The organism is Synechococcus sp. MU1643, from assembly GCF_020514095.1.
Classification (GTDB): Bacteria; Cyanobacteriota; Cyanobacteriia; order PCC-6307; family Cyanobiaceae; genus Parasynechococcus.
The window spans coordinates 112,625-224,979 of record NZ_VTKY01000002.1 but is presented as its reverse complement, the minus strand read 5'-3'; the positions used below and the strand labels follow the sequence as shown (position 1 = coordinate 224,979).

The 112,355-nt window shown below is 59.9% G+C and carries 124 protein-coding genes, 1 tRNA gene and 2 pseudogenes (1 of these 127 cut by a window edge); 76 read left to right on the top strand and 51 right to left on the bottom strand.

Going from position 1 to position 112,355, the window contains the following annotated elements; all coding sequences use genetic code 11:
* The first annotated feature begins 170 nt into the window (after positions 1-170).
* From FZX09_RS05395 to FZX09_RS05365, 7 genes are all read left to right on the top strand, one after another.
* The gene (locus tag FZX09_RS05395) at positions 171-1,028 is read left to right on the top strand and encodes a fatty acid desaturase (RefSeq protein WP_226400828.1); all 858 of its coding nucleotides are present in this window, start codon (positions 171-173) and stop codon (positions 1,026-1,028) included.
* Positions 1,029-1,106: 78 nt separating this feature from the next.
* Positions 1,107-1,565, top strand: a complete 459-nt coding sequence (gene rplI / locus FZX09_RS05390; RefSeq protein ID WP_226400826.1) for a 50S ribosomal protein L9 — start codon at positions 1,107-1,109, stop codon at positions 1,563-1,565.
* A gap of 71 nt (positions 1,566-1,636) precedes the next feature.
* A complete protein-coding gene (gene dnaB / locus FZX09_RS05385) occupies positions 1,637-3,043 on the top strand; it encodes a replicative DNA helicase (RefSeq protein WP_226400824.1) in 1,407 nt (468 codons plus the stop codon).
* Between the two features lie 21 nt (positions 3,044-3,064).
* Positions 3,065-4,996 (top strand): tRNA uridine-5-carboxymethylaminomethyl(34) synthesis enzyme MnmG, encoded by a 1,932-nt coding sequence (gene mnmG / locus FZX09_RS05380; protein ID WP_226400822.1) that lies wholly within the window; start codon positions 3,065-3,067, stop codon positions 4,994-4,996.
* 25 nt (positions 4,997-5,021) lie between these two features.
* Positions 5,022-5,690, top strand: coding sequence for a pilus assembly protein PilZ (locus FZX09_RS05375; RefSeq protein ID WP_226400820.1), 669 nt, complete (start codon positions 5,022-5,024; stop codon positions 5,688-5,690).
* Positions 5,687-6,286, top strand: a complete 600-nt coding sequence (locus tag FZX09_RS05370) for a chorismate lyase (protein WP_226401112.1) — start codon at positions 5,687-5,689, stop codon at positions 6,284-6,286. The genes FZX09_RS05375 and FZX09_RS05370 overlap by 4 nt, the downstream gene beginning before the upstream one ends.
* Positions 6,287-6,376: 90 nt before the next feature.
* Positions 6,377-6,814 (top strand): hypothetical protein, encoded by a 438-nt coding sequence (locus FZX09_RS05365; RefSeq protein ID WP_226400818.1) that lies wholly within the window; start codon positions 6,377-6,379, stop codon positions 6,812-6,814.
* Here the strand turns inward: FZX09_RS05365 and FZX09_RS05360 are convergent.
* On the bottom strand, positions 6,811-7,344 hold the full coding sequence (locus FZX09_RS05360; protein WP_226400816.1) for a hypothetical protein: 534 nt from the start codon (positions 7,342-7,344) through the stop codon (positions 6,811-6,813). The two genes, FZX09_RS05365 and FZX09_RS05360, sit on opposite strands and share 4 nt — an antisense overlap.
* Before the next feature lie 105 nt (positions 7,345-7,449).
* On the bottom strand, positions 7,450-8,025 hold the full coding sequence (locus FZX09_RS05355; protein ID WP_226400814.1) for a SprT family zinc-dependent metalloprotease: 576 nt from the start codon (positions 8,023-8,025) through the stop codon (positions 7,450-7,452).
* A 44-nt stretch (positions 8,026-8,069) separates the two neighbouring features.
* Here FZX09_RS05355 and FZX09_RS05350 point away from each other — a divergent pair, with 44 nt between their 5' ends.
* The 3 genes from FZX09_RS05350 to FZX09_RS05340 are packed head-to-tail and all read left to right on the top strand — an operon-like array spanning position 8,070 to position 10,706.
* Entirely contained in the window at positions 8,070-8,489 is a 420-nt protein-coding gene (locus FZX09_RS05350) for a hypothetical protein (protein WP_226400812.1), read from the top strand.
* Entirely contained in the window at positions 8,482-10,524 is a 2,043-nt protein-coding gene (gene ligA / locus FZX09_RS05345; protein WP_226400810.1) for an NAD-dependent DNA ligase LigA, read from the top strand. The genes FZX09_RS05350 and ligA overlap by 8 nt, the downstream gene beginning before the upstream one ends.
* Entirely contained in the window at positions 10,521-10,706 is a 186-nt protein-coding gene (locus FZX09_RS05340; protein WP_226400808.1) for a hypothetical protein, read from the top strand. The genes ligA and FZX09_RS05340 overlap by 4 nt, the downstream gene beginning before the upstream one ends.
* Here the strand turns inward: FZX09_RS05340 and FZX09_RS05335 are convergent.
* From FZX09_RS05335 to FZX09_RS05315, 5 genes are read right to left on the bottom strand one after another with little or no spacing between them, the layout of a single operon-like run.
* On the bottom strand, positions 10,682-11,305 hold the full coding sequence (locus tag FZX09_RS05335; protein ID WP_226400806.1) for a TVP38/TMEM64 family protein: 624 nt from the start codon (positions 11,303-11,305) through the stop codon (positions 10,682-10,684). The genes FZX09_RS05340 and FZX09_RS05335 overlap by 25 nt on opposite strands.
* Positions 11,306-11,340: 35 nt before the next feature.
* Positions 11,341-12,129, bottom strand: a complete 789-nt coding sequence (locus FZX09_RS05330; RefSeq protein ID WP_226401110.1) for an ABC transporter permease — start codon at positions 12,127-12,129, stop codon at positions 11,341-11,343.
* A complete protein-coding gene (locus tag FZX09_RS05325) occupies positions 12,129-12,926 on the bottom strand; it encodes an ABC-2 family transporter protein (RefSeq protein WP_226400804.1) in 798 nt (265 codons plus the stop codon). Before FZX09_RS05325 ends, FZX09_RS05330 begins: the two co-directional genes overlap by 1 nt.
* Positions 12,926-13,900 carry an ATP-binding cassette domain-containing protein gene (locus tag FZX09_RS05320; protein WP_226400802.1) on the bottom strand — a complete coding sequence of 325 codons (975 nt, stop codon included), beginning with the start codon at positions 13,898-13,900 and terminating at the stop codon, positions 12,926-12,928. Before FZX09_RS05320 ends, FZX09_RS05325 begins: the two co-directional genes overlap by 1 nt.
* 4 nt (positions 13,901-13,904) lie before the next feature.
* Positions 13,905-16,649, bottom strand: a complete 2,745-nt coding sequence (locus FZX09_RS05315; protein WP_226400800.1) for a valine--tRNA ligase — start codon at positions 16,647-16,649, stop codon at positions 13,905-13,907.
* Positions 16,650-16,745: 96 nt separating this feature from the next.
* On the opposite strand from FZX09_RS05315, the pseudogene FZX09_RS05310 reads away from it, so the two are divergent.
* Positions 16,746-16,937, top strand: a pseudogene (locus FZX09_RS05310) (mechanosensitive ion channel protein); the annotation flags it as partial.
* Here FZX09_RS05310 and FZX09_RS05305 read toward each other — a convergent pair.
* Positions 16,917-17,540, bottom strand: coding sequence for a 2OG-Fe(II) oxygenase (locus FZX09_RS05305; RefSeq protein ID WP_226400791.1), 624 nt, complete (start codon positions 17,538-17,540; stop codon positions 16,917-16,919). The pseudogene FZX09_RS05310 and the gene FZX09_RS05305 overlap by 21 nt on opposite strands.
* Positions 17,537-17,989 (bottom strand): protein phosphatase, encoded by a 453-nt coding sequence (locus tag FZX09_RS05300; RefSeq protein ID WP_226400787.1) that lies wholly within the window; start codon positions 17,987-17,989, stop codon positions 17,537-17,539. The genes FZX09_RS05305 and FZX09_RS05300 overlap by 4 nt, the downstream gene beginning before the upstream one ends.
* A 54-nt stretch (positions 17,990-18,043) precedes the next feature.
* Here FZX09_RS05300 and FZX09_RS05295 point away from each other — a divergent pair, with 54 nt between their 5' ends.
* From FZX09_RS05295 to FZX09_RS05250, 10 genes are all read left to right on the top strand, one after another.
* A complete protein-coding gene (locus FZX09_RS05295) occupies positions 18,044-18,301 on the top strand; it encodes a hypothetical protein (RefSeq protein WP_011365486.1) in 258 nt (85 codons plus the stop codon).
* Positions 18,302-18,321: 20 nt separating this feature from the next.
* The gene (locus FZX09_RS05290; protein WP_226400786.1) at positions 18,322-18,552 is read left to right on the top strand and encodes a class I SAM-dependent methyltransferase; all 231 of its coding nucleotides are present in this window, start codon (positions 18,322-18,324) and stop codon (positions 18,550-18,552) included.
* An 18-nt stretch (positions 18,553-18,570) separates the two neighbouring features.
* Complete coding sequence (locus tag FZX09_RS05285; RefSeq protein WP_226400785.1) at positions 18,571-18,831, top strand: class I SAM-dependent methyltransferase; 261 nt, start codon at positions 18,571-18,573, stop codon at positions 18,829-18,831.
* Between the two features lie 33 nt (positions 18,832-18,864).
* Positions 18,865-19,077, top strand: coding sequence for a hypothetical protein (locus FZX09_RS05280; RefSeq protein ID WP_226400783.1), 213 nt, complete (start codon positions 18,865-18,867; stop codon positions 19,075-19,077).
* 97 nt (positions 19,078-19,174) lie between these two features.
* Positions 19,175-20,083, top strand: a complete 909-nt coding sequence (locus FZX09_RS05275; RefSeq protein WP_226400781.1) for an oxidoreductase — start codon at positions 19,175-19,177, stop codon at positions 20,081-20,083.
* 50 nt (positions 20,084-20,133) lie between these two features.
* Positions 20,134-20,544, top strand: a complete 411-nt coding sequence (locus tag FZX09_RS05270; protein ID WP_226400779.1) for a transcriptional repressor — start codon at positions 20,134-20,136, stop codon at positions 20,542-20,544.
* Complete coding sequence (locus FZX09_RS05265; RefSeq protein ID WP_226400777.1) at positions 20,541-21,278, top strand: MBL fold metallo-hydrolase; 738 nt, start codon at positions 20,541-20,543, stop codon at positions 21,276-21,278. Before FZX09_RS05270 ends, FZX09_RS05265 begins: the two co-directional genes overlap by 4 nt.
* A 37-nt stretch (positions 21,279-21,315) precedes the next feature.
* Positions 21,316-21,552: a chlorophyll a/b-binding protein gene (locus tag FZX09_RS05260; RefSeq protein ID WP_186494091.1), complete on the top strand. Its 237-nt coding sequence runs from the start codon at positions 21,316-21,318 to the stop codon at positions 21,550-21,552.
* A 57-nt stretch (positions 21,553-21,609) separates the two neighbouring features.
* A complete protein-coding gene (locus FZX09_RS05255; protein WP_226400775.1) occupies positions 21,610-21,915 on the top strand; it encodes a TIGR03894 family protein in 306 nt (101 codons plus the stop codon).
* Between the two features lie 1,358 nt (positions 21,916-23,273).
* On the top strand, positions 23,274-23,408 hold the full coding sequence (locus FZX09_RS05250; protein WP_226401108.1) for a high light inducible protein: 135 nt from the start codon (positions 23,274-23,276) through the stop codon (positions 23,406-23,408).
* 893 nt (positions 23,409-24,301) lie between these two features.
* On the opposite strand, the gene FZX09_RS05245 is transcribed toward FZX09_RS05250, so the two are convergent.
* From FZX09_RS05245 to FZX09_RS05235, 3 genes are all read right to left on the bottom strand, one after another.
* Positions 24,302-24,460, bottom strand: a complete 159-nt coding sequence (locus tag FZX09_RS05245; RefSeq protein WP_071813076.1) for a metallothionein — start codon at positions 24,458-24,460, stop codon at positions 24,302-24,304.
* Positions 24,461-24,576: 116 nt separating this feature from the next.
* On the bottom strand, positions 24,577-24,900 hold the full coding sequence (locus tag FZX09_RS05240; RefSeq protein WP_226400773.1) for a ferredoxin: 324 nt from the start codon (positions 24,898-24,900) through the stop codon (positions 24,577-24,579).
* Between the two features lie 26 nt (positions 24,901-24,926).
* Positions 24,927-25,511, bottom strand: coding sequence for a phycobilisome rod-core linker polypeptide (locus tag FZX09_RS05235; RefSeq protein ID WP_370624187.1), 585 nt, complete (start codon positions 25,509-25,511; stop codon positions 24,927-24,929).
* 367 nt (positions 25,512-25,878) lie between these two features.
* Here FZX09_RS05235 and FZX09_RS05230 point away from each other — a divergent pair, with 367 nt between their 5' ends.
* On the top strand, positions 25,879-26,130 hold the full coding sequence (locus FZX09_RS05230; protein WP_226400769.1) for a hypothetical protein: 252 nt from the start codon (positions 25,879-25,881) through the stop codon (positions 26,128-26,130).
* Positions 26,131-26,503: 373 nt separating this feature from the next.
* A complete protein-coding gene (locus FZX09_RS05225; RefSeq protein ID WP_226400767.1) occupies positions 26,504-26,872 on the top strand; it encodes a hypothetical protein in 369 nt (122 codons plus the stop codon).
* A gap of 1,256 nt (positions 26,873-28,128) precedes the next feature.
* Here the strand turns inward: FZX09_RS05225 and fldA are convergent.
* The 3 genes from fldA to FZX09_RS05210 form a co-directional block, all read right to left on the bottom strand.
* On the bottom strand, positions 28,129-28,644 hold the full coding sequence (gene fldA, locus FZX09_RS05220) for a flavodoxin FldA (RefSeq protein WP_226400765.1): 516 nt from the start codon (positions 28,642-28,644) through the stop codon (positions 28,129-28,131).
* 1,218 nt (positions 28,645-29,862) lie between these two features.
* Positions 29,863-30,069: a hypothetical protein gene (locus FZX09_RS05215; protein WP_226400763.1), complete on the bottom strand. Its 207-nt coding sequence runs from the start codon at positions 30,067-30,069 to the stop codon at positions 29,863-29,865.
* Between the two features lie 458 nt (positions 30,070-30,527).
* Complete coding sequence (locus tag FZX09_RS05210; RefSeq protein ID WP_226400761.1) at positions 30,528-30,671, bottom strand: DUF1651 domain-containing protein; 144 nt, start codon at positions 30,669-30,671, stop codon at positions 30,528-30,530.
* 74 nt (positions 30,672-30,745) lie between these two features.
* Here FZX09_RS05210 and FZX09_RS05205 point away from each other — a divergent pair, with 74 nt between their 5' ends.
* The 3 genes from FZX09_RS05205 to FZX09_RS05195 all read left to right on the top strand — a co-directional run bounded on the left by FZX09_RS05205 (position 30,746) and on the right by FZX09_RS05195 (position 32,467).
* On the top strand, positions 30,746-31,237 hold the full coding sequence (locus FZX09_RS05205) for a hypothetical protein (RefSeq protein WP_226400759.1): 492 nt from the start codon (positions 30,746-30,748) through the stop codon (positions 31,235-31,237).
* A gap of 359 nt (positions 31,238-31,596) precedes the next feature.
* Positions 31,597-31,818, top strand: a complete 222-nt coding sequence (locus FZX09_RS12035) for a hypothetical protein (protein ID WP_370624186.1) — start codon at positions 31,597-31,599, stop codon at positions 31,816-31,818.
* A gap of 400 nt (positions 31,819-32,218) precedes the next feature.
* Positions 32,219-32,467 carry a DUF3104 domain-containing protein gene (locus FZX09_RS05195; protein ID WP_226400758.1) on the top strand — a complete coding sequence of 83 codons (249 nt, stop codon included), beginning with the start codon at positions 32,219-32,221 and terminating at the stop codon, positions 32,465-32,467.
* A gap of 854 nt (positions 32,468-33,321) precedes the next feature.
* Here FZX09_RS05195 and FZX09_RS05190 read toward each other — a convergent pair.
* Positions 33,322-33,543, bottom strand: coding sequence for a hypothetical protein (locus tag FZX09_RS05190; RefSeq protein ID WP_226400757.1), 222 nt, complete (start codon positions 33,541-33,543; stop codon positions 33,322-33,324).
* An 18-nt stretch (positions 33,544-33,561) separates the two neighbouring features.
* Positions 33,562-33,789 carry a hypothetical protein gene (locus tag FZX09_RS05185; protein ID WP_226400756.1) on the bottom strand — a complete coding sequence of 76 codons (228 nt, stop codon included), beginning with the start codon at positions 33,787-33,789 and terminating at the stop codon, positions 33,562-33,564.
* Positions 33,790-34,053: 264 nt separating this feature from the next.
* Between FZX09_RS05185 and FZX09_RS11910 the strand changes: the two genes are divergently transcribed.
* On the top strand, positions 34,054-34,176 hold the full coding sequence (locus tag FZX09_RS11910; RefSeq protein WP_255599688.1) for a hypothetical protein: 123 nt from the start codon (positions 34,054-34,056) through the stop codon (positions 34,174-34,176).
* Positions 34,177-35,045: 869 nt separating this feature from the next.
* Positions 35,046-35,210, top strand: a complete 165-nt coding sequence (locus FZX09_RS12030) for a DUF4278 domain-containing protein (RefSeq protein WP_226400755.1) — start codon at positions 35,046-35,048, stop codon at positions 35,208-35,210.
* A gap of 98 nt (positions 35,211-35,308) precedes the next feature.
* Here FZX09_RS12030 and FZX09_RS05175 read toward each other — a convergent pair whose 3' ends face one another.
* Together FZX09_RS05175 and FZX09_RS05170 are read right to left on the bottom strand one after the other, a co-directional pair.
* Positions 35,309-35,656 (bottom strand): hypothetical protein, encoded by a 348-nt coding sequence (locus tag FZX09_RS05175; RefSeq protein ID WP_226400754.1) that lies wholly within the window; start codon positions 35,654-35,656, stop codon positions 35,309-35,311.
* A 743-nt stretch (positions 35,657-36,399) separates the two neighbouring features.
* Positions 36,400-36,471, bottom strand: a tRNA-Val gene (locus FZX09_RS05170).
* A gap of 57 nt (positions 36,472-36,528) precedes the next feature.
* Here FZX09_RS05170 and FZX09_RS05165 point away from each other — a divergent pair.
* Together FZX09_RS05165 and mazG are read left to right on the top strand one after the other, a co-directional pair.
* Entirely contained in the window at positions 36,529-37,011 is a 483-nt protein-coding gene (locus tag FZX09_RS05165; RefSeq protein WP_226400753.1) for a metal-binding protein, read from the top strand.
* Positions 37,012-37,044: 33 nt separating this feature from the next.
* Positions 37,045-37,878 carry a nucleoside triphosphate pyrophosphohydrolase gene (mazG, locus tag FZX09_RS05160; protein ID WP_226400752.1) on the top strand — a complete coding sequence of 278 codons (834 nt, stop codon included), beginning with the start codon at positions 37,045-37,047 and terminating at the stop codon, positions 37,876-37,878.
* Here mazG and arfB read toward each other — a convergent pair.
* Positions 37,875-38,306 carry an alternative ribosome rescue aminoacyl-tRNA hydrolase ArfB gene (arfB, locus tag FZX09_RS05155; RefSeq protein ID WP_226400751.1) on the bottom strand — a complete coding sequence of 144 codons (432 nt, stop codon included), beginning with the start codon at positions 38,304-38,306 and terminating at the stop codon, positions 37,875-37,877. The genes mazG and arfB overlap by 4 nt on opposite strands.
* Before the next feature lie 269 nt (positions 38,307-38,575).
* Between arfB and speE the strand changes: the two genes are divergently transcribed.
* Positions 38,576-39,418 carry a polyamine aminopropyltransferase gene (gene speE, locus FZX09_RS05150; RefSeq protein ID WP_226400750.1) on the top strand — a complete coding sequence of 281 codons (843 nt, stop codon included), beginning with the start codon at positions 38,576-38,578 and terminating at the stop codon, positions 39,416-39,418.
* Positions 39,415-40,293, top strand: a complete 879-nt coding sequence (gene speB, locus FZX09_RS05145) for an agmatinase (protein ID WP_226400749.1) — start codon at positions 39,415-39,417, stop codon at positions 40,291-40,293. Before speE ends, speB begins: the two co-directional genes overlap by 4 nt.
* On the opposite strand, the gene FZX09_RS05140 is transcribed toward speB, so the two are convergent.
* On the bottom strand, positions 40,287-40,682 hold the full coding sequence (locus FZX09_RS05140) for a cyclic nucleotide-binding domain-containing protein (protein ID WP_226400748.1): 396 nt from the start codon (positions 40,680-40,682) through the stop codon (positions 40,287-40,289). The genes speB and FZX09_RS05140 overlap by 7 nt on opposite strands.
* Positions 40,683-40,766: 84 nt before the next feature.
* A complete protein-coding gene (locus FZX09_RS05135) occupies positions 40,767-40,979 on the bottom strand; it encodes a hypothetical protein (RefSeq protein ID WP_226400746.1) in 213 nt (70 codons plus the stop codon).
* Between the two features lie 130 nt (positions 40,980-41,109).
* Here FZX09_RS05135 and gcvT point away from each other — a divergent pair, with 130 nt between their 5' ends.
* From gcvT to FZX09_RS05085, 10 genes and pseudogenes are all read left to right on the top strand, one after another.
* A complete protein-coding gene (gene gcvT, locus FZX09_RS05130; protein ID WP_226400744.1) occupies positions 41,110-42,213 on the top strand; it encodes a glycine cleavage system aminomethyltransferase GcvT in 1,104 nt (367 codons plus the stop codon).
* A 49-nt stretch (positions 42,214-42,262) separates the two neighbouring features.
* The gene (gene aspS, locus FZX09_RS05125) at positions 42,263-44,092 is read left to right on the top strand and encodes an aspartate--tRNA ligase (RefSeq protein WP_226400742.1); all 1,830 of its coding nucleotides are present in this window, start codon (positions 42,263-42,265) and stop codon (positions 44,090-44,092) included.
* Positions 44,093-44,195: 103 nt separating this feature from the next.
* A complete protein-coding gene (locus FZX09_RS05120) occupies positions 44,196-45,329 on the top strand; it encodes an RpoD/SigA family RNA polymerase sigma factor (RefSeq protein WP_226400740.1) in 1,134 nt (377 codons plus the stop codon).
* Between the two features lie 52 nt (positions 45,330-45,381).
* Positions 45,382-45,507: pseudogene (locus FZX09_RS05115) on the top strand (DNA starvation/stationary phase protection protein); the annotation flags it as partial.
* Positions 45,508-45,576: 69 nt separating this feature from the next.
* Positions 45,577-47,226 (top strand): CTP synthase, encoded by a 1,650-nt coding sequence (locus FZX09_RS05110; RefSeq protein WP_226400738.1) that lies wholly within the window; start codon positions 45,577-45,579, stop codon positions 47,224-47,226.
* Positions 47,227-47,235: 9 nt separating this feature from the next.
* Entirely contained in the window at positions 47,236-47,853 is a 618-nt protein-coding gene (locus FZX09_RS05105) for a 7-carboxy-7-deazaguanine synthase QueE (protein ID WP_226400736.1), read from the top strand.
* A 67-nt stretch (positions 47,854-47,920) separates the two neighbouring features.
* Positions 47,921-48,775 (top strand): NAD(P)-dependent oxidoreductase, encoded by an 855-nt coding sequence (locus tag FZX09_RS05100; protein WP_226400734.1) that lies wholly within the window; start codon positions 47,921-47,923, stop codon positions 48,773-48,775.
* Positions 48,772-49,452: a 7-cyano-7-deazaguanine synthase QueC gene (gene queC / locus FZX09_RS05095; RefSeq protein ID WP_226400732.1), complete on the top strand. Its 681-nt coding sequence runs from the start codon at positions 48,772-48,774 to the stop codon at positions 49,450-49,452. Before FZX09_RS05100 ends, queC begins: the two co-directional genes overlap by 4 nt.
* Positions 49,449-50,747 (top strand): anthranilate synthase component I family protein, encoded by a 1,299-nt coding sequence (locus FZX09_RS05090; RefSeq protein ID WP_226400730.1) that lies wholly within the window; start codon positions 49,449-49,451, stop codon positions 50,745-50,747. Before queC ends, FZX09_RS05090 begins: the two co-directional genes overlap by 4 nt.
* Entirely contained in the window at positions 50,744-51,556 is an 813-nt protein-coding gene (locus tag FZX09_RS05085; protein WP_226400728.1) for an aminotransferase class IV, read from the top strand. The genes FZX09_RS05090 and FZX09_RS05085 overlap by 4 nt, the downstream gene beginning before the upstream one ends.
* A 19-nt stretch (positions 51,557-51,575) precedes the next feature.
* On the opposite strand, the gene FZX09_RS05080 is transcribed toward FZX09_RS05085, so the two are convergent.
* Entirely contained in the window at positions 51,576-52,367 is a 792-nt protein-coding gene (locus FZX09_RS05080; protein ID WP_226400726.1) for an HAD-IIB family hydrolase, read from the bottom strand.
* The gene (locus tag FZX09_RS05075; RefSeq protein WP_226400724.1) at positions 52,364-54,091 is read right to left on the bottom strand and encodes an alpha-amylase family glycosyl hydrolase; all 1,728 of its coding nucleotides are present in this window, start codon (positions 54,089-54,091) and stop codon (positions 52,364-52,366) included. Before FZX09_RS05075 ends, FZX09_RS05080 begins: the two co-directional genes overlap by 4 nt.
* Positions 54,092-54,160: 69 nt before the next feature.
* On the opposite strand from FZX09_RS05075, the gene FZX09_RS05070 reads away from it, so the two are divergent.
* Positions 54,161-55,411, top strand: a complete 1,251-nt coding sequence (locus tag FZX09_RS05070) for a glycosyl transferase (RefSeq protein WP_226401104.1) — start codon at positions 54,161-54,163, stop codon at positions 55,409-55,411.
* 474 nt (positions 55,412-55,885) lie between these two features.
* A complete protein-coding gene (locus FZX09_RS05065) occupies positions 55,886-56,131 on the top strand; it encodes a DUF1830 domain-containing protein (RefSeq protein WP_226400711.1) in 246 nt (81 codons plus the stop codon).
* Between the two features lie 32 nt (positions 56,132-56,163).
* On the opposite strand, the gene urtE is transcribed toward FZX09_RS05065, so the two are convergent.
* From urtE to ureE, 8 genes are all read right to left on the bottom strand, one after another.
* Entirely contained in the window at positions 56,164-56,874 is a 711-nt protein-coding gene (urtE, locus tag FZX09_RS05060; RefSeq protein ID WP_226400709.1) for an urea ABC transporter ATP-binding subunit UrtE, read from the bottom strand.
* The gene (gene urtD / locus FZX09_RS05055; protein WP_226400707.1) at positions 56,871-57,626 is read right to left on the bottom strand and encodes an urea ABC transporter ATP-binding protein UrtD; all 756 of its coding nucleotides are present in this window, start codon (positions 57,624-57,626) and stop codon (positions 56,871-56,873) included. Before urtD ends, urtE begins: the two co-directional genes overlap by 4 nt.
* Complete coding sequence (gene urtC / locus FZX09_RS05050) at positions 57,623-58,750, bottom strand: urea ABC transporter permease subunit UrtC (protein ID WP_226400705.1); 1,128 nt, start codon at positions 58,748-58,750, stop codon at positions 57,623-57,625. Before urtC ends, urtD begins: the two co-directional genes overlap by 4 nt.
* Before the next feature lie 4 nt (positions 58,751-58,754).
* The gene (locus FZX09_RS05045; RefSeq protein ID WP_226400703.1) at positions 58,755-59,909 is read right to left on the bottom strand and encodes a branched-chain amino acid ABC transporter permease; all 1,155 of its coding nucleotides are present in this window, start codon (positions 59,907-59,909) and stop codon (positions 58,755-58,757) included.
* A gap of 93 nt (positions 59,910-60,002) precedes the next feature.
* Positions 60,003-61,298, bottom strand: coding sequence for an urea ABC transporter substrate-binding protein (gene urtA / locus FZX09_RS05040; protein WP_226400701.1), 1,296 nt, complete (start codon positions 61,296-61,298; stop codon positions 60,003-60,005).
* 118 nt (positions 61,299-61,416) lie between these two features.
* Positions 61,417-62,022 carry an urease accessory protein UreG gene (gene ureG, locus FZX09_RS05035; RefSeq protein ID WP_226400699.1) on the bottom strand — a complete coding sequence of 202 codons (606 nt, stop codon included), beginning with the start codon at positions 62,020-62,022 and terminating at the stop codon, positions 61,417-61,419.
* Positions 62,022-62,693, bottom strand: a complete 672-nt coding sequence (locus tag FZX09_RS05030) for an urease accessory protein UreF (RefSeq protein ID WP_226400697.1) — start codon at positions 62,691-62,693, stop codon at positions 62,022-62,024. The genes ureG and FZX09_RS05030 overlap by 1 nt, the downstream gene beginning before the upstream one ends.
* A complete protein-coding gene (gene ureE / locus FZX09_RS05025) occupies positions 62,690-63,142 on the bottom strand; it encodes an urease accessory protein UreE (protein WP_226400695.1) in 453 nt (150 codons plus the stop codon). Before ureE ends, FZX09_RS05030 begins: the two co-directional genes overlap by 4 nt.
* 105 nt (positions 63,143-63,247) lie before the next feature.
* Between ureE and FZX09_RS05020 the strand changes: the two genes are divergently transcribed.
* From FZX09_RS05020 to FZX09_RS04990, 7 genes are all read left to right on the top strand, one after another.
* On the top strand, positions 63,248-64,138 hold the full coding sequence (locus tag FZX09_RS05020; protein WP_226401102.1) for an urease accessory protein UreD: 891 nt from the start codon (positions 63,248-63,250) through the stop codon (positions 64,136-64,138).
* Between the two features lie 63 nt (positions 64,139-64,201).
* On the top strand, positions 64,202-64,504 hold the full coding sequence (locus FZX09_RS05015) for an urease subunit gamma (RefSeq protein WP_006851427.1): 303 nt from the start codon (positions 64,202-64,204) through the stop codon (positions 64,502-64,504).
* A gap of 10 nt (positions 64,505-64,514) precedes the next feature.
* Positions 64,515-64,835 (top strand): urease subunit beta, encoded by a 321-nt coding sequence (locus FZX09_RS05010; protein ID WP_114988750.1) that lies wholly within the window; start codon positions 64,515-64,517, stop codon positions 64,833-64,835.
* A 3-nt stretch (positions 64,836-64,838) separates the two neighbouring features.
* Entirely contained in the window at positions 64,839-66,548 is a 1,710-nt protein-coding gene (ureC, locus tag FZX09_RS05005) for an urease subunit alpha (RefSeq protein ID WP_226400693.1), read from the top strand.
* Positions 66,545-67,303 (top strand): type 1 glutamine amidotransferase, encoded by a 759-nt coding sequence (locus FZX09_RS05000; protein WP_226400691.1) that lies wholly within the window; start codon positions 66,545-66,547, stop codon positions 67,301-67,303. The genes ureC and FZX09_RS05000 overlap by 4 nt, the downstream gene beginning before the upstream one ends.
* 192 nt (positions 67,304-67,495) lie before the next feature.
* On the top strand, positions 67,496-67,663 hold the full coding sequence (locus FZX09_RS04995) for a DUF4278 domain-containing protein (RefSeq protein WP_226400689.1): 168 nt from the start codon (positions 67,496-67,498) through the stop codon (positions 67,661-67,663).
* An 80-nt stretch (positions 67,664-67,743) separates the two neighbouring features.
* Positions 67,744-67,962, top strand: coding sequence for a hypothetical protein (locus FZX09_RS04990; protein ID WP_025362577.1), 219 nt, complete (start codon positions 67,744-67,746; stop codon positions 67,960-67,962).
* Positions 67,963-68,037: 75 nt separating this feature from the next.
* On the opposite strand, the gene FZX09_RS04985 is transcribed toward FZX09_RS04990, so the two are convergent.
* The 6 genes from FZX09_RS04985 to FZX09_RS04965 form a co-directional block, all read right to left on the bottom strand.
* Complete coding sequence (locus tag FZX09_RS04985; RefSeq protein WP_006850186.1) at positions 68,038-68,712, bottom strand: DUF1028 domain-containing protein; 675 nt, start codon at positions 68,710-68,712, stop codon at positions 68,038-68,040.
* On the bottom strand, positions 68,709-69,911 hold the full coding sequence (locus FZX09_RS04980) for a Zn-dependent hydrolase (protein ID WP_226400687.1): 1,203 nt from the start codon (positions 69,909-69,911) through the stop codon (positions 68,709-68,711). The genes FZX09_RS04985 and FZX09_RS04980 overlap by 4 nt, the downstream gene beginning before the upstream one ends.
* 181 nt (positions 69,912-70,092) lie before the next feature.
* Positions 70,093-72,117, bottom strand: coding sequence for an asparagine synthase (glutamine-hydrolyzing) (gene asnB / locus FZX09_RS04975; RefSeq protein ID WP_226400685.1), 2,025 nt, complete (start codon positions 72,115-72,117; stop codon positions 70,093-70,095).
* 9 nt (positions 72,118-72,126) lie between these two features.
* Entirely contained in the window at positions 72,127-73,242 is a 1,116-nt protein-coding gene (locus FZX09_RS04970; RefSeq protein ID WP_226400683.1) for an aspartate carbamoyltransferase, read from the bottom strand.
* Between the two features lie 161 nt (positions 73,243-73,403).
* A complete protein-coding gene (locus FZX09_RS11905) occupies positions 73,404-73,532 on the bottom strand; it encodes a hypothetical protein (protein WP_255599687.1) in 129 nt (42 codons plus the stop codon).
* Positions 73,533-73,549: 17 nt separating this feature from the next.
* Positions 73,550-74,980 carry a sodium:solute symporter family protein gene (locus tag FZX09_RS04965; protein ID WP_226400671.1) on the bottom strand — a complete coding sequence of 477 codons (1,431 nt, stop codon included), beginning with the start codon at positions 74,978-74,980 and terminating at the stop codon, positions 73,550-73,552.
* A 315-nt stretch (positions 74,981-75,295) separates the two neighbouring features.
* Between FZX09_RS04965 and FZX09_RS04960 the strand changes: the two genes are divergently transcribed.
* Genes FZX09_RS04960 through FZX09_RS04950 form a run of 3 tightly spaced genes read left to right on the top strand, consistent with a single transcriptional unit; the run spans position 75,296 to position 78,632 of the window.
* A complete protein-coding gene (locus FZX09_RS04960; RefSeq protein WP_226401100.1) occupies positions 75,296-76,771 on the top strand; it encodes a circularly permuted type 2 ATP-grasp protein in 1,476 nt (491 codons plus the stop codon).
* Entirely contained in the window at positions 76,765-77,760 is a 996-nt protein-coding gene (locus FZX09_RS04955) for an alpha-E domain-containing protein (RefSeq protein WP_226400669.1), read from the top strand. Before FZX09_RS04960 ends, FZX09_RS04955 begins: the two co-directional genes overlap by 7 nt.
* Positions 77,733-78,632, top strand: a complete 900-nt coding sequence (locus tag FZX09_RS04950) for a transglutaminase family protein (protein WP_226400667.1) — start codon at positions 77,733-77,735, stop codon at positions 78,630-78,632. The genes FZX09_RS04955 and FZX09_RS04950 overlap by 28 nt, the downstream gene beginning before the upstream one ends.
* On the opposite strand, the gene FZX09_RS04945 is transcribed toward FZX09_RS04950, so the two are convergent.
* The 3 genes from FZX09_RS04945 to FZX09_RS04935 all read right to left on the bottom strand — a co-directional run bounded on the left by FZX09_RS04945 (position 78,620) and on the right by FZX09_RS04935 (position 80,791).
* Complete coding sequence (locus tag FZX09_RS04945) at positions 78,620-79,111, bottom strand: redox protein (protein ID WP_226401098.1); 492 nt, start codon at positions 79,109-79,111, stop codon at positions 78,620-78,622. The two genes, FZX09_RS04950 and FZX09_RS04945, sit on opposite strands and share 13 nt — an antisense overlap.
* A 79-nt stretch (positions 79,112-79,190) precedes the next feature.
* Complete coding sequence (gene moaA / locus FZX09_RS04940) at positions 79,191-80,234, bottom strand: GTP 3',8-cyclase MoaA (protein ID WP_226400664.1); 1,044 nt, start codon at positions 80,232-80,234, stop codon at positions 79,191-79,193.
* Positions 80,231-80,791, bottom strand: coding sequence for a molybdenum cofactor guanylyltransferase (locus tag FZX09_RS04935; protein ID WP_255599704.1), 561 nt, complete (start codon positions 80,789-80,791; stop codon positions 80,231-80,233). The genes moaA and FZX09_RS04935 overlap by 4 nt, the downstream gene beginning before the upstream one ends.
* A 298-nt stretch (positions 80,792-81,089) precedes the next feature.
* On the opposite strand from FZX09_RS04935, the gene FZX09_RS04930 reads away from it, so the two are divergent.
* Positions 81,090-82,631 (top strand): MFS transporter, encoded by a 1,542-nt coding sequence (locus tag FZX09_RS04930; protein WP_226400660.1) that lies wholly within the window; start codon positions 81,090-81,092, stop codon positions 82,629-82,631.
* Between the two features lie 82 nt (positions 82,632-82,713).
* Positions 82,714-84,945, top strand: a complete 2,232-nt coding sequence (locus FZX09_RS04925; protein ID WP_226400658.1) for a molybdopterin oxidoreductase family protein — start codon at positions 82,714-82,716, stop codon at positions 84,943-84,945.
* Here the strand turns inward: FZX09_RS04925 and FZX09_RS04920 are convergent.
* Positions 84,926-85,393 carry a nitrate reductase associated protein gene (locus tag FZX09_RS04920; protein ID WP_226400656.1) on the bottom strand — a complete coding sequence of 156 codons (468 nt, stop codon included), beginning with the start codon at positions 85,391-85,393 and terminating at the stop codon, positions 84,926-84,928. The genes FZX09_RS04925 and FZX09_RS04920 overlap by 20 nt on opposite strands.
* A 278-nt stretch (positions 85,394-85,671) precedes the next feature.
* Here FZX09_RS04920 and FZX09_RS04915 point away from each other — a divergent pair, with 278 nt between their 5' ends.
* Genes FZX09_RS04915 through FZX09_RS04900 form a run of 4 tightly spaced genes read left to right on the top strand, consistent with a single transcriptional unit; the run spans position 85,672 to position 88,415 of the window.
* On the top strand, positions 85,672-85,983 hold the full coding sequence (locus FZX09_RS04915) for a hypothetical protein (RefSeq protein ID WP_226400654.1): 312 nt from the start codon (positions 85,672-85,674) through the stop codon (positions 85,981-85,983).
* A gap of 26 nt (positions 85,984-86,009) precedes the next feature.
* On the top strand, positions 86,010-86,708 hold the full coding sequence (locus tag FZX09_RS04910) for a carbonic anhydrase (protein WP_226400652.1): 699 nt from the start codon (positions 86,010-86,012) through the stop codon (positions 86,706-86,708).
* The gene (moaC, locus tag FZX09_RS04905) at positions 86,705-87,181 is read left to right on the top strand and encodes a cyclic pyranopterin monophosphate synthase MoaC (protein ID WP_226400650.1); all 477 of its coding nucleotides are present in this window, start codon (positions 86,705-86,707) and stop codon (positions 87,179-87,181) included. Before FZX09_RS04910 ends, moaC begins: the two co-directional genes overlap by 4 nt.
* The gene (locus tag FZX09_RS04900) at positions 87,165-88,415 is read left to right on the top strand and encodes a molybdopterin molybdotransferase MoeA (RefSeq protein WP_226400648.1); all 1,251 of its coding nucleotides are present in this window, start codon (positions 87,165-87,167) and stop codon (positions 88,413-88,415) included. Before moaC ends, FZX09_RS04900 begins: the two co-directional genes overlap by 17 nt.
* Here FZX09_RS04900 and FZX09_RS04895 read toward each other — a convergent pair.
* On the bottom strand, positions 88,412-89,209 hold the full coding sequence (locus FZX09_RS04895) for a hypothetical protein (protein ID WP_226400646.1): 798 nt from the start codon (positions 89,207-89,209) through the stop codon (positions 88,412-88,414). The two genes, FZX09_RS04900 and FZX09_RS04895, sit on opposite strands and share 4 nt — an antisense overlap.
* A 59-nt stretch (positions 89,210-89,268) precedes the next feature.
* Between FZX09_RS04895 and FZX09_RS04890 the strand changes: the two genes are divergently transcribed.
* A complete protein-coding gene (locus tag FZX09_RS04890; protein WP_226400644.1) occupies positions 89,269-90,132 on the top strand; it encodes an NAD-dependent epimerase/dehydratase family protein in 864 nt (287 codons plus the stop codon).
* Here the strand turns inward: FZX09_RS04890 and FZX09_RS04885 are convergent.
* Together FZX09_RS04885 and FZX09_RS04880 are read right to left on the bottom strand one after the other, a co-directional pair.
* Positions 90,096-90,524 (bottom strand): molybdenum cofactor biosynthesis protein MoaE, encoded by a 429-nt coding sequence (locus FZX09_RS04885; RefSeq protein WP_226400642.1) that lies wholly within the window; start codon positions 90,522-90,524, stop codon positions 90,096-90,098. The genes FZX09_RS04890 and FZX09_RS04885 overlap by 37 nt on opposite strands.
* 3 nt (positions 90,525-90,527) lie before the next feature.
* Positions 90,528-90,764 carry a MoaD/ThiS family protein gene (locus tag FZX09_RS04880; RefSeq protein ID WP_226400641.1) on the bottom strand — a complete coding sequence of 79 codons (237 nt, stop codon included), beginning with the start codon at positions 90,762-90,764 and terminating at the stop codon, positions 90,528-90,530.
* 45 nt (positions 90,765-90,809) lie between these two features.
* Between FZX09_RS04880 and moaB the strand changes: the two genes are divergently transcribed.
* The gene (gene moaB, locus FZX09_RS04875; protein WP_226400640.1) at positions 90,810-91,307 is read left to right on the top strand and encodes a molybdenum cofactor biosynthesis protein B; all 498 of its coding nucleotides are present in this window, start codon (positions 90,810-90,812) and stop codon (positions 91,305-91,307) included.
* Positions 91,308-91,318: 11 nt separating this feature from the next.
* Here the strand turns inward: moaB and cobA are convergent, their stop codons facing one another.
* Together cobA and FZX09_RS04865 are read right to left on the bottom strand one after the other, a co-directional pair.
* Positions 91,319-92,107 (bottom strand): uroporphyrinogen-III C-methyltransferase, encoded by a 789-nt coding sequence (gene cobA, locus FZX09_RS04870; protein WP_226400639.1) that lies wholly within the window; start codon positions 92,105-92,107, stop codon positions 91,319-91,321.
* A complete protein-coding gene (locus tag FZX09_RS04865; RefSeq protein ID WP_226400638.1) occupies positions 92,104-92,766 on the bottom strand; it encodes a DNA mismatch repair protein MutS in 663 nt (220 codons plus the stop codon). Before FZX09_RS04865 ends, cobA begins: the two co-directional genes overlap by 4 nt.
* A 27-nt stretch (positions 92,767-92,793) precedes the next feature.
* Here FZX09_RS04865 and FZX09_RS04860 point away from each other — a divergent pair, with 27 nt between their 5' ends.
* The 5 genes from FZX09_RS04860 (at position 92,794) to FZX09_RS04840 (ending at position 96,735) form a co-directional block, all read left to right on the top strand.
* Entirely contained in the window at positions 92,794-93,078 is a 285-nt protein-coding gene (locus FZX09_RS04860) for a hypothetical protein (protein WP_226400637.1), read from the top strand.
* Positions 93,079-93,335: 257 nt separating this feature from the next.
* Positions 93,336-94,877 carry a ferredoxin--nitrite reductase gene (locus FZX09_RS04855; protein WP_226400636.1) on the top strand — a complete coding sequence of 514 codons (1,542 nt, stop codon included), beginning with the start codon at positions 93,336-93,338 and terminating at the stop codon, positions 94,875-94,877.
* Positions 94,878-94,947: 70 nt separating this feature from the next.
* The gene (locus FZX09_RS04850; RefSeq protein WP_006851080.1) at positions 94,948-95,082 is read left to right on the top strand and encodes a hypothetical protein; all 135 of its coding nucleotides are present in this window, start codon (positions 94,948-94,950) and stop codon (positions 95,080-95,082) included.
* Between the two features lie 35 nt (positions 95,083-95,117).
* A complete protein-coding gene (locus FZX09_RS04845) occupies positions 95,118-96,005 on the top strand; it encodes a formate/nitrite transporter family protein (protein ID WP_226401096.1) in 888 nt (295 codons plus the stop codon).
* Between the two features lie 7 nt (positions 96,006-96,012).
* Positions 96,013-96,735, top strand: coding sequence for a HEAT repeat domain-containing protein (locus FZX09_RS04840; RefSeq protein WP_226401094.1), 723 nt, complete (start codon positions 96,013-96,015; stop codon positions 96,733-96,735).
* 53 nt (positions 96,736-96,788) lie between these two features.
* Here the strand turns inward: FZX09_RS04840 and cynS are convergent, their stop codons facing one another.
* The gene (gene cynS / locus FZX09_RS04835; RefSeq protein ID WP_226400635.1) at positions 96,789-97,223 is read right to left on the bottom strand and encodes a cyanase; all 435 of its coding nucleotides are present in this window, start codon (positions 97,221-97,223) and stop codon (positions 96,789-96,791) included.
* A gap of 218 nt (positions 97,224-97,441) precedes the next feature.
* Between cynS and FZX09_RS04830 the strand changes: the two genes are divergently transcribed.
* On the top strand, positions 97,442-97,591 hold the full coding sequence (locus FZX09_RS04830) for a cyanate hydratase (protein ID WP_370624185.1): 150 nt from the start codon (positions 97,442-97,444) through the stop codon (positions 97,589-97,591).
* A gap of 72 nt (positions 97,592-97,663) precedes the next feature.
* Entirely contained in the window at positions 97,664-98,734 is a 1,071-nt protein-coding gene (locus tag FZX09_RS04825; RefSeq protein WP_226400633.1) for an anthranilate phosphoribosyltransferase family protein, read from the top strand.
* On the opposite strand, the gene FZX09_RS04820 is transcribed toward FZX09_RS04825, so the two are convergent.
* A complete protein-coding gene (locus tag FZX09_RS04820) occupies positions 98,695-99,162 on the bottom strand; it encodes a GNAT family N-acetyltransferase (protein ID WP_226400632.1) in 468 nt (155 codons plus the stop codon). The two genes, FZX09_RS04825 and FZX09_RS04820, sit on opposite strands and share 40 nt — an antisense overlap.
* Between FZX09_RS04820 and FZX09_RS04815 the strand changes: the two genes are divergently transcribed.
* The 4 genes from FZX09_RS04815 to FZX09_RS04800 all read left to right on the top strand — a co-directional run bounded on the left by FZX09_RS04815 (position 99,161) and on the right by FZX09_RS04800 (position 104,481).
* Positions 99,161-100,450, top strand: a complete 1,290-nt coding sequence (locus FZX09_RS04815; RefSeq protein ID WP_226400631.1) for an MFS transporter — start codon at positions 99,161-99,163, stop codon at positions 100,448-100,450. The genes FZX09_RS04820 and FZX09_RS04815 overlap by 2 nt on opposite strands.
* A 43-nt stretch (positions 100,451-100,493) precedes the next feature.
* Positions 100,494-102,632, top strand: coding sequence for a polyphosphate kinase 1 (gene ppk1 / locus FZX09_RS04810; protein ID WP_226400630.1), 2,139 nt, complete (start codon positions 100,494-100,496; stop codon positions 102,630-102,632).
* Positions 102,633-102,838: 206 nt separating this feature from the next.
* A complete protein-coding gene (locus FZX09_RS04805) occupies positions 102,839-103,825 on the top strand; it encodes an RpoD/SigA family RNA polymerase sigma factor (protein ID WP_226400629.1) in 987 nt (328 codons plus the stop codon).
* Positions 103,826-103,830: 5 nt separating this feature from the next.
* On the top strand, positions 103,831-104,481 hold the full coding sequence (locus FZX09_RS04800) for a diacylglycerol/polyprenol kinase family protein (protein WP_226400628.1): 651 nt from the start codon (positions 103,831-103,833) through the stop codon (positions 104,479-104,481).
* A gap of 16 nt (positions 104,482-104,497) precedes the next feature.
* On the opposite strand, the gene FZX09_RS04795 is transcribed toward FZX09_RS04800, so the two are convergent.
* Positions 104,498-105,565: a 3-deoxy-7-phosphoheptulonate synthase gene (locus FZX09_RS04795; protein WP_226400626.1), complete on the bottom strand. Its 1,068-nt coding sequence runs from the start codon at positions 105,563-105,565 to the stop codon at positions 104,498-104,500.
* Between the two features lie 96 nt (positions 105,566-105,661).
* Between FZX09_RS04795 and acnB the strand changes: the two genes are divergently transcribed.
* The 3 genes from acnB (at position 105,662) to FZX09_RS04780 (ending at position 111,339) form a co-directional block, all read left to right on the top strand.
* Positions 105,662-108,244, top strand: coding sequence for a bifunctional aconitate hydratase 2/2-methylisocitrate dehydratase (gene acnB / locus FZX09_RS04790; protein ID WP_226400624.1), 2,583 nt, complete (start codon positions 105,662-105,664; stop codon positions 108,242-108,244).
* 84 nt (positions 108,245-108,328) lie between these two features.
* Positions 108,329-109,708: a ClC family H(+)/Cl(-) exchange transporter gene (locus FZX09_RS04785; RefSeq protein ID WP_255599685.1), complete on the top strand. Its 1,380-nt coding sequence runs from the start codon at positions 108,329-108,331 to the stop codon at positions 109,706-109,708.
* A 56-nt stretch (positions 109,709-109,764) separates the two neighbouring features.
* Positions 109,765-111,339 carry a radical SAM protein gene (locus FZX09_RS04780; protein ID WP_226401092.1) on the top strand — a complete coding sequence of 525 codons (1,575 nt, stop codon included), beginning with the start codon at positions 109,765-109,767 and terminating at the stop codon, positions 111,337-111,339.
* On the opposite strand, the gene FZX09_RS04775 is transcribed toward FZX09_RS04780, so the two are convergent.
* Positions 111,326-112,355: the 3' portion of an O-antigen ligase gene (locus FZX09_RS04775; RefSeq protein WP_226400620.1), read on the bottom strand. The gene runs 251 nt beyond the window's last position; only the last 1,030 of its 1,281 coding nucleotides appear in the window; its start codon lies off the right edge, out of view; it ends in the stop codon at positions 111,326-111,328. The two genes, FZX09_RS04780 and FZX09_RS04775, sit on opposite strands and share 14 nt — an antisense overlap.

Genomic DNA, 112,355 nt, shown 5'->3' with positions numbered 1-112,355 from the left:
ACAACCCGACCGAACCTCTGCTTTTCGCCAACTCCTTTAGATTTCTGTCACTAACGGCACCATCCGCTCCCTGGTTTTCCTGTCTGAGCGGCTTTGTCAATCCAAGGAGAATCCGCTTGGTTTCCTCGCAAACAGCTGACACCCGAGAGCTTCGGCAACGGGCCGCGGTGATGGCACCGCGCGATCCCCTGCCTGCACGTCAGCGCAAATTCAAGACGGGAACCACCAGTTTCATGCTGGTGATGCACGTGCTCGCCACCGTGGCGCTGCTCCCGCGCTTCTGGAGCTGGCAGGGCGTTGTGGCCTTCGGCGTTCTGTATTGGATGACGGTGCTGGGCGTCACCCTGGGCCTGCACCGTCTGGTGGCCCACCGCAGCCTGGTGGTGCCCGTATGGGTTGAGCGCATCCTGGTGCTGATGGGCACCCTCGCCTGCCAGAGCGGACCGATCGAATGGGTGGGTCTGCATCGCCATCACCACCGTTTTTCAGATCAGCCCACGGATCACCATGACGCTGGGCGTGGCCTGTGGTGGGCCCACAGCGAATGGATGCTGCATGACATCCCTGCCCTGAGGGAACTCGACCGCTACGCCGGCGATCTTCAGTGCGACCCCTTCTATCGCTGGCTCGACCGCTGGTTCCTGCTGCTGCAGATCCCCCTAGGCCTGGGGCTCTACTGGTTCGGTGAAGCTGCCCAGGTGCATGGCGGTGGCATTGGCCTGGTGCTTTGGGCCATCCCACTGCGCCTTGTGGTCGTCTACCACGTGACCTGGCTGGTGAATTCCGCCACCCACGCTTTCGGCTACCGCAATTTCGACTGCCCCGACCTGTCCCGCAACTGTTGGTGGGTGGCGCTGCTTTCCTTTGGCGAGGGCTGGCACAACAACCACCACGCCCATCCAGCCAGTGCGCGCCACGGTTTGCGCTGGTTTGAGTTTGATCTCACTTGGCAGCATGTGCGCCTGCTTAAGCGGCTTGGACTAGCCAGCCGGATCCGCACAGCCCGTTATGTCCCCGGAGCCTCCTGAGGCTCGAAACCATCTTCAACAACAGGCCACGTCGTAACGTGGTCGATCGCACCCGTCTCCATCCTTCGTACCGGTCCCATGCCTAAGCGTGTACAAGTCGTTCTGAGTGAGGACATCCTCAGCCTGGGCAAGGACGGAGACCTGGTGGAAGTTGCTCCCGGTTACGCCCGCAACTTCCTGCTGCCCTTTGGTAAGGCTATCCCCCTCACCCCTGCGGTGATGAAGCAGGTGGAGCACCGCAGGGCCAAGGAAGCTGAGCGTCAGGCTGCCCTGAAGCAGGAAGCCGTCGACTTCAAGACTGCTCTGTCCACCATTGGTCGCTTCACCGTCAAGAAGCAGACCGGTGAAGACAACGTGCTGTTCGGCACCGTCACCAACGGTGACGTGGCAGAAGCCATCGAAACCGCCACCAAGAAGGAGATCGACCGCCGCGACATCCTGGTGCCTGAGATCCACCGCACCGGCAAGTACACCGTGACGGTGAAGCTGCACACCGAAGTCACCGCTGAGATCAACCTGGAAGTGGTCGGCTACTGATCCCTGTCAATTGACACTCAAACGGCTCATTCGAGCCAGAGTGTGATCCCTTCGCTTCAGGCCCTGCCGCCATGGTGAGAGCCCCCCTACCAGAAAACAACGATGGGGGACGCCGTGGTTTTGGCCAGGGCCGCCGCGACGACGAGCCCAATTTTGAGGCTCTGCCCGATTCGCTTCCGCCCCAGAACCTTGAGGCAGAGGAAGCAGTGCTGGGCGGCATTCTGCTGGATCCCGATGCGATCGGGCGTGTCGCTGATGTGCTGCAGCCTGAAGCGTTTTATCTGAACGCCCACCGGGAGATCTTCCGGACCGCCCTGATGCTGCACGGCCAGGGCAAGCCGACGGATCTCACCGCCATGAGCGCCTGGCTGGCCGACACCGGCGCCCTCGAGAAGGTTGGCGGCAACAACCGACTGGTTGAGCTGGTGGAGCGAGTGCCGTCCACCGCCTCGATCGAGCAGGTGGCCCGTCTGGTGATGGACAAGTTCCTTCGCCGCCAGCTAATCCGCTCCGGCAACGAAGTGATCAAGCTGGGCTTTGATCAGAGCCTGCCAATGGAGCAGGTGCTGGACCAGGCGGAGCAGAAGATCTTTGCCATCAGCCAGGAAAAACCTTCCAAGGGACTCACCCCCACAGCCGAGATACTCACCCAGACCTTTGAGGAGATCGAGAGCCGTTCGCTAGGCACCTCGGTGGCAGGCATCCCGGTGAACTTCTACGACCTGGATGCGATGACCCAGGGCCTGCAGCGCAGCGATCTGATCATCGTGGCGGGCCGGCCGGCCATGGGCAAAACCTCGATCGCGCTGAACCTGGCCAAGAACGTGGCCCAGCTGCACGACATGCCGGTGTGCCTGTTCTCCCTGGAAATGAGCAAGGAACAGCTCACCTACCGCTTGCTCTCGATGGAAGTGGGCATCGAAGCGGGACGGCTGCGCACCGGCCGCCTGCAGCAGGAGGAATGGCCGCTGCTCGGCCAGGGCATCAACAGCCTGGGCCAACTACCGATCTTCATCGACGACAAACCCAACTCCGGCGTGCTGGAGATGCGGTCGCTCTGCCGGCGGCTGATGGCCGAACAGGGCAAGGAGCTGGGGCTGGTGATGATCGACTACCTGCAGCTGATGGAAGGTTCGGGCTCCGACAACCGGGTGCAGGAGCTGTCGCGTATCACCCGGGGCCTGAAGCAGATGGCCCGGGAACTGAACGTGCCGGTGATTGCCCTCTCCCAGCTGAGCCGAGGTGTGGAGGCACGCACCAACAAGCGACCGATGCTGAGCGACCTGCGGGAATCGGGCTCGATCGAGCAAGACGCCGACCTGGTGCTGATGATCTATCGCGACGAGTACTACAACCCGGAAACACAGGACCGCGGCATTACCGAAGTGATCGTGACCAAGCACCGCAACGGGCCAGTGGGCACGGTGAAGTTGCTGTTCGAGCCTCAGTTCACCCGCTTCCGCAACCTGGCGGCCTGAGCCAACTCAGATAATGGAGCCATGAGCAGCTCCGTCGCCCTCACCGAATCCTTCGACGTGATCGTGGTCGGCGGCGGCCATGCCGGTTGTGAGGCGGCAGTCACCGCCTCCAGGCTAGGCCTGAACACTGCCCTGTTCAGCCTCAATCTCGATCGCATCGCATGGCAGCCCTGCAACCCGGCCGTCGGTGGTCCCGCCAAGAGCCAGCTCGTCCACGAAGTGGATGCCCTCGGTGGGGTGATCGGTCGCCTGGCCGATGCCACCGCCATCCAAAAGCGCATCCTCAACGCCAGCCGCGGCCCGGCGGTGTGGGCCCTGCGCGCCCAAACCGACAAGCGGCTCTATTCCCGCCAGATGCTGCAGCTGCTGCAGCACACCCCCAACCTCGCCCTGCGCGAAGCGATGGTGACCGGCCTGGAAACCACCGGGGAAGGCGATCAGCAACGCATCAGCGGCATCCGCACCTATTTCGGCAGCGTTTATGGCGCTGAAGCGGTGATCCTCACCGCCGGCACCTTCCTGGGGGGCCGCATCTGGGTGGGGCATCAATCGATGGCCGCCGGCCGCGCTGGTGAACAGGCCGCCGAAGGGCTCACCGAAGCGCTGCAGCGACTCGGCTTCCAGACCGACCGGCTTAAAACCGGCACCCCCGCCAGGGTGGACCGGCGCAGCATCGCCCTCGATCAACTGGAGGAGCAGCCCAGCGATGCAGCCGATCGCTTCTTCTCCTTCGACCCAGCCGCCTGGGTGAGCGGTGAGCAGATGAGCTGCCATATCACCCGCACCACCGCCGAAACCCATCAGCTGATTCGCGACAACCTGCACCTCACCGCCATCTACGGCGGTGTGATCGACAGCAAGGGCCCGCGTTACTGTCCATCAATCGAGGACAAGATCGTTCGCTTCGCGGACAAGGACAGCCACCAGATCTTCCTCGAGCCAGAGGGGCGCGACACGCCGGAGATCTATGTGCAGGGCTTCTCCACCGGCCTACCGGAACCTATCCAGCTGCAATTGCTGCGCAGCCTGCCGGGCCTGGAGCAGGCCGTGATGCTGCGCCCGGCCTATTCAGTGGATTACGACTACTTGCCCGCCACCCAACTCAAACCCTCCCTAGAAACCAAGCGGGTGCGCGGCCTATTCAGTGCCGGCCAGCTCAATGGCACCACGGGCTATGAGGAAGCTGCCGCCCAGGGCCTGGTGGCCGGCGTCAACGCGGCCCGGCTGATCGGTGGCCAGGAGCCGGTGCACTTCCCCCGTGAGGGCAGCTACACCGGCACGATGATCGACGATTTGGTGAGCAAAGACCTGCGCGAGCCCTACCGGGTGCTCACCAGCCGCAGCGAATACCGCCTGATCCTGCGGGGTGACAACGCCGACCGCCGTCTCACACCTTTGGGCCGCGAACTGGGCCTGATCGACGACCGCCGCTGGCAGCTGTTCAAAGACAAACTCCAGGCGATGGACGGCGAAAAGCAGCGGCTGGAAACCGTGCGGCTCAAGGTGAGCGATCCGGCGGCCCCAGCGGTGGAAGAGGAAACCGGTGCAGAGATCAAAGGCTCGATCACCCTGGCAGACCTGCTGCGCCGGCCCGGCATGCACGCCGCCGATCTGGTACGCCACGGTTTGGCCGACGCAGATTTGCCCCTGCCGGTGCGCGAAGGTGCTGAGATCGACATCAAATACAGCGGCTACCTGCAACGCCAGCAGCGGCAGATCGATCAGGTGAAACGCCAGAGCCAGCGCAAGCTTCCAGCCGATCTCAACTACGCCGGCATCGGCACCCTCTCCAACGAAGCACGCGAAAAGCTCACGGCCATTCAACCCAGCACCCTGGGGCAAGCCAGCCGTATCCCCGGCGTCAGCAAAGCCGACATCACCGCCCTGTTGATGTGGCTGGAACTGCAGCAACGGGAACGCCAAACCCTCGCCCCAACAGCAGAAGCTCGATAGCGTTGGAGTCCTGAAACTTTTGGCCGTGTCAGCCTGGGTTCCTGCCTCACGTGCCTACTGGAACCTGCGGGCCGAGCAGGTGATGGACAACGTGTTCGAGCGTGAGACGGCAACTGCCCCAAGCCAGCCGCACCTGATGCCGATGGATGTGGCAGTACACGAACCAACAACCGAACCAAGCGAGCGCCGCTCCCCCTCCACTTGGCTGCTGCCGCTGATCAGTGGCATCGCCGTGACCGGGGTGATAGGCAGCGCCTGGCTAGTGAGCAGCCTGCAGCGCTCCCGCTTGGAGCTGGAACGGCAGCAAAGCGCCGCCCTGATCGAGCAGCTGCGCGAGCAAGTGGCTGCTCAAGAGAGCCGCGCAGAAGAGACAGCAACGCGCGAGGAGGCATCCGTGGCGCTCCAAAGCCTCGAACCGCTGACCGTGCCGATTCAACAGCCCTTGACGGTTGAGCCCCTGAGCAGCCATCAGGCATTGGCGCCGATGGGGCCCATCCCCCAACTGACCGGTGTGGTGAAAGGCCCTGGTGGCAGCAGTTCCGCCATTTTTCAACTGGGGCAGGGATCGGTGTCCGCCGGCATCGGTGAAGCGATCGGCAGCAGCGGTTGGGTACTCACCGACGTTACCGACCGAGGTGCTTTGATCAGCCGCACCGGCCAACGCCAAACTCTCTCGGTGGGAGGACTGTTCTGAACCCCGCCCCCCGTCTTCACCCATCACCGCACCAGCTCTGGCAAGCCCCCACCAATGCCGTGCTCTCAGCGGACGGGCCACGTCAACTGCCCGGCCCCTGGCGGCTGATGCTGCTAGGTGATGGTAGCCCGACCCGCCACCTGCGCTTGCTCACCGGTTCGCCCGTTGCCGTGGATCTGATCGCCATGGAGGCCGACCAGGCCGACCACCCCGGGGCACCTAAAGAGGTGAATGAATTGATGGCACCGCTGCTGCGGCGACAGGTGTGGCTGACCTGCGGCGGCACCCCGCTGGCCTGGGCCGAGAGCTGGTGGAACCAAGCCGAAGCGGATTGGCACCTGCGGGACCGCAACCAGCCGATTTGGAAAAGCCTCACCGAAGGGCGTTCCGAGCTGTTCCGCGAGGTGGACGGCTTGGCACTGGTGGAGGGGGATTGGCTGGACCAGACCTTTGGCCATCGCGGCCCCTACTGGAGCCGTCATTACCGCTTCTTCCGCCAGGGCAAGGCCCTCACCGTGATTCGCGAAGTGTTCAGCCCGCAACTCGAAACCTGGCTCGGACCAACGCTGCGCCAGGAGTTTCAACAAAATTCATGAAAAACCCTGCGGGTTTGTTGGGATTTGCTCTTGACAACTTGCCATCGCTTGTGCTCTCAGGAAGATATGGGCACTTCGGTTCACCGTGTCATGGCTGCCACCACCTCCTGGCTCAGCCTCACCGACCTCGGTCGGATCTACGGCATTTCGGCGATTCACTGCGGCAAGACCCTCGAGCATCAAGGCTGGCGTGACCGTCGCGGTCGCCCCACCCAAAGCGCCCTCGACGCCAATGCCGCCATGCAGACAGGCCCCCATGGCCAGGGACGCACCGTGCTCTGGAACCGCTCGGTTTGCAGTCAGCTGCTAGAGCACAAGGGCTATGAGCCCATGAGCCGCAGCCTGCAGGTGGAGCAGTGGACCCAACTGCTGGAGGCCCTCCAGGTGGGATCGCCATCGATCACTGCCACCGCAGACCAGATGGCGGAAGAGATGCCCGGAGAGCTGCTCGAGGATGTGAACCACCAGCTGGAAGCACGGGGCTGCCGCTACAGGGTCAGCCCACGCTCATTGCACCCCAGCCGTTAGTCGGCCCGGCGACGGCTGGAGCGCGGCAAGGCCCTACGAGATCCAGAGGAATTGGGAGTGGCTTCGGGCTCCGGACGTTTTGCCGGCTGGGCTGAGCGCGACCAGCGCTGCAGCCGGAAGCTGTCGTCTTCCGGCCACTCCCCCTGGTCTGCGTTGCACTCCTGAGCCACAGGCGGCGTTGAAGTTGGCGCTGGAGCTTGAGCTGTTGTTCCTCGGCGGCTCCGTCGTGAGATCGCATCGAGGGGTCGCCGGGCTGAACGCATCGAACGCGCAGGCTCCGGGCGGCCACGGCCAGCTTCTTGCCAAGGCTCCTGCCAATCGTCGTCCTCCTCCAGAAGCCACTCGACTTTCTCGCCAACCCAGCGGCCAACTGAATCAAGATCCAAACCGGAGCGCCGCCCTCCGAGCCGTTGTCCTGGTCGACGGCCGGACACCCCATCCACGAACTGACGTCCGGTTTCCAAGAACTGGTCGAGACGGCGATCCCGTTGATCACGGAACCGATCCAACCGATCAAAACGCTCCTCCATCCCCCGACGTTACCGACGGCGGCGGCGCAACCACTGTTCCCGCCGCAATCCCAGCAACACAATCACCACACCGCCGCACTCCAATGACAACCAGAACACCTCCATCTAACCCTCCGCCTCCATGTAACTGAGCACACAACTGGAATCCCAACGGCCATGAAAGTGCTCGACGCAACAGGCACGGCAAGCGGCATTGCGCGTGCGTCTCCGGCAGGGGGTGCGCCGGCCGCAACGGGGACAGACCGCCAACCAGCGGGGCGGCCGGGGCGGCACTGGATAGCTGTGGCGGATGCTCACCTGAAACCGGCTCTGAGCCGCATTGATAGCGGCCATCCGGGCACGGAAAAGCGGGCCGTGGCTTTCGCTACGACGCTGCACCAGATCAACCCAGGCGTGGATCATCTCGTGGCAGAGCGTGCTTTCTGTGGCGCTCTGCGGAAGCGGCTCGAGCACCGGCCGCGACAGCACGATTTCACTACCGCGACCTTCACCCACCCCAGGTCCACGACGATAAAAACCGGCAGTACGGCTCATCCGCCCATCGCTCCAGCGCACCGCCGTTAACGGCTGGCCCCCATCCACCAGCGCACCGCCAAAGTGTTCCAGATTGAGGCGGTGAAACAACGGCAGCAGGGGCTGCAAAGGCACAGAACGGGGGGAGGAGATCCGAATCAGCGCCATCTTGCCGTGGTCAGTCAGACTCGGCCCTGCTTTGAAAGCTGGTGATGGAACTGGGACTAGTGCGTGAAATCGGCAGCAAATCTCTGCTGGCCGGGGGTTTCACCCTGCTGGGGTACTGGATCTACAACGCCGTGAAATTGGTGCTTGACGCCCGCGGCATCAACCCCCTGATCAAGCAGTTCTTCACCCAGGTGGCAGCCGGCCGCATCGATGCCGCCTACCTGCTCACCACCAAGGTCTACCGCCAGCACGTGAGCCGCCAGCAGTTCATCCGCTTCCTGGCCGACCTCAAGCTGAACAAGTTCCGTAATCTCAAGTCCGGCCGCCCCCGCATGCAGGAGGGCAATTTGATCCTCACCGTGAAATTGAAGTCCGAAGGCGACGAGGAGCTTCCCCTCGACTTCACGTTCACCAAGATGGACGACAACTGGCGCATTGCCCGCATCAACCGGGTCAATGTCTAATCCGCGCGAGCGGGCCGCGGAACTGCGGCAACTGCTCAACCGTGCCGGCCACGCCTATTACGTTCTCGATGCGCCAGTGATGGTGGACGCGGTCTACGACCGCCTCTATCGCGAGCTGCTCGAGCTGGAACAGAACCACCCAGGCCTGCAACGGTCCGATAGCCCCACCCAGCGGGTGGGCGGAGCTCCGGCTGAAGGATTCACCAGCGTTGAGCACCGTGTGGGCATGCTCAGCCTCGACAACGCCTTCAACCGCGACGACCTGCAGGCCTGGCACGAGCGGCTGCTCAAGGTGCTGGACCGTCCCAACGACACCTGCCTGCCCCTGGTGGGAGAACTGAAAATTGACGGCAACGCCCTCGCTCTGAGCTACCGCAACGGGGTATTGGAGCGGGCCGCCACCCGGGGCGATGGAAGCCGAGGTGAGGAGATCACCGCCAACGTGCGCACGATCAGCTCCATTCCGCTGCGCCTGCAGGTGGAGAACTCACCGGAATGGGTGGAAGTGCGCGGAGAAGCCTTCATCCCTGATGCCACCTTCGCGGCGATCAATGCCGAACGGGAACAACGGGGCGAAGCGCTGTTTGCCAATCCCCGCAACGCCTGCGCCGGAACCCTGCGTCAACTGGATCCAAAGGTGGTGGCCGCCCGCCGGCTCGACTTCTTCGCTTACACCCTCCACCTGCCGGGGGATGCCCAACCCCCGGGCCAATGGGCGGCTCTGGAGTGGCTGAACACAGCCGGTTTCCGCGTCAACCCGAACCGGGCGCTCTGTGCCGACCTCACCGCCATCAATCGCTTCTGCAACCACTGGGAGCAGGGTCGCCATGACCTCCCCTATGCCACCGACGGCGTGGTGGTGAAACTGGACGACCTCCAGCTACAGGACGAAGCCGGCTTCACCCAGAAGGCCCCGCGCTGGGCCATCGCCCTCAAATACCCCGCCGAAGAAGCCCCCACCCGCCTCTTGCGCGTTGGCGCTCAGGTGGGCCGCACCGGTGCGATCACCCCCGTCGCCGAATTCGAAGCCGTGGCCCTGGCCGGCACCAGCGTCAGCCGCGCCACCCTCCACAACGCCGACCGGATCGCTGAACTGGATCTGCATCTGGGCGACACCATCGTGGTGCGCAAAGCCGGGGAGATCATTCCTGAAGTGGTGCGGGTGCTGCCGGAACTCAGGCCCAGCGACGCCACCCCAGTGCAACTGCCGCAGCACTGCCCCGAATGTGGCTCCAACCTGGTGCGGGAGGGCGATGAAGCCGCCACCCGCTGCGTGAACAGCAGCTGCCCGGCGATCCTGCGGGGTGGCCTGCGGCACTGGGTAAGCAAAGGCGCCCTGGATGTGGATGGCCTCGGCAGCAAGTTGATCGAACAACTGGTGGACCGCGGTCTGGTTCGCTCGCTGGCCGATCTCTACCGCCTGGATGCGGCCCTGCTGTCCAGCCTGGATCGGATGGGTGACAAATCGGCCACAAATCTGGTGGAGGCCCTGGAGGCCTCCAAACAGCAGCCCTGGCACCGCCAGCTCTACGGCCTCGGCATCCGCCACATCGGCGAGGTCAATGCCAAAGCGCTCGCGGCCGCTTTCTTCAGCATCGACAGCCTCGCGGCAGCAGCGCTGGAGGCTCCGGAGCAGATCGCCGAACTGCATGGTATGGGCCCGGAAATCAGCGCCAGCCTTGGCCAATGGCTGCGCACCCCCGCCAACCAACAGCTGCTGCAGGACTTGCGCAGCGTCGGCCTTTCCCTGGAAGCGAGTGCCTCCGAGCAGGAGGCCGCAAGCCAAGCCGGAGCTGACGCCGACGGCGTGCTGCAAGGCAAGACCTTGGTGCTCACGGGCACGCTCCCCAACCTCAGCCGCAGCGGGGCCAAAGCGCTGATCGAGTCGGCGGGCGGCAAGGTGAGCGGCAGCGTTAGCAAGAAGACCGACTACCTGGTGGCCGGCGAAGCTGCCGGCAGCAAACTGACAAAAGCCGAGAGCCTCGGGGTGACGGTGCTCAGCGAAGCCGACCTCACAACCATGCTGCAGCCATGAACCAATCCCCCCCTGCCCTGCACCGCTGGATCAAGACCGACTGCGGACGGGCCAAGTTGGCTGAGCTGCAGCAGCGCACCGGCCCGATTGCTCGAGCACGCTTGGCCTGGTTCATCCTGATCGCTGCCCTGCGGGACTGGCGTCTGCCCAATCCCGATCAGAGCGACGTCTCCACATCCTGAAGGGCCCGCCGGGCTGCCCGGCTCACCAGCCAGACCACCGCCAGCGTGGCGAGCACGCCAAGCACCCGCAGCGCCCAGGTGCCGGCATCGGCCTCACCCCCCAGCACCTCACCGAAACGGGCCACATCGCCGGCCAGCGCCCCCAACCCGCAAAACAACACCGTGCCGGGGAGGATGCCGATCAAGCCGATGCTGTAGTCCCGCAGGCTCACCTCACTGAGGCCGTAGGCCAGGTTGAGCAGAGAAAAAGGAAAAGCGGGCGAGAGACGCGTCAGCAGAACCAACTTCAACCCCTCTTTGCTGACGGCCCGCTCCACCGCCTGCAGCTTGGGGAGCTGCTCCAACCGGCACCGGGCCCAATCACGCAGCACCGAACGCCCCAGAAGGAACACCACCACTGCCCCCAGGCAGGCCCCAACAAACACCAGGCCACTGCCGAGCCAGGTGCCATAAAGCACCCCGGCCAACATTGAGGCCCACACCCCCGGCAGCAGCAGCGTCACCCAGAGGGCGTAGAGCGGCATGAACAGCAACGCCCCAGCGGGGGAGCGCAGCAGCTCCGACACATCAGGCAGCCAATGCTGAACCAAGGAGATCAAGCGGAATCACCCACGCATGGCGCGAAGCATTGCACTTAACTGGATGCCGAGGTGTAGGAGCGCAGGGCAAAAAGCCAAAAGGTCCGTGCCGCCGCAAAAAACAGCACTGCCAACCCCGAACCTGCGAGCAACATTGGTGCCGCGGCTTCACCGAGCAACACCTGTGCGGGAACCGTGGTGAGAAAGGCCACAGGCAGCACCAGGGTAAACAGCAGGCGCAGGGCGGGCGGATAGGCGTTGAGGGGATAGCGGCCGGAGGCCAGCAGGGCCCGCAACACCTCGGTGGCATTCCAGGTTTTGACGAACCAGATGCTGGTAGCGGCGATCAGAAACCAGAGCGAATAGAGGATCAAGCCACCGGCCAACAGCATCACCAGCACGGTGAGCAGTGAGGACAAGGTGAGCACCACACCGGCCTGATGGCTGCCCCAGGCCAAGAGCCCCAGCCCCAGGCCGATCTCCGGCAGCCCCGCCGGCGAGAGCGTGCGCAGCGACAACCAGAACTGGCTGTCGATCGGTTTGAGCAGCACGAAATCCAGGGTGCCCTCGCGCACATGGGTAACGATCGCCCCGAGGTTCGGGCGCAACCAGGTGGTGGCCATGCCGTCGAACACCGTGTAGAGCCCCTGCACCATCAGGGCCTGGGCCCAGATCCAACCCCCCAACGTCTGATCGGGGCCATAAAACAGCGAAAGCAGGAACAGGCTGCCGCTGAGGCTCATCGCCACCGCCAGCAGCTCAATCAGCACGTTGGCCTGATATTCCAGCTGCACCGCCACGGCCGTGCCCCAGAAGCGACGCAGGGTTCGCCAGTACCGACCCATCAGGCCCCCATGGCGCTGTAGCGCCGCACGCCGGCCCGCCAGAGCAGCAGCACCAGCGGCAACAGCAGGACGATCCAAGCCAGTTGCGCCCCGAAGCCCGCCCAAAGATCCACCGGCTGGCCCGCCAGCACCCGGGCCGGAAAGTCGATCAGATATGGGAAAGGCGTCCATTGGGCTACAGCCCGCACCGCCGGCGGGAACGCCGTGAGCGGCGCCAGTAAGCCTGAAAGGAACAGGAATGGAATGAACTGGAGCCGCTCCAAGGCACTGGCCTTCTCACTCCAGAAGCAGAGGGCCGCAATCAGGCTCTGGAACAGGAAGGCGATGGCAAAGGCCAGCCAGGTGGCCAGCCAGGCCAGCAGAAAGCCCCCCAACGACGGCACCCAGAAGGCCTGGGGTTGCACCGCAAAGAACACAGCTGCCATCAGGGCTGCGAATGGCAGACGGGTGAGCTGCTCACCGAGGTGGGCCGCCATATATCGCCAAAGCGGATGAAGCGGTTGCAGCAGGTAGGGCGAGAGCCGGCCTAGAAGAGCGTCTTCCTCGAAGGCATAGACCACCCACACCACCGAGAACTGGCGCACCAGAAAAGCGCTGAGGAAATAGCGATCCAGCGCCACACCATCCAGCCCCAACCCCGATCGCGCGTCACTGCCGCTCCAGACGCTGAGCATGATGAAGGGCAGCACCCCAGAGAGGGCCCAAAGGGCAATCTCGGCGCGGTACTCGAGCATGTGGGCGTACTGGGAGCCAAGAAGCACCCGGATGATCCGCCGGTTCAACCCGAAGATCCGCATCAGACGCGCCCCTGCCGGAACAGCCCACCGATTAGTTCTTCGATCGGTGGATCGGTCACATCTAGATCGCGCACAGGCAAGCGATCCAGCAGCTGCGCCACCACGGCGGTGAGCTGGTCGCGGGGCACTAGCAGCCGCACATCACAACCCTTCAACTGCTCCAGACGCCCTAACCCAGCCAAGGCATCCGCTTCCACCGGGGATTCCAACTCCAACCGCACCTCCCGCTCCGGCGCCAATTGATCAGCCAGCGCCTCAAGGGGACCGTCGTGGAATAACCGCCCCTGGTGAATCAGCAGCACTCGGGGACACAGCGCCGTGATGTCAGCCATGTAGTGGCTGGTGAGCAACACCGTTGCCCCCGTGCGGCGGTTGTATTCCGCCAGGAACTGCCGCACCCGGGCCTGGGCATTCACATCCAGCCCCAGGGTCGGTTCATCGAGGAACAACACCTCTGGCTCGTGCAGCAGCGCCGCCAAGAGTTCGGCCTTCATCCGCTGACCCAGGGAAAGCTTGCGCACCGGCCGGGTGAGTTCCTCCCCAAGCTCCAGCAGATCGGCCAGCTCGTTGATCCGCCGTTGGGCCACACCATCCGGGATGCCATACACGGCAGCATTCACCCGCAGCGAATCCATCGGCGGCAGGTCCCAGAGCAGCTGCTGCTTCTGCCCCATTACCAGGGTGATCCGGCGCAGGAAATCCGCCTGACGGCGCTGGGGCCGGTGCCCCGCTACTTGCACCTCCCCGGTGCTGGGGTGGATCAAGCCGCAAAGCATCTTCAAGGTGGTGGTTTTGCCGGCTCCGTTGGCACCGAGAAAGCCCACCATCTCGCCGGGCTCGATCCGAAAGGAGACGTCCTGCACAGCCGTCACATCCCGCGTGCGACGGCGGACGAAATGGCGCAGGGTGCCGGCCAACCCGGGCTGCTTCTCGGCAACCCGGTAGATCTTGCTCAGCCCCTCAACCTGAATCACCGAATCAGCTCAGATCCGCCAAGCGCTTACGCGCCAGATCGGCCTGGGCCTGCTTCTCATCGAGGTTGGCCTGGCATTCCGCCACAACCTCCGGCGGGGCCTTGTCGGCGAAGTTGGGATTCCCCAGCCGGCCCGCCAGGCCCTTGATCTCCTTCTCGGCCTTAGCGATGTCTTTCTCCAGGCGCCCCTTAAGAGCTTCGAGATCGACCAGGCCTTCGATCGGCAGCAACACCTGCAGCTCACCGCTCACACCCGCCAGTGCCTTGGCCACTGGAGCCGCATCGGCCTCCGCCGGCGCCATCACCGCCACCGACTCCGCCCGCGTCAACGCCGTGATGTCAGCCATGCCGTTGCTCAGCACCGCCGCCAGCTCGCCACGGCCGGTAACGAAACGCACCGGCACTGATTGGGAGGGCTTGAGACCCGCCACCGCGCGCAGGTTGCGCACCACACGGATGGCACCAATCAGCTCAGCGAAAGAGGCTTCCAAGGCATCATCCAGAGCGCTTTCATCCATCGCCGGCCAGGGCTGCAACGCCAGGAAGGTGGTCTCCGGCTCGCCGGTGACGCTGTGCCAGAGCTCTTCGGTGAGGTGGGGCATCAGCGGATGCAGCATTAGGTGCATCTGGCTGATCACCTTGGCAAGCACCTGCTTGGCCACCCGCTGATCAGTAAGGGCCTCGGCTGAGGGGTTCTCACCGGGATTGAGCCGGCGCTTGCTCAGTTCCAGATACCAATCGCAGACGTCGTTCCAGGCGAACTCGTAAAGCCCCTTGGCCGCTTCACCCAGGCCATAGCTGCTGTAGCGCTCGGCCGTCTCCCGGTTCACCCGGGCCAGGCGGGAGAGGATCCAATGGTCCGCCAACTGCAGGGCTGCGGGGTCGGGGGCGCCGAGTTGGGCCGGCGTTTCACCGCCCAGGTTCATCAGCGCGAAGCGGGTGGCGTTCCAGAGCTTGTTGGCGAAGTTTCGCGAGGCCTCCACCGTGGCGGAGGTGTCCTTCTTGCGGTCGTAGTCCAGACGGATGTCCTGCCCCGCACCGGCCACCTCCCGCACCAAGGCGAAGCGCAAGGCATCGGTGCCGTAGCGCTCGATCAACAGCAGCGGATCGATGCCGTTGCCGGCGCTCTTGCTCATCTTGCGGTTCTGCTCATCCCGCACCAGACCGTGGATGTAGACGTCCTGGAAAGGCATCTCGCCGGTGAAGGCGCCGGCCATCATCGTCATCCGGGCCACCCAGAAAAAGATGATGTCGAAGCCCGTTACCAGGGTGCTGGTGGGGTACCAGCGCTGCAGGTCCGCGCTATCGGCATCAGGCCAACCCAAGGTGGAGAAGGGCCACAAGCCACTGGAGAACCAGGTGTCGAGCACGTCTTCGTCCTGCTCGATCTCCGCCGCCACGCCATACTCCGCCTTTGCCTTCTCCAGGGCTTCGGCTTCGTTGCGGGCCACCACGTAGGGCGTGGTGTCGGTGTACTTGCCGCCGGTCTCGCTGATCACGAACCAGGCGGGGATGCGATGGCCCCACCAGAGCTGACGGCTGATGCACCAGTCGCGGATGTCGGTGAGCCAGTCGCGATAAACCTTCTCCCAGCGCTCGGGTATGAAGCGTGGGTCCTGCTCCTCGAGGGCCTCACGGCAGCGAGCCGCCAGGGGCTCGGTTTTGACAAACCACTGGGTGGAGAGCAGCGGCTCCACCGGCACCTTGCCGCGATCGGAATAGGGAACGCTGTGGCGGTAGTCCTCCACCTTCACCAGCAGCCCCAGCTCCTCCAGGCCAGCCACCACAGCCTTGCGGGCCTCGAAGCGATCCAACCCCTCGAACTGGCCGGCCTCCTTGTTCATCGTGCCGTTCTTGCGCATCACCGTGATCTGGGGCAGACCGTGGCGCTGGCCGATGGCGAAATCGTTGGGGTCGTGGGCCGGCGTCACCTTGACGCAGCCGGTGCCGAACTCCTTCTCCACGTGGTCGTCAGCCACGATCGGAATCTCCCGCCCCACGAACGGCAGCGTCAGGGTCTGGCCCACCAGGTGGGCGTAGCGCTCATCGGTGGGGTTCACCGCCACCCCCGTGTCGCCCAGCATCGTTTCGGGCCGGGTGGTGGCCACCTCCAGGTGGCCGTCGCCGCTGCTGAGCGGATAGCGGAAATGCCAGAGGTGGCCGTCCACCTCCTTCATCTCCACCTCCAGATCGCTCACCGCCGAACCGGAGGCGGGGCACCAGTTCACCAGGTACTCACCGCGGTAAATCAGCCCCTGCTCGTGCAAGCGCACAAAGGCCTCCTTCACCGCCTCACTCAGGCCCTCATCAAGGGTGAAGCGCTGGCGCTTCCAATCAACGGAATACCCCAACCGCCGAAGCTGGCCCACGATGCGGCCACCGCTTTCGGCCTTCCACTGCCAGGCCCGCTCGAGGAATGCCTCACGGCCAAGACCATAGCGGGTCTTGCCCTCCTGCTTGAGCTGCTTCTCGAGGATCGTCTGCACCGCGATCGAGGCGTGGTCGGTACCGGGCAGGCAGAGCACGTTCTTCCCCGCCAGGCGCTGATAGCGCACGATCGTGTCGATCAGGGCCGTGTTGAAGGCATGGCCCATGTGCAAGCTGCCGGTGACGTTCGGCGGCGGGATCACCACGGAGAACGGTTCACCGGGGGCCTTCGGGTCGGGATGAAACGCTCCCCGGTCTTCCCAGGCCTGCTGCCAGCGGGCCTCCGTGCCAACCGGGTCATAGGTCTTGGCCAGTTCGGGCACGGAAAGCTCAGCGGTTCAGCCGGCCATGCTCGCAAAGCCCTGCCCGCAATGGCCAACGTCCCTTCCATCGACCTATCAAAGCGATGGCATAGCCGCGATCTGCGACAAGCCATCTGGACGGCGTTCGACAAGAACGGCATCGGCATTCCCTTCCCGCAGCGCCAGGTGTATCCGATGGAATGCCCCCCTTCCAAGGAGCAAACCCACCGGCTCGGCAGCCCCACCCATCAGCTCCAGGCCGAAGTAGACATCGATCCAGTGAACGACTCAGCGGGCGAGACGCCGTAGGTAGTCCTCCTGGCGTCCGGCATTGATCCAACCAGTGGCGATCAACTTGCTAGCGCTCTCATTGATCCGTCCGCGGTGGATGTGGGACGGACCAGCGGGAAAGATCACCAACTTGCCCCGCTCCGCCGGTTCGTGATGGTCCTGCCAGTGGAACTCAGTGCCGGCCTCATCAACATCGTTGCAATAAAGAATCCAAGCCAGCACCCGGTGCACGGGTTCGGTGGCCTCATCACTGATGGTCCAATCGCAGTGCCAACGCTTGAACCCTTCCCCCGGGGCGTAGTGCTGGAGGTTGAAGATCGGATTCACATAAAGGCTCTGCTGCGGGCAGCACTGCCGGAACAGCGGCCGCTCCTTGAGATAGCGCTCCAAGCCGGCCATGACCCCACGCAGAATCAGTTGCGAGAGGGCGAAGGATTCGGGTTCTGAGCGATCAATCGCCACCAGGCTGATGTCGGTGCTCTGCTTCGCCGGTTCCCCCTCACCCTCGGGCCCGAAGGCCACGCCAGGCCGCTGCAAATCGCCCCGGCGGTCGAAGAATTCACACACCGCATCCGCTACCGAGACGTAACCGGGATTGCTGTAGCGCCCGATCAGGTTCATGCCGCAGCCTCCAAACGAGGAATCGCCACCACAGCATCGAGCTGCTGCCAACGCGCTTGGTCAGCCACCACATGGCCCTGCAACTGCACTTGCTCAATCACCGTGGCAGCACGCTCCAGATCAAGGGGAACACCCGGGCCCATCGGCAGCACCAGCACCTGCTGCTCAGCCGGATCGGCCATCACCTGAAGATCGAGGGCCTCCAGCTCCCGCTCAAAGAACACCCGCCGCATCCGGGTGGTGAGGCTTGGTCCAAGCGCCTCGACGAAACGGGCCATGCCGGCTTCATCCCCGGAGCTGCCGCAATTCAGCGACAACCAAATCAGCAGCTTCACCCAACTTTCTGCCGTCCACAGGGGTTGGAAGCTCTCTCGGTGTTGCCGCACCAGCTCAGCAATTGAAAAATCAAACAGCGTGGCCTGCAGGCCAGTGGCATCAGCGGAATCCATGCTGTTCATCCTCTCCTGCGAAAGGTCAAACTGGGGTGACTGGCTATTCGCACCATGGCGCTGGACCTAAACGATCCCGAACTCGAGTTCTCAGATCTGGTCTACGCCTATCAGAGCTGGGTGATGGCGGTGATCAATGACGAAAAGCTGGACAGCGACGACAAGCTGCTCACCGATGACATCGCCGAAGACGCACTGAACTCCATGCGGTTTCTCCCCGGTGAGGTGACCAGCGCCATCGAAACCAGCCTGGCCCGCGTCTACGACGTGGACGCCGACGAACTGGCCGAGCTGCTCTTCCCAGAGGACTGAGCCCAGGCGCACGGGCCGCCATGCCGGAGACCCCCTATCTGCTCGGAACGCACACCGAGGAGCTTGAACGCCTGCGCTTTCAGCACACCCTCTGGCGCCCGATTGCACAAGCCGCCTGGCAGCGCGCCGGGCTTCAAAAGGGTCAGTCCGTCCTCGACCTAGGGGCGGGGCCAGGTTTCGCTGCAGCAGATTTGGCCGACGTTGTGGGTGCCCAAGGTCGCGTCCTGGGGTTGGAGCGCAGTGAGGATTAAGTGGCGTCGGGTCGCCGCATGGCAGAGCTGGCCGGCTTGCATCAACTGGAGCTCCGCCAACAAGATTTACTCAGCGATCCCTGGCCGGAGGAATCCTTCGATCTGATCTGGTTCCGCTGGGTGGCCATGTTCTTGCCCCAATTGGAGCCCATCCTTACTGGTGTGTCCCAATGCATCGCACCGGGCGGCCGTTGGCTCCTCCATGAATACGTTCACTGGGACACCTTCGGGCTGCATCCCCACGGGCAGGCGATTCAGCGGATTGGCAAGGCCTGTTAAACAAGTTTTCGTCAGGACGGGGGCGATCCCGACGTGAACCGGAAACTACCCGGTTTGCTGCACCAGGGCGGATGGCAGATCGAGCACTTGAAGCCAATCCCCGTGTTGGGTGATGCCACCTCCATGGCCGGGCAATGGATGGAGCGGTTTGTTCTGGTGTTCGGCCAGCAACTCCAACAGCTCGGCCACTGGAATGCGGACGAAAGCACTGGAGGCTCAGGACGAAATCGCCCGTACCCATGCTGATCCTGGTTGCTACTGGGTTGGACCAACCGTGCTGGAGGTCCTGGCACGACGCCCCTGAAAGCAAACTCGGCACAATGGCGCCACTCTTCCTTGATCCATGGGTTGGTCCGCGGCTGACATCCCGAACCAGCAAGGGCGCATTGCCCTGATCACTGGGGCCAACAGCGGTTTGGGCCTTGAAACCGCGCGCGCCTTGAAACGCTGCGGGGCCACTGTGGTGCTGGCGTGCCGCAGCCCCCGCAAAGCCGAGACGGCCAAACAAGACTTGCTTCAAGACCGGAACGGAGGAGCGGTGGATCTGGTGGACCTGGATCTGGCGGACCTGACCAGCGTGCAAAGGGCGGCGGCCACCGTGGGCGAGCGCTACGGCTGCCTTGATCTGCTGATCAACAACGCAGGTGTGATGGCACCGCCGCGTCGCATCACCGCCCAGGGGCATGAACTGCAGTTCGGGGTAAATCACCTGGGGCACATGGCCCTGACCCAGGCCCTGCTGCCGCTGCTGCAGAACCGGCCCGATCCCCGCGTGGTGACGGTGACCTCCGGGGCGCAGTACTTCGGCAAGATCCGCTGGGATGACCCCAGTTGGAGCAAGGGTTACGACCGCTATGGGGCCTATGGCCAAAGCAAACTTGCCAACGTGATGTTTGCCCTCGAGCTGGATGCACGCCTGCGCGAGCAGGACAGCCCCATCCGCTCCTTGGCGGCCCATCCCGGCGTCGCGCGCACGGAACTCCAACCCACCGCGATCGCCAGCGTCGGCAACCGCTTCGAGGCCCTGGCCTACCGGCTGATGGATCCCCTTTTTCAGAGCGCCTGCATGGGTGCACTGCCGCAACTGCATGCCGCCACCGCGGCAACGGCGCAGGGTGGCGAGCACTACGGCCCTGAGCAGTTCGGCGGATTGCGGGGTGCACCGACGCTCTGCCGAGTTGCCCCAGGAGCAAGCCAATCCGCCGAACGACGGCGACTCTGGAGCTTGAGCGAGCAGCTAATCGGTGGCTGAATCCAGCGCTGTGATGTTGAGTAGGCGCTGGTTGGTCGCTCTTTAAAGCCATGGCCACTCGCCGCCCTTCCAGCCAGATCAATGCCCGCCAGAAGGTTTTGCTGGCGAGCCTGCAGGCCTGTGGTGATGAGATGAGCGGTCAGCAACTGCACCGCAGCCTGGAGCCCGACCAAGCCATGGGCCTGGCCACGGTGTACCGCAATCTGCGTCAGCTGCAGCAACGTGGGCTGGTGCGCTGCCGCCACCTACCCAATGGAGAAGCTCTCTACGCGCCGCTGGAGCGGGATCGCCACCACCTCACCTGCGTCGATTGCGGCAAGACACAAGCGCTCGACCACTGCCCAATTCACGACCTGGAGGTGCCCAAAGACGGGCGCAAAGGCTTCGATCTCCTGTTTCACACGCTTGAATTCTTCGGTCTCTGCAGCGACTGCCGCGAGCGGCAGCAAAATCCGTCATGACCCTGGCCGCTACCTACTACGGAGCCAATGGCTGGTTGCTCGAATTCGATGATCTCCGCGTTCTGGTAGATCCCTGGCTGCGCGGCAGCCTGAGTTTCCCCCCGGGAGAATGGCTTCTCAAAGGGGAGCTTCCCTGCGAGCGCAAGGTACCCGAGAAGCTGAACCTGCTACTGCTCACCCAAGGACTCGCGGACCACGCCCATCCGGAAACCTTGGCGTTGCTGCCCAAGGATCTGCCCGTCATTGGATCGGTGACCGCAACACGGGTGGTGGAACGCCTGGGCTTCACCAGCGTGCAAGCCCTCTCCCCCGGAGAAAGCACCACCCACCAGGGCTTGCAGGTGCAGGCCAGCGCCGGTGCACCGGTGCCGATGGTGGAAAACGGTTATCTGCTCGAGCATCCGGCCGGATCGCTCTACCTGGAACCCCATGGTTTTCTCGATCCAGCCCTGGAGCCGCAACCGCTGGATGCCGTGATCACGCCGATGGTGGACCTGGGGTTGCCCGCGCTTGGGGCGTTTGTTAAGGGCTGCTCCGTAGTGCCGCAACTGGTGGAACGCTTCCGACCCACCACGGTGCTCGCCAGCACCTCCGGCGGCGATGTGCGCTTTGGCGGCGCCCTGAGTCGGGCCCTGCAAATGAAAGGATCTGTGGCCAGCACTGGAGCCCAGCTGCCGGCCAGCAGCCGCTGGACCGATCCAACACCGGGGGAACGTCTGCTGCTGAAAAACTGATTTTCGGATTAAGCTTTATAACAACAGCTTGAGTTCGATGAAATCTCCCCAAGCCAACGATTCTTGGTTCCAGGGTGTCGCCGCCCGCGACATCCATATGGAGCAGCTCAAAAAGGCTGAACGCTTCAACGGCCGTGCCGCCATGCTCGGCATCGTGATCGGAATCATCACCGAAGGGCTCACCGGTGCAGGCATCGTTCACCAGATCGGCTTAGGTCCCCTGGTGGATGGCTATGCCGCCTGCCGCACCCAATTCCTGCCCTTCTGCTTCTGATTCGGGATGGGGATCACCCCCCGATGACGAGAATGGTGCGATTCACGTTCGAATCGAATGGCTGCTGACAAGGAACTGCTAAAGGAAGTGGCCCTAGAGCTGTGGAACACCACCAAGAAGCTCCGTCCCGGCCTGCCGAAAGCGCCTCGTGCCCAACTGGTCTTGAAAGCTCTGCTCACCATCGGTGACATGAGCGATCAGCTGGAAGCCGCCATGGTGCTTGGGGTGATTGAAGCGCAGGAACCCGACGATGAGCCCCTGCAGGGAGAAGCGGCCGGCGAAGATAAGACGGTGTCTGAAGAGGATGCCAAAACTGAGCGTGAAACTCCCCGGGTGGTTCGCAAACGCTCTAGCAGCCGCTGACCAAGGCCTCCTGGTGACAAGCCACCCGTCCCGCTCCGCCCTTGGGGGATGGGTCAAGCTTGTTGAGACGTCTAAGCGGGACGGGTTAGCGCTGCAAAGCAAGCACCGCCGCAGCGGAAGCAAGGGACACGATTCCAGTCATCCATACGTTGCTTTGGCGTTCCAACAACCATGCAGCGTTTCTAGAGAACGACAAGCTGCCTGTCGCTAGCAACGCAGTAAGCCCCACAAGCAGAACCACAGAAACCACAAGCGCCAAGAACAACTGCATCACCAAATGCCTTTGAGGCCTGCCTTCCAATGATGATGTGGTGGCCAGCCGAGCAACGTCTCAACATCCGCATCACAGCCTGAACCTTGACTCTGTTGATCGTCACCGCCGGTTTCATCAGTCTGCTCTGGCTAACGCAGAGCCTGATCCGACGCGGCATGGATGACGGCGGCAACGGCTGAGTAAGGCTTCACCCCACTATTGGCAAGGGTGTTGTCAGTGATGTCTTGGCTCCCTTGAGCCCTGATCTGCTTCCTCTTTCAAAAAACGACGATGTTGGGCCGATGCATAGCCGCTGAGGTCAATTCGACTGGCATTAATGCCAGCCTTTCGCCACTCCCTTGGGGGAGTGCTGGATCTTCGGTTCATGGAATCGAGTTATCGGATCTCGCGCAGTGGGCCTTCAATCAGGCTCTTTGGCGTAGTTCTACCTTTGCACACCTCCCTGCCCTGCACACCACAGCGTTTCAAAAGTCGTCTCGAACCTCACTTCAAACCGTGTTTGGGATGAGTAATTCCAGCTACGGCGAGCCATACGCATCGGATCGATACTCCACCCAATGGCGAACGGCTTGTGACCCCTGAGGAGCAGTATGTGAAATGCATGGACGCTGCCTACGCCGCTGTTGACAGGGAGACCTGCCTCAAAATGATGCGAAAGGCGGAAGGCGTCTTGCGTGGCGAGTTCGGCTCCCAGCCAGCAACCGATGGCTCTGGCGAGCAAGCGTTAGCAAGCTGATGCATCAATCTCGGGACAACCCAGAGCAGTACTGGATTTTGAGATGGGCGACACTGGGATCGAATCAGTGACAATCTCCTTGCAAGGGAGACCATCAAGCTGAAAGCCGAAATCGATAAAACCTTCAAATCACTGGCCAGACCGTTGAGCACGACTGGTTTCTAAGCCCGAGACAGTGGGCTGGGGCAGGGGCGTTAACTGACCTGACTCCGTGTTCGCTCGGGAGGCTCCCAAGAGTTGTCAAAACCGCATAAGGCTCAGAGGTAAAGCTTGTGGAGCTGGTTGATTCATTTGGCACAACAGAGGCAGAAGAACGCCTGTAAGATTGTTACGTTTCTTAACGATGCTATGAACAGCAAGTTCGGCTTCTCGTCTTTCGCTGAAACCTGGAATGGCCGCCTGGCAATGATGGGTTTCATCATTGGTCTTGGCACTGAGCTACTCACCGGTCAAGGGATCCTTTCTCAAATCGGGATGGGGTGATGCCCAAAAAGGAAATTGATATTTGGGTACCCGAAACACATCTTGGGTACTTCAATCTCTTTTACTTCGGAATGCTTGTGGCAGCGATTTGCGTCGGCGGGAACACAGCACTTAGCTCCCTTTGGCCAACCATGGTTATTGGGCAATGATCCGAGAGCTGACACCTGTTTTCTGCTCAAGGTGTCGACTAGTCGTCACTAGACATCACAACAATGCCGCTGCTCATTTGAAACTGCTCCTGGCAACATCTAAAGCACGTGCATCCGACCTACATTCCATACTTTGTTTGGAAGTTTCAGTCGCATGGGCCTTCCATCCAATGGTTTCTCCAATGACCATTGGGCGCTGAGTGTCAGCGTTACCATCCCGCGCCGACACAGCAAGCAACGGCCTGACTCCTCTTTTGAAGGGGAGGAGTCAGATCAGCGTTGCATGAACAGTTGCAGGCAACGAGTCCACGACATTGATGTGACTCATTAAGTCGCTGCAAACGCCTCATATTGTCAGCACTTAATACTGTGGCAGAGCAATAATTAGTCTGGAGCATCCACAACCTCCAGCCAATGGTTTAACTACAGCCATTGGGCGCTGAGTTGCACTGACTTCTCTGCCAATGAGCATCGACGGGGAAGTCAGTTCAGCGTTGATCAACTTCCCAGGAATCTTTATCACCAGTGTTGAATTCAAAAGCACTTCAACGTCTTGTGATATTGAATTACAAGAATATCGATAATGAAGAGCTGGTTGGCCTAGCTCTGGAATTAGTAGAGGAATCGAACGGCGGGATTCAAGTACGAGTACATAGGCATTCAAATATAGTTAGCTGTGTATCGGTGGTCTCCTTGAAAGAATGCAGAGTGGATGACTTGCAAGGATGTGACTGCTGCGAATAATTAGCAGCAACTACAACTAGAGCAACATTGCTCATCACCGGCATGACCATCAGCACATGGCTGAGAGCAGTAAATCTTGCCTTCTTTCTCGATAGCTTTTTCCGGATTGACGCAGCAGCCACAGGGTTCACATGCGCATGGGTGGTTTGTGGTTTGCATGGCGTTGACAAAGTATTCGCACCTTTATAGATCAAAAAATCAATCGACACATCCCTCAAACATTTTCATAGCATCTTGTTTCTTCAATTAAAGAAGAACCAAAGTATTCACATAGCTCATATCTCTACGCCGTCACCACGATGTTCAAAGTCTACCCAATGAATACAATCAACGGGACAGGTATCAATCGCCTCCTGTATTCGATCTATTGTATCGCCATCTTGTCGAACAGCACGGCAACGACCTGTTTCTGGGACCATGACAAAAGTATTAGACGCCACATGTGCACAGTAACGACAACCAATGCAATCAGACTCATCAACCCAAACTGCTTTTTCACGCAATGCTCCACCCAAAGATGGCTCTAGCCCAGTGCGACCATGGCAATTACCTGATTTAGCCGAGAAAGCTGCCTTAACTGATTTTTCCGAAATGTACATAATTCTGGATTAACCCAATATCTCACTCAAATCGTGAACATCTGGCGGAAGACTAAAAGAACCAAGGAAACACTTCCAACGCCTAAAACAAACAAGAAAACAAGCCAAAGTTTAAAAAGACGACCCTCAGGCTTTTCATAGATCAGACGGGATACCGTCATTGGCCGACTGATTTTATTGAAGGCATCTACAGAGATCATTAATCCATCACGAATCAGTCGATCACGCCAACTTTCTCCATAGCGAGGAAATCGCTGATAGATAGGCATCTCTCCTTGAGAGCGTCCTGGCAAAATACGGTTTACTTGATCGGGGATTCCATCAATTCCAAATCTCTCAAAATACTCAGAAGATTCCAAGATGTCATCAACAAAAGCCGCAAATCCCTGTTCAGCAATAACAATGGACCAAGATTTCACTTCATCTTGTCCGTAGACAGGACGACCAAGGACACGGCCTACGACCTGCTCAACTACTCGATCGTTCCCATTGCATTCGACATAGCCCCTATAAAAACGATCCGAAAGTAGTAGTCCTCTTATAAAATCTCTTACGGTGATAGAACCTGACCTAAGCTGGGATTCTAAAAATCGATCACGATCACAACTCATTGCATGAAAATATATCTGCCGATAACACCTTTCAATTATTTCTGACGACAAATCTGGCGCTCGATCCCAACAGGGTTGACGAGAAGCTGATATTGAGTCAACTCGAGAGTTTTGACTTGATGGCTTGAATGGCAAGCGAGCCCTGGCAGAAAGGGAGGCCAATTAATCTGAAGTGATATTGCATTATTAAAGACATCAAAAAATCAATGGCAAAAACAATGAATACCTCTAACGAAGATAATCAAGACACACAGCGATCACAAAAGGCAAATCATAAAGACAATTTGATACCACATAAGGTAATTTTTAAAGGTCCAATGTGGCAACGCTCCTTAATGATGGGCTTGATCATCACGGCAAATGAGCCATGGCGTTGAGCGAATTCGAAATTGCTATGGGTGGGCTTACTTCAATCCCAGTTGTAGGTGGACTAATCTTTCTAGGGTATAAGTCTTTAGGCGAAGGTTCCTTAGATACAAGCAAACTTAAACCCAAAAAAACGACAGCAGTCGCAAAGGGAACACCTACAGCTGACAAGAAAGACCCTGGAGCAAAAACCCAAAAGATAGAGAAAAATATTAATACGACTAGCACTAACAAAAAAAAAGCTTCTGCGTGAGAACAGCCAAAGCCGGCTAAGGAGAAAACTTCAATATCAAGCAAAAATTAGCCTGAAGACAAATCAAAAGTGATGCGGCCGAATCAAACAACCAAACTCGAAAAGCAAGAGTGATCAATAAAGCAAAACAGGAAAACATGTAGACAATATGTCTGATCAAGCTAAGTCTTCTTTGCGTAATATGAGTAGCGATTCAGGCTGCCAGTAGAAGCATAAAATATACGATCTGCATGTAACAAGAAAAGCATTCAGGCGCCGTTATTACGCCCGATGAGATCGATATTGACCTAGTAAAAGCAGCATCGCGGACATGAATTGCTATCAAATTATTTCATGAGGAAACCGGAGCCAACGAAGATATGATTTTAAACTAATGGACATTCTCAATGTTCTTGTTGGGGTTACCGCGATCATCTGGATTGCCGCTGGAATCAAAACACACAGCGATTGGATTCAATCGATCTTTGTCAATGAGAGCAAAAAAATCCGGCAACAAACAGAAATAATTAGTGAGTTTGGCTACGGCGCACTCAACACACGCAACACACTTGAGGTCAAGAAAGGACTGGTCTTTGCCTATTGGGACAAGCCCCTTGGAAAACAAAAAAACGAGGGAACTCCTGAAAAAATGCAAAGTCCAATCATTTTTCAGCTGGTATCACTAAACCTGATTACTTGCACATCAATTGCGTTACTAATAGTTCTGAGCAGAGGTCTTTTCTCAATACTAGGTCTGATTTAATCTCACCTAAACTTTGATTGAAGTCTTAGACTTAGCAATAGTTCTAACACTCGATGACCACAGGTCAAAGCGAATAATGATGTCTCACTTTGTCTAGGGCATTAGTGCCAGACATTCCACAACATATTTGGCGTGCATTTGGATGAAGCTATTACCTCATCTGTACTGCACTTAGCTCATGGCTAGAGAGACAATTCTTTTGGAAGTTCTATTACAGCACTTCCATCCAATGGAGTGATGACCATTGAGCGCTGTTCAGAGACTGACTCCTCTTCTGAACGGGGGAAGTCAGTTAAGCGTTACTGGCGCCTGAACATCGAAAAGTGATATTTGCCTGTGCGATCTGCTCGTGCGGTGTTCATTATGTAATTCAAGCCAGATCCTGATCCATGGTTCCTTTCGTGCTGCCAATCATTGGCCTAGTACTGGTGACATATCACATCATCTACGGGACTACTCCTCAGAGCCAAAGCGAAGGTACGCATTAATAGGCATCTTTGGAAAAATTGATAAGACTCATTTGATAACTGCCTCTACATCATCGAATTAGCACTCAACCTACAACACAGGTAATAATATTTATGGAAGTTCTGCCGTTAGGGCTTTCCATCCAATGGCCTATCCACAGTCATTGGGGCGCTGGAGAGTAACTGGCTTCTCTTCTTCAGTGGGAAGCCAGTTCAGCGTTGTCTGATTATTGACTCCACCACATCGAAACATAGGCAACGATCATTTGGCTACTGCCATTGCCTCATCACGACGTCACAGTATCCATCCACAAAGCCATGCTTGTTGCGGAGCCTCGGAACCTCCATCCAATGGAGTGATGACCATTGGGCGCTGTAAACACCACTGGCTCCCTCTTGGACGATGCAGGGAGTCAGATCAGCGTTATTTGACCGCTGAGATATAGAGCCTAAAGAAACCTAGTCATCCTTCTTTTACCAAGAGTATTTTCTCTACAAAACCCAAGAGACTGTGAAGCGTTCATTGAAGATTATATTTATTTTATCTCTCTACACACTTATGTGCAGCGGAGTTTTTATTATAGCCATTCGCGAATCAACAAGACAGCCAATTGGCCTATTAGTGGTAAGCATGGCATTGACCCCAGCCCTTGTTGCTATTTTTGGCGGCTTACCTGTTAATTTTTGGGAGGAGAGATTTAACATAAGATGTGATAATAGTTCAACCGCAAATGAGGAAGCCAAAAAGGCTGACTAAGCTTCAATGGTATATATTTCGCCCTCAGGCTTTTATATAATCACCTCTTTCATAATTAGCCTGGCCCAAGACTGAAGTCGCTCATCGGTTTTTTCGGATTCATTATCTTCATCCAAAGGTAGGCCGCAGAACATTCCGTCAATAACGCTTTTAGAATCATCGAAGATATATTGCTCAACTGATACATGGCCGATCATCCGACCTCCTGCAGATTCGAATGATTTATAAAGCTCTTCCATTGCATCACAGAAATACTTGCTGAAGGCCGCAGAATCACCTAAGCCTACAATTGCAATAGGCTTGCCTTTTAGGGATAAATAAGGAATATTATCAATATGCTCATCCCATTTTGTACCTGATCTCTTGGTCTCAGAACCCGTATTCCACGTTGGAGTACAACAAATAAGTGCCTCAGACTCTTCCAGCTCTTTTACGAAATCCATTCTATCAAGGTCTTTTAATTCTGATCCCGGCAATAGCACTTTCAGCCTTTCTGCGATGTCTTCTGTATGACCAGTTGCAGACGCATAAACAATGGTAAAGCGCATAAAATCGAAAGAGCTACTTAATAGTAGATATCAGCTGTATGCCCCTTGTTCTTATTTGACATAACGAAGTCGCCCAAAGCACCTATACGACTTATTTATGCTTCTAAAGCTCACTTTCTCCACTAATAATTAATAAAATCTGTCGGAAACTAAAGCAATTGGATCCGGATCTTCAATTCACTTAGTGAACTAGATTACAGCCAAATTTTTCACTGCAAAAGTAATATTGAAAAATTTTGCTTTGCAAAAAGGAGGCCGCCCCTCCCAGATGGAAGAGACGGCCTAGCTCGCTCGCTTGTGCATGGTTCGACCCATCACTTCTTAAGAGAGAAAGGGGCGAAGCTTCTGGCTAGAGGCGCCCTGGGGCCATTTGCTCTAAAGGATGGGTCGTTTTCTCCTAGGGCACCTCAGGCGGTGCAAGCGGAGCGTCGAATGGCGTGACGTATCTGATGTGTACCTAACCAAACGACCAACCCAGGTCATTCATGAGACTGTTGGAGCAGGGGCCAGAAAGTCAGTTGACTTCTTGGATCTGCTCGGTTGGACCGTCGTCTCTCATGAACGCCTCCGATCTCGATGACCATATTTTTGTACCTACAGGGCACAAAGTCATCGGCATTAAGGCGCATTGCCCCATTGATGGCATCTACGCGAATGTTGGGATGGCTTGCCGAAACGGGTTACTGCAAGCTTTAGGCACTGACGAGAAGCACTGGCTCCTCTTTTTCAGGGGAGAAGTCAGTTCAGAGTCTTCGCTTGCCACAACATTGGTGTGCTTCATTTAGTTACTGCCACTGCCTCATCTGAACTGCACTGAACCCCCATTAGGAGTGATGGTGTCTGCGGAAGTTCAGTCGCATGGATCTTCCATCCAATGGAGGGGCAATTTCCATTGGACGCTGTGTATGTCTACGCTTATCCAGTATGGCGTTGACATAGCAAGTGACGGCCTGGCTCCTCTCCTCAACTAGGGGAGTCAGCTCAGCGTTTTGACTGGCTTCGACGACTCATTTGGTCGCCGCTGTCACCTCATTGGAACTGCACTGAACGCCTGGCAGGGGCGATGGTTTCTTTGGAGGTTCCTGTGCTGGGCATCTCCATCCAATGGTTTTTTCGTTTTAACAATTGGGCGCTGATAACTGTTCACTGACTCCCTTTTTATCCGGTCGGGGAGTCAGTTCAGCGTTATCTGACGGGTGATCAGCACCATCTTCAGGTTCAACCCTCGGGATCGTGCAGTTGTTCCCACTGGCCGAGCATGGGTTCTAACAAAGGTTCTGGATAGCCCTGGTCATTAAGTCGCCAAAAGTCGCCGTTGAACTTGTAGCCGTATATCGCCGCCATGACGGGTTCATTTAGAGGGTCACCCCCCATTGGCCGACGCAGGCCCAGATGCCATGCGTTCGGATCATTGGTGGTGCTCATCACGCCACTCTGCTCACTTTTTTTTCTGCTGGTAACAAAATGCCGAAGTTGGTATCAATTCACGCTGAATCGACTGGTGTCACTGAGCTAGTTGAGGTGCGTCCCGTTCTGGATGGGCTCCGGGCGGGACGCGGACCCATGTCAGCGGCAACTGCTGGGTCCGTTTGTCTTAGCGAAAAACGATTGCTCTTCAGCGCACAAGCAGAAACAAAAAAAGAGGCAGGCCCCTCAGCCCACCCCAAACAGACGCATTGAAGGCACCACTGCCTTCTCTTCAATTCTCTCTAACTGGGGGCCCTCCCGAGTATCAAATGCGCTAATTAGGCATTAATCGCCATCCAGATCTCCTCAAGTTTTCTGTGAGAATTGCTGTGGCGCTGGCACCACTGCAAACGCCTTGGGAGATGAAATCCAGCGGGTTCCCTCGCCCGCGTCTCCCCATAAGGGTGATTCAACTTTCACCGCACGGGTGGGGGGCAGCGCCTCCAGCCCGTCTTCTGCATCGATTGCCAAGCCTCTATGGCGTTGTGCCGCAGCAACCGCCTGCGTGTCATCAGCTCAGGAGGACGGGGCGGAACGTAGCTGTAGGCCCTGATCGCCACCCACTACTACCGGCGCTGATCAGTAGGCAACTGAGCCTTTACCCAGCAAAATCCGAAGACAGATTGATAACTGCATGAAGGTTCTCCACCAGCTCCAGACCCTTCTGATCACTGCGGTTTTAGGTCTGCTGTTGTTCTGTAGTGCAGGTCGTGTGGACGCGTGCATAGAGGGTTTGGCATGGGGAATGCCGCTGGAGCAGTTAACGAGCCATCTGGGCGATAGAAAACAACTGAAGCAGGAGTCATCAAGGCGGTACGTCGCTCGAGATGTGTTGTTAGATCGATTGCCCGTTTCACAAGCCACCTTTGAGGTGGACCCTAAACAGGGCCTGACGAACCTGGCCTACGAGTTCGCCATTGACGACATGACAGAGGTTCTGGCGGGTCTACGGGCACGGCATGGACAACCGCTCAGCACCAACCTGGAGCACACCAGCCACAACCAACAGATCTGGGTCTGGAACACTGGAGACGACTTGATCACCGCCGTGAAGGAAGATGCAGCAGAACAGCAGAACTTTTTGATCTCTTACCGGCCCAGTCGATTAAGGCCCGAGTCACTCTGAGGGATCTATGGAAGAAGCAATCTCTACACTCGCGAGATGACCCGATCGGTCCAAGAAGAGAAGCGCCACCAAGTCTTTCAAGGAATTTGTTTCGTTTCAGCAGCCCTTGTTGTAATGGCAGCATTGATTTTGAAACTCGGCTATTGCTGTGAGTGGTTCAGCTTCCATCTGAGGTTCAGTTAATCCACCTCAAAAAAACAATCGATATTAATCAATTCTTCATGGGAGCAAACTCAAAATTGCATGCCTCTTTGCCTACCCGCTAGTTGTCATTGACAAGGCGACTGCCATCCTTACAAGTCAATCAACTGACGTAGCCGTGAACTGAGCGCATACTGGGTTTGCGTAGCACTTGATACATGAAACGAGGTCTTCTCCTTGTCGGCTCCATCTTGATGATTTCCGCAGGGTGCTCCATGGGTGACCCTGACGGGGAGCAGCCCAAGAAGACGATGTTCAAGACGCAAGCTGAGGCTGAGGCGGCTGCCCCTGAATTTGGTTGCACAGGTGCTCACCAAATGGGTGAGATGTGGATGGTTTGTGAAAAGCACGAACAAGCAGGCCATCAGGGGCACCACTAATTCACTCGCGCAGTGGGCTACGCCAAAGAGGCGAGCCCACGAACAAGAAGTACAAGCACTGGGCGCCAACGTGGCAGAAGGAAGTGGGTTGTGCACTAACCGTCCGCAGCCAGCTCAATCACGTTGCGCAGCATCACCCACTGCAGCTCCGTCCACGGTGATCTAGGACTCCGTCTCATTTGGTCGCTGCCATCGCCTCATCTGAAAGAGCGCAGCCCACGACAGAACTGATCGTGTCTTTGGGAGTTCCGTTGCTGGGCACTTCCATCCAATGGTTTCTCCAATGACCATTGGGCGCTGGAGCGACCTGGCTCCCTCTCTGGCGAGCGGGGAGTCAGTTCAGCGTCATTTGCAACTCGTCTAACTGCCAGAAGCAGTAGAGACCGACTTGAAAAGGTGTATGTCAATTGATCATGCAAGTGGCGCCTCGACGCCCAAACCAGATCCGGTCTTTCTCCACGTCAAAGTGGGAATGGCGGTGATCATCAAGAACACTGACAAGACCTGGCGCGTGGCTGATGTCATTAACGTTATTGGCAGCACCAAAAACCCGAAGGTTCCAAAGTTTTTCCAGGTGACATATGTAGATAATCACGTCACCAACTGGGTCAATGCTGGCCTCGTGACTCACATCGTTCCAAGGGTCTGAAGTACCGGCATACACAGCGTATGAGCAAACTCCTGCACTTCGGAACGTTGACGCGAATCATTTGGACTCTGACATTGCTTCATCTGGAGAGAGACCACTCAACGAAAAAGTGATTATGTCTTCGGAGTCCCCAAGACCTCCATCCAATGACAAGCCGTGGTCATTGGGCGCTGACAAGAAAGCTGGCTTCTCTTCTGACCGGGAGAAGTCAGTTCAGCGTTATCTAACTGGAGGCGAGCAGCACCTCAAGGCCTAAGACCCAAGAATCATTCCATAGCCAGATTTCACAACTCCGAGCAACGCAAATACCCCAAGTGATATGCAATCGCAGTGATAATAATTAGTTATTTTCTATTGTCGTCCAATAACTATCTCTAGCCAGCATCTAGAAACTCAGTCGACTTGGCTTACCCAAAGGATCAATCACTACTAGCCCAAGAACCCTTATGCCGTAGATTTATCGATAAAAATCTTCTCTCTTAAGCGGTGCTTTCCGCTCGTTATTCTTTATATAGAAGAACGCCGCTGCGGCAACGCACAAGAGCGGCAATGCAGTAAAAAGGAGAAGGGCAATAGCTGTGTAGCCTTGATGCATAGCAAGAGAAATTTGCTACACATTAATTTATAAAATAAAGATCACTATATCGAACTCTACCCTGCCTTGAAACAAAAGATATTGTACGCTGTTAGACAATAAACAAGGGCATCTTGCTCACATGGGAAAAGCCAATCACTTGCGTCATAGGGCATCAATAAACTGCCTGCGAATCACCAAAAAATAAAAGGGCGAATTATGCGCATTAGTAGTTTTGCATGCGAAAACTCATGCATTAACTATATCTAGACTTATAGAATTAAATTTCCTTGGCTTTAAATCCTTCTCGAAAAGACTCCAAATCTTGCCTTGCTCTCAAATAAATGATGAGACGCTCACAACTTTGAGATTCCATCCAGTTCGCTTCAGAGGCGACAACCTTTGCGTAAAGCGCACGCTCAGTTTTGGCTTCAAAGCGCACTATACCCTCTTCCAAAGGTGCATGGACGAAATAATCCCAATTAGGTTCAACCACCTTCAACAAAGCACTAAAAATAATCTAAACATTGATAAAATTGAGTTCATCCAAAATTAACTTAAAAATGTGAGGAAATTGGTTAATTTGAGTAAAATATGGGCCATAAGCAAGAAAACGCACTGCATCCAGCAATTTCTTGGAATCTTCGGCTAAGTCGACCCTAAAGGCTTCATAAGCGAGGATAATTTGTGCTGCATGCCACATCAATTGAAAATATTTATCACATCCAATATGAATACCATCGGTCAAGATTCCTATGTCGTCCTTGGACGGGATCGACGGGCCAATGCACTCTCCTGTTTCGCTGGGCTAGCGAAAGAGGAGATGGCCCCTTGGCTACTTCGAAAAGTATCTTTTGAATCGATCTACACATACTTGTGCTGATTGGATCTATAACTAATTACCCGTCCAAGGTCAGCAAAAGCCCCGACGTAGTCGGGGCTTTTGCGTGCTGAGTCATCGATCGAATGAGGAGCTTGTTCAGCATTTGCGCCTGTTGATGCCGTAACCGCGGTGGGAGTTGTATCCGGTGCCGGTCATGTGTCGAGCTGGCGGATGGCACTCACCACCGTGCCAGGGTTCTTCTGCTGCATCGCCTGTCCAGCCGCGGCCAGCAAAGGCAGCCGTGTGACGTGACCCAAGTGAAAGTCGCAACCCCATTGCGACGGTTACTTATGTCAAGCCAGTGAGGACTCACTGACCTGTTGATCCACAACCGCCCGCCGTCCTCAGCATGTGGACTCGGACGTATCAGCTCCCCCACCAGGGGGCTTTTTTTTGGGTGTTCAAAACGAGCTAAGCACCGAGCGCAAGCCGTGGCGTTCCATCGCAGCTGGCACAGCACACAAGCTCCTACATCAAAAACGCCTGGCCTCCTCTGAGCCTCTAGTCAGCAACCACCTGAAGGTAGTTAACGGTCGGCTGGGGAAGCTGATTCAGGAACATTCCGGCTCAAATACAGAGCATTGGAAAGACCCATCACAACAGTGCAGCCCGCAGGACCACAAACCCGATAAAAGTGATTGCCAATGGACTCAACGGTTCCGCGCCCTTGAACCGAGTAAGGGAGTTTCAGCGCTTCAGTCATAACGACAGCTTGAAGGCGCAAAAGATTCTCATTTCTCAAGGGGTGACCTTGTCTGCGACGGTCGCTACCAGTTTTACCTTTCTTTGCGCTTCGAAACTCAGCACAACAGCTGCCTCAAGGCTCGTTACGACAAGTCAGCAGACAACGGGGGGGCTCCAGCCCGTCTTCCGCATCGTCACACAAGCCTCAATCGCTGAGGCAGCAGCAGATGCAGCAACAGCAATAGTCACTTCACTTCATCTATGAATCGAGATAAACAAGCAGGGCTGTTAGAAAAAACGTTCATAACGACACACTCAGGCACTTAAATGTATCAGCTAGTCAACAACAAACTATCACTAAATCATTAAGTATCCGTTGGAACATTGTTCGCATAGGGCTCTTTGGCTGAAATCTAATCTCTTCCGCATTCCCCTCAATGGAACTCTGTTTTCTCGGCAACAAGTACACCAAAAGCAATGAGACAAAGGAGAAATCAGTTGTTCAGCTCAAATACATGGGCAAGGCTTACCAGGCATCAATGAGCAATACCTCTCGCGCTGTCACCGCTCTCACATACCGGGGGGTGAGCTACTCCAACTAAATCATGTGGATGGGGCGGATACTTCTGCCCTTAATGGCATTAGCGGATAGGCGGCGGGCAGCGCCTCCAGCCCGTGTCCAAAAGCCATCAGACGTCGATCATGCCACTTGCCGTTCCAGCTTGAGGAGATGTCGGCGCCCCGCTGCCGCAGCCAACTTTTCCTCTTCTATTTCCGCCCGCAGAAACCGTTTTCTCTGGGCTGACTCGTAACCACTCAGATCTGTCTGTTTTTTGGAATGTGGTTTGGGCTTCGGTTTGTCCAAACCCATCAGCAGAGGGTGGATTCCTCTTCGGCTCATTGAACTGGCTTGATATGTGGTTCTCGCGTAGTGGTCTGCCTGACCCAGCCACGTGGGATCAATATCGCGATATTGGACAAGAATTGCGGTGTAGAGGAAGACATTTGCACTCAAATGTCGATCACGTTGCGTGTTGAGTAACCCCATGCCACAGGCGGGACATCCCGTCGACGTAGCCAGAGGGTGATGGGCTGGGCTCCAAAGCTGGCTAGCTCCAGTGGATCTGGGGGCCTCACTTGGCAATTCCAAGTACGACTCACAGCCCATAAAAAAGGCGGGTCGTGCATTACCGGCCTGATCTGATTTCTCCAGCCGAGCAAAACTGGAGAAGCCGCAAATCCTGCTTGAAAATAATGCAAAAACTCAGTGGGGGCGTCTGTGGGCGCTGTACCTGCGTTGAGAATTAATACCCAGCCCGCACATCCAATCGGGCTGGCGGATGGCAGCCACCACCGCCCCTGGGTTTCGTTGCGCTTTGGCCTGGCCAGCCGTCTCCAGCAAGGTCTGAACGCACCAGGCCAGCATCTACTGCCGGTCGAGGTCTGGACCTTCGATGTCGTCCTTGATCTGCGCCCATGCCTTCTTCAGAAGCCGGTAGCCCTGCGCTCTGGAGACCCCCCACGCTTGTCTCGCAAAAGTGAGACAAGAGGTGTTGGGCTGCCCCTCCAGGATCATTCCCTAGAGGTGTTCGACTCTCTCCAGTATCTCTGTTGCGGTAGCTCGCGGCATAACCGATCAACTCGTGAAAGCCGCTGGTAAAGCGAACTTTTGGGGCTACTCAACGATAGGACTATTTGGAGCACGTTTTGGAGCACACCTAGATGAAAATCAAGAAAAGTGGCCTCCCTGCTCAGAGCAGAAAGCCAATGCTGGTGGTTGCTTTGGAAGAATGGGCGATACTGGGATCGAACCAGTGACAATCTCCTTGTAAGGGAGGTGCTCTACCGCTGAGCTAATCGCCCCACTGGTCAGATTCTGCCCTAACGAGTCAGGTTGGGGGGCACGGAAGCTTTAAAAACTTGGCAACGGGTCGCCGCCACGACCAAAGCATCTGGATTCTGAGCCTGCCGCTCGGCATCGCACTTGGATTGGTGCTGGGATGGGCGGCAGGATTGGTCGCCGCAGCCAGCTGTTGGGCCGGTGGTCTGTGGCTTTCCCCCGATCTCGACACACGCTCCAATGCGCTGCGGCGATGGGGAGCCCTCGGCTTTCTCTGGTTGCCCTATCGCCTCCTAATTCCCCATCGCTCGCTCTGGTCCCATGGCCCCGTGCTGGGAACGACCGCGCGCCTGGCGGTACTGCTCACCTGGTGCTTGATTGTCACCCTCGCGGTTCCGACGCTGTCGCCAGCGATGCTCCTGGCGGTGCTGCAGCAACTGATGCATCAGCACCCGCAGGAGTTGATTGCTCTGCTGGTGGGCTTAGAGGGCAGCGCATGGATCCATCTGGTCCTCGATGGCGACCCCTGGCCCCAGGAATGGTCGAAAAAACGACAGCGGTGAGAAGGTGAGCATTGCTCCAGTTGTTGACCCTGCATGGCCAACGCTCCGTCTGATGCCATAGAACGTTTGATCGATGTTGTGGCACAACTCAGGGATCCAACAACGGGGTGCCCCTGGGATCTGGAACAGACCCATGCATCCCTGGTGCCCTACGTGCTGGAAGAAGCCCACGAGGTGGCTGATGCCATCCGTCATGGCGATGACCACCACCTCAAAGAGGAACTCGGCGACCTTCTCCTGCAGGTGGTGCTGCATGCACAGATCGCTGGAGAAGAACAACGCTTCGATCTCAATGCGATTGCCGATGGCATCAGCGACAAGCTGATCCGGCGTCACCCCCACGTGTTCGGCGATGCCGACGCCAGCACCAGTGACGAGGTGCGACGCAGCTGGGAGGCCATCAAGCTGGAGGAGCAGGCAGAGGCCCTGGCTTGCTCCGCCAGTCCCCTCAGCGACCGGCTCAGCACCAAGGTGCGCGGCCTGCCAGCGCTTGCTGGAGCGATGACCATCTCAAAGAAAGCAGCCAAGGCCGGCTTCGAGTGGGATGACATGGCCGGCGTCTGGGAGAAGGTCCATGAAGAGCTGGACGAGCTCAAGGAGGCAGTGGCCAGCGGCAACCAAAGCCATGCCCAGGAGGAACTGGGCGATCTACTGTTCACCCTGGTGAACGTGGCCCGTTGGTGCCACATCGAACCCGAAGAGGGCCTCGCCGGCACGAATCAGCGCTTCCTCGACCGTTTCTCCCGCGTTGAAGCCGCCCTAGATGGGGATCTCCAGGGACGCAGCATCAACGAATTGGAAACCCTCTGGAAACAGGCCAAGGCGGCGATCCGGGCAGAACAATCCCGATCGTCAGACGTCCATTAATCGTCCAGGGATGGCCGACTGCGGCGTTGACGCTTGAGGTCACCACGCTTTTTCTTCGTGTCCAAACGTCGCTTCACCGCACCGCGACCCGGCCGGGTGGCTTTGCGGGAAGGAGGCGGTGGCTGCAAACCCTCCCGCAGCAGCTCCGCCATGTGATGCAGTGCCTTCTGACGGTTCTGCCATTGGGAACGTTCTTCAGCGACCACAACCCGCAAACAACCTTCCACCAACCGGGGTTGGAAATGTTCCAGCAGTCGGGCACGGCGAAATGGACCCAGACAATTGCAGTTCGCCATGTCCAGCAACAACTCCACGCGGGAATCGGTGGTGTTGACCCCCTGCCCGCCTGGACCGGATGAACGGCTGAACCGCCAACGCAGATCCCTGGATGGAATGGTCAACCGCTCATTCACCACCAGATCTTGCACCGCCGTCCTCCTGGGCCAAGGACAACAGGATGGTCCGGCACGGTGATGATTCGGAAGAGGAGAGACGTGCTTCGAATCTGTGATCTAGCCGAACTACGAAAGCCTTGATCTGACGAATAAGGCTTTGGAGCTGCCCTCTTCCACGGCAGCTCCCCAACCAAACTCATTTAATCTCCACATGTTGCGTTCGTCAATACCAAAAGCACTACATCTGGTGTTTGGGAACAGGCCCCCCGGGTCCTTAGCTGGAAAGATGCCCACCGCGCCCCATGAGCAACTGGATTGATGAAGAACACCGCGGCGTCCGCTACGGATTGAAGGGAGAGGTGCTGGTCGAAGAGACCAGTCCGTTCCAGCGAATCAGCGTGATTCGCAGTGAGCGCTATGGACGGGGCCTGCTGCTGGATGGCTGCTGGATGACAGCAGAGCAGCAGGAACGCCACTACCACGAGGCTTTGGTGCATCCAGCGCTGTGCAGTGCCAACTCGATCGAACGGATCCTGGTGATCGGCGGCGGAGACGGCGGCACCGCAAGGGAATGCCTGCGCCATCCAGATGTCCAGCGCCTGGACATGGTGGAGATTGACGGGCGGGTGGTGGAGCTCAGCAGAGAGCACCTCCCCAACATCGGTGGATCCGCCTGGTCCGATCCGAGGTTCCAGCTCACGGTGGGAGATGGCATCGCCTGGGCCGCCGAAGCCGACGACCAGAGCTACGACGCCATCTTGGTGGATGGCTCTGACCCCGCCGGACCGGCCGAAGGCCTGTTCAACCGCGCCTTCTTCGAGAACTGCCGACGCCTGCTCAAGCCCGGGGGCGTGTTCGGCACACAGAGCGAATCTCCCGAAGCCTTCCGCGATGTCCACATCGCCATGGTGCGCCTGTTGCGCGAGGTGTTTGACCACGCCGACCCGCTCTATGGCTGGGTGCCGATGTATCCCAGCGGCTGGTGGAGCTGGACCTTCGCCGCGATGGGAACACCCCGCTACCGCATTCCGGATCCCGGGCGCAGCAAGGCCATCGCCCCAGGCTGCGAGATCTGGTCACCGCGCTGGCAGCGGGGAGCCATGGACGCCATCCCCGCCTTCGTCGAACGGGAGTTGCAGTCATGACGGTCCATCCGCCGAATGGAGTGTTCGATAGCGACGGGACCATTTTCATGGGCTCCCGGCGCAACCCTGCCGACTGCCGTGTTGGCCTCTTTGGTGTGCCGTACGACGGCACCACCTCCTTTCGGCCTGGCACGCGCTTCGGCCCCGCCGCCATCCGAGAGGTGAGTGCTGGGCTGGAGACCTATTGCCCACAACTCGACCTGGATCTGGAGGATCTTGACTTTGCCGATCTTGGTGCCGTTGAGATTCCCTTTGGCAACCCTGAGCCCGTTTTAACCAAGGTGAAGCAGGCGACCGAAGCCGTGCTCGCCCTGGGTCTCAGGCCCCTGATGCTGGGCGGAGAGCATTCGATCAGCTCCGGTGCCGTGGAGGCCGTGGCGCAACGCCACCCCGAGCTGGTGCTGGTGCAGCTGGATGCCCATGCCGATCTCAGGGATAGCTGGCTGGGGGCCCGCCACAGCCATGCCTGCGCCATGCGCCGCTGTTTGGAGATTCTTCCCAGCCAGACACTGTTTCAACTCGCGATCCGCAGTGGCACGCGGGAGGAATTCACCGAGCTGCACAAGAGCGGCCGGTTGATGCCCAGCATCGATGCCCTTCAACAGGCCCTCGCTCCCTTGAAAGGGAAACCGATCTATCTCACCGTCGACCTGGACTGGTTTGACCCCTCAGTGCTGCCGGGTACGGGCACCCCTGAACCCGGTGGTTACCACTGGTCTGATTTCGCCAGCCTGATCGCGGTACTCCGGGAGCATCACCTGGTGGCGGCCGATGTGGTGGAACTGGCACCGCAACTCGACACCAGTGGGATCAGCTCCGTGCTGGCCGCCAAGGTGACCCGCAGCCTGCTCCTCCTGCTGGGTGCTGATCAGTAGAAGTGACGCGCATCAGTGCGCTGCTGCCGCAATCGGTTGTGCTGTTTGCTGAGCAATTGCAGCACCAGCGTTGGGTGCCGGTGAATGAGCGCCAGAAAATTGGTGCGGCTCAAGCGGAACAGCGAAACTGGCGTCACCGCTGTGGCAGCACGGCTATGACACTCGTTCGGATCAACTAGGTCCTCATAGAAAAACAACTCACTAGGACCGAAGCGGATGCGGTTCAACGGACCGCTGCTCAGTTCCACCCACCCCCGTTCAATCACGTGAATGAACTGCACCGTCTCGCCGGCGCGGAACACGGTTGTGCCGGTGGGAAGGGTCAGGCGATCCACCTTGGGCTGTTCCTGGATGAGTTCCAGAGGAGTCAGCGGAGCTGAGGCGGACAAGGCAACAACGTGGGATGACTGCAGTATCCCGCGATCATCCGGTGGAGGCCATCATCAAGGGCTGAGCCATGGATGGATCCAGACTCACGTCAAGCTGCGATCCAGTTCCAGCTGACGCTCACCAACGCCGCGGCTCTGCAGAGCCGGAAGCTTGGGGGAACGGGGGGTCCAATGGTGACAGACCATCAGATCCGCCAGCTCGGCATGCACCTCCAACCGGCGCAGTCGGCACCACCCCTTAGCACCTGCTGGCAGGGTGCAGTACTGACAACTACGACAGCAGGAGCTAGTGGCCAAACAAGCGCCCCGTAAACGCGCTCAAATTAGTGACGGTCTGCAAAAAGGACCATGGAAAGGGGCAAATTTCCGGGTTCCCTTCCGGATCGTGAAGCCCTCCATAAGAATGCGCTTCCCATCCGCCGCCCCCATGTCTCTGCAGCGCACTCCCCTGTTCGAGTCCTGCCGCAGCGCCGGGGGCCGCATGGTGCCGTTTGCCGGCTGGGAGATGCCAGTTCAGTTCAGCGGCCTGATCCAAGAACACAAGGCCATACGCGAACGGGTCGGCATGTTCGATATTTCCCACATGGGTGTGCTGCGCCTCGAAGGCGCCAATCCCAAGGATGCGCTGCAACGGCTGATCCCCAGCGACCTGCACCGCATCGGTCCCGGCGAAGCTTGCTACTCCGTTTTGCTGAACGAGCGCGGCGGCATTCGCGACGACCTCATCGTTTACGACTGCGGTGCCATCGATGCCGAACGGGGCGCGCTGGTGCTGGTGATCAATGCCGCCTGCGCCGACAGCGACACCGCCTGGATCCGTACACAGATGGAACCTGCCGGCCTCACGGTGACCGACATCAAAAACGGCGGGGTGCTGCTCGCGCTCCAAGGCCCTGACGCCATGGGATTGCTGCAGGAGCTGAGTGGTGAAGACCTCAGCGGCTTGCCCCGTTTCGGCCACCGGATGCTCAGCCTCAACGGCCTGAGCCAACTAGTGTTCAGTGCTCGCACCGGCTACACCGGCGAAGACGGTGCAGAACTGCTGCTCAACGCCGACGACGGACAAAAGCTCTGGCAGCTTTTATTGGATCGCGGTGTCGCCCCCTGCGGCCTGGGGGCGCGGGACACCTTGCGGCTTGAGGCCGCCATGCACCTCTACGGCCAGGACATGAACGATGAAACCAACCCCTTCGAGGCGGGGTTGGGTTGGCTCGTGCACCTGGAAATGCCCATGGATTTTGTCGGCCGAAAGGCACTGGAGCAGGCGGCGGAATCCGTCCCCGCCAAACGCCTAGTGGGGCTCAAGCTGCAGGGCCGCGCCATCGCCCGCCACGACTATTCCGTCATGCACAACGGGGAGACAGTCGGCATCGTCACCAGCGGCACCTGGTCCCCCACCCTGGAAGAAGGAATCGCCCTGGCCTACGTGCCTCCATCCCTCGCCAAGCTCGGCACCGAACTGAGTGTTGAGATCCGCGGCAAGGCCCAACCGGCAACGGTCGTTCGCAAGCCCTTCTACAAGCGCGCCTGAGGCTCACCGCTGCTGTGGGAAACTCGCTCTTCTCCAGTTGAGACACCCCATGCGCAGCAACGGTTGCGGCGACCTGCGCGAACAGAACATCGATCAGCAGGTTCAACTATGCGGCTGGGTGGATCGACGCCGTGATCACGGTGGGGTGATTTTCATCGACCTGCGGGACCGCAGCGGCACGGTGCAGATCACGGTGGATCCGGATCTGGGCGCCGACGCCTTCGCCGTTGCCGAGCATCTGCGCAGCGAAACCGTGTTGCAGGTTGAGGGGAAAGTGCGGGCCCGGCCGGGAGAATCCCTGAACGAGAAGCTGGCCACGGGGGCCGTGGAAGTTCTGGCCAGCGGCATCACCATGCTGAACAACGTGAAGGGCAACCTGCCCTTCCCCGTGTCGGTGCACGACGAAGAGAACACCCGCGAAGAGCTGCGGCTGCGCCACCGCTATCTCGATCTGCGCCGCAAGCGCATGAACGACAACCTGCGGATGCGGGCCCAGACCATCCAGGCCGCCCGTCGCTTCCTGGAGGATGCCGGCTTCATCGAAGTGGAGACCCCGGTGCTGACACGCTCCACACCAGAAGGTGCCCGTGACTACGTGCTGCCCAGCCGGGTCTGCGGCGGCGAGTGGTTTGCCCTGCCCCAGTCCCCCCAGTTGTTCAAACAGCTGCTGATGGTGGGCGGCATCGAGCGCTACTACCAGGTGGCCCGCTGTTTCCGCGACGAAGACCTGCGCGCCGACCGCCAGCCGGAATTCACCCAGCTGGACATCGAGATGAGCTTCATGGATCAGGAGCAGATCCTGGAGCTGAACGAATCCCTGATTTGCGCCATCTGGAAGGCCGTGAAGGGCATCGAACTGCCGCGGCCCTTCCCCCGTATGACCTGGCATGACGCCATGGAGCGGTATGGCACCGACAGGCCCGACACCCGCTATGGCATGGAGCTCACCAACGTGAGCGACATCGTCAAGGACATGGGCTTCAAGGTGTTCAGCGGTGCCGTGAAGTCCGGCGGCGCGGTGAAGTGCATCGCAGTACCCGGCGGGAACGATGCGGTGAGCAACGTACGGATCAAGCCCGGCGGCGATGTGTTCAGTGAAGCCCAGAAAGCCGGTGCCGGTGGCTTGGCCTTCATCCGCGTGCGCGACGGCGGCGAAATCGACACGATCGGCGCCATCAAGGACAACCTCAGCGATGAGCAGAAGCAGGAGCTGCTCAGCCGCACCAGCGCGGAACCAGGCACCCTGCTGCTGTTCGGCGCCGGCGACACCGCCACGGTGAACAAGGCCCTCGACCGGGTGCGCCAATACCTGGCCAAGGAGCTGGGCATGGTCAAAGCCGACCGGGACAACAACCAGTGGAACTTCCTCTGGGTGGTGGACTTCCCGATGTTCGAGTTCAACAGCGACGAGAACCGTTACGAGGCCCTGCACCACCCCTTCTGCGCTCCCAATGCTGAAGATCTAGGCAGCGATGCGTCAAGATGGGCTGACACCCTGCCAGCAGCCCGGGCCCAGGCCTACGACCTTGTGCTCAATGGCCTTGAGCTCGGCGGCGGCTCTCTGCGCATCCATGACTCCGCTCTGCAGCGCCAGGTGTTGCAGACGGTTGGCCTGCCCCTCGAGGAGGCCCAGGAGCAATTCGGCTTCCTCATGGACGCTCTCGATGTAGGCGCACCTCCCCACGGCGGTCTGGCCTTCGGTGTGGACCGGATGGTGATGTTGCTGGCCGGCGAGGAATCCATCCGCGACACCATTGCCTTCCCCAAGACCCAGCAAGCCCGCTGCCTGATGACCAATGCTCCAGGGGGCGTGGCCGACAAGCAGCTGGAGGAACTGCATGTGGCCAGCACCTGGGTCGAGCCCGACCAGGAGGACTGACCTCAGAAGCTGAGTTAAGCAGATCCCGAAGGGAATCAGCGCATTTGTCGCACCGCGGTCAACGGCGAGGAACCCTGAAGTTGGACTTCACAAAGGCCAGCTTTTGCCCAGCAAGCCCCGACGGAATGGGGGGACCCGTGAGCGCCGCAGCAGCGGCACGACGGATCTGCTGCGGCTTTATCTCCAGGACATCGGCCGGGTCGACCTGCTCACCAATGAGGAGGAGGTCACCCTGGCCCGTCTGGTGCAGCGCCGCGAAGCCCTGCTGCTCCAGCAACGGGAGCTGGCCGAAAGCGATGCCGCCATCGGTGAACTGCATCGTCTCGAAGAACTGCAGCGCCGCGAAGCGAACCAGCACAGCCACTGGCCAACCAAGCAGGAATGGGCCCGAGCGGCCGGACTGCCCTTACCCGAGTTGCAGGAGCGGATTGACCTGGGCTATCAGGCCTGGGCGAAACAAGCCCAGCTTGAAGCCAAAGATCTGAAGCTGGCCCTCCGCAACGGTCGACGGGCCAAAGACCACATGATTCAGGCCAACCTGCGCCTGGTGGTGGCGGTGGCCAAAAAGTACCAACAGCGCGGCATGGAAATCCTGGATCTGGTCCAGGAAGGAACGCTCGGGTTGGAACGGGCCGTGGAAAAGTTCGACCCCACCCGCGGTTTCCGGTTCAGCACCTACGCCTACTGGTGGATCCGTCAGGGGATCACCCGGGCGATCGCCACCCAGAGCCGCACCATCCGTTTGCCCGTTCATGTCACCGAAAAACTGAACCGGATCAAACGGGTCCAGCAAGAGATTGCGAGCAACGAAGGGCGCATCGCATCGATCGCGGATCTGGCGCGCGAGCTCGGGATCAGTGAAGACACCGTGCGCCAGACCCTGGCCCGGGTGCCCCGCTCAGTGTCTCTGGACACCCGCGTCGGCCGCGAACAGGACACCCAGCTCGGAGATCTGATCGAGGACGGCCATGCCACCCCCGAGCAAACCCTCACCCACGACGAGTTGCATAACGATCTGGAGGGTCTCCTGGATGAACTCACCAGTCGGGAGGCCGCTGTCCTGCGCAGGCGCTTCGGCTTGGAGGACGACACTCCCCAGACCCTGGCGCAGATCGGAGAAGAGCTGAAGCTCTCAAGGGAACGCGTTCGTCAGATCGAAACCCGCGCCCTGCTCAAGCTGCGGCAACCCCAACGACGCAGCAAAGTCCGGGATTACATCCAGAGCCTTGATTCCTGAACCAACAGTCCAACTCTCTCCACCAGGCCATGGACATTGGTCTTTTCCAATAGCAGCGCGCAGCGTCTTCGCCCTGGCTGATGCGGCCGACGATCAACCCAGTGCAGACCTCTTGACCCAACGCCTCCAGGTGCATGAAAAAACCGCCTGGATGTTGTGCAGCCTGCTCGAGAACTAACGCATCACGCGCGTGGGCCCTGGAGACCATGGCCGACGCCAGCTAATTTGAAGAATCGCCAGGCAGGTCATGGCCAAATTCGTCTTCATCACCGGTGGTGTGGTGTCCAGCATTGGCAAGGGGATCGTGGCGGCAAGCCTCGGCCGGCTGCTGAAGTCGCGGGGCTACAACGTTTCGATCCTCAAGCTGGATCCCTACCTGAATGTGGATCCCGGGACGATGAGCCCGTTCCAGCATGGTGAGGTCTTTGTCACCGAAGACGGCGCCGAAACCGATCTCGACCTGGGCCATTACGAGCGCTTCACCGACACCGCGATGTCACGTCTGAACAGCGTGACCACCGGCTCGATCTACCAATCGGTGATCAACAAGGAACGCCGCGGCGACTACAACGGCGGCACCGTTCAGGTGATTCCCCACATCACCGGCGAAATCCGCGAGCGCATCCACCGCGTTGCATCCAATAGCAATGCCGATGTGGTGATCACCGAAATCGGAGGCACCGTCGGTGACATCGAATCACTGCCCTTCCTTGAAGCTATCCGTGAATTCCGGGAGGACGTGGGTCGCAACGATTTGGCCTACATCCACGTCACCCTTCTGCCCTTCATCGGCACCTCCGGCGAACTCAAAACCAAGCCAACCCAGCACTCAGTCAAGGAGCTGCGCTCCATCGGCATTCAGCCGGATGTGCTCATATGCCGCAGTGATCGCGACATCAGCGAGGATCTCAAGCGGAAAATCGGCGGCTTCTGCGGGGTGCCCACCCGCGCCGTCATTCCCTCCTTGGATGCCGACAGCATCTATGCCGTCCCGCTGATCCTCGAACAAGAGGGCCTGTGCCGTGAAGTTCTGGACGTGCTGAACCTGACCAACCATGACAGCGACATGGCGGCATGGGAAAAACTAGTCAACAAACTGCGCAACCCCGGCCCGTCGGTGAAAGTTGCCCTGGTGGGCAAGTACGTGCAGCTGAACGACGCCTATCTGTCTGTTGTCGAAGCGTTGCAGCATGCCTGTATTGCCCAAGATGCCTCCCTCGACCTGCATTGGGTCTGCGCCGAACAGATTGAAGCCGACGGTGCCGATGCACTCCTGCGCGGGATGGACGCCGTGGTCGTGCCCGGTGGCTTCGGCAACCGTGGCGTCGATGGAAAGATTGCAGCGATTCGCTGGGCCCGGGAACAACGCGTGCCCTTCCTGGGGCTCTGCCTTGGGATGCAAACCGCTGTGATCGAGTGGGCTCGCAACCAGGCCGGCCTCACCGGTGCCACCAGTGCTGAATTGAACGAAAACACGCCGCATCCCGTGATTCACCTGCTGCCGGAACAGCAGGACGTGGTGGACCTCGGCGGCACGATGCGCCTGGGGGTCTACCCCTGCAGGATTGCGCCGGGAACCCTGGCCCAAAGGCTTTACGGAGATGAGGTGGTCTACGAACGGCACCGCCACCGCTACGAATTCAACAATTCCTATCGCAATCTCTTCCTGGAATCCGGATACGTGGTGAGCGGCACATCCCCGGACGGTCGCCTGGTGGAGTTGATCGAACTGAAAGGGCATCCTTTCTTCACGGCCTGCCAGTACCACCCAGAATTCCTATCCCGCCCTGGACAACCCCATCCCCTATTCCGGGGATTGATCGAGGCAGCCCAACAACGCCTTCCCGATTCGCCGGCTCAGGCCCTGCGTCAACAGGGGGATATTGCGATCCCATGAACCGCAGCGATGGTTGACTCCCAGAGTCTCCCGGTGGTGGAAACGTTCCATTCCCTGCAGGGAGAAGGTCACCATGCCGGACGCAGTGCGTTTTTCATTCGCCTCGCCGGCTGCACGGTGGGTTGTCCCTGGTGCGATACGAAACACTCGTGGCCCAGCCAGGGGCAGCCTGAGCATCCCATCGATGCCTTGGCTGACGCTGCCCAGATGGCGGCTGATGCCGGGGCAAGCTTCGTTGTGATCACCGGTGGAGAACCGTTGCATCACGATCTGCAGCCCCTCACCCAGGCCCTCGATGCGCGATGCGGTCTCCCCCTGCATCTGGAAACAAGCGGGGTGGATCCGCTGAGTGGACGCTTCGACTGGATCACCCTCTCACCAAAACGACACCACCCCCCACGGCAAGAGCTTTTGCAGGCCTGCCATGAGCTGAAAGTTGTGGTGCATGGCCCGGCAGACATCAGCTTCGCTGAAGCAATGGCGTCCCAGTGCGAGGACGACACAGAACGACTGCTTCAGCCAGGATGGGAGAGCAGCATCGGAGAAGACCTGGCTGTGGATCATGTGCGTCGACACGCCCAATGGCGCCTCAGCCTGCAAAGCCACAAATGGCTTGGAATCCGCTGAAAGATGCCGTTGAGGGCATGATCTGCTCCACTACGTTGAGGTTGAACAGAATTTGATCGCCTGAGCCATGACCTCAGTGGCCGTTCTGGGCACAGGCCTTCTCGGAACGGCGATCGCAACGCGATTGCTGGAGCAGGATCTCAACGTCCACATCTGGAATCGCGACCCCTCCCGCATCGTCTCGCTCGTTGAGAAGGGTGCAACAGCGATCGACGATCTGGGGCAAGCCGCGAAAAACAACCGAGTTTTGATCTCCGTTTTGCGTGATGGGGCAGCAACAGCATCCGTAATCGGCACGCTTGGGGATCTGCAGAGCTCAACGGTGGTCCCGATGGGAACCATGGGAGTGGAGGAAAGCCGCAAGCTCGCCACACAGGTTGCGGACCAAGGAGGGCAGTATCTGGAAGCCCCGGTGCTCGGCAGCAAACCGCAAGCACTGAATGGATCTCTGCTGGTGATGGCCGGCGGAGAAGCAGAGGTCTTCGAGGAACAACGGCCACTCCTCTCCCACCTCTGCCAAGAGCCCCTGCTCGTGGGCCCCGTCGGCAGCGGAGCTGCCACCAAGCTGGCCCTCAATCAGATGATCGCCAGCCTCACCCACAGCTTCTCCGTCTCCCTGCAACTGATTCAGCGGGCCGGCGTGCCTGTGGAAACGTTCATGGCCATCCTGCGGCCGTCAGCGCTTTATGCCCCCACCTTCGACAAGAAGTTGCAGCGGATGCTGGATCACACATACGACGATCCCAACTTCAGCACCGCCCTGCTTCGCAAAGACCTGCGCCTGTTCCTGGAGGAAGCGACAACGGCTGGGCTCCAAGATCAGGGGCTGAGCGGTTTGCTGTCCCTGCTTGAACAAGCAGAGGGCACCGACCTTGATGAGCAGGACTACTGCGCCCTGCATGAACTCACAGTCCTGAAATGAGTCAACGCACTGCCATCGCGCTGCTCTCCGGCGGTTTGGATTCCGCCACCGCTGCGGCCCTTGCCCTTGAGCAAGGTGACCGCGTCATCGGCCTGTCCTTCGACTACGGCCAGCGCCATCGCCGCGAATTGGACGCCGCCGCTGCCGTCGCCCAGCAGCTTGGCTTGGCAGAGCATCACTGCATCGCCGTGAATCTGGCCAGCTGGGGGGGCTCAGCCCTCACCGACGCCAAGATCTCAATCCCAACCCATGGCGTTGAGGAGGGCAGCATCCCTCCCACCTACGTACCCGGGCGCAACACCGTGTTCATCTCCGTGGGCCTCAGCCTGGCGGAAGCACGCGGGGCCGAACGGTTGGTGCTGGGGGTGAATGCTGTCGACTACTCGGGGTATCCCGACTGCCGGCCCGACTACCTCAACGCTTTTCAGACCCTGGCCGACCTAGCCAGCAAGTCTGGTCGTGAGGGCCATGGCGCCCAACTCTGGGCACCTCTGGTGCAGTGGAGCAAGGTACGCATCGTTGAAGAAGCCCTTCGCCTGGGTGTTCCGATCGAAACAACCTGGAGCTGTTACAGCGGCGGCACACACCCCTGCGGCGTCTGCGACAGCTGCCGCATCCGTGATGCAGCACTCCGCGAGGCAGGACGGCCTGAACTCTCCAGTGCCAGGCAGGCATGATCCGCCCACAACGGCTTGAACTGGCCTGGCAGGAGCCCCAAGCACTCGCCCACCAACTGACCCATGCCTACGGCGAGGAAGGCCTGATTTGGCTGGATGGCGACGGCAGTAGTCTGGGCCGATGGGCCACCCTCGCGGTGGCGCCCCAGGAGATCGTCTGCTGCCGTGGTCTCCCTGGAAAGCCAGGAGCCAGCAATCCCTTCGAGGCACTGCGGGGGCTTGCACCAGGCCATTGGTGCGGCTGGCTGAGCTATGAAGCCGCCGCTTGGGTGGAACCAGGAAACCCCTGGGCCAGCGATGGCATGGCCACGCTTTGGATCGCTCGCCACGATCCGGTGCTTCGCTTTGATCTCCAAAAGCGCAAGCTGTGGATCGAAGCCAGCAGCACGGCTGCTCTGGAACGCCTAAAGCAACAGCTGGCCTCCAGCACTGAGCAGCCCAAAAGAGAGCTCCCATCGATCCCCCTCGGGGCTTGGCATCACCACACCTCAGCCGATCAATACGCCGGAGGTGTGCAACGCATCCGAGATCTGATCGCAGCAGGCGATCTCTTCCAAGCCAATCTCACGGCCTGTTGCAGCACAGCCTGGCCCCAGAAAAGCAGTGCATTGGAGCTGTTTCTCACCCTTAGAGATGCCTGTCCTGCTCCCTTTGCAGGGCTGATCATCAGCGACCAGAACGAGGCGTTGTTGTCATCGTCCCCGGAGCGGTTTCTGCAGGTGAGTGCCCAGGGAACCGTACAAACCCGGCCGATCAAAGGCACCAGACCACGCCATGACGACCCTGAACAGGATGCGAGCCTCGCCGCGGAACTCGTGTGCAGCGACAAGGACCGGGCCGAGAACGTGATGATCGTCGACCTGTTACGGAATGACCTCGGCCGTGCCTGCCAACCGGGTTCGATCAAAGTCCCCCAACTGGTGGGACTCGAAAGTTATGCCTCCGTGCATCACCTCACCTCGGTCGTGGAGGGACAGCTGCAGGCCGGATTGAGCTGGGTCGATCTCCTCGAAGCCAGTTGGCCTGGGGGGTCGATCAGCGGGGCACCGAAACTGCGGGCCTGCCAACGTCTGCATGAGCTCGAGCCCACCAGCCGCGGTCCTTACTGCGGATCACTGCTGCGGATCGACTGGGATGGCAGCTTCGACAGCAACATCTTGATCCGCTCTTTGCTGCGGCAAGGTGACACCCTGCGAGCCCATGCCGGCTGCGGAATTGTCGCCGACTCGGATCCCCTCGGCGAAACGGAGGAGTTGATGTGGAAGCTGCAGCCGTTGCTGGAGGCGCTGACATGACCGCCTCAGTCGCCTGGATCAACGGCCAGTGGGGAACAGCAGCAAGCCTGCAGCTCCCCCTCGACGACCGGTCCTTGCTCCTTGCCGATGGCATCTTTGAAACAGTGCTGATTCACAACGGTGAGCCGCAACTCCTGCAGGAGCACCTGCAGCGATGGAGCGACAGTGCGGCCCTGCTGGGCATGGACCCGCCACCGCAGCGAGATGCGCTGGGGCCTCTGATTGAAGGCGCAATTCAGCGGAGCCAGCTGAGCGAAGCCGATGGAGCCCTGCGCCTCAACTGGAGCCGTGGCAGCACATCCCAACGCGGAATCGGGCTTCCGGCCTCAGGCCATCACCGCTTTTGGCTCACGCTCCATGCCTGCGCACCAACGTTTTCGCCCGTCACCACCATCACCAGTTGCCATGAGCGCCGCAATGACTCCAGCCGACTGAGCCGTTGCAAGACTTTCGCCTATGGGCAAGCCATCCAAGCCCGCCGGGAAGCGCAGGAGCAAGGAGCCGACGACGCTTTGCTTTTAAACACGACGGGGGTCCTGTGCTGCGGAACAGCGGCCAATCTGCTGGTCCGGCGTCGCGGCCAGTGGCTAACACCAGCCCTCAGCAGTGGCTGTCTTCCAGGAGTGATGCGAAGCCGTGCACTGGCCCAGGGCATCGCGGCGGAAACCGAGCTGGCGGCCGAGTTCGAAGCCGAAGATCAGGCCGTTCTGATCAACAGCTTGAGCTGTCGACCGATCGCATTCCATAACGGCAAATCCATGGCTGCAATGACTGGTGCATTGGATCTATGGCAATCCATACTCCATTGAGCCAAAGGCCAGCGATGGCCTAGATCCGAAGAATCCGGCGCACAGCCTCGTCCCAACCGTTGGCATGGGGGGCTGCCGCCAGCTGGAAACGCCCGGCAGCGATTCCGGAACACATCTCGGGATGGGGGCCGTCGGGCCCGGGCACAACGACAGCGATGTCGGCTACCTCGAGCAACGGCAGATCGTTGGGGGAATCCCCCAAGGCCAAGACCTTCACGTGCTCAGCAACCAGATGACGCTTTAGCGTGGCCAAGGCCTTGCCTTTGCTGATGTCTGGGCCCAGCAGATGACCCATGCGGTTGCCCTGCACCACCGTCAGACCCATCCGCTGCACGAGGGCCTCAAGCCGGCGACGCCCCTCCGCTGAGGGCGGAACAAAAGGCACGCTGCAGCACCGCCGCTGCGCCTGGCGCAAGGCTTCACCGCCAAGCCCCAACAACCGCTGCCCCTCCGCCTCACTGAGTTCATCCAACGGACGCAGGGGCTCACCCAACTCACTCTGCAGAAGCTGCAACTGAGGTTTGAGCTCCATCCAATCCGGACCCAACGGCAGCTCCCAGGGTTCCCCTGCTGGAGTTTCACCGTGCACGGCGCCACCATTTTCAACGATGTACGGGTCATGAAGCCCCGCCTCAGCACGAAAGCCGCGCACTTCCTCCGCCGTTTTGCTTGTGCAGGGAATCACTGGAATCCGTTGCTGTTGAAGCTGACCGATCAGATCCTTGGCCGGCGACCAGTCGTAGCTGTGATCCAGCAACGTGCCGTCGAGATCGGTCACCACCCACCACGATTTCTCGACACTTGCGGTCATGGCTGAACCAACCAATGCACCGCATAAGGCTCTAGCGAATGCGACTGATCTGGTGCAAACACATGACCGCTCAGACAATCGGCCCAGGGCTGGTTCAGATCACCTCCCAAGCCACTGAGTCGAAAGCTCAGGCGCGCTGCCGTCATGTTGTGCACGGCCACGAGCGTTTCTCCACCGAAGGACCGCTGCAGAATGACGCAATCACTCCGGTCGGTACTTAGCACCGTCATCGGGGCATCCGGGTGCAAAGCCGGATGAACAGCTCGTTCGGCTAAAGCCCGCCGCAACATCGGCAGCAGCGCGGAGACATCGGCATCGGGATCCGCCATGCGGCGCTCCAAGGCCTGGGCCGTGAACTGGGGCCGATTCAGATCGCGACGATGGCCCGTGCGACGAAAGCGGGTCAGGTCATTGGGAGCCGCCAGCAAGGCAGGCAGATAAAAAGCGGGAACCCCAGGTAAGGCCAGGATCATTACTTGGGTGAGCAGGAACCGCTCGCGTTGGAAGTAGGTGGGATCAATCCCTCCGTCCGCCATGGCACTCCACCAGCTGATGTTGATCTCGTAGGGAACCTCCTCACCGGAACTGAGCATCCTGTGACTGACCAGACCACCCCGTTGTTCACAACCGATCAACAGCTGCAGCAAGCGCTTCTGGGGCATCAGGCCCTCCAGGGGCCTTAAACCAACGCCGTCATGACAGGCGGTGAAATTGAGCAACCCCGTCTGCGGCGGCAAGTCGGGCCAACGACTCAGCCAGGCATTGAGTAAATCGGCCCGACCACTGACGCTGGCCTCCAGCAGCAGGGGCGGCAGGGGAAAGTTGTAAGCAAGATGCGCTTCATCACCGCTCCTCAAATAGGAGAGGTTTTCCTCCTCCGGCACGTTGGTTTCGGTGACCACAACGCCATCGGGTCCCGCCTGATCGAGCAGCAGGCGCAACACCTGAACCAATTGATGCGCCTGCGGCAGATGGATGCATGAGGTGTGGGGTTCCTTCCAGACGAAACCCACTGCATCCAGACGGATCCAGCGCACCCCATGCCGGGCCATCCGCTGCATCAAACGGGCAAAACCCAACAGCACCTCCACGCTGCGCCAGTTCAGATCCACCTGATCGGGACCGAAGGTGGTCCAGACCTGGCGCGCGCCCTTGGGGCCCCTCAATTGCGTGAACAGACTGGAACTGCGCGGACGAACAACATCCGCCCAGCAGGGATCAGGTGCTGCCGCCAACACACAAGAGCGGCCCGGCGGCTCATCCCGCATGAACTGCTGCACCCAGGGGTGAGACGCCGACACATGATTGAGAACGAGGTCGGCCATCAGCCGTCGGCCCTGCGCCAAAGCAGCGAGGTCGCTCCAATCGCCGAAACGCGGCTCGAGATTGGTGTGGCTGGCCACCGCAAAACCACCATCACTGGTGGATTGCAGGAACGGCAGCACGTGTACCACCGCTGCGAAGGCGTGCAGATGGCGATTCACAAACAACTTCAGCGCTTGAAGACCAGGCACGCCCTCGTCACCAACGGTGTCGGCGTAGGTGATCAAGACCACATCGCTGCCTGCCCAGCGGTCCATGGGTTCTTCCATATCGCCATCCCCTGACGCTTCGCTCAAGATCTGCAGCAATTGCGACGACAACTCCTGGCCAACCCCGGAAGAATCAATCGGGTACAAACCGCCAAGCAGGGTCCGCAGCGTTTCGTCGCGCGGGGGCTGCATCGCTTTCCTCCTCAACACCGTTCAGGTATGGGGCAGGACTCTGACCTCTGTTGTTGCATCGAACACCACATGGATTTTCAGCAGGGCCTGATCAGCACAGTCCATGACTACAGCTTGGGCAATCTCGATGCGGTTGCCTTCAACCGGGAGCTGAGTGAGCGACCCACCACACTGCTGATCCCCTGCCTGATGGAGGAATTCAGCCGACCCGCCTTAAGCCTAATTCGAGAGACACTCTCAGGCCTGAAAGGGCTCAACGAATTGGTGGTGGCGTTGGCAGCCAACAGCGCCGAGGACGTCAAAGCGGCAGAAAAGTTTTTCGAAGGGATGCCCTTCCCCGTTCGGGTGCACTGGACCAACGGGCCTGCGGTTCGGGACTTACTCGAATCCGTTGGTGAACTGGGGCTCGACGTGACCGGACCACCGGGCAAGGGCTGGGCCGTTTGGCAGGGGCTCGGGGTGGCTTGCCAGGACGCTGAGGTGGTTGGCCTTTTCGATGCAGACATCAGAACCTTTGGATCGGCGTATCCAGAGCGCATGCTCCGTCCCCTGCTCGATCGCTCCCACGGCATTGCCTACGTGAAGGCGTTCTACAGCCGGCTGTCCCTTGAAACCCAAGCACTTCAGGGCCGCGCCACCCGCCTGTTTGTTGGCCCATTGCTGGCCAGCCTGGAACAGGTTTTCGGTCCTCTCCCCTACTTGGCGTATCTCCAGTCATTCCGCTACCCCCTGGCGGGCGAATTCGCCTTCACCACCGATTTGGCGATGAACCTGCGGATCCCGTCGGACTGGGGACTGGAGGTGGGTCTGCTGTCTGAGGTGTATCGCCATGTGGCCTCCAGCCGAATCGCTCAAGTGGATTTGGGCTTGTTCGATCACAAACACAAGGAGCTGGGCCAGCAACCCAGCGAAGGCCTGCAACGTATGGCGGGCGAAATTTTCGGCACGGTCTTACGCGGTCTGATGGAACACGAAGGCTGCGTGATGTCGATGGATCAACTGCCAACACTGGAAGTGCTGTATCGGCGAGTTGGCGAGGATCGCGTGCGGCAATTCGGCCTTGATTCAGCGATCAATCGGTTGCCTTACGACCGCCATGGCGAAGAACTGGCTGTTCAAAACTTCGCCGGCCTTCTACGCCCCGGCTTGGCAAAACTGATGCAAGCGCCGATTGCCCATCAACTGCCTAGCTGGTCACGACTACGCAGCTGCAATTCAGCACTTCAAGCTGATCTGGCAGCAGCAGGACAGGCAGATCGCACATCTCTGAAACGGCCGAATCACAACCCGCAGCGCTTGACCTCTGAGCTCGCTGCATAAAACGAACGAAATCAAGTCTCAGCCCAACTGCTGCCGCTGACGCATTACCCAAACTGTTGCGGCACTCTGAGAATGCCATGCCTGAAGCAATTGTTTGGCTACCACCTGCAATGTCTGTGAATCGAGTGTTGATTCGATAGCCCGATTCATCCGCTCAACATCACATTGCTGAGCAAGACTCAGGCTCACTGATTTTTCCATTCTCAATCCACCAATATCGACACATCAATCATGCAAAAGCGGCAAAAAAGAACTGCTTCAACTGAAACGGAAGCGCCGCTATGCGCCACCGCCCAAACCTTGATCCACTGATCGTGGTCCAATGCTCTGAAAAAACAGTGGCCGTCGCTACAAAAGCCATCCGCTCTGTATCAACTCATCTATACCAAATCTAAAGGCGTGCTGATTCGGTGACCAATCAAACACTCCGCTTGCCTATAGAACACGAAATTGGCATGATTTCAAATGCTCAAAATGATTGAGTGTGTCTATCAAAACGACACCAGTCGGATGGTGATCGTGAAATGCATTGGCTCCGACCACTTCTATCGAGAGAAGGTGGTGATGCCCACAGAGGTCTTTTGGTTCGAAGCACCTCAAGAGGCACGCTTGGAAATCTGGAAAATGTCGATGACAGGACAAATGCTCCATGTGCGTGCTGATGTGAGCGACTACGCCATGGCTGATGAACCTGCAAAAGAATCTCTCTGGGCCAGCTGAACTGACCCAGTAGCAATCTACAAAGCGAAGCTCTAAACGCTCAAGAACTGGTCGACAACCGCCTGACTGAGTTCGCTGGTTGACCCACTGGCGACAATCCCGCCCCGTTGCATGGCGTAATAGCGCTCCGCCTGGCGAACGAAATGGAGATGTTGCTCCACCAACAACACCCCAATCCCAGTGTCGGCGATGATCTGCCGAACAGCAGCTTCAATATCCTGAACGATATTGGGCTGAATACCCTCGGTGGGCTCGTCCAACAGCAACAGCTTTGGTTTGCCGAGCAAGGCACGGGCAATAGCCAATTGTTGTTGCTGACCCCCACTCAAATCCCCGCCCTTGCGCGGTAAAAACTCCTGAAGAATCGGGAACAGCTCATAAACGAACGGATCGATGTGGCGATGCCGCGCCAATCCACCCGGCAAAGCCTCCATCCCCAAAAGCAAGTTTTCTTCCACCGTTAGCTGGGGAATGATCTCTCGACCTTGGGGCACATAGCCAATCCCGGCCCGAGCGCGCTGATGGGGGGGCTGACGCTCCAGTTGAGCTCCATCGAACGCCATAGATCCGGAGCGGGGGCGTAACAAACCGATCAGTGATTTCAGCAGGGTGGTTTTGCCCACACCATTGCGGCCGATCAAACACACCATCTCGCCCGACTTCACGCTGAGATCAACATCCCGAAGAATGTGACTTTCACCGTAAAAGGTGTTGAGGCCCTGGATCTCCAGCAAATTCGTCATGGGTTCTCCTCCTCAGTGGTGCCGAGATAAACCTCAATCACACGAGGATCGGCCTGCACCTGATCCATCGTGCCCTCACAGAGAACATGACCTTGGTGCAGCACCGTCACCGGACTTTCAAGTCGCCGAATGAATTCCATGTCGTGCTCAATCACCAACACGGTTTGATCCCCCGCCAACGACTTGAGCAGATCCGCCGTTAGATCAGTCTCCTCATCCGTAAGCCCAGCCACCGGCTCATCCACCAGCAACAGGTCGGGATCCTGACCCACCAGCATGGCGATCTCAAGCCACTGCTTCTGGCCGTGGGACAACGACCCAGCAGCCCAATCGGAACGGTTCTGGAGGTTGACGATGCTCATCAAGTGCTGAACACGGTCTCGCTGCTGCCCATTCAGGCCCCCTACCAGCAATGGCCAGGGCTGCTTCGGCTGGCTCACGGCCAGAGCCAAGTTCTCCTGAACACTGAGCTTCTCAAAAACACGAGGGCTCTGAAACTTGCGGCCGATGCCGAAGCGCGCGATGCGGTGCTCGCGCGTTCCCACCAGAGAGCGTCCCTTGAACACGACATCCCCCTCAGTCGGAGCGGTCTTGCCGGTGATCACATCGAGGAAGGTGGTCTTACCAGCGCCATTCGGGCCGATCACCGCGCGCAGCTCCCCTGGCTGAAGGCTGAGGTTGAGATCGCGGAGCGCCAAAAAGCCATCAAAACTGACGGTGATTTGGCGCAACTCCAATAAAGCCGTACTCATGACTGAACCTCTTCCTGACCTTCAAGATCGAGACGTGGATAGGTCTCACTCCGACGGGAAATGCCAAATCGGTTGAGCCAATTGCGAGGGCCATCACCTCGGAACCAACCAATGACGCCCTCAGGCAAGGCGGTCACCACGAGGATGAACAGGCCTCCTTGGATGAACAACCAACTCTGGGGGAGCGCTTCGCTCACCAAACTCTTGGCGTAGTTGATGACCACGGCGCCAAGAATGGCTCCCACAAGCGTGCCTCGACCACCCACCGCAACCCAGATCACCATCTCAATCGAGAAGGGAACAGTCATGTACTGCGGCGAAACAATGCCCGACTGAACGGTGTAAAGCGCACCACCGATTCCTGCCAAACCACCAGCGATAGCGAAGACGATCGTCTTGAACAGAGTTGGGTTGTAACCCGCAAAGCGCAGCCGGGGTTCGTCATCGCGAATGGCGATCAACACATCACCGAACCGTCCCCGCACCACCCAGCGCAGAAACAGCCAGGCCAGGATTACCACCACAGAGGTCAACCAGAAAAAGCCCCGCTGCATCTCGGGGGAACCCACCATCTGACCGAACAACTGGGTCACATCGGTTTTAAGACCGTTAGTGCCATTAATCAGCTTCTGCTGTCCGTTGAAGAAATTGAAGAAAACGAGCAGGGCAGCCTGGGTGAGGATCGAGAAGTAGACCCCCTTGATCCGGTTGCGGAACACCAGGTTGCCGAGCACAGCGGCCAGGACGGCTGGAACCAGCCAAATCGCCACCAGGGTGACCAACGGGGAATGGAACGGCTCCCAGAACGCGGGCAACCGATTCACGCCATAAAGGCTGAAGAACTCGGGAATGCCGTTGGGAAGATCACCCGAGCTGTTCAACTGCAGGTACATGGCTGCCACGTAGCCGCCAAGGGCAAAAAAGATGCCCTGGCCGAGGCTAAGCAGACCGGTGAAGCCCCAGATCAAGTCGATGCCCAGGGCAACGATCGCCAGGGAGAGAAAGCGACCCAACAAATTCAGCCGAAACACCGGCAGAACAGCAGGCGCAGCGACGATGGCCGCAACGATCACTACCCAAAGGATGATCAAAGGCCAACGGCGTTGTTGAAATGCTTGGAACATCAGATCAAGCCTCCACCATGCGTCCCTTCTGCGGGAACAGACCCGCGGGACGGAATTGAAGGAACACCACGATCAGAGCAAACACCATCACTTGAGCCATGCTCGTGGTGGCAAAGAAATTCACCGCACCGGCCATAGGAGCCGGCATGTCAGGCCAAATCGTCAGCAGGCGACCAGCGCCGATCAGGTCGGTGAGCAGGCCGATGGCGAAGGAGGCAAGCACAGTGCCCAACAGGTTTCCGACGCCACCAAGCACCACCACCATGAAGCAGCCCACGATGTAAGACCCGCCCACATTGGGGCCCACCGATCCCAGCAGGGAAACAGCAACCCCCGCCACCCCGGCCAAACCGGAGCCGATGCCGAAGGTGAGCACATCAACGGTGTCGGTGGAGATGCCCAGGCAATCACTCATCGAACGGTTCTGGGTGACGGCACGAATGCGCATGCCCCACACGCTTTTGTTGAGGAACCACGTCACCCCAACCACAGCAACGATCGTGATCACGATGATCACCAGACGCGGCACAGGAAAGGTGATGTCTATGAATTCGATCCCACCACGCATCCATTTAGGTGCCGTCACATCCACGTTGCGTGATGTGGCTCGGGCGATGCGACTGATTTGTGAGGCAAGGCCCCCCGCCAGTAGCACGCCTCCCAGGGCTGAAATAGCCCAACTCCCCGCACGCACCAAGCGTGCTCGAGGCCCCGCCAGGAGAGAGGAGGGAAGCATCAGCGGGAGGCCAAAGCCCAGCACCAGCGCCAGGATCAGGCCGGCGGCGTGGGCCAGGGGAACACTCCGCACAAACTGCTGAAGAATCAAGCTGACACCCCAGGTCGCAAGCAACGTCTCTAGCGGGTTGCCGTAGAGCCGGCGAATCACGGTGCGTTCCAGCAGGATGCCGACCACACCACTAACGATGAATGCCAGGGGAAGCGCGACCAGCACGTAGGCGTTGTAAACCGGCTGCAGCGCAGGCAGCTTGAAGATCAGCTGCACCACGTAGGTGGTGTAGGCCCCAAGCATGATCAGCTCGCCATGAGCAAGGTTGATCACGCCCATGAGGCCGAAGACAATGGCCAGTCCGAGGGCGGCCATCAGCAGCACCGAGCCGATGGCAACACCGTTGAACAGGCTTTCGAGAAGCAGTTGCACGGACGTGTGAAAAGAGGCGTTCAATGAAACGACGAAAGGAGGAGCCCGTCACCGGGCTCCTCCCTGAAGAGCAATCAGGCTGTGATCAAAGGATCAGAGCTTGTACTTCTCGCCTTTTGCAGCGTCGGTCCAATCGCAAGCAAAGCCCTTGGAGCTGGGCTCGAACTGGTTCCAGGCCTGAGGAGCAACGGGACCGTCAGTGGATTCAAGAATCTTGAACTGACCATCGGTACCGATTTCTCCTATCAAAACTGTCTGAGAAAGGTGATGGTTGGGCATCACCATCACAGGACCCTGAGGAGCATCAAATTCGATTCCAACCAAGGCTTCACGAACCTTGTCGTCATCAAAAGTGCCTGCCTTCTCAACAGCAGCCTTCCACAGATAAACCATGTTGTAAGCAGACTCCTGTGGGTCTGCGACAACAGCTCCAGGATCCTTTGTGAACTTCTTGTAGTTCTCAGCGAAAGTCTTGGAAGCAGGCGTATCGATCGACATCATGTAGTTCCAAGCGCCGTAATGGCCCTCAAGGAACTCAGTTCCGATGTCCTTAATCTCACTTTCCGCGATGGAGTAACTCATCACGTAGTAGCCATTATCAGGGGTGATGCCGGCGTCCTGGATCTGCTTAAAGAAGGCAACGTTCTGGTCGCCGTTCAGGGTGTTGACGATCACACCGCCGTCGGGCAGAGCCTTCTTGATCTTCGCAATGATGGGAGCAACCTCAGTGTTGCCCAGGGGCAGATAGTCCTCACCGACCACTTCACCACCCAAGGACTTGAGCTGTTCCTTGGTGATGGTGTTGGAGGTGCGGGGGAAGACGTAGTCCGAACCTACGAGGAAGAATGGCTTGCCAGCGGCAGGCGACTTCTCATACATGAACTTGGTGGCAGGCTCCGACTGCTGGTTCGGAGTTGCACCGGTGTAAAAAATGTTGTTGGAACACTCCTGACCCTCGTACTGAATCGGGTAGTAGAGGAAGGCGTTCTTCGACTCGTAGACAGGCAGCATGGCCTTGCGGCTGGCGGAGGTCCATCCACCGAACACCACAGGAACCTGATCCTGATCAATCAGCTTCTTGGACTTCTCAGCAAAGGTGGGCCAATCGGAAGCACCATCTTCGACGATGTACTCAATCTTGTAGCTCTTGCCGTCGACCTCGACGCCACCAGCGGCATTGATCTCAGCGATCGCCATTTTTTCGGTCTCCGCCAAGGTGGTCTCGGAGATCGCCATGGTGCCTGACAGAGAGTGCAGGATTCCGACGGTGACGCTGTCGTCGTAGTCAACGTTGGCAGCCTTGTCATCGCCACCGCATGCGGTCACTGCAAGACCCAGCGATGCCGCAGCCATGCCAGCAAACAGACGCTTGGAAAGAGGGGTGCTCATGAAATGAAGGGGCACTTAAAGCTTGGACGAACGAAACGTCCTGAAATTCGACCATCGCTACAGGAGGGGATTTGAAATGTCGCAACGAGAACACTTTTGACCCCAAAAGCTTGTTTTTTCATGATTTTGGTAGCTGTTGCAACAAGAACACCACCACCTGCTCCAGGCCTTCACCGCTGTGGAGATTGGTGAAACACCAGGGCCGCTCGCCACGCATCCGCAGGGTGTCCTGTTCCATCACCGAAAGATCAGCACCGACCTGGGGAGCCAGATCAATCTTGTTGATCACCAGCAGATCAGAGCGGGTGATGCCTGGGCCTCCCTTACGAGGGATCTTGTCGCCAGCTGCCACGTCAATCACATAGATGCAGAGATCCACCAGTTCCGGGCTGAAGCTCGCCGCCAGGTTGTCGCCACCGCTTTCAACCAGAACAAGATCCAGATCAGGGAATTGCGCCTCCAGCTCTGCCACGGCGGCTCTGTTGATCGAGCAGTCTTCGCGGATCGCCGTGTGAGGGCAACCACCGGTCTCCACCCCACGGATCCGCTCTGGATCCAGGGCACCGGCACGGGTGAGGAACTGGGCATCCTCTTGGGTGTAGATGTCATTGGTGACCACCGCGAGCTGCAGGTCGTCGCGCAAGCGGCGACAGAGCGCCTCCACCAGTGCGGTCTTGCCAGATCCCACAGGACCCGCCACCCCCAGGCGCAGTTTGCTGCTCATCAGCTTCGAAACAGGCGTGAATACAGCTCAGCATGGGCAAGCTGGGCCATGCCCGCACCCACACCGCTGCTCCAGAGCTGCTGCGGATCGGCCGCCTGAAGCAACTGCGCTTGCGAGGCAATTAGCGGCAGCAGCCGTTGTTGCAGCACCTGTGCTCGGGATGGACCCAAAGGCAGCAGCCGCACCGAGGCACTGAGCTGATTGGCAACCCAGCCGTAGAGGTATCCCTCCACCATGTCTCCCGCTGGAACCGACAAGCCCACAGCGGCCCAGGCCCAGGCCGCTGGCCAGCTAAGGGCCACAGGTTCAGGCAAGTCCTGACCCATGTCAGACATCAACTGCAGCAGCGACATCCCCATCTGACGCTGCTGAGCTCGCAACTCCGCGGCTTCACGGGTGGCCAACAGCCAACCATCCAGATCGATCAAACGCGCCTTGGCCGCAACATCAGCCTGGGTTGACCACCCCACCAAAGCCTCCGCAAAAGGCCTTAAAGCCGCGGCTTCCAGCCGCACCGCACCCCATTGGAGTTCAGCCTCCAACCAAGCCTGAATGGCCTGCTCATCGGCGATGGATCCCGCCTGAATCAACACCTCCAGGCCCTCTGAATAACTGAATGCACCCACAGGCAGGGCCGGGCTAACCAGTTGCAACAACGCCAGGGAAGTCATCCGTGCTGATGGCCTCCGTAGGCGCCGCCCTCGGGGGCAAACGGCCGCAGACAACGGCTGACCGTCAATCCACGCCCTTCCAGCATCGTGGCGAGAACAGAATCTTCAGGGAGCAACAGCTCTTGCTCATGCAGCTCCAGGGCGACATGGCGATTGCCCAGGTGATAAGCCGCCTGCAACAGCTCCAGGGGATGCGACCCCTGCACCCGCAGCAATGCTTCCGGCGCTGCCGTCACCTCCACAACGGTCGAACCGGACTGATCCCCCAGCAAATCACCAGGCTGCAGCGATCCCTCACGGGGCAACTGCAGCAGCACCGGACGACCACAGGAGGTGGTGCGACGACCACGCAGCACCATGCGCTCCTCGGCCGTTAACGGCAACTGCAGGGTTGCCTTGACACTGCCGCTCTGCAGGCGCTGCCCCAGCACGACAACCGCATCCGTCACCTGCGCCTCCTGTCCAGTTCCTTCAGGAAAGCGTGCCGATCAATCACCCGCTCTTTGGTGTGCATTGCTACATAGTCGAAGCCGGTGGCGGCGGAGCGTGAGGCCATGCAACGTCTTGATCCCTGGCACGGCCGCTGCGACCTGCAGTTTCATGCCACCAACGGCAGCACCCGACACCAGGGGGGCTGCACAGCTCCGTTCAAGTTGCTCCGCAGTGAACGCGGTGATGACGGACGCTGTGAGCTGCCGGTGCTGCATACCGCTGGAGGCCTGGTGGGCGGCGATCAACTCAGCCTGGACATCAAACTTGAAGCGAACAGCTGCGGCCTGATCACCAGCGTGGCGGCGCAGAAGGTGTACGGGTCGATCGGCCGCAGCCGCCTGCAACCCGAGGGTTGCTTTGCCCATCAACAGGTGCGCTGCTCGCTGGCCAGCGGCAGTGATCTCGAATGGCTGCCGCAGGAACTGGTGCTGTACGCCGATGCCTTGTTCGAGCAGCAGCTGACGGTGACCCTGCCCGAGGACGCCTCCTTTCTCAGTGTAGAGATCGTGCGATTGGGCAGAACGGCCGCCGGTGAAACCCTGGAGCAGGGACGGTGGCAGTCGAGCCTCACCATTCAGCGCCTCGCAGCCAACAGCTCAACCTGGGAGCTAGCGGATCGTGTGGAACTCGGCAGCGCCAGCCTGAACAGTCCACACGGATTGGGAGGCTCCCCGGTTTTCGGAACACTGGTTTGGGCCGCACCCATGGCCATGGGTGCCGAAACAACAGTAATGCTGCTGGAGGGAGCACGGGCCGACCGAGAGGGTCTGACGGGAACGATGCGCTGTGGTGCCCTCAATCAGGGCCTGATCGCTCGCTATTCCGGCGATTCGAGCCGCGATGCCCGCTTTTGGTTCAGTCGAATCTGGGAACGGACTCGAACGCTCCGGGGCCTGACACGGCCTCGCATCCCCAGGGTCTGGCCCCTGCAGGAACAGCCTCTGCGCCGATAAACGTCCACTATGAACGCTTTCGAGGCTGCAGCGGAGACACACTGAGGAAGACCGAGCTTCGCCATGCATCTCAGTCCCCAGGAAAAGGACAAGCTCCTGATCGTGACCGCGGCACTGCTTGCCGAGCGGCGCTTGAACCGTGGCCTCAAGCTCAACCACCCCGAAGCGGTGGCCTGGCTGAGTTTTCTGGTGTTGGAAGGCGCCCGTGACGGCAAGAGCGTGGCGGAGCTGATGCAGGAAGGCACCACCTGGCTGCGTCAGGACCAGGTTATGGAGGGCGTGCCCGAGCTCGTCCATGAGGTGCAGATCGAAGCCGTCTTCCCGGATGGCACAAAGCTCGTAACCCTGCACGACCCGATTCGCTGAGGCAGAACCCATGGCACCTCTCATTCCAGGCGAACTGCTTCCCGAACCGGGTGAACTTGAGCTGAATGCAGGCCGACCCGTCACCACGCTGAGCGTCTCCAACAGCGGCGACCGGCCAGTGCAGGTGGGCTCCCATTTCCATTTTGCCGAAGCCAACGCCGCCCTGCAGTTCGACCGGACTGCAGCCCGCGGTCAACGGCTCGACATCCCCGCCGGCACCGCCATCCGCTTCGAACCTGGCGACAGTCGCGACGTGAACCTGATTCCCTTCGCCGGTGCGCGACGCGTCATCGGCTTCAACGGCCAGATCAACGGACCCCTCGACGCCTGACCCATGCCCTACCGAATTTCCCGCCAGGCCTACGCCGAAACCTATGGACCCACCACCGGAGACAGACTTCGTCTGGCCGACACCGATCTGATCCTTGAAGTCGAGAAGGACTACACCGTCTACGGCGATGAGGTGAAGTTCGGCGGCGGCAAGGTGATCCGCGACGGTATGGGCCAGTCCCAGACCCCTCGGGCCAAGGGCGCCGTCGACACAGTGATCACCAATGCCCTGATCCTCGACTGGTGGGGCATCGTCAAAGCCGATGTCGGCCTCAAGGACGGCCGGATCGTCGGCATCGGCAAAGCCGGCAACCCCGACACCCAGGAAGGGGTGACGATCGTGGTGGGCCCAGGCACCGAAGCCATCGCCGGGGAAGGACACATCCTCACGGCCGGTGGCATCGATACACACATCCACTTCATCTGCCCCCAGCAGATCGAAACGGCCCTGGCCAGCGGCGTTACCACTCTGATGGGAGGCGGCACCGGACCGGCCACGGGCACAAATGCCACCACCTGCACCCCCGGCGCCTTCCACATCGGGCGGATGCTCCAGGCCGCTGAAGGCCTGCCGGTGAACCTGGGCTTTTTCGGCAAAGGCAACGCCAGCACCCCGGAAGCCCTGGAAGAACAGGTGCGCGCCGGCGCCTGCGGACTGAAGCTGCACGAAGACTGGGGCACCACGCCCGCCACCATCGATGCCTGCCTATCGGTGGCCGATCGGATGGATGTGCAGGTGTGCATCCACACCGACACCTTGAATGAAGCCGGCTTCGTGGAAGACACGATCGCGGCGATTAAAGGGCGCACCATCCACACCTTCCACACCGAAGGCGCCGGCGGCGGCCATGCCCCGGACATCATCAAGATCTGCGGCGAGGCCAACGTGCTGCCGAGTAGCACCAACCCCACCCGGCCTTACACCCGCAACACGCTCGAGGAGCACCTCGACATGCTGATGGTGTGCCACCACCTCGACCCGAAGATCCCCGAGGACGTGGCCTTCGCTGAATCACGGATCCGGCGAGAAACGATCGCCGCAGAAGACATCCTTCACGACTTGGGCGCCTTCTCGATCATCGCCAGCGACTCCCAGGCCATGGGCCGCGTGGGCGAGGTGATCACTCGCACCTTCCAGACCGCCCACAAAATGAAGGTGCAGCGTGGTGCCCTGCCAGAAGACTCCGCTCGCAACGACAACCACCGGCTGAAGCGCTATATCGCCAAGGTGACGATCAACCCAGCGTTGGCCCACGGCATCAGCTCCGAAGTGGGGTCGATCGAAACCGGCAAGCTCGCCGATCTCGTGCTGTGGAAGCCGGGCTTCTTCGGCATTCGCCCGGAACTGGTGGTGAAGGGCGGTTCAATCGTCTGGGCCCAGATGGGCGACGCCAACGCCTCGATTCCCACCCCCGGCCCCGTGCACGGCCGACCGATGTTTGGAGCCTTCGGCAAAGCCCTCGCCCCCAGTTGTCTCACCTTCGTGAGCGGAGCGGCAATGGATGCAGACATCCAACGCCAGCTAGGGCTGGAACGCACCTGCATGGCGGTGAAAGAAACCCGCAGCGTCGGCAAGAGCGCCCTCAAGCTGAATTCAGCCCTCCCCAAGGTGAGCGTGGACCCGCAGACCTATGAGGTGTTTGCCGACGGCGAACTGCTGACCTGCGAGCCCGCTGAAGTGCTGCCCCTCGCCCAGCGCTATCTGCTGCTTTGAGCCCCACGCTGTTAGTGGTCCAACACGTTGACCACGAAGACGCCGGACTGGTGGGAGAACTGGCGCGGCAACGGGACCTGACACTCGAGATCCTGAGGCCCGAACGTGGTGACCCGCTGCCGGATCCCATGGCGAGTAAGAACAGCATCGCGCTTGTGCTCGGCGGCCCGATGAGCGTGAACGATCGCAACCAACCAGGCATGGACTGGTTGCGGCAGGAACTGGACTGGCTTACGGCATGGCACCAGCAACGCCGACCGGTGCTGGGCATCTGCCTGGGGGCACAGCTGTTGGCCGTCGCCGCAGGCGGATCCGTGCAACCCCTGCAGGTGGGAGCACCACCACAGCAGCTGAAGGAACTGGGCCTCGGCGCAATCCACTGGGTCGCAGATCCAAGCGACGCGGCTCTACTCAATGGACAATCAAGCAGCAGCTTGGTGCTGCATTGGCATGGCGATCGCATCCAACTGCCGGCTGATGCAATCCTGCTGGGTTCTTCGCTGCACTGTGCGGAACAGGTGTTTCGCATCGGAGCCCACGCCATTGGCCTGCAATGCCACCTCGAGGTCGACGGTGATGCGCTTGAGCGCTGGATCGCCAACGACCACGACTACGTGGTGAGTGCCCTTGGACCTGAAGGACCCGTTCGCCTGAGCCAGGACTGGCGCAGGCTGGGCGCCACGCTCCAGATACAAGGCCGAGACTTCTTCAATGCTGCGCTCGATCAGCTGATTGAGACAAGCAAAGCCCGCTAATTCCTACGGACAAAAATAAACAAAACCAAAAACTTTTCTGAAGAGGTATCAACCTGAACACCACTTCGGAATTCGTAGGAGCTTCAATATTTCCGTAGCAACAGCTACCGATCGTTCACTTCGCATCGCGCGAAGCGCAGTTCGCCTCAGGCCATGGAACGGGGACCTGAGCTTGCTTCGAGGACCATCTCAATGACCACCCTTCTCTACCGCGGCCATCAGTACCAGCAAAACAACGCCACTCAGGGCAAGCCCGGTGTGCAGCTGGTCTACCGCCGCAACGTGTACCAAGCCCGTCAAATCACCATCCACCGCACTCCGGTGCAGCTCGTATACCGCGGGGTGGGCTATACGCGCTAGAGCAAATACTCAATCTGTAGCAACTCGAACATTCCTCTTGCACGGATTGAGGCGTAATAGACCCAGCTTCAGCAACGACGTTGGACCTCATCACTACTCGCCTCGACCAAGGTCTCGTGCAGGTGAATCCCTCCAGCGTGCATGGCGTGTTCTGGCTGCAAACTCACTTTCCAGCTCAAGACTGGGATGCCCTGCTATCTGGACAAGCCGCCTTCGGCATGGATTGCATCGACGATCTGATCAGTGATGCACGCGAAGCTGGATTGAATGTGGAGTGGGAAGCATCCGTCCCCAGCTGAATTCACTTGAATTCAAAAAATCCCTGCACATTCCCATGTGCAGGGATTTTTAATGAGACAGACAAAAGTGAATGCTCAAGCCACCAAGCGGTTGAGCATAGGCAATTCAGACAGTTCATCCCTCCACTGCTGGGCCCAAAGATCCTGACTGCGCTCGTACACCTCCATCAACTGCTCCACGGCGCGCTCGTGAAAATCAACGCGCAGATCCAACAGCGGGAAGGCAGCTTCGCCGCTCACCTGCACAGCCGCTGAGGTGCAGAGGTTGGAACGGTGATCACCACCAGCCGCTTCCCCAGCTTGAAGAGCCATCATCAGGCGACGGCCCAGTTTCAAGCTGGGGTCGCTGGTGAGGAAGGCCTGCTGCATAGCCGCCAACACGGCCTCATCCGCCAAGCAATTGCCAGCAACGGAGAGGTCACGCTGATGGCGATGCCCTGCCCAAGAGCCGCAATCCTGCCCCGTCCAACAGGCCGTGCGACCGTCCAGGTCAATAAGGTGAAACTGACGCCGATCACGATGCTGATCATCCGCAAGAAGGCTGGCCAGAACGCTCTCAGCATCCGAACTCTGCTCCAGACGCTCCAGGCCACAAATCCCCAAATACGGATTGGTGTGGGCCTGTGTAGCGACAGCACCAACCCCCGCGCGGATATGGGGGACGGTGGATCCAACGGCCATATGACAGGTGGCCACACCCACGCCAAAACGACCGTTGTTGGGATCACGGGCCAGGATTGAAAAGGTCACGGCAGCTGACGGTCGAGCCGCAGCAACGTTTCCATCAGCACCGAGGTACCTGCAAAGCACTGCTCATCGCTGGTGAACTCTGCAGCGGAATGACTCAAGCCCCCCTTGCTGGGCACAAAAATCATGCCCATCGGCCAACGACGGCCGACCTCCTGGGCATCGTGGCTGGCTCTGCTGGGGAGATGACTGTGGGACAGGCCGAGATCGGCTGCGACCTCAGTGATCGTGGCCATCACCACAGCATCAGCAGGGGTGGGATCAGTGCTGAACTGGGGATCCACCGCAATCGGACAGCCTGTTTCAGCACCGATGCGTTCCACCTGCTGCATCAACTCCTCCACCAACTGATCAAGAACGGTCGGATCAACGTCCCTTAGGTCAACCGTCAGGGCGACAGCACCAGGGACAACATTGGCTGCATTAGGCCAAACCTCCAGTCGACCCACCGTCGCCACCGGATCTCCGGGATGACTGGAGGCCATGGCCTCAACGGCAAGAACAAGACGCGAGGCCGCCACGAGGGCGTCCTGTCGCAGCCCCATCGGTGTCGTGCCGGCGTGGTTGGCCTGGCCCTGCACCTTGATGCTGAACCGACGCTGACCGACAACACCCTCCACAACACCAATGGCATCACCGCGTTGCTCGAGAACACCGCCCTGCTCAACATGCAATTCCAGAAAGGCGGCATAGGCCTCATCGGAGCGTCGGGCCGAGGCCAAAGAGGGCCAATGCCCGCCGATGCGCGCCAGATTGTCCTGAATCGGCTGGCCATTGCTGGTAGCAAAACTCTCCGGGTCATCGGAGGCCGTGCCCGTCAAACCCTTGCAGCCCACCATGGTCGACTCCTCGTCGGCAAAGGCGATCAACTCGATGCCATGTCGCAGGCGCAGGCCCTGGTCTTGAAGAGCGCGGCAGGCTTCCAGACCGGCCAAGACTCCCAGGGCCCCATCAAAACGTCCTCCGGTGGGAACCGTGTCGAGGTGAGACCCGGTGGCCAAAGCAGGACAATCGGGATCAAGGCCTTCAAGGCGTCCGATCAAGTTGCCAGCAGCATCGACACGCACCTGCATGCCGAGCTGCTTCATCCAATGGGCCAGCAACTCACGGCCCTGCACATCCTCAGGCGAGAACCCGCGTCGACAAACGCTGCCATCTGGCTTGGCACCAATGCTGGCCAGCTGCTCAATCGTTGCAACCAAACGATCACGGTTTGGTCGCGCGGCAACTTTGCTTGGCTCGATCCCGGTTGCGGATTTAGTCGGAGAAGCCGAGATGAGCGTGGGCAATGCCGTGACCTTCGTTTCAAACGGAGGTCAATATTCACCCGAAAACCCGCGGAGCCTTGTAGCTAGCGCAACGATTTAACCCTGACCAAAGAATTCAAACGGGCATCAGCACCCGCCAGCCCAGACGGTCAGCCTCCCGACGGGCCAGAGCTGGCACGTCTTCGGCCACAAACATGCGGTGCAGCATCTGCACACCCAGCAGGTGGTTGATCACCGCATCCATCTGCACACGCTCCGCATCAGTGGTAGCCGGGTCCTCATGACGCGCAAACAAGGCACGCACTCCGGCTTTGCTCAACAAACCAGCGGCATCGATCACCTCATCACTGAGGTAGTCGTCGGCGAGCTGCTTCATCTGCTCCCACTTCTCATGCTCTGTGTGGGCTGGCGGCGCCATGAAGGCGAACTTCTCACGCCGATACAACACCTCCGGCAACAGGCCCGCCATGGCTTCCCGCAGCACGTATTTCTCGGTTTTCCCCTTGATCCGCAGTTCGGGCGGCACCTGCACCGCCACTGCTGCCAGATGATGATCCAGGAAGGCTGGTCGGGCCTCCATGGAATTGGCCATGTCGACCCGGTCGCCACCCCAGGTGAGGATCTGGCCCTCCAGCATGGTCTTGATCCAGACGTACTGGGCCTTGTCCAGGGCATGGCGCCCGTCCAGTTGATCCGCATCCAGTTGCTCGGCAATCGCCTTGCCCGGGGAGTAATCCTTCAGGGCTTCGGCATGGGACTGCGCCAGAAGCTCAGGCACCAAGGGTGCGCAGGCCAGCCACGGCTGCAGACAGCTGGGGGTGAAGCCGACCACCGCATCGAGATCGGGATCATCCACCTGGTTTTCAGCCAGCATCGCCCCTTGAACCAGGGCATTGGACTGCTGCAAAAGGCTTTCCCAGCTGGCGCGCTCCTCCTGCGGCAGGTCATCCAAACCGTGCAGGAACATGTCACGGCGAAAGGCGGGATAGCCGCCGAACAGCTCATCTGAGCCTTCACCGGTCATCACAACTTTGTAATCCACATCGTTGACGTGGCGGCTCATCAAGAACTTCGCCACCGCCAAGGTGTTGTAGATCGTTCGCTCGGCGTGCCAGATGGTGCGCTCCATATGGCCATAGAGCTCCTGGCCCGAAAGACGCATCAGATCCTGCTCAGCCCCCGTGGCCTCGGCCATCTCCCGGGCGATCGGCGACTCGTCGTAACGGGCGTCATCAAATCCGATCGTGAACGCCTTCACCGGTGCCTGGCTGACGGCTGACGCCAAGCCGAGGATCGAACAGCTGTCGATGCCGCCGGAGAGGTAACAACCCACAGGCACGTCGGCCACCATGCGCAGCTCAACGGCCTCCAGCAACGCGGCACGAACGGCAGCGATGTGCTCGGCCTCAGTTCGGCTGGAGTCCCGCTCGTCTTTACGCGGAAAGTCGACATCCCAGTAGGTGGACTCCGATACCTCCAGCCGCCCACTAACCCGTTGCACCTTCAGCACATGGCCGGGCTTCACCTGGTGCACCCCCGCAAAGGCTGTGGTGCCGGGGACCATGGTCTGCATCAACTGGTGGAAGAGACCTTCCGAGGTGAAGCGTCGCTCCACCGCCGGATGGGCGAAGAGCACCTTCAACTCGGAACCGAACACCAGCCCCTCGGGCGTCATCGCCCAGTACTGCGGTTTGATGCCGAAGCGATCCCGCACGAGGTAGAGGCAGTCCTCTGCCCGATCAAACAAGGCGAAGGCGAACTCACCGCGCAACAGAGGCAGGGTCGCCTCTAACCCCTGGCGTTGGTAGAGCCGAAGCAGGATCTCTGAATCACTCTTGCTGCTGAAGCGCACCCCCTGGGCGGTGAGGTCAGCCCTGATGCGCTGAAAGTCGTAAAACTCACCGTTGTGGGCCATCAGCACCTCACCGTCATCGGTGAGGAAGGGCTGCCGAGCCCGCGACTCGTTCAGGTCAATGATTGAAAGGCGCGCATGGCAGAAGCCGACGCCGGCCTGATCGAGCACCTCAACCCCGAAGCCGTCGGGCCCGCGATGGGCCTGGATCGCCGCCATGTTGACCAGCAGCTGGCGATCCGCCGTCTGTTGACGGTCTGCATTGAAAACACCTCCGATTCCGCACATCAGATCGCCTCAGATCACATCCATCACGCGTTCGGCCCGATCCACCATGCAGGTGAGCAGGGCCATCCGCAGGAACACGGCTCCCCTTGCCTGACTGAAATACCAGTTGTGGGGCGTGTCATCCAGGCAGGTGCTGAGTTCCGCTCCCCGCGCCAAGGGATGGAGCACAATCGCCTCCGGTTTGAATGGCATGTCGCGGGTGAGGCGAAATCCTCCGCCGTGCACTTCATAGGAATCGCCCACCCAGGCGATGGCGTTGATGTAAACGACATCCAAGTCGGGCACTTCAGCCTGCAGATCGGTGCTGGAGCGCACTTTCATCCCACATGCTTCAAGCTCCCCCAACTGTCCTGGATCGAACAGCGGCTGATCCGGCTCCAACCCGGGGGCGTGAATCACCACCACCTCGTCCACCGTCTGCGGGAATTTGGCCAGGATCCTCAACAGGGAGCGAACCGTTCGCATCCGCGAGGGAATCCCGACGATCCCAATGCGAATCCGATCTGCGGGTGCCACATCCAACTCAGCGAGCTGGGGCCGCCACTTGAAGATTGTGTAGAGATCGGCCATCGCCTGAGTGGGATGCTCATCGATCCCATTTCCGGCGTTGATGATCGGGATCCGAAGGGTGGACGTCATTGCATAAACGGCACCGGGATCGCTATCCCGAAGCACCACACAATCGCCATAGTTGTTGAACATATGGGCGACATCTTCGAGAGACTCGCCCTTGGCAATCCCTGTGGTGGCCCTGTCGGTGATGTTGATGGAGGTACCGCCGAGTCGGTGCCAGGCACTGTCAAAAGACAGCCGGGTGCGGGTGCTTGGTTCGTAAAACGCGTTGATCAGAATCTTGCCGGTAAGTGGCGTGTTGTGACGGCAATAGCGATCTGGATTGCTCTCAAACTTCGCCGCCAGGCGAAACACCTGCAACAAAGCCTCGGGGCGAAACGGTTGGATCGACACCACGTGCTGATCCACCAAATCCTTCAAAGGCTCAACGTCTTCGGCAATCGCAGCCAACAGCTCCTGAGGTTGGTTCTGCCCGTAGACATCGGGCCCCATCGGCTCAAACCGAATCTGGACCGACGACGCGTCCACATCTGCTGATTTGACCTGTGCCATAGCGGAATCGGATCAACACCCTGTTTGCCAGAACGAGTGCTAGAGCCAGGAACTACATCTTTTACCGGTAACAACAACCACACTCCTGCGTCCACGAAGAACCAGCTTCTTAAGCAAAGATCCGGAAAAAATGTTCAGCTGGTTACTAACACTTGCAGGCGTCACCACACACGACCATCCCGCCACTCCACCCACCAAATCAGCAGCAACACAAGCACCGACAGCACCAGGGCGAACTGACTGGCAACCAGCAGAAACTGAAAGCCAGACAGACCAACGAGGCCGGCCATCAAAGGAACCGTTTGGATCATCCCTCCTCCTGCAACAAGGTGAAGTCAAAGCGTTCCGGCCAGATCCGACTGCCCATGAGCATCACAACCGCCGACACGGCCGCCGAAAACACAGCAGCGCAATAGGGCGCGATCAGTACATAGGAGAGCAGGCCCACAACGCTGCCGGCAAGCATGGCCGCGATAGCAGCCGTGCGGTTGGCCGTGCGCCAATACAAACCGCACGCCACAGGCCAGACCGTGGAGGCCACCAGGGCACCGGTGAAGAACAGCACCGACGCCAGCGAATCCAACCTCGGCCAGGAGAGCGCCAGGGTGACGACGGCCAACCCCACCACCATCAGCCGCGCCGCCTGCTTCAACTGCAGGTCACTGGCCTGGGGCCGCAACAGGCGAAAATAGACATCCTCCGCCAGCAGATCGGCGGTGGACGCCAGCAGCGAGTCCAGGGTGGAGGTGAGCGAGGCAAACACCACCACAAACACCAAAGCCGCACCGCCAGCCCCGAGCAGATCAGCCGCCATCACTGGGAACACCATGTTCACCTGCTCGAGGGGCAACTCACGCGCCAGGGCCACCAGGCCGATGGAACCCGTCACCATCGGCACGCTCATCCAGGCGATTCCCCCCAATACAAAAGAGGTCATCACCACCGAACGCCGACTGGCGAAGACCCGGGACCACCAGATGTTGTTGTGAAACACTTCGCCCATGGAAAAGAGGGCGGAATTCCAGGCAATCAACAAGCCCGCCGGCAACAGCAGATCAAGCCGATCGGGATGCCGAGCCAGCAAGGAAGCATGCACCTCGGGCATAGGGAATTGCCGGAAGGCGAGCACCGCCACCACCGCCAGCAGCACCATGATCAACAGCGACTGAATGAAATCGGTGCCGATCACGGCCCGCATCCCGCCGAACAGGGTGTACACGGTGGCGACACCAATCACCACCACCATTCCCACGTGGTAATCGAAGCCTGAAAGGGCCTGCAGCAGCAGGCCAGCACCCATCGCCTGGGTCATCAGAAAGCCCAGGGTGTAGACCGCGGTGATCAGCATGAACACCCACCAGGCCAGACGCCCGTAGCGCAGGCGAATGAAGTCGCCGCTGGTGCGCCCGTTGGGCATCAGTTGCTTGATCCGCGAAGCCAGGGGGGCGAACAAAATCAGGCCAAGCCCGGCCAGGGCATAGCTGAACATGCCCCAGAGGCCGGTTTTGTAGCCAAATTCAGGGGCGAGCAGGGTGGTGTTGCCGGTGACCCAGGAAGCCATCAACGTGGCCGTACTCAGGGCCAGCCCGATGTTGCGCCCCGCCAGCATGTAGTCGTCGGCATTGCCTTGACCGCGCCGGCCCCAGGTAATCCCGAGCGCCACCCAGAGAACAGAGAACAGCACCACCAACGCCCAGGCGATCCCGGGCTGAAGGAAGGGAACCGAGTCAGCGGACATCCGTCGACCCCCTGCGGTTCCAATAGATATGTCCGCGCAGAATCATCACCACCGTCGCCGCAGTCACAACGGCACCAAGGGCAAAGATCAGTCGGGCCCAGAGCAATTCATCCAAGGCGAAGAGCGTTTGAAATCCAAAAACAGATAAGCAAAGGAGGCACCAAGCCCTCGCCCTGCGCCCTCCATACAGGTGCCTACGGATACCCAAACATCAAGCGATCAGCGCCATGTCACCTGAAATTGCGGAATGTGTAGCAACTACACCCAAAGGGGGTTGCGGCGACGCCTTGGATGACATACGCGCAGACCATCGGAATGTTCACCGACTACAAACCCACGGTCGGCTTCGACGAATATTTCTGCAGTGAAACGGAGAGACCTCGCGACGATCTGGCCACTCTGCTCACATCACTGGGGCAGCTGGGATTACCCGAGCTCAACCGCAGCCATGCCTCGGCCAGCCAGCTGCTGCGTCGCCTCGGCGCCACCTTCCGCTTGAACGATTCCGGGCTCAAGGGCAGTGAACGGATTCTTCCTTTCGATCCCTTGCCCCGACTGATCGGCCGCAGCGACTGGATCACCCTGGAGCGGGGACTACTGCAACGCCTGGAAGCCATCGACTGCTTCCTCGCCGACATCTACGGCCCCCAGCAGATCCTCAACGACGGTGTGATCCCGCGTGAAGACGTGGAAAGTTCCTCCGGTTGGCGACCTCAGATGCAGGGCATCAGTCTGCCCCTCAACCGCTGGTGCCACATCTCCGGGCTCGACCTGATTCGCGACGGCAATGGCACCTGGCGTGTCCTTGAAGACAACCTGCGCTGTCCATCGGGGGTGGCCTATTTCCTCGAGAATCGTCGGGTGATGAAAAGGTTGTTCCCTGGCCTGTTCGAGGGCCGTGCCGTTCAACCGATCGACGCCTATCCCTCCCATCTGCTGCGCACCCTTCAGGACCTGGCGCCCTGGAGTGACAGCCCCCGCGTGGCAATCCTGACGCCCGGGGTGTTCAACAGCGCCTATTTCGAGCACAGCTATCTGGCCCAGCAGATGGGCATTGCACTGGTGGAGGGACGCGACCTGGTCTGCGAAGACGGCCGGGTGTGGATGCGCAGCACCAGTGGCCTCGAACCCGTGGATGTGATCTACCGCCGCATCGACGATGATTTTCTTGATCCCACCGTGTTCCGCAAGGACTCAATGCTTGGGGTGCCGGGAATAATCGATGTGCTGCGGCAAGGACGGGTCGCCATCGCCAATGCTCCTGGCACCGGCGTCGCCGACGACAAGCTGATCTATGCCCATGTGCCGGGAATGATCCGCTACTACCTCGATGAGGAGCCGATCATCGAGAACGTTCCCACCTATCTCTGTGCCCGGCCAGACGATCAGAGCTATGTGCTCGAACACCTCGAGCAACTAGTAGTGAAATCAGTGGCGGAAGCCGGGGGCTACGGAATGCTGATCGGCCCCCAGGCCAGCCGATCGGAACTGGCTGACTTCGACACCAAGATCCGTGAAAATCCCCGCAATTTCATCGCACAGCCCACGCTGCAGCTCTCCACCGTGCCATCCCTTAGTGACGGTGAGCTCTACCCCTGCCACGTGGATCTGCGCCCTTATGTGCTGCGCGGCGCCAGCAACTGGGTGAGCCCAGGGGGGCTGACGCGGGTGGCCCTCAAGCGGGGCTCACTGGTGGTGAATTCATCCCAGGGGGGCGGTTGCAAGGACACCTGGATCGTCGACGACCAACGGATAGCAGCACCGCAGCCAAAGGAGGCTGTGCCGTGTTGAGTCGCGTCGCCGATTCGCTCTACTGGATCAATCGCTATCTGGAACGCGCCGAAAACATCTCGCGTTTTCTGGAAGTGAGCGAAGCGATGGCGTTGGACTGTCCTCCGGGCAGCGCCGAGCCATGGCTGCCCTTGGTGGAGGTGACGGGGGATCGCCACCGCTTTGATACGGCCTATCCCGATGCCACGCCGAAACAGGTGGTGCGCTTCCTCCTACTAGACCGCAGCAATCCCAACAGCATCGTGAGTTGCATTGCGATGGCCCGGGAAAACGCACGGCAGATCAGGGATGTAATCACCACGGAGATGTGGGAGCAGATCAATGATCTGCACTGGACCCTGCAGGACGACGAAGACATCTGGCGGGAACCGGTGCAGGAGCAACTGCGGATCATTCGGCGTGGCTGCCAGCTCATGTACGGGATCACCGACACCACCCTGAGCCGTGATCTGAGCTGGCTGTTCAGTCAGCTGGGACGTCTGATCGAACGCGCCGACAAAACCTCCCGCATCCTCGACGTCAAATACTTCCTGCTGCTGCCCTCCCCCGAGGAGGTGGGCGGCGTGCTGGATGAACTGCAGTGGATCACCCTGCTGCGCACAGCGGGCGCTTATCAGATGTACCGACAGAGCGTGCAGCAAGCGATCAGCCCTGCAGCGGTGGCCCGCTTTTTGCTGCTGGATCCCAGCTTTCCTCGGTCGGTGCGGTATTGCCTCCAGGGCATCAGCGACACCTTGCAACAAATCCAGCAGCACCCGAGCCAAGACACCCCAGATGACCTCGACTGCTTGCGCGGACAGCTCCTGGCCCGCTGGAGCTATGTGCGGATCGACAACTTGATCGAGGCCGGTCTGCATGAAGCCATTGACCAGCTTCAGCAGGACCTCAATCAACTCCACAGCCTGATCCAGACCCGCTACTTCACCAGCGCCGACCTCAGTTCCGTTCCCACCGATCCCGCATGCGCGCTCTCATCGTTCACCGCCTGACGTATCGGTATGAAGCCCCGGTGTATTTGGGGGAGCATCGCCTCTGTCTAAGACCCCGGGGGCAAGGTTTCCAGACCCTTCTGGAGCATCAACTCAGCGTGCTGCCGGAACCGGAACAACGTCGGGAACTGGTGGCCGCCAGCGGCGACGAAATCCAACGGCTCCGCTTTCTGGGCAGCACAGATGAACTGATCTTTGAAGCCCGCAGCCTGGTGGAGACCCGACCGGCACCTCCGCTAGAGAGCTGCTTCAACGGACTCGAACCACCCTTGCCTTACCCGCAAGGCCAGCTCAACAGCGATCTGCAGGGAGCCTTGGAAGGCTGGTTGCCCAATGGCCAGCACGAACCTGCGGCCATCGAGCTCACCCAGGAAGCGCTGATGGGAAGCAACCAGCAGACCCTGGCCTTTCTGAAGCAACTGATTGAACTGATTCAAGAGCGGGTGAAATACACACAACGCCATGTGGGGCCGGCCTGGCCCGCGGGCCGAACCCTGCGCGAGCGGATCGGCTCCTGCCGTGATCTGGCCATGTTGATGGTGGCCTGCTGCCGCGTGGTGGGTCTTCCCGCCCGCTTCGTGAGCGGCTATCAACTGCAGCAACCTCCTCCGAAGGACTACGACCTGCATGCCTGGGCGGAGGTCTATCTGCCAGGAGCGGGCTGGCGCGGCTTTGACCCCAGTGCCGGCATGGAAGTCAACGATCGCTATGTGGTGCTGGCCACCTCGTCCAAGCCGGAACTCACCGCAGCCGTGAGCGGCAGCTTCAGTGGTCCCCCCGGAACCACAAGTGAACTGAATTGGCAGATACAAATCAATGAGGAAAGCTCCGGAACGGAGACCTCCTCACGCAACCTGGTTCAGGCCGCCTGAAGCAGAGGTTCCACCCCATGCAACTGGGGCTTCGGAGCCGAGCTCAGGGTGGCTGCCATCAAGGCCGGAATCTCAGCGCTGTTGTAGACGCGAAATTCCTGCACCAGAGAAGCGCCTTCCTCACGGACCGCCTGGTTCAAAACGACGGAACCATCGGGATCGGAGATCGAGCGGTGGAAGGTGCCGGGGGGGATACGAAGGATGTCACCACCGCTCTCGAGCCGAACGATGTGAAATGGCTTTTCCCAGGCCAGGTTCACCAAGAAGAAGGTTCTGCCGCCACTGGCCGCAAGCAGATTGTCTTCCTGATGGGGATGCAGATAAAACTGCCAGGCTCCGCTCTCAGGATCATTGGGAGGCGACACGGCCGGGCCGCTGTGAATCACCAGGTCGCGCGCATTCGAGGTGTCCACGGTGACGTCGAAAAAACGAACCGACGGGGTGTCGCGGAAGCGCTCGTAGGCCAGCAGTTCAAACATGTCGATGGATCCTTTTGGATCCTTCAGCTGCCCCGTTGTACCGGGAGCATCACGCAAAAACGGTGACGATCACGACGGTTCAGCCCCCCAGGTACGCCATTTCCGCATGGGTTGACGCAGCGGCGGCTGGATCACGCTCCTCGCTATAGCGGTCTTGGCGCCGCTGCCAGAGCTGGCGCATGGCCTGCTCAAGCTGGAGCTCCGACGCGAGCGCGGGCTTGAGATCCGTGCCATCAGCCGAGAACAAACAGGTGAACGCCTGCCCATCGGCGGTGACACGCAACCGGTTGCAATCGCCGCAGAACGGCTCACTGATAGAGGCGATCACACCGATGGATCCTGCACCATCGCCATAGCGCCAACGTCGGGCCGTCCCACCCCGCGGACGACCCATAGGTTCAAGGGGCCAACGGGCGTGAATACGCTCCAGCATCTGCGCCGCCGGCAGCACCTGATCCAGCGTCCACTGGTTGCGGTTGCCCACATCCATGTACTCGATCAAGCGCAGCTCCACCCCCTGCTGCCGAGCCAAAGCGGCCAAGGGCAGCAGCTGATCGTCATTGATCCCCCGTTGGATCACAGCATTGAGCTTGAGCTCACCGAATGAGGGGTCAAAACCAGCGGCCTGTGCCGCCGCGATGCCGTCCTGCACTTGGCGCACCAGGCGGTCCCCAGCCACGGCGCCACCCTGGAGACCAGCCATACGCGCCGCTGCCTCCCCTTCCGCTGCATCGAGGCTGATGGTGATGCGATCCAGCCCTGCGGCACGCAACGCCCGCGCCATCGGTTCCGACAACAGCACCCCGTTGCTGGTGAGCGCCACCGACTGAAGACCGGCGATCGGATCCGAACGATCCCGCCGGGCCTGCGCCACCGCCTCCAGCAAAGGCAACAAGCGCCGGCTCAACAACGGCTCTCCACCGGTGAGCCGTAGCGTCTGTGCCCCCAAGCTCGCAGCCACACGAATGACGCGCAGCTGCTGCTCAAGCGTGAGCAAGCCAGGGGGCTCCTCCACATCCGGACAGCAGTACGGACAGGCGAGATTGCAACGGGCCGTGAGCGACAGCCGCAGGACCCCGATGGGCCGGTTGAAACGATCAGCGAGCGGCAGCGAAGTGCTCATTCCTTCAACGCTGCCAGATCTGCAGGGCAGTTGGCATTCAACAAAGCTTCTGCAGGCAAGCGCACCGTCTGATGGGGAACGCGGGTCAACCAATCCATCCAGCGCAACTCTCCGCGTTGGAGTTGCTGATCAAGGCAGGAGCGGAAGGGAGAACCTGAGGGGATCACCGCCAGCAACGGCTGAAGCCGTTGCCCGTCATGAGCCACCGCTGCTTGCTCCGGGGCACGATTCCAGGCTGCGATGAGCTGCTGGACAACAGCGGTGCGCAAACGGGGCATATCCACCGGCAGCACCAGCAAGGCCTCGCCGGGCATCGGAGACAGCACCTTGGCCAACGCCTGCAGGGGGCCATTCCAGGGAGGGAGCTCCAGCTGTACGGAACATCCGGGCCGGTGGGCCAGAAGCGCTGCGTGCTCGGCATGACGACTCAGCACCTGTACCGGATGGCCGAGGGGCAGCAGCTGGTCGACCAGGGCCGTGAGCCAGACACCGCCAGAGGGATGCGGCAACAGCGCCTTGTCACGCCCCATGCGACGGCTGCTTCCGCCACTGAGCAAACAAACCCTCAAGCCTTGGTTCACATCGCCAACCAACAATCTGAACCAGCGAAGTCCAACAGCCCACAAAAGTTGCAACCGCTACCAAATCATCGCGGCACAAGAACACCTGATCCGATCAATCAGGCAAGTTGATGTTTGCTACAGAACAGAAAAACAGAAATCGGTAACCAATCTGACCAAACGTGGGCACGATGAATTGATTAACTGCGCGAGTTAAACGGATTCTTTTTTCGACCGTTTTGCCATCCCCGGGCACCTTTCCTTTTGAAGCCCGTGGTTCCTTTTCTTCTCCTCAATGCTTGGCGACCTTTGGTCGTTCCAGGGCAGGTACCGAACCCTTCACCTGACCTGGATCGCCTTCTTCCTGACCTTCGTGGTCTGGTTCAACCTGGCCCCTTTGGCCACCACCGTGAAAGCGGATCTCGGACTGACCGTTGGTCAGATCCGCACCGTGGCCATCTGCAACGTGGCCCTCACCATCCCAGCGCGCGTGCTGATCGGCATGCTGCTGGACAAATTCGGACCCCGGATCACCTACTCCTCGATCTTGGTGTTCTCGGCGATTCCATGCCTGCTGTTTGCCTTCGCTCAGGACTTCAACCAGCTGGTGGTGGCCCGTCTGTTGCTCTCCATCGTCGGCGCTGGCTTCGTGATCGGCATCCGCATGGTGGCCGAGTGGTTCCCGCCCAAGGAAATCGGCCTGGCTGAAGGCATCTACGGCGGGTGGGGCAACTTCGGCTCCGCCTTCTCCGCCCTCACCATGGTTGCCCTCGCAGGCTTACTCTCATTCTCCGGCGGCTTCGAACTGCCCACCGGCGCTGTTCTGAACTGGCGCGGTGCCATCGCTCTGACCGGCATCATTTCAGCCCTCTACGGCTTCTTCTACTTCTTCAACGTCACCGACACCCCCCCCGGCAAGACGTATCAGCGCCCTGCCAAGACCGCAGGCCTGGAAGTCACCTCCATGCGCGACTTCTGGGGTCTGCTGGGCATGAACGTGCCCTTCGCAGCCATCCTCTGCGTGCTCTGCTGGCGCCTCACGAAGGTTGGCTTCCTCACCGCTGCCACCTACCCGCTGGCCCTCGGTGCAGTCGCTCTCTGGTTTGCCTTCCAAACCTGGGGAATCATTCGCACCAACCGCGACCTGATCCTCGGCAATAAGGTCTATCCCAAGGAAGATCGCTACGAGTTCCGCCAGGTGGCGATCCTCGAGCTCACCTACATCGTGAACTTCGGCTCCGAACTGGCCGTGGTTTCGATGCTGCCAACCTTCTTTGAAACCACCTTCGATCTGCCGAAGGCCACCGCCGGAATCCTGGCGTCCTGCTTCGCTTTTGTGAACCTGGTCGCCCGCCCTGCCGGTGGTCTGATCTCAGACCGCGTCGGCAGCCGCAAGAACACCATGGGCTTCCTCACCGCCGGTCTCGGCGTGGGCTACCTGGTGATGAGCATGATCAAGCCGGGCACTTTCACCGGCACCACCGGAATTGCCGTTGCCGTGGTGATCACCATGCTCGCCTCCTTCTTCGTGCAGTCCGGTGAAGGCGCCACCTTCGCGCTGGTGCCCCTGGTCAAACGTCGCGTCACCGGTCAGGTGGCCGGCCTGGTGGGTGCCTACGGCAACGTTGGTGCTGTGACCTACCTGACCATCTTCAGCCTCCTGCCGATGTGGATGGGCGGCGGCGGCGAACCCACCCCCGAGGTGATCGCGGCTTCCAACAGTGCCTTCTTCCAGATCCTGGGCGTGGCCGGTCTGATCGTGGCCTTCTTCTGCTTCTTCTTCCTGAAGGAGCCCAAGGGGTCCTTTGCAGACCTGCACGAAGGCGAAACCGCCTAATCCATCTCCCTTCGCAGCACCCTGTCGCTGCACAACGACCCGGAGCTTCGGCTCCGGGTTTTGTTCTTTTTTTGGTTCCTGAATGACCAACTCACCCCGCAGCGTGCGCAGCCAGTGCCCCTACTGCGGCGTGGGTTGTGGCCTGGAGCTTTTGCCTCCTGCCGTGAAGGGTGAGGCCGTGAAGCGGGATGCTGAGGGCAACCCGATGTGGACCGCCCGCGGCGACCGCGAGCACCCCTCCAGCCTTGGCCAGGTCTGCATCAAGGGGGCCACCGTCGGCGAAACCCTGGCCCGAGGCCGCCTGCGCCAACCCCTGTTCCGCCAGACCCTCGAGGACGACTTCACACCAATCAGCTGGGACGACGCCCTCAACAAAATCACCGGTCAGATCCAGGCGAGCGTGGCGCGGCGCGGCAACGCCGATGGCATTGCCATGTACGGCTCCGGTCAGTTCCACACCGAGGATTACTACCTGGCCCAGAAACTGCTGAAAGGCGCCCTGGGCACCAACAATTTCGACGCCAACTCGCGGCTGTGCATGAGCTCAGCGGTGGCGGGCTACACCCGTAGCCTGGGCTCCGATGGTCCCCCCTGCAGCTATGAGGACCTCGACCACTGCACGGTGGCGTTTCTGATTGGCACCAACACGGCCGAATGCCATCCGGTGCTGTTCCAGCGGCTGCTGAAGCGAAAACGCAAAAACCCCGGCAGCGTGAATATCGTGGTGGTAGATCCACGCCGCACCGACACCGCTAAAGCCGCCGATATCCACTTGCCGATTGCACCGGGCAGCGACCTAGCCCTGTTGCACGGCATCGCCCACCTCGTGCTGCGAGAAAACGGCCAGGACCCGGCTTTCATCGACGACCACACCGAGAATTACGACGCCTTTTTTGACGTCGCCGCCCGCTGGACACCCCGACGGGTGGCCCGGTTCTGCAACATCCCCGAAAAACGCCTGCGGGAAGTGGCGGCACTGTTCCACCGGCGCGAGAAGGTGCTCAGCCTTTGGTCGATGGGGGTGAACCAACGTCGTGAAGGAACGGCCGTGGTGCAGGGATTGATCAATCTGCATCTGCTTACCGGCCAGATCGGCAAGGAAGGATCGGGCCCGTTTTCCCTCACCGGCCAACCCAACGCCATGGGCGGACGCGAGGCCGGAGGCCTGGCCCACCTGCTGCCGGGCTACCGCCTGGTGGCCAACGCAGAACACCGCGCCAAAGTGGAACAGGCCTGGCAGCTGCCGGCAGGACGAATCAACGCCAAGCCCGGATTGGCGGCCTGGCAGCAGATCGAAGCCATGGAACAGGAGGGGCTGGATCTGTGGTGGGTGGCCGCCACCAACCCCCTGGTCAGCCTCCCGGATCTCGACCGGGTGAAGTCAGCCATGCAGAAGTGCCCGCTGGTGGTGGTAAGCGAGGCCTACGCCGACTCAGAAACGTCCCACTACGCCCACCTGCTTTTGCCCGCAGCCCAGTGGAGCGAAAAAGCCGGCGCCATGACCAATTCCGAACGGCGGGTGACCTACTGCCCGGCCTATCGACGCCGCTTCGGCGAGAGCCGTCCTGACTGGGAGGTGTTTGCCGACGTGGGCCGCCGCCTGGGCTACAGCAAGCAGTTCAACTTCGGTTCAGCCGCTGAGGTTTACACCGAATTCACGGCTCTCACCCGAGGCAGGCTTTGCGATGTGAGCGGCCTGAGCCATGAATTGCTGGACGAGGAAGGGCCGCAGCAATGGCCCTATCCCAGCGGCAGCACCCCCACCACAGCAGCCAAACGCCTCTACGAAAACCATCACTTCGCCACGCCTAACAAACGCGCCCGCTTCAGCACCGATCAACCGCTGGGACTGGCGGAACCCCCCTGCGAGACCTATCCGCTGGTGCTGACGGTGGGCCGCTACCTGGGCCAATGGCACACGATGACCCGCACCGGCAAGGTGGAACGGCTGATGAAACAGCATCCCGAGCCGCTGCTGGAAATTCACCCCGGTGACGCTCAGGAGTTGCAACTGCGCAATGGTGAACTGGCAGCGATTAGCTCACGCCGCGGCCACCTCACCGCCACGGTGAAAGTCACCGATCGCATTCGGCGTGGATCGGTCTTCCTGCCCATGCACTGGGGATTCACCCAGGAGAAGGCCTGCGAAGCAAACACCCTGATGCATGACGAAGCCTGCCCGGTGTCGAAGCAGCCTGAACTCAAGGCCTGCGCGGTGATCGTGGCCCCCGCCGTCTCGGTGGTGAAGCCCGTTGAACAGCAGAAAGGAAGGTTGGAGGCTCTGCGCCGGCTGCTCACACCAGCACTTCGCTGAAGGCTGCCTCAAGGTTGTGGTGGTCGTGCCCCGGCCGGGCCAACTTGCACAACGCAAAGCGATCCAGCTCACTGAGCTGGATCCATTGCTCAAGAGTCAGCACCACACCCCGCACTGTGGCCGCCTGCTGCACCACAGCAGGCATCTGCGCCTGCTGTTGCCAGGGGGCACCGCTCACTGGTGGCAGATCCTTGGCCATTCCATCGGCCATAGGGCGCGTGCAATCGCGCAGGTGTTGGCGAAGCTGCTCGAGAGCATCGGCCGCATCCGACCAATCCACCAAGGCTTGACGTTGCTCCTGGGAAAGTTCAAGCCAGTGGTTGAGCTTTAACTTCACCCCACACAGATCCAATTTGCGTCGCACACACAGGGGAATGCAGCGCCAATTGCCGATGAAGTCCTGTTCAAAGGCAAAGCAATGGCTGGCGGAATCACAACGGCTGGACATCAACCAAAGCCTTGATCGGTGTCAATGATGACAACGGAAGCACACGAAAACAGAGATGTTTACTCCGATACAAATCTCGGCTCGTGCGCTTCGCTCTCTCCCTTGGAATGTTGCTGGGAATGTCCCACGGATGGGTCACGGCTGAAGCACTACAACAACAACCCATGCAGGGCTTTGATCCCATAGAAACTATTAATTCCGCTACACAATTCAGCCCATTTAGTAGTCGTTCACACCAATTCTTTCCATACTGAAGCTCTGTTTAAAGAGTTTCTGCCGTGACTAGCAGCATCTCGTCCGCTTCCGGCCGCAGCCCCATCACCCTGGCCGCCGGTTTCCTGGGTGCCTTCATCGTTGGTTCTCTCGCCGTGCAGCTGGTGCGCAGCCAGACGGCCTTCGTTCAGGCCGGCGCCACTGGAGTGGAACCGGTGATCGCCGGGCCTGCCGCTCTCTGGGCTCCCTTGGCCGAGCGCGACATCGCCAGTGCCAACACAGGCGCAACGGCCCAACCTGCTGCTGCCATCCAGCCCGCTGTGGAACCTGTTGTGGGTTCCGAAGCCACCCTCTGGGCACCCTTCGGCCAGCGCTGATCGCACGGCCTAAATAAGGTGGTGGCATGGTGATTCAGCGCCGCCACTTCCTCCAGCAAACGGGCGGTCTGGCCTTAACCGCCCTGATGCAAGCGCGCCCGGTTGAGGCAGCAGAGGAAGGGTTCTGCGTCCCGCATGATCCACTCCAGGCCCTGATGGCAGGGAACCGCCGGTTTGCCGAGGCCTGGCGCCGAGCCGAGCAAAACGAGGAAACAAAGCTCCGAACGGCGGATCCCGACCCGCGCTGCTTCAACTCCCCCAGGGCTTTGGCCACCAGTCAACATCCCTGGGCCACCGTGCTCACATGCTCTGATTCACGGGTGTCGCCGAACTGGGTGTTCGACACCACCCCTGGCGAGCTGTTCGTGATCCGCAATGCCGGCAACAGTGCCTTTGACGAAGCGATGGCGTCGGTGGAGTATGGCGTCAGCGTTCTCAAAACGCCTCTGCTGATGGTGATGGGACACAGCGGCTGCGGAGCCGTGACGGCGGCGATGGACGCCAATCCACTGACCCCTTCCCTAGACCGGCTGATCCAACCCATCCGGAAGAACATCAACGGCAGCAGCAATCTCGAGGAAGCCGTGAAACGCAATGCCCTCGCCAGCGCCTCCACCTTGATTCAACGCAGCACCGTTCTGGCCGACGCCAAAGCCAGTGGTGCGCTGAAACTGGTGGTGGGTTGTTTTCAACTCAACAGCGGTGTTGTCACCTTGATCGAATGACGCAAAACCTGAGTCATCTGAACCAGCAAGGCGAGGTTCACATGGTGGACGTGGGTGACCGTCCAGCCACGAACCGCGAAGCCCATGCCCGTGGGGCCATACGCATGGAAGCCTCAACCCTCGGCCTGATCCAACGGGGCGAGACTCCAAAAGGAGATCTTCTGGCGGTAGCCCGAGTGGCAGCGATCCAGGCGGCCAAGCGCACCTGGGAGCTGATTCCCCTGTGCCATCCCCTGCCACTCAGTGGCATGGATGTGTCGATCGACGCCGACGCATCACTCCCTGGCCTGGTCGTCCACTGCCGTTGCCGCACCGCAGGCCAAACCGGAGTGGAAATGGAAGCGATGACGGCGGTGTCCGTGGGACTGCTGACCCTTTACGACATGCTCAAGGCGGTCGATCCAGCCATGACGATCGAGGCGATCCAGCTGGACTTCAAAGAAGGAGGGCGGAACGGTGTCTGGAAACGCTGAGCCCTACGGACGCGAAGGGCTACCTCTGGAGGAGGCACGTCAACGGGTGCTGGCGGCGCTTCAGCCGATCACCGCACAGAGCACGGTTCCGCTGGAGCAGGCCCTCGCCAGGGTGAGTGCAGCGGATGTATTGGCCAGCGCGGCCGTTCCAGGGTTTCGGGCCTCGATCATGGACGGCTACGCCCTGGGGCAAAGCCACCAGCCCAAGCTTGGGGAGACTTGGCAACTGAAGGGACGCTCCGCCGCCGGCCAACCCTTCAACGGGACCCTGGACAACGGCAATGCGATCCGCATCCTCACAGGCGCTCCACTGCCGGACGGTGCCGGCTGGGTGCTGCCCCAAGAGCTCATCAGCGTGGACGGCACCAGCCTCCAACTGACAAAAGAGGCATCGGACCGTCCCTGGATTCGCCCCGAGGATGAAGAATGCCGACCAGGAGACCTGCTACTGGCTGCTGGCCAGCGCCTGGGTGCCGCCGATCTCGCGCGCCTCGCTGGCTGCGGCATCGCCGACATAACCGTTGCTCAGCAACCCCGCATCGGGCTGCTAATCAGCGGTGACGAGCTGGTGCCACCGGGAACAGCACGGCACCCCGGTGCCATCTGGGAAAGCAACGGCACGCTTCTGGAGACGATGCTCCGGGCCCTCGGGCAGTCGGCGACCCAGCGACGGGTGGTGGCCGATCAACCCGACGCTCTGCGGCAGGCCCTCCTTGATCTGGCCAAAAACTGCGATGTAGTTGTGAGCACCGGCGGCGTCTCCGCCGGCGACACCGATTGGATCCGACCGCTGGTGGCGGAGCTGGGTGCAGTGAACTTCTGGAAACTATTCCTGCGCCCAGGTCGCCCCTTCGCCTTCGGCAGCATCGGTAAGGGCGTGCCATTTTTCGGACTTCCGGGCAATCCCGTGGCGGCAGCGGTCACTGCCCTGCAACTGCTCTGGCCCGCCCTGCAGGTCCTGGAGGGCCAGAGCGAACCGGAGCTGTTCCCCCGAGTAATGGTGGAACTTGCCGACCCGTTGTCTCGCCGACCGGGACGACCGGAACTGGCCCGGGCCCGCCTCGAGACCAACACCGCAGGAACGCTGCTGGCACGGGTGGATGGCTCACAGGCCTCATCCCGGATCGGTTCGCTGCAACACGCCGATCTGCTGTTGGAACTGCCAGCGAAAGCCGGCCCGCTGGAGAGCGGCACGCGTCTCTGGGCCCAGCTGATTCGTCAGCGGATTTTCTAAGCCAGATCAGGCCGAAAGCGTCGGCGCTCCCAGGCCATGAGCTGGCCCGATGCATCGAAATGGATGCTGATCTGCTGAAACAACGCAACACCGAGACGGCCACCGATCTCGAGGCTGAAGGGCTGCTGGGGAATCTCGCTTGGCACCGAGAACACCAAGCCGTCAGACATCACGGCTGAGCATTCGTTGTGCAACAGCTGGCTTGGATCGAACACCAGCGGAGCGGCGTCCTCAGCCTGGCCGTTCACCCCCGCTTGCGGCCTGAGCATCTGCCGCTCACCGCTCCATCCCTGCACCGGCGCCAGCAGGGCCTCGGGTGTCCCGCATGCGGGACGGTCGGGTTCGGAATCGGTGCTGTTCAAGCAACGGAAACCCACCGCTCCAACACGCTGCAAACGCCAGCCGCCATCAAGTGGTTCCCAGAGCAGCAACAGCATCGAGCGGGAACGACCACAGAACAAGTTGATCTCATGGCCAAAGCGGGGACGATCGGGATCAAGACCCAGGCTGGACTGACCTCCTGCCCCAGGAAACTGCCAGCAGCCTCCACCAGCGTTGTAGGTGGCCCGACTGATGGGATAGGTGGCCTGGCCACCGGGTGCAAAGGCCAGTCCCGAGCCATCCCACACCCCGTGGTCGTCATCGGAAAAGGAAATCGCGTAGGTGGTGGGGTCGATCCGACGGGTCGGACGCTGGAGATCCAGCCAACCGCTACCTTCCCGCTCAAACCAATGGCCACATCCCTGCCAATGACCGGCGAAATTTCGGCGGTTGAGGGTCCATTGATCGGTCATGTCAGTGACGGCATGAAACGGTCGATCTCCTTAGGGTCGCGCCAACAGCCATCCCCGCCATGGACCTGACAATCGTTGGCTGCGGGTATGTGGGGCTCGCCCTGGCGGAGCGGCTGCAAGCAAGACGGCCCCAGCTGAGGCTGACGCTGACCACCACCAGCAGCGAACGGCTGGAGCAACTCAGCCCCCTGGCCGATCGGGTGCAGATCTGCGATGCCACTGACCCCACCCAGTTGTTGGACGCCCTGCGACAAAGCAGCAGCGCCGTGTTCTGCCTCGGGCCCAAGGGAGATCGCCAGGTGGATGCCAACGGCTATCGCCACACCTTCGTCGACAGCTTCCGCTGCCTGACGTCGCTGTTGCCACAACTGCCGGAACTGCGGCAGATCAATTACACCGGCAGTTGCTCGGTGTACGGCGATACCGAGGGTGACTGGGTGGATGAGCAAACGCCACCCGAGCCAAGCCGGGGCCATGGCGATGTTCTGCTGGAAGGCGAACAACTGCTCAAAGGCATCAGCGACCGTCGGGTGTGCATCCTGCGCCTTGGGGCGCTGTACGGCCCTGGCCGCGATCTTGATCGACGCCTGCGCGGGCTCGCCGGGCTGGAACGCCCTGGCAGCGGAGCGACCTACAGCAACTGGCTGCATGTGGCGGATGCCGCCGGCGCCCTGGAAGCAGCTCTCGATGCTGAATGGGCCGGTGTAGTGAATGTGGTCAACGATGAGCCGATTCGGCTGCGGGATCTCGTGGGGCGCAGCCTGCAGCGCCAGGGCCTGGCCCCCGTGCGCTGGCTTGGGCAGGACGGATCGGGTTCAGGGGGCCGGCGGATTCGCAACACCCGGCTCAAACAGTTGGGCTACCAACTTCAGCACCCGAGCCTTGATCAGAGCGGTGTGTTCGCCGCCAGCCAGGTGCCCTGACCAGCGCACCACTCCCGCTTCCAAAACGGAGCCTGGTACTTGAGTTGCTCCAACAACGCGGCCGAGCAGCACTGCGCCGACCCACGACGATCGGCCTGCACCGCCACAAGCACGATCGGCTCACCGGGGGTGAGCTTCCCCACCCGATGCAGCACCAAAATCGGCCCGGCCTGGTGCTCCTGCTGCAGACGCTGTGCCATGGCCGTGATCTGACGTTCGCAAAGACCGGGGAAGTGCTCCAGCTCCAGCACCTCCAGAGGCCGGCCGTCCATCGTGGTGGGGCGCACCCGACCAATAAAAATCGCCGCAGCGGCAGCATTCCCACTCCAGAGCGCAAGCTGCTGCCAAGGATCAAAGGGATCTGGGCAGACCTCGACACGGCAACCGGTCACGCTTTAACCCCCTGTGAACGGTGGAAGAAAGGCCAGTTCATCTCCGGCCTGCAACGGCTGATTAGCACCAACCAACTCCTGGTTCACCGCAATGCTGATGCCCTCGAGCGGGCCAAGCTCCAACTGGTTCCAGACCTCACGGGCCGTCGAGACCCCTGGCGTGAACGGAAGGGAACGTTCGGACCAACCGGCGCGTTCGCGCAGGGAAGCGAACAGCAGCACCTTCAGCACCACATCCATGGCAGCTGGAGCGGTTCTAGCGTCCAGGGGCTCCGCCGCTGTGCCATGGGCCTGTCCATCGCCCTGCTCACCATCTCCGACACTCGCAGTTTGGCGGACGACAGCAGCGGAGATCAGCTGCAGCGCAGCCTTGAAGCCGCCGACCATCGGCTTCACGAGCGACAACTCTGCGCGGATGATCGCTATCAAATCCGCCGTGAACTGAGCCGCTGGATCGCCGATCCTGCGGTTGATGTGGTGATCACCAGCGGAGGCACCGGTCTCACCGGCCGCGATGGAACCCCCGAAGCAGTGGCACCGCTGCTGGACAAAACAATCGAAGGATTCGGGGAACTGTTCCGTGTGCTCTCCTTCGAGAGCATTGGCACCAGCACCCTGCAAAGCCGCTGCCTTGCCGGCGTGGCCAACGGCACGTTTGTGTTTGTGCTGCCTGGGTCTCTTGATGCGGTGACCACGGCTTGGAACCGGCTCATCCGGGCTCAGCTCGATGCCGACACCCGACCTTGCAACCTGGCCCAGCTCCGGGCTCGCTTGAAGGAATAGGGCGGAGCCGTTCAGAACGGAATCGGCATCGTGACCGCTGCCGGGGTGGGCATGCAGGCCTCAACCTGCTGATCAATCACCTCACCTACCACAACAATTGAGGGTGACTTGAAGGCTTCGGCTCTGCATTGATCAGCAACGTCAACCAAGGTGGCTTTGAGGCAGCGTTGCCCCGCCACCGTGCCCTGCTGGATCACCGCGACGGGGGTTGTCGTAGCCAAACCACCCGCCATCAGCTCCCCCGCGATCCGGGGCAGGTTGTGGAGCCCCATGTAGATCACCAAGCCATCACTGGCCGCGGCCAAGGCGCGCCAATCCACTGAAGGACGGCGCTTGTCGATTTCCTCGTGACCGGTGACAAAAGTCACCGATGACCCCGCCCGCCGATGGGTGACGGGAATTCCGGCGTAGGCAGGGGCGGCAATGCCAGCGGTGACACCAGGCACCACCTGAACAGGAATTTTGCGCTCCGCCAAGTAAGCCGCTTCTTCTCCTCCACGGCCGAAGAGAAAGGGATCACCCCCCTTCAAGCGCACCACCGTGCTGTGCTTCTGAGCCATTTCAACGAGCACGGCATTGGTGCTTGGTTGTGGCACCGAATGGTGTCCGCGACGCTTGCCAACAAAACGGCGTTCGCAGGACGCCGGCACAAGATCCAGCACCTCTTTAGGCACCAGCGAGTCATACACCAGGGCATCGCACTGGCTCAGCAGCCGATGCGCCTTCAGCGTGAGCAACTCGGGATCGCCGGGACCCGCTCCCACCAGATAAACGGTTCCGGTTTGTTCAGCAGTGGTCACGGCAGAGAAGCAAGCAGATCGATCAGGGCCTGGCGGGTGGGGGGATGCTCCAGCAAAGGAGGCAATCCTCCAGCTTCGCTTAACGCCTCCGTCATGCGGTTGGGGGCGAGAGTCAACGGGAGTGGTCGGGCACGGGAATGGCGCCGCTGGAACTCGGGCCAGGCATCAAAGGCAACCAACGGCAAGGCCAGGCGAGACGCGAGCATCGCGAGGAAGCGATCCGCCACCCCCGGGCGAAGGGGATGGTGCACCAGCACGGCATCAGCGCGATCAGACGCCGGAAGGACTAAAAGCACAGCGTTCCACCAGGTGATCCAAGAGCCCAGAAAGGGCAGCAAACGCACATTGGCCCCAGCCCCGCGAAGCCTGTTCCGAATCGCCGGCACGTCAGTTCGGGCATGCGCCCCAGGCAACAGCAGCAACGGAACAAGCCAAGAGGGTTGGGGAAGCGGCGACACAGGCTGTTCAGCCGTCAGCACCTCCAATTGAACGGGCGCCGAGCGCCGCTGAGCCAGGAGATCAGGCAGGGAGGCCAAACAGTCAGGCACAACACCGCCACTGCGGCCATGCACCACCAGATGCAGCCCATGCCGCCCTGCATCGGAAGCGTCATTCCGTAGCAATGGCCACGGATCGATGACCGCACTGGCTGATGTCATCGGTTCGTTGTGAACGTTGGATGAGTCATGGCACCCCGCCGTAGTTTTGATCGTGCCCCATTGGACAGCCGCTCCTACCGGGAGCCTCGGGAGGGACGCATTGAGCGGTACGACCGGTACAACAACCGGGACGACCGGTACAGCGGGGGATACGAGCCCAGGGAGGCCCGGTACGACCGGTACGACCGAAGCTTCGACCGCCCCACCGGACCCTCCGAGCTCGACCGAGACTTCGCTGCGATGAGGCGGGTTTGGCAGATGCTCCGGGCCGGAGCAGTGCGCATGGTTGGCGAAATCGGACGCCAATACTGAGGACGAATCAGGTTGCCTTTTACGGCCTCGCGGGAACCGTCAGATGTAGCCGGTTTTACAAATCTAAGAGAACAAAGCCCTGGAAGTGATCAACACCAAAAGTGTTCCCTTTGTTACGGACCAAGGCTGCCTTCGCGGTGTTTATTCAATCAACCCAACGCTCCCCTTCGTTTTGAAGCGTTGCCGGTCTTCGGGCCATCTCGATTGATTCGCGCCTCGTCTTTGAGCAATCAATCCGCCCACTCGTTAATCGACTTATGACCCTTAGCTCTCCCTCTAGGCCTTACCTGGATGGCAAGAAGCTCAACAAGATCGAGCAAAACAAGGCGGCCAAAGATGGCCTGTTGGTCGGCAGCGAAATCGAAAAATTCGCTGAACTCGGCTGGGAGCAGGTGGATGAAACCGACCTTCAGTTGCGTTTGAAGTGGTACGGAATGTTCTGGCGTCCGAAAACGCCAGGCAAATTCATGCTCCGGCTACGGGTGCCCAATGGCGTGCTGACGGCCGATCAGCTGCGGGTGGTTGGCTCCATCGTTGAGCGCTATGGCGACAACGGCAGCTGCGACATCACCACCCGTCAGAACCTTCAATTGCGCGGTGTGCTGCTGGGCGACCTGCCGGAAATCCTCAAGCGTCTGAAGGAAGCCGGTCTGAGCACGATCCAATCCGGCTTCGACAATCCCCGCAATGTCACCGGCAACCCCATCGCCGGCATCGATCCCAACGAGATCGTCGACACGCGGCCTTACACCACCGAGCTGCAGAACTTCCTCACCAACAACTGCCAGGGCAACCCGGAGTATTCCAATCTGCCCCGCAAGTGGAACACCGCCGTTGCTGGTGCGAAGGACAACTTCCTGCTCCACAACGACATTGTTTTCCACCCCGTGGAACGGGATGGGGTGATGGGTTTTGGTGTTTGGATCGGCGGTGTTTTGTCATCGCAGATGAATGCCTATGCCGTTCCTCTGGACGCCTGGGTGAAGCCAAACGAAATCTGCAAGATGACCGACGCCGTGATCCGGCTCTGGCGGGACAACGGTGAGCGCGACAAGCGCCCCAAAGGCCGCTTCCGCCTCTACCTGGATCAGGTGGGCCACGACGTGTTCCGCAGCCAGGTGGAAGAACTCTTCGGTCCGTTGACTCCCGATCCCGGGTCCGTGTTCAACACCACTCCCCGCTCCCACTACGGCATACACCCTCAGAAGCAAGAAGGCCTCTCCTTTGCCGGTTTGCATATCCCTGTTGGTCGCCTGACCGCCAAGGATCTGCAGGATTTCGCGACCGCCAGCCTCAACTACGGCAATGGCGAGGTGCGTCTTACGGAAGATCAGAACGTGATCCTCTTGGGACTTCCCAACGAGAAGCTCGAGGCCCTGAAGGCCGACGCCCTGGTGCAGCGCTTCCCGCTGGAGCCAGGGACCATTGCCGCTGGCACCGTGTCCTGCACAGGCAACACCTACTGCGGCTTTGGTCTCACCAACACCAAGGACCAAGCGCTTGAAGCAGCTAAGGAACTTGACCAGGAGCTCAATCTTCCTGAGGAGCTGAAGATCCACTGGACCGGCTGCCCCAACACCTGTGGCCAGGCCTACATGGGTGCCATCGGCCTCACCGGCACCAAGGCCAAGAACAGCGAAGGCGTGATGGGTGAGGGATACGTGATGACCCTTGGCGGATCCCAAGGCGCCAACCCAACGGTCGGTGAAATCCACCGCAAGGCCATCCCCGCCGATGAGATCAAGGCCGCTCTCAAAGAGGTGCTGATCGACAAGTTCGGGGCCACCCCCAAGGCCTGATCGCTGCGGTCACCGTGACGCTTCCTTTTGAAGTCACGGCTCCCCGCATCGATCACTCCCCCTCACCGTCATGGCCAACCGTAACGACGTGTTCTCTCGTTTCGTCAACTGGCTCAGCGCCAGTGGTCGCGATGGAGCCGCCATCAACCGTCAGGGCGGCAGCCCTGATCTCTTCTCCCGCCTGATGAACCGCATCAGCGGCTGAAATCAAAACCTTTGTCCAACTCTCAATCTCATCCGATGGACTACGTCCTACCCAATGAGCTTGTCGACGGCATGATTGCCGCCGGCGGCAAAAAATCAACGGTCAGCGTTAAAAACCTGCTGATCCGTGGCTTTTACTCCGGAGCCATCCTTGGCCTGGCCGTGATCCTGGCCCTCACCGTGGGCATCACCGTGAAAGCCCCCTTCGTGGGTTCGCTGCTCTTCCCCTTCGGCTTCGCCAGCATCGTGCTGTTCGGCATGGAGCTGGTGACCGGCAACTTCGCCCTGCTACCGATGGCCACCTGGGCTGGCAAAAGTACCTGGGGTGCCACCTTCCGCAACTGGGTTTGGGTGTGGATCGGCAACTGGATCGGCACCGCTGTTGTGGCCGTGATCATGGCCATCAGCCTCACCAGCGGCACCATGGACGGCGCTGCTGACAACGTCGGCCCACCGATCTGGGATGCCGTGGCTCAGAAGATCATGGCCCTCAATCAAATCAACGTTGAGAAGAAGTACGAGGCCCTGGGAAGCATGGGCTTCTTCCTCGCCTTCCTGCGTGGACTGGTGGCCAACTGGTTGGTTTGCCTGGGCGTGACCATGGCTCTGGTGAGCAAGAGCGTTCCCGGCAAGATCCTGGCCTGCTGGCTTCCGATCACCGCCTTCCAATCGATGGGCATGGAGCACATTGTTGTGAATCAGTTCCTGCACACCGCAGGCCCGATTCTCGGTTCAGGCGTCCCCTTCACCAAGGTGATCTTCTGGAACTTCCTACCAGTCACCCTCGGCAACATCGTAGGCGGCATGGTGTTCATCGGCATGCTCTTCTACAGCACCCATCGCACTCGGATGGAGAACGTGCTTCCCACCGAGCACGATGAAAAACTGGAGCGTGAGCTCGCTGCTGAACTGGGTGCCCGCTGATCCATCCATGAACGACGAAGCCGTTCTCTGGGAAAGGCTCGCTCGATCACGACGCGCTCCTTTGGAGCCCGCTTGGCTGGGGGAGGTCTACTCCCCCAGCCTTTCTATTGATCTGCGGCGAGCCCTCTGCGAAAAACTGGGGATGCAGGCCGAGTGCGGCTGGCCCGTGATCCAAGAACTCCTCGCCAGCCATGGGGTTCTGCCCGATTTAGTCATGGCTGCAGGGCTGTGCCACCAGAGCGAAGCCCGCGATTGGTTGTTGGCTCAACTCGAGCAAACCTCGGACGACGAGGACGCCAACCTGATGGTGGTGCAAGCTCTGGCTTGCTGGGGCGCCGAAGTTCCGCAGTCCGTGGTGGTGAATTGCCTGCATCACCCGGGCCAACTGCACCGACTTGCCGGACTTCAACTGCTCAGCTTCCGGTCCCACTGCCTCGACGACCGCGAACTGCTGCAGTTCTGCCAAGAGGTTTTGAATGATTTTCGAGATCCAGTCGTTATGGCCGCGATTCGAGTTCTGCAACGCCGTGATGGCGTGTTAATCAGCGAAAAACTGGCAGACCTGTGTCGCCACGGTTCCCTGCCTGTTGCCGAGGCCGCTTTCCGCGCGCTCGGTTGCATCGCTACACCTGCCAGTCAGCACTGTTTAGTGGAACTGAGCCAGGACCTGAATGACGACAGTCGACGCAAAATGGCCAGCACCCAACTACGCCAACAATTCCGCCAATAAAAAAGCCCCGCTGTTGCGGGGCCTTGATGTCTTCAATCAAGACAACTGGCTGTTCACCACTTTTTATAAGGCAGGAACTTGCCGCACATGGTGATTTTGACGCGATCACCTTTGGGATCCTCCACTTTGTCAACATCAAGCGTGAAGTCGATCGCGCTCATGATGCCGTCACCAAAATGTTCCTGAATAACATCTTTCAGGGGCATTCCATAGACCTGCATGATCTCGTAAAAGCGATAGATCAGGGGATCAGTGGGGATCACCGGATCGAGGCTTCCCTTAGTTGGGAACTCCTGCAAAGCAGCGGTGATGGCCGAATCAAGGGAGAGCAGCTCAGCCAACTTTTCAGCCTCTTCCTTGGAGGCCGTGGCTTGTCCGTAGAACAAGGAAGCAATCCAGACCTCATCAAGGCCCATCGCCGACTCAAGATCGGCAAAACTCATGCCTTTTGCTTTCTTGGCAGCCATCAAGGCAGCAGTAACAGTCATGATTGAAGAGAAAGTTGTTATTGCCGCTTCAAAAACAGCGTTCCAAGCTGGAACGTCTCAGCAGCAATGGAACTGTTGCGCAAACGCTGACCTAACAATGAAGCATTAACTACAAAACAACAGCCTGTTTTGAAGCAACAAGCACAGCCAACAAGCCCATACTGCGAGTGAAATTAGCTTTAAAGAGGAAAGTTGAAATGAGCCAATTTTTCCAATCCATGGCAACCCTGCTTCAGGAGCAATTTCTTCAACCAACAACCGCTCCCCAACTGATTCTGGAGCGGCTCTATTACGCTGAAGGACGCCACCACCCCCAGCATCCACGTCATGGCAGCTTCGAAGGGCTATCACGGTTGAGCAGGCCCTGAACTTTCGTAGCAATTGCTACCCCTGCCGGGTCAGTCGCTCCTGAAGACTGACCACAGCTTGAGGCCGGACCTTTGACGAGCGAAGTTCTCTCCGGCCGCGACCGCTTCAAGCAGCACCTGCGCAAGGTGGGAAGCGGTGAACACACCAGCAAAGGCATGAGTCGAGAGGAAGCGGCTGATGCCATGGAGCTGATGCTGCAGGGCGAAGCGACGCCCGCACAGATCGGCGCCTTCCTGATTGCCCATCGCATCCGACGGCCCGAACCCCAAGAACTGACGGGGATGCTCGACACCTACCGAACCCACGGACCGGTGCTGCAATCCACCGCTGGCAGTCGAACACCGCTCTGTTTCGGCATGCCCTATGACGGGCGCACGCGCACAGCGCCTATTTACCCGCTCACCGCGCTGGTGCTGCTGGCCTGTGGTCAGCCTGTGGTTCTGCAGGGCGGTGACCGGATGCCGATCAAATACGGCGTCACCGCTGTTGATCTGTTCCGTCTTCTCAATCTCGACCTCACAGGCCTGCCGATCAGCGCCGTTGCAGACGGGTTCCAGCAGAACGGCTTCGCCCTGATCCACCAACCGGACCACTTCCCTATCGCGGAAACCCTGATCGGCTACCGCGAGGAGCTGGGCAAGCGTCCCCCGGTTGCCAGCTTGGAACTGCTGTGGACACCCCACCAAGGCGACCACCTTCTCGTGAGTGGCTTTGTCCACCCACCAACAGAAGCCCGCGCCTGGGAAGCCCTTAGGCAAGCCGACGAAACCGATGTCCTCACCGTGAAGGGGTTGGAAGGAGGAACCGACCTGCCCATCGGCAGGGCCTGCATCACGGCCCGGGTGCGGAACGGCAACGCCGAACGATTGATCCTGCACCCCCGTGACCATGGCTGTCACGCCGCCGATGTGGAATGGGCCGACGACCACACCTGGGCCGATCAGGCGCGAAACGCCATGCAGCACAAAGGCCCTCTTTGTGACGCTGTGCGCTGGAACGCCGGCGCCTATCTGTGGTTCTCCGGCTGCAGTGAATCCCTAGAACAGGGCATTCAACGGGCAGCGTCTGCTCTGCAAACGGGCCAAGCCCAAGCCATGCTCGATCAACTCTGCACTTGGCGGAGCAGCTTGACCATCCGATAACGCTCGAACGGAACGCCTCCAATCAGGATCGTCTCCGGCACTTCCACACACCAGCCGCGTCGCTCCAGCAACGGTCGGCTGAACTGGCTGGCCTCCGTTCGCAGGTGCCGGACGCCGGACCCCAGCGCATCCGCCTCAATCCGATCCAAAAGCGCATTGCCATGCCCGCGCCTCGAGGCACAACCACGGCAGTAGAGCAGCGACAGGCGGTCTTCGGGATGGCGGATCGCAAAGGCCGAACCATCAGTGGTGAGCCATCCCGAGCCCTCCCGAAAACTTGCGTCGAGCACGCCGGGCAACCAGGCCAGCGCCGCCCAGGCCCTGACTTGTTCCTCTGAATAAAGAAGGGGAGCCTGCGATTCGATCGCATCGGCATAGATCTCCCGCAACAGCGGTTGATCCTCCAGAGCGATCGGACGCAAAGCCATGGCAGCCGCCTGTGGGAATGTGAGTCTCTCCTGCGTGGCAGCAAGCTTGCAGCGTCCTCGGATTCCCACACTGCTCAGCGCATTTCTCACGCTGCTTAACGACCGGCTCAGCGAAAGCATTGTTTTTCCGCTGTTGCCATTTCTCCTCGCCCAGTTCGCCCCAGACGGACGAACCCTGGGTCTGTTGGCGGGAAGCTATGCCCTCGCTCAGTTCCTGGTCACCCCGTTGATCGGGGCGCTCAGTGATCGCTACGGCCGCCGCCCCGTGATCAGCATCTGCGTCGCAGGATCCGTCTTGGGACTCGGCCTATTTGCCGTGACGGTTTCACTGCCTTGGCCCAGCCAAAGTCTGCTGCCCCTGTTGCTGCTATTCGCAGCTCGGATCATTGACGGCATCAGTGGGGGTACGGCAGCGACGGCCAGCGCGGTGCTGGCGGACATCACTCCTCCCGACAAGCGGGCCCGGGCCTTCGGCTTGATTGGCGTTGCCTTTGGCTTTGGGTTCATCCTTGGGCCCTTCGTTGGCGGGCAACTGGCCCAGGTGGCGGTGTCCCTTCCCGTTTGGGTGGCCACAGGCTTTGCTGCTCTCAACCTCTTGGTGGTGCTCAATCTGCTGCCGGAAACCCATCCTCAGGACTCGCGCAAAAGCCTGCCCAGAAAACGCGATCTAAATCCGTTTGCACGACTCAGCCAGGTGCTGATGAACCCCAGCGTGGGGCGACTGTGCGGAGCTTTTTTCCTGTTCTTTCTGGCCTTCAACGGCTTCACAGCCATCCTGGTGCTCTATTTCAAGCAGCGCTTCGGCTGGGGCCCTGAATTGGCCACCACAGCGTTCCTTGTCGTAGGAGTCGTCGCCACCGTGGTTCAAGGAGGGCTGATCGGGCCCCTGGTGAAACGGTTTGGTGAATGGCGGCTGACCTTACTGGGCCTGGGCCTAGTGATCATTGGATGCCTGCTAATCCCCAGCGTCGGTGCATCCGATCGGGCCGGCGCAATCTTCACCGCCGTCGGCATCCTGGCCCTGGGCACCGGCTTGGTCACACCAAGCCTGCGCAGCCTGGTGTCGCGCCGCCTGGGTCGGGAGGGGCAAGGCAGCGCCCTCGGCAGCCTTCAGGCCCTGCAGAGTTTGGGCAGTTTTCTCGGTCCCCCCCTGGCGGGATTGAGCTACGACCTTCTGGGTCCAGTGAGCCCCTTTGCTGCTGCAGCAACCGTGCTGGTAATCGTGATCGGCCTAGTTGCAGGCAGCCCTCTGCCAGACATCGCCGACACACAACCAAGCCAGTCCTAATTGCTACGTTTCAGCTAAAGACACCAGCGCAGCCGTTCAGCCCATGTGCGCAGCAGCCTTAGCTCCGGAGCACTACATCAACCGGGAGCTGAGCTGGATTGCCTTCAACGAGAGGGTGCTGGCTCAGGCCCTGGATCCGCGCACACCTCTGCTCGATCAAGCCAAATTCAGCGCCATCTTCAGCAACAACCTCGACGAATTCTTCATGGTTCGCGTGGCGTCACTGAAGTCTCAGGTGGAGGCGGGCGTCAGCAAACCAAGTGAGGACGGGAAGTCACCCTTGGAGCAACTGCTGGCGATCCGAGAGCGACTGATCCCCCTGCTGCGAGAGCAACAGGTGCATTACCGACAGCACCTGAGACCGAAGCTGCTGGAACAGAGAGTTGAGCTGCTGGATTACAAACAGCTCAACGACGACCAACGCCAGTGGGTTGACAACACCTTTCAGACGTCGGTGTTTCCAGTGCTCACACCCCTGGCAGTGGACCCGGCCCATCCGTTCCCCTTCGTTAGCAACCTGAGCCTGAACGTTGCCGCCGTGGTTGTTGATCCGGAAACGGGACAACGGCAATTTGCACGGGTCAAAGTTCCCCAGAAAAATCTTCCTCGCTTCATCGCGATCCCCTTGAACCTGAGCGGCCAAGAGCACAACCCCGTTCACACCGCCATCGCGCTCGAGCAGGTGATCGCCTTCAACCTGAAGGAGCTGTTCCCTGGCATGACGATCGAGGGGCACTACTTCTTCCGCGTGACGCGGGATGCGGATCTGGAACTGAGGGATCTGGAAGCCGATGACCTGATGCTGGCCCTGGAACAGGGACTGCGAAAGCGGCGGATGGGCGGTGAGGTGGTGCGCCTCGAGGTGCCCAACGAGATGCCTCGGGACGTGGTGGAGATGCTGATGACAGGACTCAGCGTTGAAGAGGAAGACCTCTATGTGATCGATGGCCCGCTGGGCCTGGACGACCTGCTCAGCCTGACCGCACTACCGCTGCCGAAACTCAAAGGTCGAACCCACGGAGGCCAGACACCATCGCTGCTTGCCCGCAGTCAGCAGCACTTGCTGGACGAGGGAGCGATCAAACCGGATGAGTTCAAATCGATCTTCTCGGTGATTCGCCGTCAGGACATCCTTCTGCACCATCCCTATGACCTCTTCTCGACAACTGTCGAAGAGTTCATCAACCAGGCGGCAGACGATCCCCAGGTGATGGGCATCAAGATGACGCTGTACCGCACCTCCAAAGACTCGCCGATCATCGCTGCACTGATCCGTGCCGCCGAAAACGGCAAGCAGGTGATGGCACTAGTGGAATTGAAAGCACGATTTGACGAAGACAACAACATCCAATGGGCCCGGCACCTGGAGCAGTCCGGAGTGCATGTGGTCTACGGAGTGCTGGGGCTGAAAACCCACACCAAGATTGTTCTGGTGGTACGCAAGGAGAAGGAAAAGCTTCAGAGCTATATACACATCGGCACGGGCAACTACAACTCCAAAACCTCCAAGCTCTACACCGACCTGGGCCTACTCACCGCCAACCAGGAACTGGGGCAAGACCTAGTGGAACTGTTCAATTACCTCACCGGTTTTTCCAAACAGCAGAGTTTTCGTCGCCTGCTCGTGGCCCCCGTCACCCTGCGGAAAGGCATGGAGCTGTTGATTCGCCGCGAAATTGAACATACTCAGCAGGGCCGAGAGGGCGTGATCCGAGCCAAAATGAATTCCCTGGTGGATCCAACGATCATTGCGCTTCTTTATGAAGCGTCCCAAGCCGGAGTAACGATCGAGTTGATCATTCGTGGCATGTGCAGCCTCTATCCCAGCCGGGAAGGGCTGAGTGAAAACATTCGGGTGATAAGCATCATCGGCCCGTTTCTGGAACACTCGAGAATCTTTTCGTTCGCCAACGGTGGCTCACCGGAGGTGTACATCGGCAGTGCCGACTGGATGAGCCGCAACCTCGACCGCCGCATTGAAGCGGTCACACCGATCGAACACCCCGAGCATCGCCAGAAACTGGAACACCTACTGCAGCTGTACTTGAATGACAACCAGGCTGCCTGGGACATGCAGAGCGACGGCACATTTGTACAGCGCAAACCCGAAAACGACGCCTCAGAACGCAATTCCCAGATTCAATTGACCAAGGAATGGATCAATGGCATCCAATCCTTGTGATTCTTTTGGTTTTGAGAAGTGAGTACGCCTGTGACGTTCGATACACAACATTGCTTCAAAAACAAACTTGAAGTAGCCACGATCACAGCCAAATCAGTTGTTTTAGAAGCCCAAAGATTCAACTCCTGAAATTCTTTCGATTCGAAACAGTCAACACTGTTGCTTGGTGCTAAGTTCAGCCCAAATTCATTCAGGAGACCAGGGTGATGGGGATCCCTCTGGAGTTTTCCGGCACGACAAAAAAGTCGTCTCGGAAAGAACCTGCGTTGCCGTCCACCGGACGTCGACCATCAACTCGACAAGGAGGGCGGCTTGCCACCGACTCCATTGGTTTTTATCTGAGCAGCATCGGACGCATCCCCTTGCTGACGGCAGCTGAAGAAATCGAGCTTGCACATCATGTGCAAGCAATGAAGCAACTTCAGGAGTTACCGGAAGAGGAGTTGACCTCCCGGCATCGCCACAAGATCCGCATGGGCAAACGAGCCCGCGACAGGATGATGGCCGCCAACCTACGCCTCGTGGTGAGCGTGGCAAAGAAATACCAGAACCAGGGTCTAGAGCTGCTCGATCTGGTTCAGGAAGGTGCCATCGGCCTGGAACGAGCGGTCGACAAGTTCGACCCCGCCATGGGCTACAAATTTTCCACCTATGCCTACTGGTGGATTCGCCAAGGCATGACACGGGCCATCGACAACAGCGCCCGTACCATTCGCCTGCCTATCCACATCAGCGAAAAGCTCTCCAAGATGCGTCGCATCTCCCGGGAATTGTCCCACCGTTTCGGCCGTCAACCGAATCGGCTGGAATTGGCGAGTGCCATGGGAATCGAACCCCGGGAACTGGAGGATCTGATCTCCCAAAGCGCACCTTGTGCATCACTCGATGCCCATGCCCGTGGCGAGGAAGATCGCAGCACCCTGGGCGAATTGATCCCGGATCCCAACGGTGAAGAGCCGATGGAAGGGATGGATCGCAGCATCCAGAAGGAACATCTGGGAGGCTGGCTGTCGCAGTTGAACGAGCGCGAGCAGAAGATTCTGAAGTTGCGGTTCGGTCTCGGCGGTGAAGAGCCTCTAACCCTTGCGGAAATCGGTCGTCAGATCAATGTGTCCCGTGAGCGCGTTCGACAGCTCGAGGCCAAAGCGATTCTCAAATTGCGCGCGATGACCAACCACCAACAAGCCGCCTAAGCAACTTGCTTTCCTTCACCGGACCCATCGCCATCCTGATCTGGATGGCGATGGTGACAGCAGGCGCTGTGTTGTGTCGTCGGCTTCGGCCGAACCAAAGGGAACTGAGCCGAAAGATTGTGCACATCGGAACCGGAGCCGTGGTTCCTTTGGCCTGGTTCTTTCAAATTCCCTTCGTCGTTGCCCTGCCTGTCGCGGCAGTCATCACCCTTGTGACGGCGTTGAACCACCAATGGCGCTTTATCCCCGCCGTTGAAGATATTGATCGCAACAGCTACGGCACCATTGCCTACAGCATCGCGATCGCAATGCTGCTTCTTTTGTTCTGGCCAACCCGAGCCGATGCTGTGTCCGCTGGGGTTCTCGTGATGGCCCTAGGGGATGGCCTTGCAGGGTTGATCGGCCGCAACGTCGAGTCCCCGAAATGGGTTCTTTTTGGTCAGACCAAATCAAGTGTCGGCACGATGACCATGGCCGTTGTCTCAAGCCTGGTGCTGATCGGCCTGGCGCGATGGTCGGGGGCTGACCTTTCCCTTCCGGCAACCCTTGGCATGGTCGCCATCGCAACCGGGCTGGAACAGCTCAGCTGGGGCGGTCTCGACAACCTCAGCGTTCCCCTCAGCGTTGGAGTGCTGTGGAGTCAACTGGTGGTCTGAGCCAAGGCGTTGATGCTCAGGCGGTGACCTTCTGTTTGCGACTGGCCACGGCCGCGGCCAGATTATCCAACAAAGCTTCGGTGGTCTCGAGGCTGATGCAGGCATCAGTGACGCTCTGGCCATAGGTCAGCTGCGTCAGGTCGGCGTTCAGTTTCTGGTTGCCTTCCACCAGATGGCTCTCAATCATCACGCCCATCACGTGGTCGGAGCCACCTCGCAACTGCTCGGCAACGCTGGCCAGGACGTCCGCCTGTCGGCGGAAGTCTTTGTTGCTGTTGGCATGGCTGCAATCCACCATCAGACGATCCTGCAGACCGGCTTTTCTCAACTCGGCTGCGGACTGCTCCACAGCCTCCAAGTGGTAGTTGCTGCCTTGGCTGCCGCCACGCAGCACGAGGTGGCCATAGGGATTGCCCGTGGTGCTGACGATCGAGGCATGACCCTCGCGATTGATGCCGAGAAAGTGATGCGGCTTCGCTGCCGCCTGCATGGCATTGATCGCGATGGTGGCGCTGCCATTGGTGCTGTTCTTGTAGCCAATCGGCATCGACAGCCCTGAGGCCATTTCACGGTGGGTCTGACTTTCCGTCGTCCTGGCGCCGATTGCAGTCCAGCTGATCAAATCGGCGATGTACTGCGGAACCACAGGATCGAGCAGTTCCGTTGCAGCAGGCATCCCCTCACGGGAGAGATCCAACAACAATCCCCGAGCCCGCCGCAGACCGGTATTGATGTCGTAGGAGTTATCGAGGTGAGGATCGTTAATCAACCCCTTCCAGCCGACCGTGGTGCGTGGCTTCTCGAAATACACCCGCATCACCACCTCGAGCTGATCCTTCAATCGCTCGCGGATCGGAGCCAGGCGCTGGGCATACTCCTGGGCAGCTTTGACGTCATGCACGGAGCAGGGACCCACCACCACCAGCAAGCGCTGATCACGGCCACTGAGGATCTCTTGAATGCGCTGGCGGGCTGATGCAACGGTCTCGAGCGCCGAGGCGTCCATGGGCAACTCCTGATGCAACACAGCAGGGGCCACCAAGGGACGTGTCTCCACCACATGCAAATCGGAGGTGGTGGCCATGGCTGGACGCGAGACTCCGACCAAGGCTACGCACCCCGCTCACTGGCAACAGACACGGTCCGGAAGAATGGTGGTAATCCCTGCACAGAGATCTCAATGCTGAGCGCTTACCGCGAGCTGGCCACCGCCCGGGAAGCCCAGGGCGTTCCCGCTCTTCCGCTCAACGCCGAGCAGACCCAGGGACTGACGGAACTGCTGCAAAACCCTCCCGCAGGCGAGGAGGAATTCCTGCTGCACCTGCTCAGCGAACGGATCCCCCCGGGTGTGGATGAAGCCGCTTACGTGAAGGCCACCTGGCTCAGCGCCGTGGCTCAGGGAGACGCCAAGAGCCCCCTGATATCACCACTGGAAGCCACCCGCCTGCTGGGAACGATGGTGGGTGGATACAACGTCGCCGCCCTGATCGAGCTGCTGAAGAACTCCGACGCTGCGCTGGCTGGCTGTGCTGCTGAGGGACTCAGCCGAACGCTGCTCGTCTACGACGCATTCAACGAAGTAATGGATCTGGCAGTGGACAACCGCTTTGCCAAGCAAGTGGTGGACAGCTGGGCCGCTGCCGAGTGGTTCACCTCCAAACCTGAACTAGCCGAAAGCATCACCGTGTCGGTGTTCAAGGTCGAAGGCGAAACCAACACGGACGATCTGTCACCGGCCACCCACGCCACCACCCGGCCGGACATCCCCATCCATGCCCTGGCGATGCTCGAGACCCGGGATCCAGAAGGCCTGAAGACCATCGCGATTTTAAAAGGAAAAGGCCATCCCGTGGCCTACGTCGGCGACGTGGTGGGCACCGGCAGCTCGCGCAAGAGCGCCATCAATTCAGTGCTCTGGCACACCGGCAATGACATCCCCCATGTGCCCAACAAACGGGCGGGCGGCGTGATTCTTGGCGGCAAGATCGCCCCGATCTTTTTCAACACCGCTGAAGACTCCGGTGCCCTGCCGATCGAATGCGATGTCACCGAACTGAACACCGGTGATGTGATCACCATTCGCCCCCACGCCGGCACAATCGAACGGGACGGCAGCGTGGTGAGTAGGTTCGACCTGAAACCCACCACGATCAGCGACGAGGTGCGGGCCGGCGGTCGCATCCCCCTGATGATCGGTCGCGCCCTGACCGACAAGGTGCGGGCCAAGCTTGGCATCACCCCTTCGGATCTGTTCATCCGCCCCTCAGCCCCGGCAGACACCGGTAAGGGCTTCACCCTGGCGCAAAAGATGGTTGGCAAGGCCTGCGGTCTCGCGGGCGTCCGACCCGGAACCAGCTGCGAACCGCTGATGACCACCGTCGGCTCCCAGGACACCACCGGCCCGATGACGCGGGACGAAATGAAGGAACTGGCCTGCCTGGGCTTCTCCTCCGACCTGGTGATGCAGAGCTTCTGCCACACCGCTGCCTATCCGAAGCCGGTGGATCTGCAAACCCAGAACGAACTGCCCGACTTCTTCGCCCAGCGCGGTGGCGTGGCCCTTCGGCCAGGTGACGGCATCATCCACAGCTGGCTGAACCGGATGCTTCTGCCTGACACCGTCGGCACCGGCGGCGACAGCCACACCCGCTTCCCCCTCGGCATTTCTTTCCCAGGCGGCTCTGGGGTTGTGGCCTTTGCGGCCGCCATCGGTGCCATGCCGTTGGACATGCCGGAATCGGTGCTGGTGCGCTTCAGCGGATCCCTGCAACCGGGCGTCACGCTCCGGGATGTGGTGAACGCCATCCCTTGGGTGGCCATTCAACGAGGACTGCTCACCGTTGAAAAGGCCAACAAGAAAAACTTGTTCAATGGCCGGATCATGGAGATCGAAGGTCTGCCCGACCTAAAGCTGGAACAAGCCTTCGAACTCACCGATGCCAGTGCCGAGCGCTCCTGCGCCGGCTGCACGATCAAGCTCTCCGAAGACACGGTGAGCGAATACCTGCGCAGCAACATGGCGCTGCTTAAAAACATGATCGCCCGCGGCTACAGCGACGCCCGCACCCTGGCCCGCCGGATCAAGGAGATGGAGGCCTGGCTGGGGAACCCGCAGCTAATGAGCGCTGACACTGACGCTGAGTACGCGGAAGTGCTGGAAATCAACCTCGACGAGCTCACCGAACCAGTGGTGGCCTGCCCCAACGACCCCGACAACGTGAAACTGCTCAGCGAGGTGGCTGGTGACACTGTGCAGGAGGTGTTCATCGGCTCCTGCATGACCAACATCGGCCATTACCGCGCCGCGGCCAAGGTGCTGGAAGGCGCTGGCAAGAACACGGCGCGCCTCTGGGTCTGCCCCCCAACGCGAATGGACGAGGAGACCCTCAAAGAGGAGGGCTACTACGCCACCTTCGAAGCCGCCGGGTCCCGCATGGAGATGCCTGGTTGCTCCCTTTGCATGGGCAACCAGGCCCGCGTGGAAGACAACACCACCGTGTTCTCCACCAGCACCCGCAACTTCAACAACCGCCTGGGGAAAGGTGCTCAGGTGTACCTGGGCAGCGCCGAACTGGCCGCCGTCTGCGCCCAGCTGGGACGCATCCCCACCCCAGACGAATACCGAAGCATTGCAGCCGCGAAGATCGATCCTCTCTCCGACGAGCTCTATCGCTACTTAAACTTCGATGAGATCAGTGGCTTTGAAGACCAGGGGCGGGTGGTCAGTGCTGACGACGAAGCAACCGTTCTGGCTCAGGCCTGATCCGGGATCACCTCATCTGTGCCAACCCTGATCGAACCCAAACAACGACACCACCTCCTGGGCTCCAGCCGGAGCATCAGGAGGATGTTGGAACGCCGCTGGCTGGTAGTGGTTTTGGCTCTGGCGCTTACGGGCCTTGGGGCCGCCATCACCGGCCTGCTCTTCACCAGCGGCATCAACCTGCTGCGGGATTGGCGGCTCGATCTGCTCGATGAGTTTCCAGCCTGGGTAGTACTCCCCGCCATCGGCGCTATCGGCGGGATGGTCTCGGCCTGGTTGATCAGCACCCTATCTCCGGCCGCTGGCGGAGCCGGGATCACCCACATCATGGGCTTCCTGCGCCACCGTTCTGTTCCGATGGGGCTTCGGGTGGGCCTGGTGAAACTGGTAGCCGGCATCATTGCAATCGGCTCAGGTTTCCCCCTGGGTCCGGAAGGCCCCGCCGTTCAGATGGGCGGGTCCGTGGCCTGGCAGATGTCCCGCTGGCTGCGAGCACCGGTGGCCTTTCGCCGGGTGATCGTGGCCGCCGGTGGCGGTGCCGGTATCGCAGCTGTGTTCAGCGCTCCGATCGGTGGATTCATCTACGCGATCGAGGAGCTGCTCCACTCCGCCAGGCCCGTGGTGCTGCTGCTGGTGATCATCACCACCTTCTCGGCCGACACCCTGGCGGATGTGCTCGGCTTTCTTGGTCTCAACCCCGGGGGCGGCGGACTCAACAGCACCATCGGATTTCAACTGGAACGGGAATACACCCCCCTGGTGCGCTTCCTGCCTGTCGATCTGCTGTATCTGGTCGCTCTCGGTGTGGTGATCGGTGTGCTGGCGGAGCTCTACACCCGCTACGTACTCACCATGCAGCGGCAGGGCAACCGTTGGTTCGGAGACCGACTGATCCTGCGCATGACCTTGAGCGGGCTCGTGCTGGGCTGCGTCTATGCGGCCCTGCCGGATACGTTCCATAACCCCAGCGAACTGAAGCACCTGATCGGAGCCGGCAAGGCCGACATCAGCCTGGCCCTCGCCAGCTTTGTAATGCTCTTCTTCAGCACCGGTCTGGCGGCGGGCTCGGGAGCTCCAGGGGGACTGTTCATGCCGATGCTGACGCTGGGAGGGGCCATTGGCTTGGCCTGTGGCGGTGGCGTTGAGGCCCTCACCGGCCATGTGCCCACCACCTATGTCTTCGCGGGCATGGGCGCCTTCGTTGCCGGCTGTTCCCGCACACCGATCTCGGCGATGTTCCTTGCATTTGCCCTCACAAAGGATCTGCTGATCCTCAAGCCGATCCTGGTGGCCTGCCTCACCAGCTTCGTCATCGCCCGACTATTCCACCCCCACTCGATCTACGAACGTCAGATGGGCATGGAACTCGACTCGGAAAATCGGATGGCGATGAAGCTCAACCGCTACAGACGTCCGTTCACGCCGCCTACCCCGCCATCAGGCCCAACAGGAGGCCCCAGCTGAACCAAGAAACGCTGCTATTTGATCCGGTGACGCCGGAGCCCGGAGCCCTACGCACGGTGCTGGCCTTCCCCAGCACTTACACCGTGGGCATTACCAGCCTTGGTTATCAGATCGTCTGGTCCACCCTGGCGATGCGGTCCGATGTTGACGTGCGCCGTCTGTTCACTGATCAGGGGGATCCACCCCACCGACACTGCGACCTGTTTGGGCTTTCTCTGAGCTGGGAACTCGACGGACCAGTCCTGCTCGATCTGCTGGAGCAGCAGCGAATCCCGATCTGGAGCCACACGCGCACGAACGACGATCCGATCGTGTTTGGTGGCGGACCTGTGCTCACAGCCAATCCAGAGCCCCTTGCACCGTTTTTTGATGTAGTGCTGCTAGGCGATGGCGAAGACCTTCTGCCCGCCTTCATAGATGCTCTCCAGAGCGTGAAGGGACAACCCCGAGCAGAACAACTGCAGCATCTGGCCAGAGTGCCGGGGATCTACGTGCCGGAGCTCCATGCACCCCGCTATGAAGCGGACGGCACCCTGCTGGGGGTGACACCGGTGGACGCAACCCTGCCGGAGCGGGTGGCCAAACAGACCTGGCGCGGCAATAGCCTCAGCCACTCAACGGTGATCACCCCGGAAGCCGCGTGGCCCGACATCCACATGGTGGAAGTGGTGCGCAGCTGCCCGGAACTGTGCCGCTTCTGCCTTGCCAGCTATCTGACCCTGCCGTTCCGAACACCATCATTAGATGACGGGCTGATCCCGGCGGTGGAGAAAGGCCTTAAAACCACCAAACGCCTCGGCCTGCTGGGGGCATCCGTGACACAGCACCCCCAGTTCAGCGATCTGCTCCAGTGGCTGGCCCAAGACCGCTTCGATGACCTCCGCGTCAGCGTTAGTTCCGTGCGGGCCGCAACGGTCACTCCAGAGCTGGCGGCTGTGTTGGCAGGGCGAGGCAGCAAATCCCTCACCATCGCCATCGAGAGCGGCAGCGAGCGCATGCGCCGCGTGGTGAACAAAAAACTCAGTGGTGAGGAAATCGAAGCAGCCGCCCGCCATGCCAAGCAAGGCGGACTGAAGGCCCTCAAGCTCTACGGAATGGTTGGACTCCCCTGCGAAAACAACGACGATGTGGAAAGCACCGCAGCACTGCTGCTGAGCGTTAAGAAAGCCACCCCCGGCCTGCGCTTCACCCTGGGGGTGAGCACATTCGTGCCCAAAGCGCACACCCCGTTCCAATGGCAAGGGGTACGCCCCGAAGCGGAAAAACGCCTGAAGTTGCTGGCGAAACGTCTCAAACCCAAAGGCATTGATCTGCGCCCGGAAAGCTACGGCTGGAGCGTGATTCAGGCCCTGCTGTCTCGGAGCGACCGGCGCCTGGCCCCCGTAATCGCAGCGGTGCGCGGCTCGCAGGAAAGCCTGGGGGGTTGGAAGAAGGCCTACCGAGCCGCCCTGGCTGGTGAACTCCCTGAAGCCCGCAGCGCGGGAGTGGTCTTGCCACTGCCTCCCAGTTGGGAAAGAGTGGTGCACGACGAATGGGCCTCTGACACGGTCTTGCCCTGGGGCCATCTCGATGGCCCCTTGAGTCAGGAGAAGCTGCAGGAGCACCGCCAACAGGCCCTCAGCCTGGGCTGACCGCTGCCGTCTCAGTTTGCCGAATCCGACTGCGCAATCCGGCCATCAGAATCCAACCGGCAATGTTCAAGCGGCTGTCAAAGAAAGGCATGTCGGTGCCGTGAAGCACCACCAGCACGAGCACCGCAGCCCACCAAGCGCGATCAAACAAACCCATGCGGCTGCAGCGCAAGGAGACGATCATCAACGCCAGCACCAGAACCACCAGCGCAAGCGCCGCCGGCACCCCACTGCTGACCGCCAGCTCCAAAGGCAGGTTGTGAGAATGGCCATGCCATTTGCCCGTGCGCAAGGTGTACAGAACGGAAAAAGCCGCAGCACCCCAGCCCAGCCATGGCCGTTCAGTGATCAACTGCAAAGCCGAACCCCACTGACTCAGACGAGTGGAAGCCAGGGCACGCTCCCCCGCATAGCGGCTGTCGCTGAGCCGTGACCAGACCGACTCGGGAACCAACGCCCGAGCGGGGTGCTGGAGAAGCTCCGGGACACCGGGCAACACCGCCAACAGAACAGGGATCAATCCAAGGGCCAACAGAGGCAGCAACCAGGGCCAACTCACCGGCCCAAGCACCAGAGGCACCGCCAGCACCAACGCGCCCCAGCCGTTGCGGGACTCCGTAAGCACAAGAGCCGTCACCAAAGCGACAGCCAGGATCAGCACCACACTCCGACGACGGCGATCGAGTCCGGGTTGCACCAGGGCCGCCAGTAGCAACGGCCATACCAGCGCCAACCAGGCCGCGGCGATGTTGGCGTAATCGAACAGACCCGACAGCCGGCCCTCCGGCTCGCCTCCAGGGGCCATGAACCAGATCACCAGGCCACCCAGGGACTGCCAGGGCCCCTGCCAACCCAACCACAACTGACCCAAACCAGTCACCACCACAGGCACCGTGCCCGCCACCATCCAAAGCGCCGCACGGCGGCGCGCCCCAGCCTCGGCCACATAGGGCTGGAACCCCCAGAACCCCCAAAAAAAAGGCAGCCAATTGGCCAGACCTGCCCAAGCCAGATCA

Coding starts and splice junctions, on each gene's coding strand:
- FZX09_RS05075 (WP_226400724.1), bottom strand. CDS start 54,091: ATGCAGCCCCCGCGCGACGAAACGCTGCGGACCCTGCTTGGCGGTTTG.
- FZX09_RS05020 (WP_226401102.1), top strand. CDS start 63,248: ATGCAACGTCTTGATCCCTGGCACGGCCGCTGCGACCTGCAGTTTCAT.
- FZX09_RS05080 (WP_226400726.1), bottom strand. CDS start 52,367: ATGACCGCAAGTGTCGAGAAATCGTGGTGGGTGGTGACCGATCTCGAC.
- FZX09_RS04785 (WP_255599685.1), top strand. CDS start 108,329: ATGTTGGAACGCCGCTGGCTGGTAGTGGTTTTGGCTCTGGCGCTTACG.
- urtD (WP_226400707.1), bottom strand. CDS start 57,626: ATGAGTACGGCTTTATTGGAGTTGCGCCAAATCACCGTCAGTTTTGAT.
- mnmG (WP_226400822.1), top strand. CDS start 3,065: ATGAGCAGCTCCGTCGCCCTCACCGAATCCTTCGACGTGATCGTGGTC.
- FZX09_RS04860 (WP_226400637.1), top strand. CDS start 92,794: ATGGCACCCCGCCGTAGTTTTGATCGTGCCCCATTGGACAGCCGCTCC.
- FZX09_RS05260 (WP_186494091.1), top strand. CDS start 21,316: ATGAAATCTCCCCAAGCCAACGATTCTTGGTTCCAGGGTGTCGCCGCC.
- FZX09_RS05110 (WP_226400738.1), top strand. CDS start 45,577: ATGGCCAAATTCGTCTTCATCACCGGTGGTGTGGTGTCCAGCATTGGC.
- FZX09_RS04805 (WP_226400629.1), top strand. CDS start 102,839: ATGGGGATCCCTCTGGAGTTTTCCGGCACGACAAAAAAGTCGTCTCGG.
- FZX09_RS04840 (WP_226401094.1), top strand. CDS start 96,013: ATGAACGACGAAGCCGTTCTCTGGGAAAGGCTCGCTCGATCACGACGC.
- FZX09_RS04850 (WP_006851080.1), top strand. CDS start 94,948: ATGGCCAACCGTAACGACGTGTTCTCTCGTTTCGTCAACTGGCTCAGC.
- FZX09_RS05070 (WP_226401104.1), top strand. CDS start 54,161: ATGGATTTTCAGCAGGGCCTGATCAGCACAGTCCATGACTACAGCTTG.
- FZX09_RS12035 (WP_370624186.1), top strand. CDS start 31,597: ATGAAACGAGGTCTTCTCCTTGTCGGCTCCATCTTGATGATTTCCGCA.
- FZX09_RS04995 (WP_226400689.1), top strand. CDS start 67,496: ATGACCACCCTTCTCTACCGCGGCCATCAGTACCAGCAAAACAACGCC.
- rplI (WP_226400826.1), top strand. CDS start 1,107: ATGCCTAAGCGTGTACAAGTCGTTCTGAGTGAGGACATCCTCAGCCTG.
- ligA (WP_226400810.1), top strand. CDS start 8,482: ATGTCTAATCCGCGCGAGCGGGCCGCGGAACTGCGGCAACTGCTCAAC.
- FZX09_RS05175 (WP_226400754.1), bottom strand. CDS start 35,656: ATGGGGTTACTCAACACGCAACGTGATCGACATTTGAGTGCAAATGTC.
- FZX09_RS05215 (WP_226400763.1), bottom strand. CDS start 30,069: ATGAGCACCACCAATGATCCGAACGCATGGCATCTGGGCCTGCGTCGG.
- fldA (WP_226400765.1), bottom strand. CDS start 28,644: ATGCGCTTTACCATTGTTTATGCGTCTGCAACTGGTCATACAGAAGAC.
- FZX09_RS05325 (WP_226400804.1), bottom strand. CDS start 12,926: ATGCGGATCTTCGGGTTGAACCGGCGGATCATCCGGGTGCTTCTTGGC.
- urtE (WP_226400709.1), bottom strand. CDS start 56,874: ATGACGAATTTGCTGGAGATCCAGGGCCTCAACACCTTTTACGGTGAA.
- urtA (WP_226400701.1), bottom strand. CDS start 61,298: ATGAGCACCCCTCTTTCCAAGCGTCTGTTTGCTGGCATGGCTGCGGCA.
- ureC (WP_226400693.1), top strand. CDS start 64,839: ATGCCCTACCGAATTTCCCGCCAGGCCTACGCCGAAACCTATGGACCC.
- dnaB (WP_226400824.1), top strand. CDS start 1,637: ATGGTGAGAGCCCCCCTACCAGAAAACAACGATGGGGGACGCCGTGGT.
- cynS (WP_226400635.1), bottom strand. CDS start 97,223: ATGACTGTTACTGCTGCCTTGATGGCTGCCAAGAAAGCAAAAGGCATG.
- FZX09_RS05350 (WP_226400812.1), top strand. CDS start 8,070: ATGGAACTGGGACTAGTGCGTGAAATCGGCAGCAAATCTCTGCTGGCC.
- ureG (WP_226400699.1), bottom strand. CDS start 62,022: ATGAGCAGCAAACTGCGCCTGGGGGTGGCGGGTCCTGTGGGATCTGGC.
- FZX09_RS05090 (WP_226400730.1), top strand. CDS start 49,449: ATGATCCGCCCACAACGGCTTGAACTGGCCTGGCAGGAGCCCCAAGCA.
- FZX09_RS04855 (WP_226400636.1), top strand. CDS start 93,336: ATGACCCTTAGCTCTCCCTCTAGGCCTTACCTGGATGGCAAGAAGCTC.
- FZX09_RS04970 (WP_226400683.1), bottom strand. CDS start 73,242: ATGGCACAGGTCAAATCAGCAGATGTGGACGCGTCGTCGGTCCAGATT.
- FZX09_RS04960 (WP_226401100.1), top strand. CDS start 75,296: ATGTTCACCGACTACAAACCCACGGTCGGCTTCGACGAATATTTCTGC.
- FZX09_RS05360 (WP_226400816.1), bottom strand. CDS start 7,344: ATGGAGGAGCGTTTTGATCGGTTGGATCGGTTCCGTGATCAACGGGAT.
- FZX09_RS05255 (WP_226400775.1), top strand. CDS start 21,610: ATGGCTGCTGACAAGGAACTGCTAAAGGAAGTGGCCCTAGAGCTGTGG.
- FZX09_RS05265 (WP_226400777.1), top strand. CDS start 20,541: ATGACCCTGGCCGCTACCTACTACGGAGCCAATGGCTGGTTGCTCGAA.
- FZX09_RS05330 (WP_226401110.1), bottom strand. CDS start 12,129: ATGGGTCGGTACTGGCGAACCCTGCGTCGCTTCTGGGGCACGGCCGTG.
- FZX09_RS05195 (WP_226400758.1), top strand. CDS start 32,219: ATGTCAATTGATCATGCAAGTGGCGCCTCGACGCCCAAACCAGATCCG.
- FZX09_RS05100 (WP_226400734.1), top strand. CDS start 47,921: ATGACCTCAGTGGCCGTTCTGGGCACAGGCCTTCTCGGAACGGCGATC.
- FZX09_RS05030 (WP_226400697.1), bottom strand. CDS start 62,693: ATGACTTCCCTGGCGTTGTTGCAACTGGTTAGCCCGGCCCTGCCTGTG.
- FZX09_RS04965 (WP_226400671.1), bottom strand. CDS start 74,980: ATGTCCGCTGACTCGGTTCCCTTCCTTCAGCCCGGGATCGCCTGGGCG.
- FZX09_RS04830 (WP_370624185.1), top strand. CDS start 97,442: ATGGCAACCCTGCTTCAGGAGCAATTTCTTCAACCAACAACCGCTCCC.
- FZX09_RS05250 (WP_226401108.1), top strand. CDS start 23,274: ATGAACAGCAAGTTCGGCTTCTCGTCTTTCGCTGAAACCTGGAATGGC.
- FZX09_RS12030 (WP_226400755.1), top strand. CDS start 35,046: ATGGAACTCTGTTTTCTCGGCAACAAGTACACCAAAAGCAATGAGACA.
- speE (WP_226400750.1), top strand. CDS start 38,576: ATGAGCAACTGGATTGATGAAGAACACCGCGGCGTCCGCTACGGATTG.
- FZX09_RS04815 (WP_226400631.1), top strand. CDS start 99,161: ATGGCAGCCGCCTGTGGGAATGTGAGTCTCTCCTGCGTGGCAGCAAGC.
- FZX09_RS04865 (WP_226400638.1), bottom strand. CDS start 92,766: ATGACATCAGCCAGTGCGGTCATCGATCCGTGGCCATTGCTACGGAAT.
- moaC (WP_226400650.1), top strand. CDS start 86,705: ATGACGCAAAACCTGAGTCATCTGAACCAGCAAGGCGAGGTTCACATG.
- urtC (WP_226400705.1), bottom strand. CDS start 58,750: ATGTTCCAAGCATTTCAACAACGCCGTTGGCCTTTGATCATCCTTTGG.
- FZX09_RS11905 (WP_255599687.1), bottom strand. CDS start 73,532: ATGGCCGGCCTCGTTGGTCTGTCTGGCTTTCAGTTTCTGCTGGTTGCC.
- FZX09_RS05225 (WP_226400767.1), top strand. CDS start 26,504: ATGGACATTCTCAATGTTCTTGTTGGGGTTACCGCGATCATCTGGATT.
- FZX09_RS05245 (WP_071813076.1), bottom strand. CDS start 24,460: ATGCAAACCACAAACCACCCATGCGCATGTGAACCCTGTGGCTGCTGC.
- FZX09_RS04820 (WP_226400632.1), bottom strand. CDS start 99,162: ATGGCTTTGCGTCCGATCGCTCTGGAGGATCAACCGCTGTTGCGGGAG.
- FZX09_RS04910 (WP_226400652.1), top strand. CDS start 86,010: ATGGTGATTCAGCGCCGCCACTTCCTCCAGCAAACGGGCGGTCTGGCC.
- FZX09_RS05085 (WP_226400728.1), top strand. CDS start 50,744: ATGACCGCCTCAGTCGCCTGGATCAACGGCCAGTGGGGAACAGCAGCA.
- FZX09_RS05205 (WP_226400759.1), top strand. CDS start 30,746: ATGAAGGTTCTCCACCAGCTCCAGACCCTTCTGATCACTGCGGTTTTA.
- moaB (WP_226400640.1), top strand. CDS start 90,810: ATGGGCCTGTCCATCGCCCTGCTCACCATCTCCGACACTCGCAGTTTG.
- FZX09_RS04925 (WP_226400658.1), top strand. CDS start 82,714: ATGACCAACTCACCCCGCAGCGTGCGCAGCCAGTGCCCCTACTGCGGC.
- aspS (WP_226400742.1), top strand. CDS start 42,263: ATGCGCAGCAACGGTTGCGGCGACCTGCGCGAACAGAACATCGATCAG.
- FZX09_RS04845 (WP_226401096.1), top strand. CDS start 95,118: ATGGACTACGTCCTACCCAATGAGCTTGTCGACGGCATGATTGCCGCC.
- asnB (WP_226400685.1), bottom strand. CDS start 72,117: ATGTGCGGAATCGGAGGTGTTTTCAATGCAGACCGTCAACAGACGGCG.
- acnB (WP_226400624.1), top strand. CDS start 105,662: ATGCTGAGCGCTTACCGCGAGCTGGCCACCGCCCGGGAAGCCCAGGGC.
- moaA (WP_226400664.1), bottom strand. CDS start 80,234: ATGAGCACTTCGCTGCCGCTCGCTGATCGTTTCAACCGGCCCATCGGG.
- FZX09_RS05010 (WP_114988750.1), top strand. CDS start 64,515: ATGGCACCTCTCATTCCAGGCGAACTGCTTCCCGAACCGGGTGAACTT.
- FZX09_RS04880 (WP_226400641.1), bottom strand. CDS start 90,764: ATGGATGTGGTGCTGAAGGTGCTGCTGTTCGCTTCCCTGCGCGAACGC.
- gcvT (WP_226400744.1), top strand. CDS start 41,110: ATGTCTCTGCAGCGCACTCCCCTGTTCGAGTCCTGCCGCAGCGCCGGG.
- FZX09_RS05355 (WP_226400814.1), bottom strand. CDS start 8,025: ATGGCGCTGATTCGGATCTCCTCCCCCCGTTCTGTGCCTTTGCAGCCC.
- FZX09_RS05295 (WP_011365486.1), top strand. CDS start 18,044: ATGGCGCTGGACCTAAACGATCCCGAACTCGAGTTCTCAGATCTGGTC.
- FZX09_RS04950 (WP_226400667.1), top strand. CDS start 77,733: ATGCGCGCTCTCATCGTTCACCGCCTGACGTATCGGTATGAAGCCCCG.
- FZX09_RS05240 (WP_226400773.1), bottom strand. CDS start 24,900: ATGTACATTTCGGAAAAATCAGTTAAGGCAGCTTTCTCGGCTAAATCA.
- FZX09_RS04920 (WP_226400656.1), bottom strand. CDS start 85,393: ATGTCCAGCCGTTGTGATTCCGCCAGCCATTGCTTTGCCTTTGAACAG.
- FZX09_RS05300 (WP_226400787.1), bottom strand. CDS start 17,989: ATGGATTCCGCTGATGCCACTGGCCTGCAGGCCACGCTGTTTGATTTT.
- ppk1 (WP_226400630.1), top strand. CDS start 100,494: ATGTGCGCAGCAGCCTTAGCTCCGGAGCACTACATCAACCGGGAGCTG.
- queC (WP_226400732.1), top strand. CDS start 48,772: ATGAGTCAACGCACTGCCATCGCGCTGCTCTCCGGCGGTTTGGATTCC.
- FZX09_RS05235 (WP_370624187.1), bottom strand. CDS start 25,511: ATGAGTTGTGATCGTGATCGATTTTTAGAATCCCAGCTTAGGTCAGGT.
- mazG (WP_226400752.1), top strand. CDS start 37,045: ATGGCCAACGCTCCGTCTGATGCCATAGAACGTTTGATCGATGTTGTG.
- FZX09_RS04895 (WP_226400646.1), bottom strand. CDS start 89,209: ATGACCGATCAATGGACCCTCAACCGCCGAAATTTCGCCGGTCATTGG.
- FZX09_RS05275 (WP_226400781.1), top strand. CDS start 19,175: ATGGGTTGGTCCGCGGCTGACATCCCGAACCAGCAAGGGCGCATTGCC.
- FZX09_RS05285 (WP_226400785.1), top strand. CDS start 18,571: ATGGCAGAGCTGGCCGGCTTGCATCAACTGGAGCTCCGCCAACAAGAT.
- FZX09_RS04930 (WP_226400660.1), top strand. CDS start 81,090: ATGCTTGGCGACCTTTGGTCGTTCCAGGGCAGGTACCGAACCCTTCAC.
- FZX09_RS05365 (WP_226400818.1), top strand. CDS start 6,377: ATGGCTGCCACCACCTCCTGGCTCAGCCTCACCGACCTCGGTCGGATC.
- FZX09_RS05340 (WP_226400808.1), top strand. CDS start 10,521: ATGAACCAATCCCCCCCTGCCCTGCACCGCTGGATCAAGACCGACTGC.
- FZX09_RS05065 (WP_226400711.1), top strand. CDS start 55,886: ATGATTGAGTGTGTCTATCAAAACGACACCAGTCGGATGGTGATCGTG.
- FZX09_RS05105 (WP_226400736.1), top strand. CDS start 47,236: ATGGTTGACTCCCAGAGTCTCCCGGTGGTGGAAACGTTCCATTCCCTG.
- FZX09_RS04945 (WP_226401098.1), bottom strand. CDS start 79,111: ATGTTTGAACTGCTGGCCTACGAGCGCTTCCGCGACACCCCGTCGGTT.
- FZX09_RS04890 (WP_226400644.1), top strand. CDS start 89,269: ATGGACCTGACAATCGTTGGCTGCGGGTATGTGGGGCTCGCCCTGGCG.
- FZX09_RS05305 (WP_226400791.1), bottom strand. CDS start 17,540: ATGAACCTGATCGGGCGCTACAGCAATCCCGGTTACGTCTCGGTAGCG.
- FZX09_RS04795 (WP_226400626.1), bottom strand. CDS start 105,565: ATGGCCACCACCTCCGATTTGCATGTGGTGGAGACACGTCCCTTGGTG.
- FZX09_RS05395 (WP_226400828.1), top strand. CDS start 171: ATGGCACCGCGCGATCCCCTGCCTGCACGTCAGCGCAAATTCAAGACG.
- FZX09_RS05290 (WP_226400786.1), top strand. CDS start 18,322: ATGCCGGAGACCCCCTATCTGCTCGGAACGCACACCGAGGAGCTTGAA.
- FZX09_RS05270 (WP_226400779.1), top strand. CDS start 20,134: ATGGCCACTCGCCGCCCTTCCAGCCAGATCAATGCCCGCCAGAAGGTT.
- FZX09_RS05015 (WP_006851427.1), top strand. CDS start 64,202: ATGCATCTCAGTCCCCAGGAAAAGGACAAGCTCCTGATCGTGACCGCG.
- speB (WP_226400749.1), top strand. CDS start 39,415: ATGACGGTCCATCCGCCGAATGGAGTGTTCGATAGCGACGGGACCATT.
- FZX09_RS05230 (WP_226400769.1), top strand. CDS start 25,879: ATGGCGTTGAGCGAATTCGAAATTGCTATGGGTGGGCTTACTTCAATC.